Origin of the sequence: Actinomadura rupiterrae (assembly GCF_024172125.1) — a bacterium.
GTDB classification, from domain to species: Bacteria; Actinomycetota; Actinomycetes; order Streptosporangiales; family Streptosporangiaceae; genus Spirillospora; species Spirillospora rupiterrae.
The window spans coordinates 508,824-621,554 of sequence record NZ_JAMZEA010000006.1 but is presented as its reverse complement, the minus strand read 5'-3'; the positions used below and the strand labels follow the sequence as shown (position 1 = coordinate 621,554).

The window sequence follows — 112,731 nt, the reverse complement described above, 5'->3', positions numbered from 1 at the left end:
GGGCGAGCTGCGCGCCTTCAACGCCGCGCACGACATCCGCACCGAGGCGTGGAGCCCGCTCGGCCAGGGCAAGGGCCTGCTGGACGAGCCCGCGCTCGCCGGGATCGGCGCCGCGCACGGCAAGACCGCGGCGCAGGTGGTGCTCCGCTGGCACATCCAGCTCGGCAACATCGTCATCCCGAAGTCGGTCACGCCGTCCCGGATCGCGGAGAACTTCGACGTGTTCGACTTCGAGCTGACCGAGGACGACATGGACGCGATCGCGCGGATGAACCAGAACAAGCGGATCGGCCCCGACCCGGCCACCTTCGACTGGATGGGCTGACGCGCGGGTGGAGGCACCCCGTCCGGCCTGGTGGCGGACGGGGTGTTCTCGTGCGCCCCGTCCGCGTTCATCCGCCGGGCGGGCAAGGTTGGCCCGGCCGTCACCGGCCGGTTCCGGGCCCGGCCCCTCTCCGGCCGGTACCTTCCGGGCGACCCCGACGCGCGGACCCGCGGACGTCCCGCGACACCTCCCCGCGCGTCCCCCGAAGGGAGCCCGACCCGATGATCCGTCGAGCCCGAGTCCTCGCCGCCGCGGCGGTGCTGGCGCCGGTCGCCGCCCTCGCCGCCGCGACGCTGCCGGCCGCGTCCCCGGCGCCCGGCCCGTCCGCCGAGGCCGCCCCCGCCCTGACCGCCGCCCGCGGACCGCTGATCCTCGGCCACCGCGGCGCGCCCGGCTACCGCCCCGAGCACACCGAGGGCTCCTACGAGCTGGCCGTCCGTATGGGCGCGGACTTCATCGAGCCCGACCTGGTGCCGACCAAGGACGGCCAGCTCGTCGTCCGGCACGAGAACGAGATCGGCGGCACGACCGACGTCGCGTCCCACCCGGAGTTCGCGAACCGCAAGACCACCAAGACGGTCGACGGCACGAAGATCACCGGCTGGTTCACCGAGGACTTCACCCTCGCCGAGCTGAAGACGCTGCGCGCCGCCGAGCGGCTGCCCGACATCCGGCAGCACAACACCCTCTACAACGGCCGCTACCAGGTGCTGACCCTCCAGGAGGTCATCGACCTGGCCAAGCGGTTCACCCGCGAGTACCACCGCAAGATCGGGATCGTGCCCGAGACCAAGCACCCGACCTACTTCCGGTCGATCGGGCTGCCGCTGGAGAACACCCTCATCGCCACGCTGAAGCGCAACCACTTCGACCAGGGCGGCCGGACGGTCGTCCAGTCGTTCGAGCCGTCCAGCCTGCGGATCCTGCACCGCGCGCTGCCGCACGTGACCGTGCTCCAGTGCATCTCCAACACCGGCTCGCCGTACGACACGACCGCGACCGGCTCCGGCCCGACCTTCGCCGACATGACCAAGCCCGCGGGCCTGAAGACCGTGCGTGAATACGCGGACTGGATCGGTCCGGAGAAGACCCTCGTCATCCCGCCGAAGGCGGACGGCTCGCTCGGCACCCCCGGTCCACTCGTCGCCGACGCGCACCGCGCGGGGCTCAAGGTCGTCCCGTACACCTTCCGCAACGAGAACCAGTTCCTGCCGACCGACCTGCGCAACGGCACCAAGCCCGGTGACTACGGGAACGTGTTCAAGGAGTATGAGGCGTACTTCAAGGCGGGCATCGACGGCATGTTCAGCGACAACTCCGACACCGCCTACCGCGCCCGCCAGGACTTCCTCGGCGAGCGCTCCTGACCGCCGCTGACTAGCCGGCTTCGGGGTCCCGCCACATGAGCCACACCGGCGGGGCCCCTTTGCCCGGCATCTGGAGTTCCTTCGTCACGCGGAACCCGAACTTCTCGTAGTACGGGACGTTGCTCTCCTTGGACGACTCCAGATACGCGGGCATCCGCGCCTCGTCGCAGCGGGCGAGGCGCGAACGCAGCAGGACCGTCCCGAGGCCGTTGCCCTGCGCCTGCGGGTCGGTGCCGAGGAACGCCAGGTACCAGTGCGGTTCCTTCGGATGCTCGCCCTCGACGCGCCCGAGCGCCCGCATCGCCGCGGGCAGGCGCGTCCCGAACGCGCGCATGAGCGGAATGGCCTGGCGCGCCTGCGCGGTCAGCGGCACCCGCCAGCTGCCCGGCGGATCCCAGAGCGCGGCGGCCTCGATGTCGGCGAACCGCCCGGCGTGCTCGCTCGCGCCGTGGCCCAGGTGGACCTCGCGGAGCAGGATCGTGAAGGCCGCCGCCAGCCGCCTGGGCCGGGACGCCTCGTCCGGCAGCATCCAGCTCCACACCGGGTCGTCCTCGAACGCGCGCGCGAGGACGGCCGCGATCCGATCGACGTCGGACGCCTCCGCCACCCGCGCCGTGGGCGACGCTTCCGGACCCGCCATGGCGAACCTCCCAGGGGATCCGCCGATCATCGACCGGCCCGGGCCGTCCGGTCAACCCCCGAATCATGACTCTATGTACTGGATCAGTAGCATAGCGTGCATGGAGGAATGGACAGGTCCGGACGGTCTGCGCGTCACGGCCGTCCCGCTGGACGGCTCGCACCGCGCCTGGGCCGACTTCGCGGGCGTCCCGGCCGACGCCGACTCGGCCTTCCTGGTCACCCGCGAAGGACGCCCGGTCGGCCGCGGCTGGTACGCGAGCGTCGCCGACCTCTCCGAGTCGGTCGACCTCGCCACCCTCACCCCTGCGTAAGCGCGCGAGCGGCGTTCGCGGCCGTGTTCACCACCTCGGGGATGCCCGAGGTCAGGAACGGCCGTCCGCCATGCAGATCGCCGACCACATGCACGCGCGGATCGGACGGCACGATCCCGCCGTCCGGATGCGTCGCCGCCAGCCCGGCGCCGAGCAGCGCCTCAACGAGCCCGACGGCGGCCTTCGGCACGGACCCGGGCGGAGGGTTCACGGCGTTCACGACCACTTCCGCGTGCCGCGTCCCGCCCTCACACCGCACGTCGAACCCGGACGGCGCCGCGACGATCTCCTTGACGCCGCCCACCGAGTCGAGCTGCCCCGACTCGAAGAGTTCCGCCATGCGCACGCCGTTCACCGGGACCATCGGCGACGCCAGCGAGACCGCCAGCCGCGAGTGCCTCCGCAGCGTCGCCCGGTCCGATTCGGGCAGCAGCGGCCAGGCGTGCGGCATGACGTTGTGGCACGCCTGCTGGAGGAGCCGCCGGGCCTGCAAGGGCGTGTCCACGAGGTCCACCTGGCGGCGCAGCCGCAGTCCTGGATCATCGGTGAGGGCGGCCCGCAGATCGGCCTCGATCTCACCGATGTCCTCGCCGATTTCCTCCAGTTCGGCGCGGAACAGGTCGTGCAGCTTGGCGAGCGTGACGTCCGCACCCATCACCCGGACCGCGTCCGCATTGAGGTATTTGGGCTGATAGCCGCCCGGCCGCTGCCAGACATGCGGCAGCATGCCGCCGCGCGACACCAGCGAGATCGGCCCGGCGTGCCCGCGCGCGCCCAGCGAGACGGCGACGTCCACGGCGGTCAGCCGGCTCCCGATGATCACCACGGACGCGTCCGCGCCGACGCCTTCCAAGGTCCGGGCCAGCGGGTACGGGTCGCCGATGTATCCCGGCGCCCCGTCCAGCCCGTACGGATCGCCCGGGGTTCCGGAACCGACGCAGAGCACGACGCGATCAGCCTGGTACTCGCGCCCGCCCTCGGTGCGAACCCGCAGGTCACGCGTCGTTCCGACGACCCGTTCGGGCACCAGCCGGACGTTCCCGCCGGCCATCGCCTTCCCGGCGGTCTCCTCCAGGTACTCGCCGTACATGGCGCGCGGGACCAGCGGCGCGCCCATCAGCGGATCGAAGAACCGCGCGCCGCGCTCGCCCAGCCAGGTCGCGTAGTGCTCGCGGTCGTCGTGCCGCACCGACATCAGCATGGGCGGGACGTTCACCAGGACGCTGTCCAGATCGGCCGCGTACGGCCGCCCCCGCCAGGGGTGCGGCGACGGGTCGAAGACCGTGATGTCGTGCCCTTCGCCAGATCGGGCCAGGGCGTCCAGCAGCCCGACGGCCGCCGGGCCCGCTCCGATGATCGCGATTCGCATTGTCGTTCCTCTCAGCCTCGCTCGGACCGTGCGTCGAGCCTCGCGGCCGTCGCGGCGCGCCGGTACGCCCCGCCCGGGGTGTCCCGCGCGCGCCGCACCCCCTCGTTCGGGGGGTGGTGGCGCGGGCACGGGCCGGGCAGGCTGATCATCATGCCGTCCGATCCGAGTCCTGCCGCCGCGGCGGCCGAACGCGCCGCCGCACGCGCCGCGGGCCCGCTCGACCTGTTCGGGCGCGTGTCGTCCCGGCTGCGGCCGCTGCTGCGCTTCGACGCCGCCGTCTGGACGGCGAGCGACCCCGAGACCGGGCTGGTCACCGCGCCGATGCTGGTCGAGGGCCTCGGCGGCGGCGACCGGTGCGCCGCCTACTGGGAGAGCGAGCTGCTGGACGAGAACGTCCTGCCCTTCCGCGACCTCGCCCGGGCGGGCGTCCCGGCGGCCGGGTTGCGGGCCGCGACCGGCGGGGCGCCCGCGCGCAGCGCGCGGTTCCGGGCCGTGCTCGGCGACCAGGGAGTCCACGACGAGCTGCGCGCCGTGCTGCGGATCGGGAACCGGCCGTGGGGCCTGGTCAGCCTGTTCCGGACGGGCCGGGCCGAGGAGTTCGGGCCGTCCGATGTGGCGCTGCTGGCCGGGTTGTCGGGCCCGCTGGCGAGGCGGTTGCGAGGCTTCGCCCGTCCGGACGGGGCTGTCGGGTCGTCCCGTCCGGACGGGGCTGCCGGGGCGTCCGGGCCTTCCGGGCCGGGGCTGGTGCTGTTCGACGAGCGCGGCGAGGCGACCTCGGCCAACGCCGAGGCCCGCGCGTACCTGGACGTCCTGCCGGACGGGCCGCTCGTGCCGTCCCGCCTCGGGCTGCGGCTGCCGATCTGGGCGGTCGGCGCGGCGCTCCAGGCGCGGGCGGTCGCGCGGGGCCGCGAGCGCGAAGGGGCCGCGCGCACGCGGGTCCGGACCACGGACGGCCGGTGGCTGGTGTGCCACGCGTCCTGCCTGGACGGCCCGGACGGCACGCCCGGGCCGGTCGCGCTGGTGATCGAGCCGGCGTCCGCCGCCGACCTGGGCGTCATGATCGCCGAGGCGTACGGGCTGACCCCGCGCGAGCTCCAGGTCGCCCAGTTCGTCGCGCGCGGGCTGTCCACCGGGCCGGTCGCGGAGGCTCTGGTGATCTCGCCGCACACGGTGCGCGGCCACCTCAAGGCGGTGTTCGCCAAGGTCGGCGTCTCCAGCCGCGGCGAGCTGACGGCGCGGCTGTTCGCCGAGCGGTACCGGCCCGCGGCCGGACGGTAAGTAGATCTTTGGGGTTTTGCGGGAAGAAGAGGAGTGGTGTAATCGTTTACACGGCAGGATGTAAACGATTATATCGACTCGGGAGGGGGTGCGGGCCTTGGCGGAGGGCAAAGCGAGCGTCAAGGACGTGGCGCGCGTGGCCGGGGTCTCGGTCGCCACGGTCTCGCGCGTGCTGAACGACAGCGCGACGGTGTCGGCGGAGAGCCGGGCCCGCGTGCTGGCCGCCGTCGAGCGGCTCGGGTACCGGCGCAACGCGGTCGCGCGGTCGCTGCGCACCGCGGCGACCGGCACGATCGGGCTGGTCATCGGCGACATCCTCAACCCGTTCTTCACCGAGCTGGCGCGCGCCGTCGAGGACGAGGCGCGCGCCGCCGGGTACGCGGTCGTGATCGGCAACGCCGACGAGCGGCCGGACCGCCAGGACGACTACGTGCGCACCCTGCTGGAGCGCCGCGTGGACGGCCTGCTGCTGTGCCCCACCGCCGAGGTGACGCCGCTGGTCCGCGACACCGTCGCGTCCGGGACGCCGGTGGTGTTCCTGGACCGCACGCTGCCCGGCCTCGACGTCCCGACCGTCCGGGCGGACGGCGCGGACGCGATCGACGAGCTGGTCGGCCACCTGCTGCGGCTGGGCCGCCGGCGCCTGGCGTTCGTGTCCGGCCCCGCGATCCTGTCCACCGGCCGCGAGCGCACCGACGCGTTCGCCGCCGCGCTCGCCCGCCGGGGGCAGCCGGTGCGGCCCGAGTACCTGGAGGCGGGCGACTTCCAGGCGGCGAGCGGGCGCGCCGCGCTCGCCCGCCTGCTCGACCTGCCCGAACCGCCGGACGCCGTGGTCGCCGGGGACAACCTGATGGCCCTCGGCGCGCTGGACGAGATCCGCGCGCGCGGGCTGTCCATCCCGGGGGACGTCGCGCTCGCCTCCTACGACGACGTGCCCTGGTTCCCGCATCTCGACCCGCCGCTGACCGCGATCGCCCAGCCCGTCCAGGAACTGGGCAGGAGCGCCGTGCGCGCCCTGACCGACCGGGTGGAAGGGCGCGAGGTCGAGCAGGTCACGCTCCGCGCGCGGCTGGTCGTCCGCGGCTCGTGCGGCGAGCCCATGACGCGACGACATCCGGACGCACGCGACACAGGCCACGGGGACGGAACGAACGACGAAGGGAGCGTGACCGCATGAGCACCCTGGAATCCGGGGAGATCCTGCGCGTGCGGGGCCTGCGCAAGGGGTTCCCCGGCGTGCAGGCACTGGACGGGGTCGACTTCGACCTGCGTCCGGGCGAGGTGCACGTGCTGCTCGGCGAGAACGGCGCCGGGAAGAGCACGCTGATCAAGACCCTTTCCGGCGCGCACCGTCCGGACGAGGGCACGATCGAGGTGGACGGCGAGCCGGTGCGGATCCGGTCGGCGCAGGACGCCGCGGCGCTCGGCATCGCGACGATCTACCAGGAGTTCAACCTCGTCCCCGAGCTGACCGTCGCCGAGAACCTGTTCCTCGGCCGCCCGCCACGCCGGTTCGGACTGGTCGACAAGCGGGCGATGAACGCGCGGGCGCGCGAGCTGCTCGCCCGCGTCGGCGTGGACGTCGAGCCGACCGCCCGGATGGGCGACCTCGGCATCGCCCGCGCGCAGATGGTCGAGATCGCCAAGGCGCTCGGCCTGGACGCGCGCATCCTGATCATGGACGAGCCGACCGCCGTGCTGACCACCGGCGAGGTGGACCGGCTGTTCGAGATCGTCCGCACGCTGCGCGGCCAGGGCGTCGCGGTCGTGTTCATCACCCACCACCTGGAGGAGATCCCGCGCGTCGGGGACCGGGTGACGGTGCTGCGCGACGGCCGCTCGGTCGGCGAGGTCCCGGCGGACACCGCCGAGCGCGAGCTGGTCCGGCTGATGGTCGGCCGCTCGATCGAGCAGCAGTACCCGCGCGAGCGCACCGAGCCGGGACCCGTCCTGCTCCAGGTCAGGGGCCTTGGACGCGCGGGCGTCTTCGAGGACGTCTCGTTCGAGGTCCGGGCCGGTGAGGTCGTGGGCCTGGCCGGGCTGGTCGGCGCGGGGCGGACCGAGGTCGCGCGGGCGCTGTTCGGCGCGGACCGCTACGACACCGGCGAGGTCGTCGTGGACGGCGAGCGGCTGCCGGCCGGGTCGGTCCACGCGGCCCGCGAGGCGGGGCTCGGCCTGGTCCCCGAGGACCGCAAGGGCCAGGGCCTGGTGCTCGGCGCGGACGTCGGCGAGAACCTCGGCCTGGTCACCCTCGGCGCGGACAGCCGCGGCGGCCTGGTGGAACGCTCCAAGCACCGGGCCGAGGCGGCCGGGATGGCGGACCGCCTCGGCGTGCGGATGAGCGGCCTCGGCCAGGAGGTCCGCACGCTGTCCGGCGGCAACCAGCAGAAGGTCGTCATCGGCAAGTGGCTGCTCGCCGACGCCCGGGTGCTCGTCCTGGACGAGCCGACCCGCGGTGTCGACGTCGGCGCGAAGGTCGAGATCTACCAGCTGATCAACCGGCTCACCGCGGCCGGCCGGGCCGTCCTGATGATCTCCAGCGACCTGCCCGAGGTGCTGGGGATGAGCGACCGGGTGCTGGTGATGGCCCGCGGCCGGATCGCGGGCGAGCTGCCCGCGGCCGAGGCCACCCAGGACGCGGTGATGGCGCTCGCCGTGGCGAGCGCTCCGGAGAACTCCCAGAAGGACGCACAGTCATGAGCACCACCACGCCGCGCGCGACGCGGCAGAGCAACGACACGCCGGGCGCCGTCCGGCGCTTCCTCGGGGAGAACGGGGCGCTGGCCGGCCTGGTCGTGCTGGTCGTCGTCCTGGCCCTGATGTCCGGCGACTTCCTGACCGTCACCAACCTGCTGAACGTGGGCGTCCAGGCGGCCGTGACCGCCATCCTCGCGTTCGGCGTCACCTTCGTCATCGTCACCGGCGGCATCGACCTGTCGGTGGGCGCGGTCGCCGCGCTCTCCGCCGTCGTGCTCGCCTGGACGGCCACCGACCACGGCGTGCCCTGGCCGATAGCGCTCGTCCTGGCGATCCTGGTCGGTATCGCCGCCGGGCTCGTGAACGGCCTGCTGATCACCTACGGGCAGCTGCCGCCGTTCATCGCGACGCTCGCGATGCTCGGCGTGGCGCGCGGCCTGGCGCTGGTGATCTCCGACGGCAGCCCGATTCCGCTGCCGTCCGCCGTCACCCACCTCGGCGACACGATCGGCAAGTACCTGCCAGTGCCCGTGCTGGTCATGCTCGCGATGGGCGTGCTCACCGCCGTCATCCTGGCGCGCACCTACTCCGGGCGCGCGATGTACGCGATCGGCGGCAACGAGGAGGCCGCGCGGCTGTCCGGCATCCGGGTGGACCGGCAGAAGCTCGCCACCTACGCCCTGTCCGGCGCGTTCGCGGCCGTCGCGGGCGTCGTGCTCGCCTCCCGGCTCGCCTCGGCGCAGCCGCAGGCCGCCAACGGCTACGAGCTGGACGCCATCGCCGCCGTCGTCATCGGCGGCGCGAGCCTGGCGGGCGGCAAGGGCCGCGCGTTCGGCACCCTGGTCGGCGCGCTGATCCTCGCCGTCCTGCGCAACGGGCTGAACCTGCTCTCGGTCTCGGCGTTCTGGCAGCAGGTCGTGATCGGTGTCGTGATCGCGCTGGCCGTCCTGCTGGACACCGTCCGGCGGCGGGGGCTGAACCTGTCGTCCCGCAAGGCGTGGGCCGGGGGGATCGTCGCGCTGGCGGCGGTCGTCGCGATCGCGGTCGGCGTCGCGTCCACCGGTGACAGGTCGGGCTCCGGCGTCGCGGGCGGTGCGCACAAGAACATCAAGATCGGCCTGTCGGTCTCGACGCTGAACAACCCGTTCTTCGTCCAGTTCCGGGACGGCGCGCAGGAGGAGGCCCGCAAGGAGGGCGTCTCGCTGACCGTCCAGGACGCGCAGAACGACGCGTCGCAGCAGGTCAACCAGGTGCAGAACTACAGCAGCCAGGGCATGAAGGCGATCGTCATCAACCCGGTCGACTCCGATGCCGCGGCTCCGGCCGTCCAGGCAGCGAACCGGGCGGACATCCCGGTCGTCGCCGCCGACCGCACCGTGAACAAGGCGAAGCTGGCGCAGTTCGTGGCGTCCGACAACATCGCGGGCGGCAAGGACGCGGCCAAGGCCCTCGCCGACTCGCTCGGCGGGCACGGCAAGATCGTGATCATCCAGGGCCAGCCGGGCACCTCGGCGTCCCGCGAGCGCGGCCAGGGCTTCCTGGCGGGCATCGCGCAGTACCCGGGCATCCAGGTCGTGGCCAAGCAGCCCGCCGACTTCGACCGGACCAAGGGCCTGGACGTCATGACCAACCTGCTCCAGTCGCACCCCGACGTGAACGGCGTGTTCGCCGAGAACGACGAGATGGCGCTCGGCGCGATCAAGGCGCTCGGCTCCAAGGCGGGCGCGCAGGTCAAGGTCGTCGGCTTCGACGGCACGCCGGACGGCATCAAGGCCGTCAAGGACGGCACGCTCACCGCGACCGTCGCCCAGCAGCCCCGGCTGCTCGGCCAGATGGCCGTGCGGAGCGCGGTGAAGGCGGCCCGCGGTGAGAAGATCGATCCGACGAACGCGGTGCCGGTGAAGGTCGCGACGCGCGCCAACGCCGACCAGTTCACGGGCTGAGCGAGATCACGGGCTGACGGGTTCACGGGCTGAGCGAGGGGGAGCGATGGCGCACGAGGTGGTCGTGGTGGGGTCGGTGAACGCCGACCTGGTCGTCCGGGTCGACCGGCGGCCCGGGCCGGGCGAGACGGTGCTCGGGTCCGACCTCGCCACGCTGCCCGGCGGCAAGGGCGCGAACCAGGCCGTCGCCGCCGGCCGGCTCGGCGGCCGGGTCGCCATCCTCGCCCGCACCGGCGACGACGGCCACGGCACGCTGCTGCGCGGCGCGCTCGACGCCGCCGGGGTGGACGTGTCCCGCCTGCTGGTGTCGGAGGGGCCGTCCGGGGTCGCGCTGATCACGGTCGGCCCGGACAGCGACAACAGCATCATCGTGTCGCCGGGCGCGAACGGGCGGCTCACCGAGCACGACGTCCTCGCCGCCCGGGACGTGATCGGCGCGGCGAAGGTCGTGTCGCTCCAGCTGGAGATCCCGCAACCGACCGTGGTGTGCGCCGCCCGCGCGGCGGCGGACGCCGGGGCGCGCGTGGTGCTCAACCTGTCGCCCGCGGTGGCCGTCCCGTCCGACCTGCTCGCGCTCGCCGACCCGCTGGTGGTCAACGAGCACGAGGCCGCGTTCCTGCTGCCGGGGCGCGAGGCGTCCGACGAGCCGGAGACGCTCGCCACGGCGCTGCTGGAGCTCGGCCCGAAGTCGGTCGTGATCACCCGCGGCCCCGACGGCGCGCTCGTCGGCACCCCCGACGGCACCGCGTCCGTCCCGTCGCCGCGGGTCGAGCCGGTCGACACGACCGGGGCCGGGGACGCCTTCACCGCCGCCCTCTGCCTGCGGCTCGCGCGCGGCGACGACCTGGAGACCGCGGCCCGGTTCGCGGCCCGCGTCGGCGCGGCGGCCGTGCTGGGGGAGGGCGCGCAGTCCTCCTACCCGGCGGAGGGCGACGAGCTGCCCTCCTGATCGACGGCAACGCCCGCGGAGGCGGTTCCGGCTTCGTCCGGGGCCGCCTCCGCGGCGTTCTGCGCGGCGTTCTGCGTGGCGTTTTTTGCGCGGGACGTTCTCGCGCGTCGCCGCCAGACCACCAGCGAGGCGACGACGGCGGCCAGCAGGACGGTCAGGCCGGCCGCGAGCAGCGGGGACTCACGGAACACCTTCAACCAGCCCCAGACGACCGCGTAGCCGCCGACCACCCAGGGCGGCGTCCACAGGGCCGCGCCGATCGCGGACGCCAGCGTGAACCGTGGCAGCGGCATCCTCGACACCCCGGCCATGATCGGGATCGCGTGCCGGACCCCGGCGATCCAGTGCGCGGCGACGACCGCGAGGAGCCCGCGCCGCGCGACCGTCGCCTCGACCCTTCGCAGCCGTTCCTCGCCGATCCGCCGCCCGACGCGGGAGGTGTACACGCGCGGCCCCACGCCGCGTCCGATCCAGTAGTAGACCTGGCCGCGCACGAAGATGATCAGTACGGCGACCAGCACGCCCAGCCACAGCGGCATGCCCCAGAAGCTGTCTCGCACGGTCGGGCGTCCTCGATTCGGTCGGCGGTGTCTGATCCGAATGTTAGGTGACCCTAAGCCGTGGGGTGGGGCTCCATTTCGGCCAGGGTCTCGGCGACGTCCCGGACGTCCGCGCCGAGGTCGAACCGGCTCAGCATGATCAGGTCGTCGGCGGTCTCGATCTCCAGCAGGACGGTCTTGCCGAGCAGCCGCTTCCGCTCGTCCACCCGGATCGCCACGACGTCCTGCCAGCCGATCCGCACCTTGCGGGCGTAGCCGCGGACGGCCGTCAGGCCCCTGGCGTCCGCCTCCAGCCGGACCGGAGCGAGCACGTCCCGCAGCGCGAAGACCGCGCCGCCCGCCACCGCGACCCCGATCAGCAGGAGGGCCTGCACGTCGGTGGCGTAGAAGGGCGCCGACACCGCCAGTACGGCCGTCGCCGCGAACTTCAGGACGGTCTGCGGCAGCGGCACCCGCCACCGGGCCCCGGGTTGCGTGTCCTCACTCACGTCCGCCACGGTAGCCGTAGCGGCGAACCCCTCCGCCGCGGGGACGGAGGCAAGGCGGGCATGAAGTTCCTCATTCGCGACCGGGTGTTCGGGATCGGCGAGGATTTCTGGGTCGAGGACGAGCACGGCGAGAAGGCCTTCCTCGTGGACGGCAAGGCGCTGCGGATCCGGCAGACGTTCGAGCTGAAGACCCGCGAGGGCGAGGTCGTGGCGGTCATCCGCAAGAAGCTGATGAGCGTGCACGACGCCATGGTGATCGAGCGCGGCGGCGACAAGATCGCGACCGTGCACAAGAAGCACTTCACGCTGCTGCGCGACCACCTCAAGGTCGACCACGAGGGCGGCGGCGAGTGGACGGTCCGCGGCGACCTGCTCGACAAGGAGTACGGCATCGAGGGCGACGAGGGCCAGGGCCCGGTCGCGCTGATCTCGAAGAAGTGGTTCCGGGTCCGCGACACCTACGCGGTGGACATCGTCGACGGCTACGACATCCCGCTCGTGCTGGCCGTCGCCGTCTGCGTCGACGCGCTGACCGAGGAGAAGCACGACGACTGAGCCGGGGAGGGCCGACCGGCTCGGAGGAGCAGGGCGGTGGGGCAGGGCGGCGGAGCCGGGAAGTGCGGCGACGCGACCGATAGCGTTCGGTGCCTGATTCGGTATCGGCTGTCCGGTCCCTATAGCGTTCGTTCATGCGACTCGGTGTGCTGGACGTGGGCTCCAACACGGTGCATCTGCTCGTGGTGGACGCCCACCGGGGGGCCCGACCCCTGCCCGCCTTCTCCCACAAAGAGGAGATGCGGCTCGCCGCCCACCTCGACGGCGACCGGCTGACCGAGGAGGGCGAGGCGCGGCTGCGCTCGTTCGTCCTGGACGCGCTGCGCATCGCCGAGGACAAGGGCGTGGAGGACCTGGTCGCCTTCGCGACCTCGGCCGTCCGGGAGGCGGCCAACGGCGCCGAGGTGCTGGCCCGGCTGCGCGAGTCGACCGGGGTGGACATCCAGGTGCTGCCCGGCCCGGAGGAGGCGCGGCTGACCTTCCTCGCGGTGCGCCGCTGGTTCGGCTGGTCGTCCGGGCGGCTGCTGGTGATGGACATCGGCGGCGGCTCGCTGGAGCTGGCGGCCGGCATCGACGAGGAGCCGGACGTCGCGATCTCGCTGCCGCTCGGCGTGAGCCGGCTGACCCGCGACCGGTTCGAGTCCGACCCGCCGTCCGCCGAGCGGGTGCGCGAGCTGCGCCGGCACGTCCGCGCCGAGATCGCCCGCCGGGTGGGGGAGATCTCCCGCTACGGGCCGCCGGACCACGCGGTCGCCACGTCCAAGACCTTCCGGCAGCTGGCCCGGATCACCGGCGCCGCGCCGTCCTCGGAGGGGCCGTTCGTGCGGCGCACGCTGCGGCACGCCGACCTCACCGAGTGGGTGGACAAGCTCGCCCGGATGCCCGCCGCCGAGCGCGCCGCGCTGCCGGGCGTGTCCGAGCGGCGCGCCGAGCTGCTGCCCGCGGGCGCCGTCGTCGCGGACGCCGCGATGGACCTGTTCGGGCTGCGCGTCCTCGAAGTGTGCCCGTGGGCGCTGCGCGAGGGCGTCATCCTCCGCCGCCTCGACATGATCACCGGCTGACCCGGCCCCGGACCGTTCCAGCGAGGCCCGCCGCACGCCGCGGGCCTCGCCCGGTGGCGCGCGTGTCGGCCCCCGTGAAGCACATCGCACGGGGGTGGTGGGGCTCGGGTTCATCACTGGCCGCATCCGGACGCGTCACACCGGGCTACCTGCGTCCCTGTGACATAGAACTTTGCCGTTCTTTTGAATAACGCGACATGTCTTGACCGTGCGTGACCGGCCGGGTTGGACTGGAGATCGGAGACCGGGCGGAACCACGTTCATCGAGGGGTGCCATGTCGGGCGCGAACAGGATCTCCAGGCTGCCGTGCGGACGCTGGACGAAGTGGGCGGTCATCGTCCTCTGGGTGGTCGTCGTGGGCATCACGGCGCCGCTCGCGGCCAAGCTCGTCCACGTGCAGAAGAACGACGCGTCGTCGTGGCTGCCGAAGAACGCCGAGGCGACCGAGGTCTACAACCGGTCCAAGCCGTTCGTGGCGACCGACCAGTACCCCGCGGTCGTGGTGTACGAGCGCCGGGACGGCACGATCACCCAGGCCGACAGGGACAAGGCGACGGCCGACGCGGCCGCGCTGAAGGCGGTCACCGGCAAGCTGAAGGGCGAGGCGCGCAAGCCGATCGTCCCGTCCGTGCTGGGGCCGACGCCGTCCAAGGACGGGCACGCCCTGCAGACGATCGTGAACGTGAAGATCGGCACGTCCGGCTGGGACCTGCTCGGCGCCGGGGTGAAGGACTTCCGCAAGATCACCCAGCACGGGGACCCGCCCGGGCTGTCCGCGCACGTCACCGGCCCGGCCGGGTACGGCGGCGACTTCGGCAACGTGTTCAGCGGCTTCGACAAGACGCTGCTGCTGATCACCGCCGCGATCGTGATCCTGATCCTGCTCATCACCTACCGCAGCCCGATCCTGTGGATGATGCCGCTGCTCTGCGTGGTCTTCGCCCTGCAGGCCGCGCAGGGGGTGGTGTACCTGCTCGCCAAGCACGCCGGGCTGACCGTCAACGGGCAGTCCACGTTCATCCTGACCGTGCTGGTGTTCGGCGCGGGCACCGACTACGCGCTGCTGCTCGTCGCCCGCTACCGGGAGGAGCTGCGGCGGCACGAGGACCGGCACGAGGCGATGGCGATCGCGCTGCACCGGGCCGGACCGGCGATCATCGCGAGCGGCACCACGGTCGCGATCAGCATGCTGGTGCTGCTCGCCGCCGAGCTGAACTCGACCAAGAGCATGGGCCCGGTGATGGCCGTCGGCGTGGGTGTCGCGCTGCTCGCCGAGGTCACGCTGCTGCCCGCGGTCCTGGTCGCGCTCGGCCGCTGGGTGTTCTGGCCGGTCCGTCCGAAGTACGGCACGCCCGAGCCGACCGAGCGCGGCCTGTGGGCCCGCGTCGGGACGCGGATCTCGGTGCGCCCGCGCATCACCTGGATCGGCACGGCGGTCGTCCTGGCCGTCCTGTCCTGCGGGCTGCTCTGGCTGCACACCGGGCCGGTCGCCAACAAGGACGCGTTCAGCGCCGGCAAGCCCGACTCGGTCACCGGCGAGGAGGCGCTGACCCGGCACTTCCCGGCCGGCACCGGCTCGCCGCTGGTGATCGTCGCGAACGCGGCGCAGCAGCCGCAGGTGCAGGCGGCCGCCGCGCAGGTGCCGGGCGTCGTCAACGTCCACCAGGTCGGAGCGGCCAAGGGCGGCCTCGCCTACATGGAGGGCACGCTCACGGCCCGTTCCGACAGCGGCGCCGCGTTCACGGCGCTCAACCGGACCCGGACGGCCGTGCACGACGTGAAGGGCGCGGACGCGAAGGTCGGCGGCGGATCGGCGTTCACCTACGACGTCAGCAAGGCGTCCCGGCACGACCAGTGGCTCGTCATCCCGATCGTCCTGGTGGTCGTGGTCGCCATCCTCATGGCGCTGCTGCGGGCCGTCGTCGCGCCGGTGCTGCTGGTGCTGACGGTCGTGCTGTCCTACACGGCGGCGCTCGGCGTGAGCGCGGTCCTGTTCAAGTTCGCCTTCGGGTTCGCCGGGGTGGACCAGTCGTTCCCGCTATGGACGTTCGTCTTCCTGGTGGCGCTCGGTACCGACTACAACATCTTCCTCATGACGCGCGTGCACGAGGAGGCCAAGCGGCACGGCACGCAGCGCGGCGCGCTCATCGGCCTGTCCGCGACCGGCGGCGTGATCACCTCGGCGGGCGCGGTGCTCGCCGGGACGTTCGCGGCGCTCGGCTCGCTGCCGCTGGTGTTCGTCACCGCGCTCGGCTTCACCGTCGCGTTCGGCGTCCTGCTGGACACCTTCATCGTCCGGTCGGTGCTGGTCACGGCGCTGAACCTGGACGTCGGCCGGCTCATGTGGTGGCCGAGCCGGCTGGCGCGCCCGGCCGAGGTCACCAGGCCGGATGAGCGAGAGACGACCCCTGCGGGCTGATCCTGCGCATGTCGTACCCGTTCTCGCGCACCGCCCAGACCGTTGGCGACGCGTAGGTCCCGCGAGTGAAGGCGACCCACTTGCCGTCGCGGGACCACACCGGGTCCATCTCGTGCTCGCCGGTGCGGCTGAGGACCTGCGCGTTCGCGCCGTTGGAGGCCGCGATCCAGATCTGGCCGGACGGGTAGGCGCCGCGCGTGAAGACGATGCGCCTGCCGTCCGGTGACCAGGCGGGATCGACGGACGGCTCCGTCCCGTTGGTGATCTGCACCCACTGCTCGGGCCGGTCGGGTTTGATCACGTAGATCTGCTCGGCGCCGGACCGCTTGGACCAGAACGCCAGGTACCCGGTGGACGACCACGCCGGGTCGTCCTTGGCGTAGCCGTCCGTCGTGAGCTGGGCGGCCTTGCCGCCGGAGGCCGGAATTGTGTAGAGCTGCGTGACGCCGTTGTCGTCCTTGCCTATGTAGGCGAGCTGGCGGCCGTCCGGTGACCAGGCGACGCGTCCGCCGGTGATCTTGTCGGTGACCTTGGCCTCACCGCCGCCGGCCGCATTGGCCGTCCAGACCTCGTAGCCGCTGCCCGTCTTGCGGGTGAAGGCGAACTTCGTGTGGTCGGGCGAGTATTCGGGCAGCATGTCGCAGCTTCCCGACGTCACTCCCGCGACGGACGAACCCATGGACGTCGAGTACCGGGCGATCCGGGCGTGGCAGCTCTGCGGCCAGCCGGGCGCGGTGTCCTGCCGGACGAGCATCGCGTCACCCGGGAGGCCCGCCGTGTTCGCCGCCGCGGCCGGGCCGCCGGACGGCCCGTACGGCCCGTTGGTGCCGGACGAGTTGGTCTTGGTCCCGTGCATCGAGTTCACGAGCAGCGCGCCGCCTCCGCCCGCGGCCACGACCGCCGCGACTCCGGCCGCTACCAGGATGGGCGTCCGGCGGCTTTTCGGACGTTCGTGCCGTCCGGGCTCGGTCCATGGGATGACGCCCGGGCCCGTGTTGGCGGGCGGCGCCGGCGCGCCGTGCTGGTGGGCCGCCGCGGGCGGCGCTTGCGCGCCGTGCTGGTGGGCCGCTGCAGGCGGCGCTTGCGCGCCATGCTGCTGGAACGCCGCGGGCAGTGGCGGCGGGCTTTGCTGGTGGGCGGCTGCGGCCTGTGGGTGGGCCGCCGCGGCTTCGGTGGGCGGGTGCGTGTTGCCGTTCGCCGGACGCGCGGGCGGCTCGTTCGGGACGTCCTCGGTGTACCCGGGCCCCGCCGGGGTGGGGGCGGGGGTGGGGGCTGGGACCATCCGGACGTCTCCGGACGGGCCCGGCGGAACCGGTTCGTTCCAGGCCTCGTTCAGCGTCGTCGACACGGCCGCGTCGGACGCGCCGCCGACCAGCCCGAGCAGCAGCTCCTGCGCGCTCGGCCGGTGCTTCGGCTCCTTGGCGAGCGCGCGCCGGACCAGCCCGGCCAGCGGCTGGGTGGTGAGCGCGGTCAGGTCCGGCTCGCCGTGCAGCGACCGGGCGATCATGATCTCGAACGAGCCCTGCCCGAAGGGGTTGTGCCCGCTGGCGGCGTAGGCGACCAGGCAGCCCCAGGCGAACACGTCCACCGCCGGGGTCACCTCGTGCGCGAGGACCTGCTCGGGCGCGATGTAACCGGGCGTGCCGACGACCTGGCCGGTGCGGGTGTGCGAGACCGCGACGTCCAGCGCGCGGGCGATACCGAAGTCGATCACGCGCGGGCCGGTGATCGACAGCAGCACGTTGCTCGGCTTGAGGTCGCGGTGCACCAGCCCGGACGAGTGGATCGCGACCAGCGCGGCGGCCACCCCGACCGCGACGCCGTGCAGCATGCCGGGGCTGAGCGGGCCGCTCCGGTTCATGTGCTGGAGCAGCGACGGGCCCTCGATGTACTCGGTGACCAGGTACGCCAGGCCGAGGTCGCGGCCGTGCTCCAGCACCTGCGCGGTGCAGAACGAGGCGACCCGCTCGGCGTTGACGGCCTCGTCGTGGAAGCGGGCGAGGAACGCCGGGTCGCCGGCGAGCTCCGGCCGGACGACCTTGACCGCGACGCGGCGGCCGTCCCCGCCGTCCTCGGCCGGGGCGCGGCCCAGGTAGACCGCGCCCATCCCGCCCTCGCCGATCTTGGACTCGATCCGGTACGCGCCGACGCGCACCGGGTCGTCCGGTCCCAGCGGCCGCCCCGCCATGGTCATCACCCTGTGTCCCTCAACCGCGCCCGCCCCCGCGGACTCCCCCGACCGTCACACGATGACAGAGCCCCGACTGGTAGGGCCAGAGCCAAGTGCAGGCCAAGTGGAGGTAAAGCGGAAAGGGGACTGGGGCAAACCTCGTTCATGGCTGTCCGGATGCCCTCCCGCGGCGGCGATCGCCGCCATAGCCTGCCGATCTGTCTGATTCGTCGGAATTATTCGGTGGGGGTGGCGTGCGACCGGCGCGATGGCGTGGGGCCGCGGCCGCGCTCGCGGCGGGCCTGCTGCTGGGCGCGGCGTCGGGATGCGGTGGCGACGACCGCTGGGCCCGCCCGACCGCGTCCGACACGACCCAGCCGCACGCCGTGGACGTCGCGTCCGTGCCCGGGCTGGAGACGGTCGCCCGTAGCGAGGAGGACGCGCGGCACCGCCTCTACACCGCCTACCCGGCCGTGCCCGGCGCGCGGCCGCTGACCGAGCGGCTCGCCGAGGCCGTGGACGAGCTGGCCGCCCCCTACAGACGCGCGGCGGCGAGCGCCCTCGCCGCCGCGCCCGGCACGTCTGCCGCGCCCGGCGCGTCCGTCCCGGAACTGAACGTGCAGTGGACGCTGACCGCCGCGTCCGGGGACATCGTCGGCGTCCGGCTCACCGGGTGGAGTTCGCAGGGCGCGGACGCGGGCGAGTCGCGCCGCACGTACTGGTACGACGGCCGTACCGGACAGGCGGTCGGGTCGGACGGCCTGGTGGACGGCCCGTCTGGCCTGAAACGCCTGGCCGATCTCGTGCGCGCGCGCATCGTGGCGAAGGCCGACCCCGCCCGCGTCACCCCGACCCCTGAGACCTTCGCGTCCATGGCGTTCAACGACGACGGCGACCTGGTCGTGGAGTTCAGCGACCACTCGGTTGCCCCGGCCGCGCCCGGCCGCGTCGCGGTGGCGCTGCCCGCGTCCGCGTTCGAGCCGTTGCTGTCGGACTTCGGCCGCCGCGCCCGCGCCGCGTCCCTCACACCGCGGCCCCGGCTCGCGCTCGGCGCGGACGCTCCCGGGCCGGGTGGGCCGGAGGGTGCGCGCACGCCCGCCGACGCTCCCAACTGCGCTGTCGCGAAATGCGTGGCGCTGACCTTCGACGACGGTCCCGGCCCCGACACGCCCCGCCTGCTGGACGAGCTGAACCGCGCGGGCGTACGAGTGACGTTCTTCGTGGTTGGGACGAACGCCGCCGCCTATCCGGAACTGGTCCGCCGCGAGGCCGCGGAGGGGCACGAGATCGGCGACCACTCGCAGGACCACCGCGACCTGACCCGGCTTCCGCCGATCCAGGTGCACGCGCAGATCCAGGAGACGCAGGACGTCCTCCGGCAGATCACCGGCCAGGCGCCGGTGCTGCTGCGGCCGCCTTACGGCGCGTCCAACGGGGTCGTCTCGGACGTCGCGCGCTCGCTCGGGCTCGTCCAGGCGCTGTGGAACGCCGACACCCTGGACTGGCGCGACCGGGACGCCTCGGCCGTCGCCGACCGCGCCGTGGCGGGCGCGCGCCCGGGCGGGGTGGTCCTCATGCACGACATCTACGGGACGACCGTGGACGCCGTGCCGCAGATCATCGCGCGTCTGAAGGCCCAGGGGTACACGCCGGCGACCGTGTCCGACCTGCTCGCCGCCCGGCACGTCCGTCCGGGGGAGCGCTTCTCCGGCGGCTGACCCGGCGGGTGGCCCGGCTCGGCGTCAGTGGAAGTCGCGGGAGCGGACGCGGCCCGGGACGGGCAGCCTGCGGAGCCGGGTCGCGCGGACGTTGGCGACGCCGTCCACGCGTTCGAGCCGCCCGTTGACCAGCAGGGCCTGGGAGTCCACGGCCAGGGCGCGGTGCCGGGCGAACACCGGCGGCGGGCAGACCACGTTGATCACGCCGGTCTCGTCCTCCAGCGTCATGAACACCATGCCGCCCGCCGTAGGGGGCCGCTGCCGGTGCGTCACGAGCCCCGCGACGACCACGTTCGTGTCGCCGGGCCGCTCGGTCAGGCTCGCGGACGAGAGCGCGCCGAGTTCGTCGAGCGCCTCGCGCACGTGCGTCATGGGATGGGTGTGCGCGATGCCGGTCGCCCAGAGGTCGGCGAGCGTCTCCTCGATCGGCGTCATCGCGGGCAGGGGAGGCGCGACGGTCCCTGGCGTGACCCCTTCCATGGCGTTCTGGCTGTTCCCTGCGAGCGCGCCCGCCGCCCATAGCGCCTCGCGGCGGGACAAGCCGAAACACCCGAACGCGCCTGCCGTCGCCAGTGCCTCTAGCGCCGCCGCCGAAAGTGTGACGCGGCGTGCGAGGTCTTCCATGTCCCGGTAGGGACGTCCGGCTGCGATGGCCTCGGCCGTAGCGGTGCCCAGATCGCGGACGCTGGCCAGACCGACCCGGATGGCGGGCTGTGGGGTGGACGGCGCGTGCTTGTGCGCGCGCGTGGGTGCGACGGGCTCTTCGAGGGTCGTGTGCAGGTCGCTGGCATTGACGTCCACGCCGCGAACGGTGATGCCGTGCCGTTTCGCGTCGGCCAGTAGTGAGTTCGTGCTGTAGAAGCCCATCGGCTGGTTGCGGATGATGGCGGCCGTGAACGCGGCCGGATGGTGCCGTTTCAGGTACGCGCTCGCGTACACGAGGTGGGCGAAGCTCTGGGCGTGCGATTCGGGGAAGCCATAGCCGGTGAAGCCGAGGATCTTCTGGTAGACGTCTTCGGCGATGTCGTCCGGGATTCCGCGCTCGGCCATCCCGCGCATGAGGCGTTCGCGGAGCCGCTCGACGCGTTCGGGTGCGCGCTTGGAACCCATCGCCTGCCGTAGCTGATCGGCTTCGGCGGGTGTGAATCCGGCGCACGCTATGGCCAGCTCCATCATCTGCTCCTGGAACAGCGGAACGCCTAGCGTGCGTGCGAGCGCGCCCTCCATCAGCGGGTGCGGACACGTGGGCGGCTCAAGTCCCTTACGCCTCCGCAGGTACGGATGGACCGAGCCGCCCTGGATCGGCCCTGGCCGGATGAGCGACACCTGCACGACCAGGTCGTAGAAGCGACGCGGGCGCAGGCGCGGGAGCGCGGACATCTGCGCGCGCGACTCGACCTGGAAGACCCCGACCGTGTCCGCGTCGCAGAGCATGTCGTAGACGTCGGAGTCTTCCGGTGGCATGGATTGCAGGCCGTAGCTTTGGCCGTAGTGCTCGCGCACGAGGTCGAAGCAGTCGTGCAGGGCCGCCAGCATGCCCAGGCCCAGCAGGTCGAACTTCACCAGCCCGGCCGCCGCGCAATCGTCCTTGTCCCATTGCAGGACGCTGCGCTTCTCCATCGATGCCCACTCGATGGGGCAGACCTCGCCCACGGGACGGTCGGCGATGACCATGCCACCGGAGTGGATGCCGAGGTGGCGTGGCAGCTTGAGCATCCGGTGCGCAAGGTCGCGGACAGGTTCCGGCACCTGCGTCTCCGAACCGACCGGCTCGCGCGGGTCGATGCCACGGGACCACGCGTCCTGCTGGCCGGGGGAGTGGCCGAGGGCACGTGCCGCGTCCCGGACGGCCATCCGCGGCCGGTAGCTGATGACGTTCGCGACCTGTGCCGTGCACGCGCGCCCGTACTTGTCGTAGACGTACTGGATGACCTCTTCGCGGCGGCGATGCTCGATGTCGAGGTCGATGTCGGGTGGGCCGTCGCGTCCGGGTGAGAGGAAACGCTCGAACAGCAGGCCGTGCCTCACGGCGTCCACCCCGGTGATACCGAGCGCGTAGCAAACGGCCGAGTTCGCTGCGGAACCCCGTCCCTGGCACAGGATGTTCTCTTGCTCGCAGAACGCCACGATGTCGCGGACGATCAGGAAGTAGCCGGGGAAACCCAGGCCCTCGATGATGTCGAGCTCTTTCGCGATCTGCGCGTAGGCGCCGGGCATGTTCTCGTTGTCGGGCGGGCCGTAACGTTCCAGAGCGCCCTGCGCGACCAGTCTCCGTAGGTGGCTGGCTTCCGTTTCGCCTTCTTCGAGGGGCCAGTCAGGCAGCTTGGGGGCGACCACGGAAAAGTCGAACTCGCACTCCGCGCCCAGGGCGACCGTCCGTTCGAAGACGCCCGGGAAGCGGGCCAGGCGCGCGGCCATCTCCACGCCACTGCGCAGGTGCGCCGTCCCGCTCGCGGGAAGCCAGCCGACCATGTCGTCCAGTGCGCGGCGCGCCCTGACGGCCGCCATCGTCTCGGCTAGGCGGGCTTCGGCTCCGGGCGCGGCGAAGTGCACGTTGTTGGACGCCACCACCTGTGCGCCGACCTCCTGCGCGAGCGCGAAGAGCGCGTCGTTGCGGACGTCGTCGCCGGGCTGGTCGTGGTCGATCAGCTCGACGAAGACGTTCTCCCGCCCGAACATCCCGATCATGCGCCGGAGCTCCCGCGCGGCCGCCTCGGGACCGCCCTCGGCGAGCGCCGCCGGAACCGGGCCCTTGCGGCATCCGGTGAGCACGGCCCAGCTGCCCTCGTGCGCGTGCGCGAGATCTTCCAGGTCGTAGACCGGCCGTCCCTTCTGGCCGCCTTCGAGCTGCGCCGTCGTGATGGCCGAGCACAGCTTCGCGTAGCCGGACGGGTCGCGCGCGAGCACGAGCAGGTGCCGTCCGGCGGGATCGGTCTCTCCTGCGCGCGGGGTCTCGATGTCCAGGCTCAGCTCGGCCCCGAAGACGGTCTTGATGCCCGCTTCACGGGCGGCCTGGGAGAACCGCACGACCCCGTACATCCCGTCGTGATCGGTTACGGCCATCGTCCCTACGCCCAGGCGCGTGGCCTCCTCCACGAGCCGCGTCGGATCGCTGGCCCCGTCCAGGAAGCTGAACGAGGTGTGGCAGTGCAGCTCGGCCCACTCGATCCCCGGCTTCTCCGGCCCTGACGGCTTCGGCGGGGGCTTTTTCTTCTCCTCGCGCGGGGCCGGGCGCGCGCCGCCGTTCCAGGTGAGCCGTTTCTCCAGCTCGGACCACGGGACGGGCGGGTTGAACCAGTTACTCATAGGCCGCCTCCACGTGCCAGCGGCCGCCCTCGACGGCCAGCAGGTACGCGGCGCCCGCGGCCGTCGTGACCTGGAACCGCGCGCGGCGGCGGGCCCGCTCGGGCTCCCACCAGCGCTCGGCGACCGGCCAGGGACCGGTCCAGCCCGTCACGGCCTCGGAGCGGGCCTCGCCGACCGCGACCCATGCCGGAGGTGCCGAGACCGCGCAACGCGCCGACACGCGCACCTCAGCGCCGTCCGGGCCGGTCACGGCGGCGGGCAGGGGCTCGGCCGGGACGACGGCGGGCGCGGGTGCGGGGACGCGGCCGGGCCACGGGCCGTCCGGGATCTCGCGCGGCGGCAGGTCGCCGACCGGGACCTTGATCACCTGCTCGCCGGGCCCGCGGCCGTCCACCAGCAGCGGGCGCGCGACGCCGCCGTGCCCCAGGAGCGCCTGGATCCGGTCGGTGGCGCGCGAGACGCGCTCGTCCACGCCGCTCTGCCCCCACAGCGCGTCCTGGCTGCCTACCGCGGGCACGAGCTGGTCGGGGGTGAGCTCCAGCCAGACCACGCCGCCCCACACGGCGTCCTCGTCATGGCCAGGCGCGTCGGTGCGCCATGCCGAAAGCTGCCAGCGGACGCGTTCGGCTACAGCGAGCGTCGAGAGCGACCCGTCGTGCCGCCAGAGCCGCTGCAGGACGTGGCCGTCCGCCAGGCCGATCTCGACCGACAGCCGCACGCACTCGCGGCCCTGCTCGGCGAGCGTCTCGTGCAGCTCGGCCGCCAGCCGCTTGGCGGCGAAGGTCACCTCCTCGGACTGGGCGGGCGGGTCGAAGTCGGCGCGGACGGTCAGGTCGGCCGAGGCGGCGGTCGGCGCGACCGGACGGGGCGGCTCACCGCGCGCCAGCCGGTGCGCGAGCGCGCCGTCCGCGCCGAACCGGCCCGCGACGTGCCCGGCGGGCAGCGCCGCGAAGTCGCCGAGCGTGCGGATGCCGAGCCGGCCGAGCAGGTCGGCCAGCTCGGGACGGTCCAGGACCGACATCGAGTAGGGCGCGAGGAACGCGGCCGCGCCGCCGGGCGGGACGACCACGCCGCCTTGCACGCGCGCGGCCAGCTCGGCCGCGAACAGGCCGTCCGCGACGCCCACGCCGCAGTCGAAGCCCGCCTCGACCACCGCGTCCTGGAGCAGGACGCGGGCCGCCTCCTCGCCGCCGTAGAACGTCGCCGGGCCCCTGGCCGGAACCGCGCAAAGACCCGGCCGGACGACCTCGACCCTGGGCGTCAGCTCGCTGACGGCCGCCGCGACCGCGAGGAACATGCGGCCTTCGGCGTCGAAGTCGCGCGGGCGCACGAGGAGGTCAGGGCAGCGCCGCTGCGCGTCGCGGACGCGCTGCCCTCGCTTGACGCCTTCGGCCCGTGCGGCCGAGGTGCAGGCCGCGATCCGGCCTCCGTCCACCACGGCCCCGGGCACGGACGCCTCGATGCCGACCGCCGTCGCGGGCCAGTCCGGGCACCACACCACCAGGACCCGGCTCATGACGCGGTACTCCTGGCATCGGGCCCGCTCCTGACGTCGGGCCCGCTCCTGACGTCGGGCCCGCTCCTGGCATCGGGCATGCTCCTGACACCGGGCACGACCTCCAGCACAGGACGGCCGCTCGTGCGGGCGCGCGGGGCCTCGGCCGGTTCGACCTTGCCTTCGGCGTTGGGCAGCCACAGCCATTCGCGGCGTCCGGCTCCCGGAGCGTCATGGCCTTGCGCGACCACGTGCGCACGACGTCCGCCCAGGACGCCGTGGCCATCGCCCAGGCCCTCCCATTCGGATTCGGTCACGGCGAGCTTCAGCCTTATGCCCGGCCAGGTCTGCACAGCGGGACCGGTCAGCGTGAGAACGCTCCCGTGCTTGCGAGCGAGGGCCGTCAGGCGCCGGACGACCGCGGGCGCGGGACGCTCGGGCGGCCTCACCAGGACCAGGCTCACGGCTTCCACCAGCGCCGCGACGACATCGGGCCAGCGCTCAGCCGGATCGTCCACCAGGAGCAGGCGGCGCGGGTCGGCGCCCATGCCGCACGCGGCGAGCACCCCGAACTCGGGGACGCCGACGACCGCGCTCCACCCGTTCGCCGGCGCGCTTTCGGCCTGCGGACCGGCGTCGGCGGACGCTCCGGCGACCAGGGCGACGCCCAGCGAGGCCGCTCCGGAGCCGTCCAGTCCGACGACCGAACCCGCCCGGAGCCCGCCGGGCAGGAGCGTCCGCAGCGCGGGCAGCACCGGCACCCCTTGCCCGCCCTGCGCGCCCGCGCGGACGAGCTGGTCCCGCAGCGCGGCATGCGGCGGGAGACTGGGGGCCGCCGACGCGTCCGCCACGGTTCCTCCCCTGCGCTCGCCACCTCGTCAATGTCGAACACGAGTTCGACTGTTGTCAAGTTACCCCAGGTCAGAAGTTGTTCGGGAGGGGCCGGATAGAGTGCCGGGAATGAAGATCGAATGTGCTGTGATCGACGATTTCCAGGGCGTTGCGGAGTCTTCGGCGGACTGGTCCCGCCTTGCGCCGAACGTGGACGTCCGGTTCCTGCACGCGCACGAGCCCGACCCCGCGCGGCTCGCCGAGCAGATCGGCGACTGCGAGATCGTGGTGGCGATGCGCGAGCGCACGCCCTTCCGGGAGGACCTGCTCTCGCGGCTGCCGAAGCTGCGCCTGTTGGTCACCAGCGGCATGCGGAACGCCTCGATCGACCTGGCGGCGGCCGAGCGGCACGGCGTGACGGTGTGCGGCACGGCCAGCGCCACCCACCCGACCGTCGAGCTGACCTGGGCCCTGCTGCTGGGGCTGGCCCGCCACCTGGTCACCGAGAACACCGCGCTGCGGACCGGCGGCCCGTGGCAGCAGACGCTCGGCACCGACCTCTTCGGACGGCGGCTGGGCGTGGTCGGGCTCGGCCGCATCGGCACCCAGGTGGCCCGGGTCGGCGCCGCCTTCGGCATGGACGTGGTCGCCTGGAGCCCGAACCTCACCGCCGAGCGCGCGGCCGAGGCCGGGGCGCGCCGCCTGGACACCCTGGACGAGCTGCTGGAGACCAGCGATTTCGTGACCGTCCACGTGAAGCCGAACGACGGCACGCGCGGGCTCCTGGGCGCGCGGGAACTGGAGCTGATGCGCCCCTCGGCGTACCTGATCAACACGTCCCGGTCGTCCATCGTGGACCAGGACGCGCTCGCCGCCGCGTTGCGCGAGGGCGGTATCGCGGGCGCAGGAGTGGACGTCTACGACATCGAGCCGCTCCCCGAGGGCCACGGGTACCGGACGCTGCCGAACCTCCTGGCCACGCCCCACCTCGGCTATGTCACCCGGGATAACTACCGGGGGTACTTCTCTGAGGCCGTTGAAGACATCGAGGCGTTCCTCGCGGGCGCGCCCGTGCGCGTCCTGACCCCATGAGCATGGCGGCCGCCAGGAGTTGAGTGGCGGCGGCCAGCGCGAGGGCGAGCGTCAGGGGAAGGGCGCCCGCCAGCGCCGCTCCCACGGCCCCCGCGGTGATTTTCAGGCTCGCGCCGGTGGTGAACACCTGCCCGCGCAGCCGGACCGGCGCCTCCCGGTGCCGGATGTCGAACACCGCCGCCAGTTGCGGGCCCTCGCCCGCCCCCGCGAGGACCGCCGCCACGACCAGCACGGCCGCGTTGGGCGCGAAGGCGAGCATGGCCAGCCCAACGGCGATGCACAGGGCGGACAGGGCGAACACGCTCTCCGGGCCGCGTTTCGGTGGCCACCGTGCCGAAATGGTGGCGGTGGCCATCGCGCCGGCGGCGAGCAGCGACAGCAGCAGGCCGCCGTGCCCGGCCCCACCGAGGTGGCGTTCGCCGAGAGGCGGACACGACACGATCAGCATCCCGGTGCCGAGGAACGCGACCATCGACGCCGCCGTGACCCGCCGCAACCCGGGCGCGCGCACGATGGCGGAGAAACCGGCTCTGAGGTCGGCGGTGAAGGACGTGGCCGTAGCGCGCGGCTCCTGGCGGGGGAGTGCCAGCGCGGCCGGGACGGCCAGGACCAGCATTCCGATGGTCGCCGCCATGGCCCAGTAGGCATCGATCCCGGTGATGAGCCCCGCGGCCGCCGGGCCTGCCAGCGCGGCCACGTTGTAGGTCGCCGCGTCCAGGGAGTGGCCGCGCGCCAGGTGTTTCTCGGGAAGGACGTCTGCCAGCCGTGCCGTCCAGGCGCCTGAGAGCGAAGGGGCCAGAAGACCGGTGACGAGAGCCGCTGCTATGGCCAGGGCCAGATGTCCTAGGAGCGCCGTCACCAGCGCTAGGCCCGCCGCATACGCCGCTAGGGCGAGGGCAAGGAGCCTTCCGGGACGCGTGGCGCGGTCCATGAGCGTGCCGAGCAGCGGCCCGCCCACCGCGGACGCCACCGTGAGAGCGGCGAACAGCAGCGACGCCGGACGCTCCGACCCCAGCACCGCCATGCCGAGCAGCAGCAGCGCCGGAGCCGACATCTCGTCCGCCGTGCGCGCGCTGAGCGCCCCGGTGAAGTAGGCCGCCGCGGCCCCATAACGGGCAAACATGCCCTAGGCCTAACACAACACCGCGGCCGACTCGGGAGATTATTGGGCCATGACGGCAGATATCGCTCCCGTTGCGTGGACCGGCGGCGCCCTGCGCCTCGTCGACCAGACCCTCCTGCCCGCGCGCCTGGAGTACCGGGACATCGTCGAGGTGGACGAGCTGGTCGACGCGATCCGGCGGCTCGTCGTGCGCGGCGCGCCCGCTCTGGGCGTCGCGGGCGCCTTCGGGGTGGTCCTGGCGGTGCGGCAGGGCGTCCGGGAGGGGTGGGACGCGTCTGCCCTGGAATCCGCGATCTCGCGTATCCGCGAGGCCCGTCCAACGGCGGTCAACCTCGCGGCAGGCGTCGACCGGGTTCGTCCACTGGTGGACAAGGGCGCTGACGCAGTCCTGACCGAAGCGGTGGCCCTGCTGGACGAGGAGGTCGAAGGAAATCGCACGATCGGACGGCACGGCGCCGATTGGCTGACCCGCCGCCTGGGCGACCGGCCGCTCCGACTGCTCACCCACTGCAATGCAGGTGCTTTGGCTACGGCAGGGTGGGGGACGGCCCTGGGAGTCGTTCGCGAACTGCATATCCGCAATCGCATGGACGTCGTCTATGTCGATGAGACCCGTCCGCTACTCCAGGGTTCCCGCCTCACGGCCTGGGAACTCGCCCAGGTGGGTGTGCCCTACTACGTCCAGCCGGATAGTGCTGCTGCCAGCACGATCCTGCGAGGTCTTGTAGACGCGGCGATCGTCGGGGCCGACCGCATAGCAGCAAATGGCGACACTGCCAACAAGGTCGGCACGTTGGGGGTCGCCCTGGCGTGCGCGGCCGCCGGCATCCCTTTCCTTGTCGCCGCCCCCTGGAGCACGATTGACCTGACCACTCCAGATGGCGCGGGCATCCCCATCGAGGAACGCCCGTCCGCCGAAGTCCTGGCCAGTACCGGCACCCCGGTGGTTCCTCCAGGCGCCCGCGCACACAACCCCGCCTTCGACGTCACTCCGGCCCGCCTGGTCACGGCCTTGGCGACCGAGACCGGCGTCATGGAAATCGCGGCGGGAAGGACACCGTCCCTGTCTCAGTGACCCTGTCTCGTTGACCCTCCTTGAAGGGATTCCCCCATGGCTCTGACGGTCGCGGTAACCGGACCGACCGGCGAGATAGGAATGGCGGCGGTTCGCGCCCTGGAGGCCGACGACCGCGTGGACCGGGTGCTGGGCATGGCCCGCCGTCCGTTCGACCCCGCCGACCACGGCTGGCGCAAGACCGAGTACCGCCAGGGTGACATCCTCGACCGCGCGGCCGTGGACGCCCTGGTCGCCTCGGCCGATGTGGTCGTCCACCTCGCCTACATCATTCTCGGCTCGCGTGGGGAGAGCGAACGCGTCAATCTGGCCGGCAGCCGCAATGTCTTCGCCGCCACGGTCGCGGCTGAACGTCCGGGCCGCCTCGTCTACACGTCGTCGGTGGCGGCCTACGGTTACCACAAGGACAACGCCATACCGCTTACGGAGGAAGCGCTTCCGCGAGGCTCGTCCGAGCACTACTACTCGGCGCAGAAGGCCGCCTGCGAGAAGGTTCTACGCGAGCTGACCGATGACGCGGATCTGGACGTCTACGTCCTGCGCCCGAGCATTGTCGCAGGGCCCGAGGCCACGATCCTGCTGAGAAACCTCCCTTGGGAGAAACTGGGCGACAGCCTGCCAGAGCCAGTACGACGGTTCCTGGGCGCGGTTCCAGGGGTGCGGCCGTTTCTCCCTGATCCTGGTTTGCATTTCCAGCTCGTCCACCACGATGACGTGGCTTCCGCTTTGGTGGCCGCGGTCTGCGGCCATGGGCCGCCAGGTGCCTACAACATCGCCGGCGACGGTGACATCTCCGTCCGGGACCTGGCCCGTGCCATAGGCGCCTATGCGGTCCCGGTCCCGCCGGAGGTCGTCTCTTTGACATCCGAGCTGGTCGACCTGCTGCCCTATGTCCCGTCGCAGGCCGAATGGATTCACGCCGTTCGCCATCCCATGCTCATGGACACGTCCAAGGCCCGTCGTGAACTGCACTGGAAGCCCCGCCACACAGCTCTGGAAACGCTGGAAGCGATGGTCGAAGGAGGGGACTGAGGCGCGCAAGGCCCCGCCCCCTCCTTCGGATATCAGCGGCTTGTTGAGAAGGCGTAGACCGTCGTCGAGGTGAACGTCTGCCCAGGACGCAGGACCGTGGACGGGAAGTTCGGGTGGTTGGGGGAGTCGGGGAAGTGCTGCGTCTCCAGCGCCAGCGCGTCCCCTTGCCGGTACGCGTGGCCGCTCGTGCCCACGAGGGTGCCGTCCAGGAAGTTGCCCGTGTAGAGCTGGACGCCGGGTTGCGTGGTGCTGAGCCGTAGGACGCGCCCGGAGCGCGGCTCGGTGACCGTGGCCGCCAGGACGAGTTCGCCTGGCCGGTGCTGGTTCAGTACGAAGTTGTGGTCGTAGCCATGGCCGATGAGGAGCTGCGGGTCGTTGTCGCGGATGCGCTCACCGATGGTGTGCGGGCGCGTGAAGTCGAAGGGGGTTCCCTTGACCGACGCGAGCTTTCCGGTAGGGATCTGCGTGCTGTCGGTGGGAGTGAAGCGCGCGGCGTTCACCTGGAGCCGGTGCCCGTAGGCGTCGCCCGTGCCCTCCCCAGCGAGGTTGAAGTACGAGTGGTTCGTCAGGTTGACGATGGTGGCCTTGTCGGTCGCGGCCCGGTAGTCCAGCCGGAGCTGGTTCCCGGTGCCGAGCGTGTAGGTCACGGTCGTCGTGAGCGTCCCCGGGTAGCCTTCCTCGCCGTTCTTGCTGACGTAGGTGAGCCGTAGGCCCACGGTGCCCTTGCCCTTGACGACCGCGGCCTTCCACACCTTCGTGTTGAAGCCCTTGATACCGCCGTGCAGGCTGTTCGGCCCGTTGTTGACGGGCAGCTGGTACGTCTTGCCGTCCAGGCTGAACCGGCCCTTCGCTATGCGGTTCGCATAGCGTCCGATGAGCGCGCCGAAGTACGGGCCGCCGTTCTTGTCGACGTAGTCCTTCAGCGTGGCGAAGCCCAAGGCGACGTTGGCGTCGCGCCCCCTGCGGTCCGGGACGTCCAGCGTCTGGATGATGCCGCCGTAGGTCAGGATCCGGACGCGCATCCCGTGCGCGTTCCGGAGCGTGTAACGGTCCACCCGGGTTCCGTCGGCGAGCTTCCCGAACGCCTCCTTGCCGATGGACGGCCCGCTCCCGGCGTTCGCGGGGACCACCGCGATGAGCGTGGCCGTGCCGAGCAGAACGCTGCCTCCGATTGCGTACATGGACTTCATGGCCGTCCTTAGAGGGTGAGTGTCCGGGTGGCGGCTTGCAGGCTGGCGTAAAGGCGTGCCTCGTACGCCTGCGCGATGCCCGGGTCGTGCTGCAGGAACAGGGCGTCGTTCAGCCCCGGCAGTCGCTGCGTGGCATAGCCGGTGTCCGCGCCAGGCGCGTAGATCTGATGCCGGTACCAAGGCCGTGTCGGCAGCCCCGCGTGGGTGAGCAGGTCCCGTTCCGCGCGTATGAGGCGGTCGTTGAGACGGCGGAACGCGGCGGTGTCGCCCTTGCCCAGCGCCGCGTCGGCCTTGGCCTGGAGCACCTGCGCGGCCCGTTCCCACGCCTGCGCCTGCTTGACGTCACGCGACACGTCCACCACGACCTTGCCGAGCTTCTGCTTCTGCTGGGCCGTGAAATCGTTCAGGTAGCCCACGGTCTCGGTGGCGTACGGCTGGTAGCGCATCGCGATGACGTCGGCGTTGGCCAGGCGCAGCGTCGCGATGCCCGCGAGCCTGCTCATGGCCGCGTGGTACTCCCACGTCGGATCGCTGAAGTGCTCGGTCGAGTAGAAGTCGTCGCAGGCGCAGTGGTAGTTCCCGGACGATCCGGGGCTGCCCGCGCCGAGGTCCATGGCGGGCACCCCGTACCGCTGGAAGAACGCCTGGAAGTCCGAACCGCCGCCGATCCGGTCGATCGGGGTCTGCCCGTCGTTCTGCTGCTTCCAGGCGTCGTAGAGCGTGCCCTTGGTGCCGGGCCAGCGGACTTCCTTGGACGCGTCGATGATGCTCTGGTCGAGCGCGGGCGTCGCCGAGGGGCCGAACTCCGATCCGGCGGCGATGTCCATGTTCACGTAGGCGACCGCGTTGCGGAGCTGGCGCTCGTGGTCCTCGGCGTACTCGGTGCTGCCGTAGGTGCCGTACTCCTCGCCGTCCCAGGTGGCGAGGACGATCGTCCGGTTGGGGCGCCATCCTTGCTTGAGGAGCTTTCCGAGGGCGCGCCCCACCTGCAGCACGTTCTCTGTACCGGACAGGTTGTCGAGCGACCCGTACGTCCAGGCGTCATGGTGGCCGCCTAGGAGGACCTCTTGGTCAGGGCGCTTCGCTCCGGGGATGCGTACCGTCACGTCCCAGATGGGTGTCGTGATGAAGTTGCTCTGGATGTCCAGGTGGACGCGCGTGCCGCCAGGGCCGAAGCGGTAGGGGAAGGGTAGTCCGCCTTGCCATTCCTTCGGTACCTGGGCTCCGCTCAGCGCGCGCAGGAGCGGTTCGGCCGCGCCGTAGGAAATCGGCGTGGTCGGAATGAGCCCTTGCAGCATCGGCGCCTGCGAAGGCTTCAGCCTGCGGGCGTGCTTCGTCGAAGGCCATCCCGGCGTGAGCGGGTCTCCCGCGGCGTTCATGATCTGGGCGACGCTGCCGCGCTGGATGCCGTCCGCGGCTCGCCACGGGCCGTTCGGGTACACCGGTCCGCGTGTGAAGCCGTCGTTGGCGGGATCCGAGTAGATGATGACGGCCTTGGCGCCCGCCTTGGCGGCTTCGCGCGGCTTCACGCCCCGGAACACCTGCCCGTAGCGGACGAGCGCGATTTTGCCCTTCAGCGAGATGCCGTTCTTGGCCAGTAGCGCGAAATCCTGGGGACGGCCGTAGTTCGCGTAGACGACCTCGCCCTCGACGTTGCCGTTGGGCGAGAGCCCGTTGTAGCCGGGGATGACGTCGTCGTAGAACTTCTGCCAGGGCTGCTTCTTCTCCTTCACCGGCAGGACGCGCAGTTGCGGAGCGGTCATCTCGACACTGATGCGCTTGGGTCGCGACAGGTAGGTGTAGTAAGTCTTCACCTCCGGACGAAGGCCATAGGAACGCAGCTCGCGGACGATGCGTTCGACCCGTTGCCAGTCGCCGGTCGTCCCGGCGAGGGCGGGCTCCTCGGCGAGTTCGGCGTCGAGGCGCCGCGCGTTGGAGGCGGACGGGATCGCGCTGAACGCCTGCTCGTACGCGCGCTGCCAGGCCGACGACCTGGCGGTGAATCCGGGGATGGGGGCGGGGCTTCGGCCCGCCGCCGGTGCGGCGGCGACGAGCGGGACCGCGGTGGCGAGGCCTGCCGCGACGGCCAGGGTTCGGGAGCGGAACACCAGCGATACCTCCCGGTACTCGTGGTACGGGTGCGCCCGGACCGTACGTCGCGATCACTCAAAGATCTAGATCGTTCGCCGGATTTCGCCGGATGCGGCCATCCCGGCCGGAGCGTGGCCCTCGCCTAGACGAACGGCGAAGTTATCCCCAGAACGGGTTTCGGTTTCGGGCCGGGGGCGGGTCCGGAAGGATGGGTTCCGTGACGAACCAGGCGGCAGTTCCCCCCAAACCGGTGGTCCTTGAGGCGGTGCTCGAACGGATCACCTATGCCAACGACGACACCGGCTACACGGTCGCGCGCGTCGCCACCGAGAAGTCCGGCGGCGACCTGCTCACCGTCGTCGGCGCGCTGCTCGGCGCGCAGGTCGGCGAGAGCATCCGGATGACCGGCCGGTGGCGCTCGCACCCCAAGTACGGCCGGCAGTTCGAGGCCGACTCCTACACCACCGTGCTGCCCGCGACCGTGCAGGGCATCCGCCGCTACCTGGGCTCCGGCATGATCAAGGGGATCGGCCCGGTGATGGCCGACCGCATGGTCTCCCACTTCGGCACCGACATCCTGCGCGTGATCGAGGAGGAGCCCGCCCGGCTGGTCGAGGTGCACGGCCTCGGCAAGCGCCGCACCGCGCGCATCGCCGCCGCCTGGGAGGAGCAGAAGGCCATCAAGGAGGTGATGCTCTTCCTGCAGGGCGTCGGCGTCTCCACCTCCCTGGCCGTCCGCATCTACAAGCAGTACGGCGACGCGTCGATCGGCACCGTCCGCCGCGAGCCGTACCGGCTCGCCGCCGACGTCTGGGGCATCGGCTTCAGGACCGCCGACACCATCGCGCAGGCCGTCGGCATCCCGCACGACAGCCCCGAGCGCATCAAGGCCGGCCTCCAGTACACCCTGTCCGAGGCCGCCGACCAGGGCCACTGCTACCTGCCCGAGCCCAACCTCGTCACCGCCGCCGAGAAGATCCTCGACGTCCCGCGCGAGCTCATCGTCCCCGCCCTGGACGAGCTGGCCGCCGACGAGGGCGTCGTCCGCGAGCGTGTCAACGACGTGCCGGCCGTCTACCTCGTCCCGTTCCACCGGGCCGAGCGCTCGCTCGCGCGCGGCCTGCGCACCCTCCTCAACGTCCCGAAGGACCGCCTCTCCGCCTTCGCGAACGTCGATTGGACGAAGGCCCTGACCTGGCTGCGCGAACGCACCGGCACCGAGCTGGCCCCCGAGCAGGAGCAGGCCGTCCGGCTCGCGCTCACCGAGAAGGTCGCCGTCCTCACCGGCGGCCCGGGCTGCGGCAAGAGCTTCACCGTCCGCTCCGTCGTCGAGCTGGCCGCCGCCAAGAAGGCCAGGATCACCCTCGTCGCCCCGACCGGCCGCGCCGCCAAGCGGCTCGCCGAGCTGACCGGCCACGAGGCCGCCACCGTGCACCGGCTGCTCCAGCTCCAGCCGGGCGGCGACGCCAAGTTCGACCAGGACAACCCCCTCGACACCGATCTGGTCGTCGTCGACGAGTGCTCGATGGTCGACCTGATCCTGGCGAACAAGCTGGTCAAGGCCGTCCCGCCCGGCGCGCACCTGCTGCTGGTCGGCGACGTCGACCAGCTCCCGTCCGTCGGCGCCGGGGAGGTCCTCGCCGACCTGCTCGCCGCGGACGAGGCCGTCCCCCGCGTCCGGCTCACCAAGATCTTCCGCCAGGCGCAGCAGTCCGGCATCGTCGTCAACGCCCACCGCGTCAACGCCGGCGACCACCCGCACACCCGCGGCTACCCCGACTTCTTCCTGTTCCCCTGCGACGACTCCGAGGAGACCGCCGCCCTCACCGTGGACGTCGTCGTCAACCGCATCCCCGCCAAGTTCGACCTCGACGCCCGCCGCGACGTCCAGGTGCTCGCCCCCATGCACCGCGGCCCCGCCGGAGCGGGCGCGCTCAACAACCTCCTCCAGGACGCCCTGACCCCCCACCAGGACTCCGTTCCCGAACGCCGCTACGGCGGCCGCGTCTTCCGCCCCGGCGACAAGGTCACCCAGCTGCGCAACAACTACGACAAGGGCGAGGCGGGCGTCTTCAACGGCACGGTCGGCGTCGTCACCGCCGTCTCTCCCGAGGAGCACACCCTCACCGTCCGCACCGACGAGGACGAGGACATCGACTACTCCTTCGACGAACTCGACGAGCTGACCCACGCCTACGCCATCACCATCCACCGCAGCCAGGGCAGCGAGTACCCCGCCGTCGTCATCCCCCTGACCACCAGCTCATGGATGATGCTGCAACGCAACCTCCTCTACACCGCCATCACCCGGGCCAAGAAGCTCGTCGTCCTCACCGGCTCCCGCCGGGCCCTCGCCGCCGCCGTCCGCACCACCTCCGCCGGCCGCCGCCACACCGCCCTGGCCCACCGCCTCATCCACCTCCCGCCATGACCTGTGGGCGATGGCGTCGGGTGGGGTGGTGGTGAACTCGTGGAGGAGGGGTGCGATGGCGTCGGGGTACTCCAGCATGGGCGTGTGGCCGAGGCCGTCGAGTATCTCGACCCGTCCGTACGGGACGCGGCGGTAGCCCTCGGCTTTGGACGGTTGCCAGCGCAGTTCACGCGAGCCGAACACCACCAGCGTGGGGAGGCCGAGTTCGATGAGGCGGTCGGGCACCGAGCGCGGCCGGCAGAACGCGAACCCGGCCTGGAACGTCGCGGCGCAGCAGCGGTAGGTCACGCCGAGCATGTCCGCGACGATCGGTTCCGGGAGTTCCTGGCCCCTGAACTCCCTGCGCAACCCGGCGCGGACGAGCCCTTCGGTCCGTAGCCGCCAGAGCAGTCGTCCCACCAGGGGCGTAGAGAGGAGGAGATGGCTGAGACCGTCGCCGGTGAACCAGGACGACCGCGCCGGGGTCCCGATGAGCGCGATCGCCGAGACCAGATCGGGCCGCTGCTCCGCCAGCGCCGTGCCGACGAAGCCGCCGAACGAATGCCCGATGACGGTCGCGTTCCGTACCCCGATGCGGTCGAGCATGGCTGCGACCTCGCGTGCCTGCTCGGCGACTCCGTACCCGTCCACCGGTTTCGCGGACCGGCCGTGCCCGAGCAGGTCCACGCGTACCACGTGCCGGTCCCGCAACGCGGGCAGCACCCGGTCCCACCATGCGGTCGAGCCGAACATGCCGTGCAGGAGCACCACCGCGGGCGCGTCAGAAGGCCCGCTCTGCACGACGTTCAAGTCCCATCTCGGCGCGCTCACGCCGCCCTCCTCGGAGTCGTCGGCCGGATCCTCAACCGACCCGGGCGCCCGTGCCCGTGCCCGTGTCCGCGCCTGTGTCCGGGGTCGCGCTCGGGGCCGTGTCCGGCGCCGCGTCCAGGGTCGTGCCCGTGCCCGTGCCCGGGGCCGGGGTCGCGTTCGGGGCCTTGTCCGGCATCGCGTCCAGGTTCGTGTTCGGGGGCGGGGTGGGTGACGGGGTGGGGCGGTCGCGCCAGGCGCGTTCCCATTGGCGGGTCATGATGGGGTAGACGATGAGGTAGCGGAACGGCTTGATGAAGCCCATGTAGAGCCGTCCGAACGTGTCGTTCGGCTTGACGAGCGCCGCCATGTGCAGCTCGTAGTCGCCGTCGTCGCCCTGCACCCAGCTCAGGTGGCAGACGGTGTGGACGGTCTTGTTGGCCAGTTCCATCGCGTACTCGTTGCCGATCTCGTACACCCGCGTGAACGGGGTGCCGGTGACCGGGGCTCCGGCATCGTCCTGGCGCAGGTCGTCCGGGAGGCGCTCCACCAGGGAGCGGACGCGTCCGGCGAGGCCGGTCTTGGGCTTGTCCCAGCCGAGCAGGGCGCCGAGCTTCCAGCGCACCGCGAACAGGAAGCGCACCGCGGGGTGCTGCTTCGGGTTGTCCAGCCCGCCGAGGGCGTCCAGCGCGGCGATCATCTGCGGGAAGTCGTCCGGTCCGGCGCCGGGGGTGCGGTACGACCACACGTCCTCGACCAGGAAGTCCGGCGCGATCTCGTGGATCCGCCACGGCCGGTCGGTGTGGGCCTCAAGGGGAAGTCTCATGGGCGCTCTCCGTCTTCTGGCGTGGTTCGCTTTCTTCCGTCGTTATACGGGCCCGTATAACGACGAATCTAGACCTGTTATACGAGCCCGTACAACCAGGTCGGCGGTGAGGTGCGGCACAGTCTCCGGGCGGTCGGCGGGCCGCGGGCGACCGGGATCGGCGGGGGTGTTCCGCGCGGCTGGGACGGTGGCCGGGTGGGTATGTGCCGGTTGATCGGGGTGGATCTGGTGAGCGGACGCGGGGAGGCGACATGGGTGCGGGTGTCGAGGAGTGGGGCGGGGGGATCTGGGCGGCGGCCGATCTCGTCACGCCGATGGCCGTCCGGGTGGCGGCGACCCTGCGGCTGGCGGACCACATCGCAAGCGGCCGCGCGTCCGTCGAGGCGCTGGTCGAGGTGGTGGACGCCGACCAGGACGCCCTGCGGCGCGTGATGGAGCACCTGGTCGCGGTCGGGGTGTTCACGCGCTCGTCGGACGGCACGTTCGGCCTGACCAAGCTGGGCGAGCAGCTCCAGGACGACGACCCGCTCGGCGTCCGGCCCTGGCTGGACCTGGAGGGTGCGGTCGGACGCGCCGAGCTCTCGTTCGTCGAGCTGCTCCACACCGTCCGCACCGGCCGGCCCGCGTTCCCCCGGTTCTTCGGACGGCCGTTCTGGGAGGACCTGTCGGCCGACGCCAAGTTGGCGGCGTCCTTCGACGCCCTGATGGGGTCCCGCCTGGTGGCCGAGGCGCCGCTGGTGGCGGAGGCGTACCCGTGGGGATCACTCCGGCACGTGGTCGATGTGGGCGGCGGCAACGGGAGCATGCTCATCGCCATCCTGCGCGCTCACGAGGGCCTGCGCGGAACGGTCCTCGATCTGGAAGGCCCGGTGGCGCGCGCCCAGCAGGCGTTCGCTGCGGCAGGGCTGTCCGATCGCGCCGATGCGACGGTCGGGAGCTTCTTCGACGAACTCCCGGCGGGGGCCGGCGGCTACGTGCTCTCCGGCGTCCTGCACGACTGGGACGACCCGCAGGCGCTGAGCATCCTCCGCCGCTGCGCCGAAGCGGCGTCGGACACCGGCAAGGTGCTGGTCGTCGACCACCTCGGCGACCATCTGAGCGGCGTTTCGGACACCCAGGGCGACCTGCGCATGCTCTGCTACGTCCGCGGCCGGGAACGCGGCATCGACCAGCTGCGCGATCTGGCCGCCGAAGCCGGCCTCCGCGTCGGCCAGATCGCCCCGGCAGGCACCCGCTCGGTCATCGAGATGCTGCCGGCGCACTGATCACGCCGCTGCCGGTGGGCTGATCGGGCCGGCATCGTGGGCAACGACCGCGCCGCAGCGGCCGCCGCCGCCCGCGAAGAGTTCGACGGGGAGATCCTGGTCGCCGACGAGGGGCGGGAAGTCACGCTCGGCTAGCCCGGAACCTCGACCAGCCGGAAACCGGCGTCAGGTGGGGGAGCGGCGGCGGGCTCGGAAGGCGGCGACGTTGGTGCGGTTCGCGCAGGTTTCCGAGCAGTAGCGGCGGCGGCCCGCGCGGGAGGTGTCGGCGTAGACGCGGTCGCAGTCGGGGGCGGCGCAGACTCCGGTGCGTCCGATGCCGTAGGCGCAGACGAGTTCGGAGAGGTGCATCAGCGTCGTCGCGCGGAACCGGAGCGGGAGCTTCGCGGACGGCGGTGCGTGGTGGAGGTGCAGGCCGAGGCCGTCGTGGTCGGACAGGTGCGGGTGCGTCGGCGTCCGCTCCAGCAGCCCGTTGAGGACGGCGACGGCCGCGGGCAGCCCGGACGCCTCGAAGAACGGGCGCAGCTCGCGTCCCCAGGCGCGGAACTCGGCGGCGGTCGCCGGGTCGAAGTCCTGCCAGACGAACCCGTGGACGCGCAGGATGTCGCGCAGCGCGTTCGGGCCGTCGTCGCCGTCCGGGACGGTCACGGCGTTCACCAGCGCGACCGCGGCCGCCACGCCGTGGCTGCGGTATCCGGTGATCTTCATGGCGCGCGGGGACCTGCCTGTCGTGTCGGCTCTGGCTCGGCTCCGACATTATCCCGCCGCGCGGAAGGCCCCGACCCCGTTGCCCGGGACGCCCTGTCCCCGTGGCTCGGGACGCCCTGATCCCGTTGCCCGCGACGTCCCGATCCTGTCGCCCGCGAGCCACCGTGCCCGTTGCCCGGGAGGCGCCGTGCCCGTCGCCTGGGAGGCGCCGTGCCCGTCGCCTGGGAGGCGCCGTGCCCGTCGCGCGGGAGGCACTGTGCCCGTCGCGCGGGACGTCCCGTTTCCGTCGCCCAGGGCGTCCCGTTCCGTCGCGCGGCGTCCCGATCCGTCGTCCGGGGGCGTCCCGTCCGGATCGCGGGCGGCGCGGGGAAACGCGAGGGCCGTCCCCCGGAAGGAGGGGGACCGGCCCGGAAAGCGCTGTGTGGGTCAGTGGCGGCCGAGGAGGCGGCCGGCGGTGGTCCAGTTGGTGGCGATCGCCTTCTGCGCGGCGCGCAGGGTGACCTTGCCGGAGCAGACCGCCTTGTAGAGCTTGAACTCGATGCTGTCCTTGGGGTTGGGGGAGCCGCCCGGCTCGGGCCAGAGGTTCTTGGGGTCGCGGGGCGCGCCGCCGAGGCTCAGCGGGATGAGGTGGTCCTCCTCGTACGCCGAGGGGCTGGTGTTGCGGTAGCCGTACTCCTTGATCTGCTGCCGCTTGAGCGCGTTGGTGTAGGACACCGGCGGGCGGATCTTCTTGGAGTAGCCCGGCACGCAGATGGTCTTGTGGATCGTCGCCTGCGTGACGGCCGGGTTGGTCGCGCCCGGCTGGCACTTGGGGTCCGGCCGCGACGTGGCCGGGTTCAGGCTGGAAGCGTGGCAGATCTTGGCGCCGGACACCCAGGGCTGCGCGGGGGCGGCCTGCGCGGTGCCGGCCCAGGACCCGGCCAGCAGGGCGGCCGCGCCGAAGGCGGCCGCGGAGACTCGGACGGCGTGGAGGGACACGTCGACTCCTGAACTCGTCGGAACCGCCGACGCTTGCGTGGCGGCTGAAACCGTCGAGAGCCTGCCGTCCCCAGGTCACCGAGTGGTGTCCAGATTGTTAAGAGAGCCCCATCTACCCCTGTCGTCCGGAGAGTCCTGCTGGTCAGGGCGCGCGAAAAAAGTTGCGCTCAGTGGCGCCATCGGGTGGATTCGGTGATCTCCTCCGGCGTCGCGTCCGCGAACAGCTCGATCTCACCGCGCCGGACGGCCGCGACCGTGTCGACGATCTCCGGCCCGAGCGCCTCGGCGAGCGCCTCGTCCGCCTCGAACGCCGCGACGGCGTCCGCCAGCGAGTCCGGCAGGCGCTCGATGCCGAGGTCGGCGCGCTCGGCGTCCGACAGGGAGGCGGGGTCGGCCGCCATCGGCTCGGGCAGCACCGCCTTCGCGGCGAGCCCGGCGCGTCCGGCGGCGAGCAGCGCGGCGAGCGCGAGGTAGGGGTTGGCGGCCTCGTCGAAGCACTTCACCTCGATGTTGGCGGCCCGGGCGCGGTCGCCGAGCGCGCCGGTGACCAGCCGGATCGCCGCCTCCCGGTTCTCCAGGCCCCAGCAGCCGTACACGCCCGCCCAGTGCGACGGGACGAGCCGCAGGTAGCTCGCGACGGCGGGTGCGCCGACCGCGAGCAGCGCGGGCAGCCGCGCCAGGATCCCGGCGGTGAACGCCTCGCCCTCGCCGGTCAGCCCGAACATCTCGTGCCCGCCGGACATCGCGTTCACCGGGCCCTCCGCCGGGTCCTCCCGCCACAGGCTGAGGTGGACGTGCCCGCCGTTGCCCACCGAGTCGGCGAGCACCTTGGGGGAGAAGGACGCGACCATGCCGTGGTCGAACGACACCGCGCGGATCGTCTCCCGGACGAGGACGGCGGTGTCCGCCGCGCCGACCGGGTCCTCGGCCGCGACCGACAGCTCGTACTGGCCCGGCGCGTACTCCGGATGCAGCTGGTCGACGGAGACGCCCGTCTCGGCGAGCGCGTTGAGGAGGTCGCGGAGGTACTGGGACAGCTCGGTCAGGCGGGTCATCCCGTACGCGGGTCCGTTGCAGGCCGGGGTGAAGCCGTCGCCCTCGTCGTCCGACAGCGCCCATTCGATCTCGAACGCCGCGCGCACCGACCAGCCGAGGTCCGCGAGCCGTTCGACCTCGCGCGCGAGCGCGGCGCGGGTGTCCAGCGGGTGGACATGCCCTTCCTGCGTGTACCGGTTCGCGGGCGCCCAGGCCCAGCCGGGCAGCGCCGCCATGCGGACGAGCCGGTCGAGATCCGGGTGCAGCCGCAGGTCCCCGACCGGGCCTCCCGCGTACTGCCCGGACACGATCGAGTCGTCCAGCAGGAAGGCGTCGAAGACCGGCGACATGCCGACGCCCCACGCCGCCGCGTGCTCCAGCCGCGCCACCGGGACGGTCTTGGTCCGCGTGATCCCGCTGGTGTCCACCCAGGTCAGCGCTACCCCGGCGACGTCCTCCAGGCCGGGGACGAGCCGGGCGGCATGGGCCGCGAGGCGCTCCCGTCCGGCCGCGTCCAGCGGCTCGAACGCCCGCCGTCCCGATCCCCCGTCGTTCCGCTCCACGGTCTGCTCCCGTCGCTCGACCCCTCGACCCGCAATTACGCATCGTAGGGTCGTCCTGACGGCATGACGAGGGAGGCGCGGGTGCGCGACGACATTCCGCTGCTGGTCGACCATCACTGCCATGGGGTGGTGCGTCGCGATCTCGACCGCGCGTCGTTCGAGGCGCTGCTCACCGAGGCGGACGCGCCACCGCCCGGCGCCAGCCTCTTCGACACGCGTGTCGGGCTGGCCGTCCGGCGCTGGTGCGCGCCCGTGCTCGACCTCCCACCGCGCGTGACGCCGGACGAGTACCTCGCGCGCCGCGCCGAGCTCGGCTTCGCCGAGGTCAACCGGCGCTTCCTGGCGTCCGCCGGGTTGGCGGCCCTCTGCGTCGACACCGGCTTCAACCCGGACGCGCTGCTCGCCCCGGACGAACTGGGCGCCTTGGCGAACGCGCGGGCGCACGAGATCGTCCGCCTGGAGTCCCTGGCCGAGCAGGTTGCCGCAACCACAGCAAGCGCGGACGCTTTCCCCGACGCGTTCCGCGAGGCCCTCGCCGACCGCACCCGCAACGCGGTAGGCGTCAAGTCGATCGCCGCTTACCGAGCCGGTCTCGCCCTGCAAGGCGAACGCCCCACCGACCGCGAAGTCACGGCCGCCGCCGCAGGACTCCTCCGCCAAAGCCGACCGCGCGTGGACGACCCGGTACTGCACCGGTTCCTGATCTGGTGTGCCTCAGACCTGCGCCTGCCGATCCAGTTCCATGTCGGATACGGCGACGCGGACGCCGATCTCAGGCGAGGCGACCCGCTCCTGCTCACCGACCTCCTCCGCGAGCTGACCACAACGGGCACGCCGGTGCTGCTCCTGCACAACTACCCGTTCCATCGCAGCGCCGGATACCTCGCGCAGGTCTTCCCGAACGTGTACGCGGACGTCGGCCTCGCCCTGCACGGCGTCGGCGACCGCGCGCCCGTTCTGCTGGACGAGCTGCTCGAACTGGCCCCGTTCGGCAAGGTGCTCTACTCGTCCGATGCGTACGGCCTCGCCGAGTTCTACCACTTGGCGGCCGTCCTGTTCCGGCGCGCGCTCGCCCAGATCATGGACGCGGGCGTGACCGAGGGATCGTGGACGCCGTCCGACGCGTCCCGACTCACCGAGCTGATCGCGGCAGGCAACGCCCGCCGCGTCTACGGCCTGCCCGGATAAGGCTCAGCCGAACTGCACGGACCGCTTCGCCATGCCGAGCCAGTAGCCGTCGATCGGCTGGCTGGTGGCGTCCTCGCTCTGCGCGGACGCCGCGCCGAGCGTGACGAACAGCGGCGCGAAGTGCTCGGTGCGCGGATGCGCGAAGTCCGGCGCCGGGGCCTTGTGCTGGAAGTCGAGCAGCGCGTCCACGTCGTGCGCGTCGAGCGCGCGGCGGCCCCACTCGTCGAACTCGGCCGTCGCGGCCGCGACCCCGCCGGTCGGGTCGAGGGCGCGTAGATTGTGCGTGAAGAACCCGCTGCCGACGATCAGCACGCCCTCGTCCCGGAGCGGCGCGAGCCGGCGGCCGAGGTCGTACAGCTCGGACGGGTCGAGCGTCGGCATCGACATCTGGAGGACCGGGACGTCCGCGTCCGGGTACATCTCCTTCAGCGGGACGTACGCGCCGTGGTCGAGGCCGCGTTCCGGCGCTTCGTGGACGGACGGCCCGAGCAGCCCGCGCACCTTCGCGGCCAGCTCCGGCGCGCCGGGTGCGGGGTAGGTGACCTGGTAGTACTTCTCCGGGAACCCCCAGAAGTCGTACACCAGCGGGACGGGCGAGGTCGCGCCGACGGTGACGGGCGCGTCCTCCCAGTGCGCGGAGACCATGAGGACGGCCTCGGGCTGCGGCAGGCCGGCGGCCCACGCCGCCAGCTCGCCGGGCCAGACCGGGTCGTCGGCGAGCGGCGGCGCGCCGTGGCTGAGGTAGATCGTGGGCATGGTGGCCATGCCCCCACTGTAGTTTAAATTTGAACGAGTTGGATACTCGGCCCATGGACGAAGCGCCGCGGACCCATCCGAAGCAGGACGCGGCGCTGGAGTTCGAGCGGTCCCGCGGGCGGCTGTTCGGGCTCGCCTACCGGCTGCTCGGCTCGGCCGCGGAGGCCGAGGACGCCGTCCAGGACGCCTACCTGCGCTGGGACCGCGCCGACCGGGAGCAGATCGAGACCCCTGCCGCGTGGCTCACCAAGGTCGTCACGAACCTGTGCCTGAGCCGGCTCGCGCTCGCCCGCGCGACCCGCGAGCGGTACCCCGGCCCCTGGCTGCCCGAGCCGGTGGTCACGGGCGGCGGCGCGCTCGGCCCGCTGGAGACCGTGGAGCAGCGCGAGTCGGTGTCGATGGGTGTCCTGGTGCTGCTGGAGACGCTGTCGCCGCCGCAGCGCGCGGTGTTCGTGCTGCGCGAGGCGTTCGGCCTGCCGTACCGGGAGATCGCCGACATCCTGGACGTGGACGAGGCGCACGCGCGCCAGCTGCACCACCGCGCCCGCGCCCACGTCGGCGAGCGCCGCAAGCGGTTCGAGGCCGACGCCGCGCGGCGCGGGCGGATCGTCGAGCGCTTCCTCGCCGCCGCCTCGACCGGCGACCTGGACGGCCTCGTCCGGCTGCTCGCCGAGGACGCCACGGCCTGGGCGGACGGCGGCGGGCGCACCGCCGCGCGCCGCCCCGTGCAGGGCCGCGAGCGCTTCGCCCGCTACCTGCTCGGCCTCATGGACCGGATTCGCGACGGCTCCCGCTGGCCGGGCGGCCTCCCCGACCTCGACCCCGCCGAGATCGCCTTCGACCTCACGGAGGTCAACGGCGCCCCAGGCTTCATCGTCCACGCCCGCGACATCGTGCTCCTAGTCGCCGTCGTAGAAACGGACGGCGCCCGAGTCAGCGCCCTCCACATGGTCCTCAACCCCGCAAAACTCGCCTTCGCCACCACCCAACACCTCTGAAACGCCTCGCGCCGACAACGCTCAGTGCGCGAGCAGCCAGGCGGCCACGTCTTCGATGACGGCCGGGTCTACATGCTGCGGCTGCAGGTAGTCGGAGGGGAGGGACGGGCCGGAGCCCGGGAAGAACATGTGGTCGTCGGACTCGTAGACCCGGAACGTCACATCCGACCGTCCCTTCAGGGCGGTCTGCCAGCGGGAGAGGTCGTCGGCGACGGTGACCTGGTAGTCGCGCCCGCCCTGCGCGATGAGCAGCGGCACGCCGAGCGCCCCTGCCGCTTCAACCGGGTCGTAGTCGAGCAGATCACGCCAGTAGGACGCGGGGAACCCGAACGGCAGGTCGGCGGACGGCGTGTCCGGCGCGAGCGACTCCAGTGCCGCGACCTGGCGCTCGATCTGCGCGGCGAACTCGGCGTAGGCGGGATCGAGCGCCGCCAGATGCCGCGACACCCGCACCGCCGCGCGATGCATCGGCTCGGCATCGGTGGCGAGCAGAACCAGCCCGTCCACGCCGACTGCGCTCGCGACGCGCGGGGCGACCTTGCCGCCCATGCTGTGTCCGACGACGAAGACGCGTTTCACCAGCTCGCGGAGTTGCCGGACGGCTTCGGCGGCGAACGGCACGTACTCGTCCGCCATGGTCGCGGCCTGCCCGGACGGCTTGTCGAAGCGCACGGACGCGACCCCGCGAGCGGCCAACCCCCAGGCGAGGTCCTTCAGCGGCTTGTTCGGTCCGGCCGTTCCGTCGCGGTCGAACGGTCCGCCGCCGCTCAGCAGCACCACGCCGACGTCGCCTCCGGCGTGCGGCACTACCAGCGAACCGCCGACCGAGCCGAGCGTGACGTCCTGCTCCTTGAAGGCGTCCGGAGCGGCGTAGGGCGGAGGGGTCCACTCATCTGTTCTCATGTTTGAGAAAGGTAGCATGTGTGAGAGCATTCGTCCCGTGCGCACCCTGGAACTCTTCGCCCATCCCGTCCGGCTGCGGATCGTGCACGCGCTGCGCGGCGGGCGCGTCCTGCCGACCTCGCGGCTCGCCGAGCTGGTCCCGGACGTCTCCAAGGCGACCGTGTACCGGCACGTGGAGGCGCTCGCCGCCGGGGGAGTGCTGGAGGTCGCGGACGAGCGGCGCGTGCGCGGCGCGGTCGAGCGCCGGTACCGGCTCAGCCGCGAGCGCGCGGACGTCGACCCGGCCGAGGCCGCCGCGCTGTCGCCGGACGAGCACCGCGCCGCGTTCACCGCCGCGCTCGCCGCCTTGGCCGCTGAGTTCGACGCCTACCTGGACCGCGACGGCTCCGACCCGGCGTCCGATCCGGTCGGGTACCGGCAGCACGCGCTCTGGCTCAGCCCGGACGAGCTGGCCGCGCTGCTCGCCGACCTGCGCGCCGCGATCGTCCCGCACCTCAAGCACCAGGCCGGACCCGGCCGCGATCGCTACCTGCTCAGCCCCATCCTGTTCCCGAGTGAGACCGCCCCGGCCGACGAGTTCGCGGACGGCCCTGGCCCGGACGGCCCGGCGGTCCCAGAATGATCAGGTGGAGCCCGACGACCTGACCGACGCCGAGCAACTCCTCTGGGACGCCTTCCCGACCGGGGCCTGGACGGACCTGGCGAAAGCCGCCGACAAGGCCGCCGACAAGGCCGGCCGGACCGTCCGCGCCGAGGTCGTCCGGGCCCTGCTGCTCGGCGCGCGGGAGGCCGAACCGGGAGGTCTCGCCGCGATCCGGCTGCGCGGCGCGACGGTCACCGGACCGCTGGACCTGATGGGCGCGACCGTCGGCGTCGCGCTGGTCTGCGAGAACTGCGTCTTCGAGGGGACGGTGCGGCTGGCCGAGGCCACCACCCGGACGGTCCGCCTCGTCGGCAGCCGCCTGCGCCAGCTCAAGGCGCCGCGGGCGCGGATCGACGGCGTGCTCGACCTGCGCGGCACCCGGATCGAGCGCGGCATCCGCGTCGACCAGGCCGAGATCGGCGGCGGCCTCCGCCTGCACGGCGCGACCCTCGGCCGGTCGGAGCACGGCGCCGCGCTCGACGGCGAGGGCGTGTCGGTGCGCGGCGACCTCGGCTGCCCCGACCTGGTGGCGGACGGTCCGGTCGTGCTGCGCGGCGCGCGCGTGACCGGCCTGTTCGAGCTGTCCCGCGCCCGCCTGGAGAACCCCGGCGCGGTCGTGCTCGACATCGACAACGCGAGCTTCGGCGAGGGCCTTGAGGGCACCCGGCTGGTGACCGACGGGGAGTTCCGCCTGCGCAGCGCGGAGATCCGCGGCCCGCTGCTGCTGCCCCGCGCGCGGCTGAGCAATCCCGGCGGTTTCGCGCTGAGCGCGGCCCGCGCCCACGTCACCGGCGCGTTCTGGTGCGAGAACGGCCTGACCGTCAAGGGCGAGTTCAGGCTGACCGGCGTGACCCTCGATGCGGGCCTGCACCTCGCCGACGCGGACCTGACCGGCACGGGACGCACCGCCCTGCATCTCGACCGCGCGTCCATCGGCCACCTCGACGCGCCGCGGCTGCGCGTCCGCGACGGCGAGATCCGGTTGCGCGGCACGCGCGTCGCCGGGGAGTTCAGCCTGATCAACGCCGACCTGCGTCCAGGGCGGAACGGCATGTGCCTGGACATGGAGAACGGCGAGATCGGCGGCACGCTCCGGCTCAGCGACCTGCGGGCCGAGGGTGAGATCCGGATCAGCAACAGCGGCCTCGGCGGCAGCGTCCTCGCGAGCAAGATGCGGCTGCGCGGCGCGCCCGACGACGTCGCTTTCCGGTTCACCCGGAACGAGGTGGCCTCCAGCATCCGCCTGCTCGAAGTCGTCGCCGACCGCGAGATCCGGCTCGTGGACAGCCGGTTCCGGCTTGGTATCGACCTGACCGGAATCGACGTCCGGTGCCCTGGCGGCACGGCGCTCGACCTCTCCGGGGCGCGGGCGACCGAACTCGTCCTGCTTCCGGACGCCGCCGAGGGCCGGGTGGTCCTCAACGGCGCCCGGCTGACCGTCCTGCGCGACCTTCCCGAGAAATGGCCGGAGGCGCTGAGCACGGACGGACTCGTATACGAGACGCTGCAACCGGCCCTGTCCGCCCGCGAACGCCTCGCCTGGGTGGAACGTCTGCCTCTGGACCAGCGACCGCAGGCATGCGACCAGCTGGCGCAGATGTACGTCCGCCTAGGGATGCAGTCGCAGGCGCAACGCATCCTCTATGAGCGGGAACGGCATCAGCGCCAGTTCAAGTCGCCCGTCGCGCGCGCTTGGGGCCTCGTCCAGGACGTGACGGTCGGCTATGGCTACCGGCCCTGGCTCGCCGCCGCATGGGTGGCCTTCTTCCTCGCCATAGGCACGACCGTCTTCGCCCTGCATCACCCCGCTCCGCTGAAGAAGGACGAGGCTCCGCACTTCAACCCGTTCGTCTACACGCTCGACCTGATGCTGCCGCTGGTGACGCTCGGGCAGAAGTACGCCTTCAACCCGAAGGGCCTGCAGCAGTGGTTCTCCTACGTGCTGGTCGCCGTCGGCTGGATTCTGGTGTCCACTGTGGCGGCAGGCGTGACCCGAACCGTCTCGCGCCGCTAACCCGCCGCCGTTAGTCCGCTAGTCCGAGAGGACGCCGGAGAGCCAGGCGATCGCGGGCGGCTGCCGGTACTCGATCGCCATGTGACCGCCGTTGAACAGCTCGAACCGGACGGCGTCGTCCGGCACGCCAGCGTCCGCGACGGCCTGGCGGAACGCGGTCGCGCCCAGGTCCAGGAACCATTCGTCGCGGACGCCCGCGTCGATCCAGATGCCGCGCATCGAGCGCAGCGCGTCCGCGTGCGCGGGAGCCATCCGCACCGGGTCCCAGTCGAGCCAGCGCTGCCACTCGTCCGGACGCAGCCGGCCCGTCACCGGGTCGAACGGCAGCACGGGCGTGCCGTCCTCGGCGGGCGAGAAGCAGGCCGAAACACCGAGGATCTCCAGCAGCCGCATGTCCTCGTCCTTGGTGAACGCCACGCGCGACCGGAAGTCCTTCCACCACGCGAAGATGTCGGCGTCGTAGGCGCGCAGGTCGCGGACGGCCTTGTAGAAGTGCGGCGTGTACTGCGCCTCCGACAGCGAGTCGCCCGAGTGCGTCGCGAACGCGCCGAACAGGTCGGGGCGCATCATCGAGGTGATGGACGCGCCGAGCCCGCCGCTCGACTTGCCCGCGATGCCGCGGTGGTCGCGCGAGGCGAGCGTCCGGTAATGCGCGTCCACCCACGGGACGACCTCGTCGCACAGGTACGAGTGGTAGCGGCCGGTCCCGCGCGAGTCGATGTACTGGCTGCCGCCGTACAGCGTGAACGCGTCGACGAACACCAGGATCGCGGGCGGCGCCTCGCCGCGCGCGAACAGCCGGTCGGTGGTCACCGGCACGGACTCGCGGTAGGCGGCGGGCTTGTTGCCCCAGAACCGCACCTGACCGGTGAAGCCGATCAGCATGTACACGGTCGGGTAGCGCCGTTCGGGGTCGTCGTCGTAGCCGGGCGGCGTGTAGACCCACAGCGGCCGCTCGTGCGGGTCGCCGAGCGGGTTGCCGCGCAGCAGGGCGCTGTCGAAGACGTGCTCGTGAACCTGTCCGGCCAGGTCATCGGGCCAAAGCGGCATGGCGGTCCTCCTCGTCGTCGGGGCTGACGGGAGGCGACGGTACTACGGAATGGAAATATTCGAAACCGTATTATTTGCCCCTCGGGGCCGGGTGCGCACGGCACCCGGCCCCGAGGGGTCGGCCTTCCGGCGCCCGCGTCACTTCGCGGCGAACACCAGGTCGTCGTCGATGTACTGCGACGCCGTGGAGGCGTGGATCAGCTGCGTGACCGTGATGTTGTGCACGTCGCCGTGGGCCGGGTCCCAGGCGGCGAAGTGGTCCACGAGCAGCCCGCCGTTGAGGTTGGTGTCGGACGTGGTCTTCCGGGCGGCGAAGCCGTACAGCAGGATGTAGTGCCGCACCTTGGTCCCGGTCGGGTTGCTCGACCAGGGCAGCTTCGACGGGTCGACCAGGTACACCACGGGCTGGCCCGCGCTGATCGACCGGTGGATCTGCTTGAACGCCAGCTCCGTGGACTGCCCGACCGGCCCGAAGTCGTACAGCGAGTACTTGCCCACCGAGCTCGGCTTGTACTTGTTCAGCACGCCCGCGAGGCGCCCCGGGTAGGTGAACCCGTACCGGTTCGTCTGCAGGTTGCTACTGCTCGCCAGGGTGTCCTGGGACGGCGCGGAGCCCTTCATCGTCCACAGCGCCGCCTGCACGGACGCCGGGCCGCAGTACTTCGCCGAGTTCTCCTGCTTCTTGGCCGACAGGTGCGTGCCGCGCGTGACCTGGTCCGGGACGCGGTGCCCGGAGACCCACACCGCCGCGTTGCCGTCCTGGAGGATCCGGTTGGCGCTGAGCCATCCCGTGGAGCACTGCTTGCTCGCGCCGCTCGCCAGCGTCGCGGAGCAGGTCCCGGTACTGATGTTGTGCGACCTGCCCGGCACCCTCAGGTAGGGGGTGGCCTTGACCGCGCGCTTGGCGGACGTCTTGACCTTCACCACGACCCGCGCCTTGGCGTGTCCCGCCGCGTACTGGATGCACGTCCAGTACTTGACCTGGTTGGAGGACTTCGCGTCGGTGCAGAACTGGTAGGTGGCGCCGCTCTGGGACGTCCAGGACGCGGCCTCCGCCGCCGGGACGCCGAGCAGGGCCGTCGCGGCGACGGTCCCGGTCAGCAGCACAGGAGCTCGCATGGCTCTCCTTCTCGTTCAGGGGGAGCCGCAGCCTAACCGGCCAAGATCATCCGGCCTGCCACCGTACTTGATTCGTTATGGAAATATTCGAATCGGTAGGGTCTGGGCCATGGCACAGGACTCCATCGACCGGCACATCGCGTTCTGGACCCGGGAGCTGCCCGGCCTCGACCCGGACGTCGAGGGCGCGGTGACCCGGATGCAGGCCGTCGTGCGGCGGCTGCGCCACGAGCGGGAGGAGGCCCTCGCCGAGCACGGCCTGCGCGACTGGCAGTACGACGTGATCTGGTGGCTGCGGACGACCGGAACCCCCTACCAGGCCTGTCCGACCTGGCTCGCCGGCGTCCTGGACGTCCGCCCGGCGACGCTCACCAACCGCCTCGAACGCCTCGAACGCGACGGCTACGTGGAGCGCATCCCCGACCCGGACGACCGCCGCCGGCTGTTCGTCCGCCTGACCCGCAAGGCCCTGGACGCCTGGGAGGCGGTGTACGAGGACCGCTCGTCCGGCGAGCACGTCCTCCTCGCCGCGCTGACGCCGGAGCAGCGCCGCCAGCTCGCCGACCTGCTCCGCATCGTCACCCTCGCCGCCGAGGCGGACGGCCCCGACCTCCTGCCGCTGGCGGACTGACCTCCCCGAGATCGTTCCGGTCAGTCCGCGCCGAGGTCCAGGCGGTACTCGTGGACGCGGTGGTGCATCCGGAACCCGAGGTGGCGGTTGACGTCGAGCAGCTCGGCGTCGTGTTCCGGATTGTCCGTCACGACCTGGGTGACCTGGGGGTACCGGCCGTAGAGCAGGCGCAGCATGGCCGCCTTGACCCACAGGTCCAGGCCCAGGCGGTGGCCGTCGCCGGGAAGCTGGTCGAACTGGGTCGCGCGCGTCCCGCCGCCCGCCGGGACCACCACCTCCGTGCACCCGACGACCTTCCGCCCGTGCTCGGCGGCGACGGTCAGCAGCACGTCACCGGACAGCGTGTCGCGGCCGGGCGGCATGATCTGGGCCGTTTCGGTCAGCCGGTAACCCGGATGCTCGACCGCGGCCATCTCGTCCAGCCAGCCGGGATGCACGTCGCGCAGCGACAGCAGCAGGTGGTGCAGGGTCCGGAGCCGGACCAGGCCACGCTTGACGCAGAGGGCGTCGCCGGACCCGTCCGCGGGCACCGTCACGATCACGCCGTGCAGGTCGCGGGCGCGCGCCTCGGTGATCAGGGTGTCCACCAGCCTGCCGCCGACACCCCGGCGGCGGTGATCCGGATGGACGTGCACCTGCGCGCGCCCGGTGCCCGAGGCGGCGGGCAGGCGCAGCATCGCCAGCCCGACGACGCGTCCCGCGCGGGTCGCCGTCCAGACGAGCGTGGCCTTGGAGTTCAGGCAGGCGTGGAAGCGCGCGGGTGATGCCGGTGCGGCGCCCGGCGTGTCCAGCGCCGTGGACGCGGCGACCAGCGCATGCCACGCCAGGACGCGCAGCCCGTCCGGTTCCTCCCGCTCCGGCCGGACGCGCGCGACCCGCACCCGCACCCGCAGCGCCCGGGCCCCTTCAAGGCCCCGCGTCACGGCCGCCACGCAGGCTCCGCCGGTTGCCGACGAATCTCTTCGCTCATCGTCCTCTCCGCAGTCGCAGTCCGGCCCGCGCGGCCGGTGGGGCGCCGGTTCCGGCGGCTCGCCGGGGGCGCCGGATAACAGGCTGTCGGCCCGGACGCGCCGGAACAACGCCGATGTCGGCAAGGCTGCGTTGCCCGGACGGTCATCGATGCGCGTTTGGTCAACGCAGCGATGACCAGTAGGTTCACGATCCTGGGGGGTTCATGGAGCTTCGGGACATCGAGATCTTCTTGGCGCTGGCCGAGGAGCTGCACTTCGGCCGGACGGCCGAGCGCCTGCGCGTGACGCCGTCCCGCGTCAGCCATGCGATCAAGAAGGCGGAGCGGCGCATCGGCGGGCCGCTGTTCGAGCGCACCTCCCGCACCGTCCGGCTGACCCGGCTGGGGGAGCGGCTCCGCGACGACCTGCTGCCCGCGCACCTCCAGATCCAGCAGGCCGTGGACCGGGCCGTCGCCGAGGCGCGCGGCATCACCGGCACCCTGCGCGTCGGCTACACCACCCCGTGGTGCGCCGACCTGGCCTACCGCGCGGCCGCGGTCTTCCGCGACCGGTACGCCGACGCGGCCGTCCGGATCCAGGAGACCCGGTTCGACGACCTCTTCGGCCCGCTGCGTCGCGGCGAGCTGGACCTCCAGCTCGGCGAGCTTCCCCTGCGCGTCCCCGGGGTCACGGACGGCCCGGTCCTGCTGAGCGAGCCGCGGGCGCTGATGGTCCCGGCCGACCACCCCCTGGCCCGCCGCGAGCAGGTGTCCCTGGAAGACCTGGCCGAAGCGCCGCTGATCAGGCCCGGCGGGAAGGACCTCCCGAAGTTCCTGGTGGACCTGCACCTGCCCACGCACACGCCGATGGGACGCCCCGTCCCCGCCGGGCCGGTCTACGAGTTCTGGTCCGAGGTTCCCGCGCTGGTCGCCGCCGGGCTCGGCGCCACGATCGTCGCGACGCGCGCCTCCCGCTACCACGACCGTCCCGGCATCGCGTTCGTCCCGTTCAAGGACGGGCCGACCCTTGACTACGGCGTCGTGTGGCCGGGCACCGGTCAGTCGCCGTCCGCCACGGCCTTCGTGGACCTGCTCGTGGACCACGCCGGCGAGGAATGACCGTGGAACTGCGCGACATCGAGATCTTCCTGACCCTCGCCGAGGAACTGCACTTCGGCCGCACCGCCGAGCGCCTGCGCATCACCCCGTCCCGCGTCAGCCACGTGATCAAGAAGCAGGAGCGGCGGATCGGCGCGCCGCTGTTCGAGCGCACTTCCCGGACGGTCCGGCTCACACCCGTGGGCGAGCGCCTCTACCGGACGCTCCGGCCCGCCTACCGGCAGATCGTCGAGGGGATCGAGGAGGTCACGGCGTCCGTCCGCGACGTCCAGGGGACGCTCACGTTCGGCAGCATGGGGCCGCAGGGCTGGATGGTCGCGGGGATCGTGGACCGGTTCCGCGAGCGGCACCCGGCCGTCCGGCTCGTCCACCTGGACCTCAACCCCATCGACCCGCTGACACCGCTGCGCTCGGGCGAGACCGACGTCGCGCACCTGTGGCTGCCGGTCCGCGAACCCGACATCACGGTCGGCCCGATCACGCACACGTCGCCGGTCGTCGTCGGGATGGCCGCCACCCACCCCTTCGCCGGCCGGGAGGCGCTCTGCCTGGAGGACTTCGGCGACCTGACGCTCATGGCGCACCGCTCGCCGATCCCGGCGTCCATGGAGGAGGCGTTCCAGCCGTTCCGCACCCCGTCGGGACGGCCCGTCGCCCGCGGCCCGGTCGTGTCGTCCTGGGACGACCAGCTCAAGGCGGCCACCGCCGGTGAAGCGGTCGTCGTCTGCCCGGCCGAGGCCGCCAGGTTCTACCCCTGGCCCAACGTGGTCTACCTGCCCGTCCGCGACGCGCCGCCCGTCCGCTGGGCCTTCGCCTGGCGCGCGGGTAACAACGACCCCCTGATCCGCGCCTTGGCCGACGCCGTCCCCGAGGTCACGGCGTAAGCCGCGCCCAGATCCACTTCCCGCCGGCCGGATCGGCGGTACAGCCGCACGCGGACGAGAGCGCCGCCACGATCGGCAGCCCCCACCCACCGTTGGCGTCGAATGATTCCTCGGAAATGTCGAGATCGTCCAGCGACATTTCCACCACCGGCTTCGCGACGGGCAGCGCGGCGCTGGAATCCCACACCGCGATCACGATCCCGTATCCGTCCCGGCTGAGCTGGAACCGGATTTCCGCCCGCGGCGTCGCCTCCGCCGCGTTCGCCACCAATTCGGCGACGATAAGGGCGACATCGTCGTTCAGGTGAAAATGCCCCCATTTGCGAAGCCGCTCCGCCGCCATCGTCCGCGCCAGCCCCGCCGCCGCAGGTGAGCCCAGCATGGACAGGACCAGGTCCCCCGTCACCGCCGTCCCCCGCGTCCCACTCAAGGATCCAATGTCTGATTTCACGCCCCAAGAGTGACCCCGCCGTTCTAAGGTCGTGGTGTTGACGGAGATTCTGGAAACAGGAGGGTTGCCATGCCGATCGTGCGCGACGAACTCGACCCCAAGATCTCAATGTGGCATTTCCTCGCGCACACTCAGCGCTTCTGGCGCGAGAAGGAAGGCTTGTCCCTCACCCAGTGCGGCAAGATCATGGGTCTGGCCCGCTCGACTGTTTCCAATATGGAGGCCGGCAGGCGCAGGCCCCAGGACGATCAGATGAAGCTCCTGGACGAGCACTACGGCACCGGCGTCCTCTTCCGCGTGATGCTCTGGTTCGCCCGCATGGCCCACGACCCGGACTGGGGCAAGCAGATCGCGAAGTACGAGGAGCAGGCGAACATGATCTGGATGTGGCACGGCCAGGTGATCCCGATCGCGCTCCAGACCGACGATTACTCCTGGGGCTACGTGAAGGCGGGCAGCCCCAAGGACTATGAGGCCTCGATGCAGCGGCGTGTGGCGCGCAAGAAGATGTTCCTTGAGCGCGTCGAAAAGGAGGAGCTGGAGATCTGGGCGCTGGTGGATGAGAGTGTCCTCGCGCGGCAGGTCGGCGGTCGCGAGGTCATGAAAGCCCAGATGGAGCACCTGCTCTACCTGGCGGAACTCCCGGGCGTCATCCTTCGCGTGGTTCCGTTCTCTGCGGGGGCTCACTTGGGGGTCGACGGGTCAGTTCAGGTGATCAGGTTGGACGGACGCGATATCGCGTACGCGGGAGCTCAGAATGGTGGCCGCATGATCGAGAGCCCTGGCGAGGTTCGCGATCTGTCGGTTAAGGTCGATCGCGTCGGCTGTATGGCGGCGTCCGTAGACGGCTCGAAAGAGATCATTGGCCAGTACTTGGAGCGGTACTCATGATGGTTGCTTGGCGGAAGAGCTCGTACAGTGGTGGCGCGGACGATGAGCAGTGCATCGAACTGGGCAGGCTTGCCGCGACCGTTGGACTTCGAGACTCCAAGAATCCCAGTGTCGGCCACTTGAGCTTGACCGTGGCTGAGTTCGGCGGCCTCGTGGAGCGCATCAGGCAGGTGCGGCCGGAGGGCTGAGTGATGCACTGGCGGAAGAGCTCATACACCGGCGGCGCGAACGACGAGCACTGTGTTGAGCTGGGGCGTCTTGGGTCCGGAGTGGGGGTTCGGGACTCGAAGGACGTGGCGGGCGGGCATCTCCGGGTGAGCTTGGGGGAGTTCGCCGGGTTGCTGGATGTGCTCAAGCGGGCGGCGTCCGGCTAGGTGCGCGTGAGTTCCGCGCAGTGACTCGGCCACCGGGTCGTCCAGCGCGGTTGTGTCGTGGTCGGTCATTGTGCGGGGTCCTTCTCGTCGAGCTTGTGGCGCTGGTAGTGGCGGGCCACGCGGACGCGGTTGCCGCAGCGGGCTGGGGAGCACCAGCGGCGGCGCGGGTGGGCGGGCAGGAACAGCATCACGCAGTCGTCCGCCTCGCATTGGCGGATCTTGGTGACCGCCGGGTCGGCGAGCAGCTCGGTCGCCGCCTCTGCGAGGTGTGCGGCTAGGCGGGATGCGGGTGGGCCGGTTCGGCGGTTCGCTGCGATGAGAGCTTTGCCATCCCAGGTCAGCGCCTTGATCGCCGGTGCTGCGAGCTGGGCGTCGTTCAGCGCGTCCAGGTCCGCTGGGTCTGGGCGCTTGCCTTCGCGGACGCGGTCAAGGGCGCGCTTCGTGTGTTCGCGGACGGTCCGGACGGCGTCCAGGGCGTCCTCGGGCGGGGCATCCGGGAGGCGGTCGGCCTGGAGTTGCTGCCATTTGCGCAGGTCGTCGGGGGTGGCCAGTAGGTCGCCCGCGGCGGTGAGGGTGTTGACCAGGTCCAGGGCCAGGGGCTCGCCGGTCAGTGGGGCGGCGTCGTCCATGGGCTAATGCTACATCTCGGTGTTGACGCGTTAGGTCGTCGCTCGCTATAACTAACGCATCATTCTCGCTGAAAGGCATTAGAGATGACGTACTCCGAGGTTGCTCGCGTCGTCCATCGGTACTTGGACGTGGACGGTGTGCGTGTGTTCTACCGGGAGTCGCTGCCTGAGCGGGACGACGCGCCCGTCCTGCTTCTGCTGCACGGGTTCCCATCGGGCTCGCACCAGTTCCGGCGGCTGATCGACGTCCTCGGGTCGCGCTACCGCCTCATCGCGCCCGACTACCCGGGGTTCGGGCACACCGAGGCGCCTGCCGACTTCACCTACACCTTCGACCGGCTTGCCGACGTCACCGAAGGGTTCGTCCAGGGGCTCGGGTTGCGGCGCTTCGTCATGTACGTGTTCGACTTCGGTGCTCCGGTCGGGTTCCGGCTGGCCGAAAGGCACCCCGAGTGGATCGCCGGGCTGGTCGTCCAGAATGGCAACGCCTACGAGGCCGGACTCTCGGACGGCGCGCGCGACTTCATCGCCCTCAAGCCCGAGAACCCGGACGCCGAGCAGGCCATCCGAAACCTGCTCACCCTCGACGGCACGCGCGGCCAGTACGAGACCGGCGTCACCGACCCCCAGGTCATCGACCCCGGCTCATGGACGCTCGACCGGCACTTCCTCGACCTCCCCGGACGCAAGGAAGCCCAGATCGCGCTGGCCTTCGACTACCACTCCAACGTCGAGCGCTACGGCCACTGGCAAGGCTGGCTGCGCAAGCACACCCCGCCGACGCTGATCACCTGGGGCGCGAACGACCCGTTCTTCCCCGCGCCCGGCGCCCACGCCTACCTGGACGACGTTCCGGATGCCGAACTTCACCTCTTCGACACCGGCCACTTCGCCCTCGAAACGCACCTCCCGGAGATCGCCCCGCTCATCGCCGACTTCCTTGAACGAGTTTGGCAGTAATCTCGGCAGGTCAGGGACCACGAGAAAGGACGCCGATGCCGCAGCGGTTGTTCCTCGGGTCGGCCGGGCTGGGAGCGCTGCCGTCGTGGCTGGACGGGTTGCCCGGCGAACCGCGCCGCGCGCTGCTGATCCCTACGGCGGCCACTCCGCTGCCGTCCGCGCCCTACGTCCAGGTCGCGGACGACCTGCTCCGGGCGGAGGGGCTTGAGGTCGAGCGGCTCGACCTGGAGCACGCCTCGCGGCAGGACGTCCGCCAGGCCCTCGATCGAGCCCAGGTCGTCTTCGTCTGCGGCGGATTTGCGATGTTCCTGCTCGAACACGCCCAGCGCAGCGGGTTCGCCCAGCTGGCGGCCGAAGCTGTGCGCGAAGGCCGACTCGCGTACGCCGGGATCTCGGCCGGGGCCGCGCTTGCCGGGCCTGACCTGCGAACGTTCGAGGATCTGGATGATCCCGGACGGCCGGACGGCACGGCCGGGATGGGGCTCGTCCCGTTCATCGTCCTGGCCCACCGGAACCGAGGACGCGCTGAACGCCACGACCGCCTCGCAGCGGACGCTTCCGGCCGTTTCGTCTCCATCAACGATGACCAGGTCATCACGGTCGTCGGCGATCGGTGGAGCCTTGAATCGTCGCCGACGCACTCCGCTACCGGACGATCGTGAAGTCGACCTTGAGGTTGTAGCGCTCGGCGACGTATGCGCTGGTCGAATGCTCCAGCGGGGCGCCATGCTGATCGACGATGGTCCGGGTCTCGACCAATAGCGGGGTTTCGGGCGGGACGCCTAGGTGGACGGCGTCGTCCCCCGCGATGCGCGCGGTGAGGAAGGACGTGCCGGCGGTCGGCTCGAATCCGAGCTGGCGCAACGCCTGGTGCAGCGAGGCCGTCTCGATGTCGGCGTCCAGCACGGCGCTCAGCGAATCCGGAAAGGCCGCGTCCTCGATGGCGACCGCCTCCTCGCCCAGGAAGCGCGTGCGGCGGACGGCGACGACCCGCTGATGGCCCAGCGCTGAAGCCTCCTCCGGGGTGGCCGCGCGCAATCCCGCTTCGAGGACGGACGACCGGGGCGTCCGCCCGAGTGTCAAAGCCTGGTCGTGGAAGCTGAGGAGCGTCCCCACCGGACGGGACGTGGCCGGACGGCGCACGAACGTGCCCTTGCCCGGGACGCGTTCGAGCAGCCCGTCACGCTCCAGCCCGGCCAGCGCCGCGCGCACGGTCATCCGGGACACGTCGAACTCCTGCGCCAGCCGCGTCTCCGACGGGAACGGGTCCCCCTCGGCGGCGGCGTCCAGGCGGCGGCGCAGCTGCTTCTCGATGCGCTCGTAGAGCGGTCGTGATACGGCCATCGTTCCTCACCGGTCGTACGGGCGCCGCCGGGGCGGGAGCGGCCGTCCCAGTCTGCCCGTTCCGAGGACCGCACCGACCTGTATAGGCTGTATAGACAGCTTACTCCGAAGGAGCCCCCGGAATGCCCACCGAAACCCCCGTCTGGGACGGTCCCCTCCCCACCCCCGCGCAGGTCGCCGGGATGATCGACCACTCGCTGCTCCGCCCGGACCTCACGTCCGCCGAGGTCGAGGCCGGGTTGGAGACCGCGCTCGCCTACCGGACGGCCTCGGTCTGCGTCCGTCCGGCGGACGTCGCGCTGGCGGCCGAAACCCTGCGGGGGAGCGGCGTCGCGGTCGGCACCGTCGTCGGCTTCCCGCACGGCGACACGACCACGGAGGTGAAGGCCTACGAGACGGCCGAACTGGTCGGGCGCGGCGCGGACGAGATCGACATGGTCGTCAACGTCGGGCGCCTCAAGGAGGGCGACACCGAGTTCGTCCAGAACGAGATCGCGGCCGTCGTGACCGCCGCGCGCGGCCGTCCGGTGAAGGTGATCCTGGAGAACGCCTACCTGGACGAGCGCCAGAAGATCGAGGGATGCCGCGCCGCCGAGGCCGCGGGCGCCGCGTTCGTCAAGACCAGCACCGGCTTCGCGCCGACCGGCGCGACACCCGCCGACATCGCGCTGATGCGCCGCACCGTCGGCCCGGACGTCGAGGTCAAGGCCGCCGGCGGCGTCCGCAGCCTGGATGCCCTGCTGGAGATGCACCGCCTCGGCGCGACGCGGTTCGGCGCGACCGCGACGGCCACGATCCTCGCCGACCTGGAAGGACGCCTCGAAGGCCGCGCTCCTGCCGCCGCGGCGGAGGGCTCCGGCTACTGACCGGGCTGGTCAGGCGTCGAAATAGTGGCCCTTCTCCATGTCGTCGATGAGCCCGGGGTGCGTCGGCCGCCAGTCCAGGAGGTCGCGGGTCACGGTGGCCGAGGCGGGCTGGTCGGTCGCCAGGAGCTGGCCGAGGAACCCGAAGTCCTCGACCGGAAGGGACTCGACCGGCACGTTCAGATGCCGGCCGATCACCTCGGCGATGTCATGAGTCGGCACGCCCTCGTCGCCGACCGCGTGCAGTACCGAACCGGCCAGGGCGCCTTCGAGCGCCAGCCGGTACAGCCGCGCCGCGTCCATGACGTGGACGGCAGGCCAGCGCGCCGACCCGTCCCTGACCTGCCCGGACACGCGCTTCTGCCGGGCGAGGTCGATCATGCGCGCGACGAACCCGTGCCGGTCGCCCGGGCCGTGCACCGACCGGGGCAGCCGCACGACGGACGACCGGACGCCCCGGTCGGAGGCGGCGAGGGCGATCCGGGCGTTCGCGTCCCGCGCCCCTCCGGGCGAGTCGGGCAGGGACTCGTAGCGCTCGGTCGCCACGTGCCCCGGCACGGCGGGCGTCCCGGACGTCACGACCAGCGCCTTGCCCGTGTACGCGAGCGCCCCGCACAGCGTCTCGATGACGTGCGCGTCCGTCCTGACCGCCTCCCCGAACCGGGAGAAATCGTGGTCGAACGCCAGGTGAATCACCCCGTCCGCCTCGGTGGCGGCGGCCCGCAGGGTGTCGGGATGGGACAGGTCCCCGCGCACCGGTTCGGCGCCCGCCCCGGCGACGGCGGCGGCCGTGGCGTCCGACCTGGCGAGGCCCATGACCTTGTGCCCGGCCCCGAGCAGCTCGGGCACGAGCGCCGATCCGATCCATCCGGACGCGCCCGTGACGAACACCCGCATGAGCGGCTCCCTCCACTCGGCGACGGATCACCTTGAGGGGAAATACCCGAATATGTCCGGGCGGAAGGTCAAGGGACGGCGAACGGCCCGTCATCTTCGCTAGGCGTGCGCCTCCACGTTCGCTAGGCGTGGGCCCTCGCGTTCGGTAGGCGTGGGACTCGGTACTCGCTAGGCGTGGGACGGGTGTTTCGCGCACGCGCACCCGGCAGCCATCGCCGTGGTCTGCGACTGATCCGACCGGGCGGCTTGCTCGACGTCCGCGAGGAGGCGGGCCCGCTCGTCCGAGGTGATCAGGCGGCCGTTGACGACCAGCGCATCGATCCGGCGCGTGTTGCGGATGTCCGCAAGCGGGTCGGCATCGAGGACGACGAGATCGGCGCGCTTGCCCGGCTCGACCGTTCCCACCTCGGCGTCCATGCCGAAGGCTTGGGCGGGCCGGTTTGTGGCCGCCTGGAGCGCCTGCATCGGCGTGAGGCCCGATTGCACAAGGAGTTCCAGCTCCTCGTGCAGCGCGAAACCCGGGACGAGGTACGGATTGCCGGTGTCGGTTCCGGCGAGAACCTGGACCCCGGCTCGATGCATGCGCCCGACGAGCGCCTTGCGGTGCTCGAAGATCTCCCTGATCCGGGCGGCCTGCTCCGGGGAGCGCCCGCCGGTCATCACCTCGGTGACATCGGCCCACCAGCCGGTCATACCGGACGGCAGGTACCGCCACTCGTCGGTCTTCCGGTTCGTCTCCGGTGTTTCGAGCGTTTGGTGGACGCGGAGCGTCGGGACGACCGCACGCGCATGCCGCCGCAGGTCGTCGAAGAGCGCGTCCGTCCGTTGCGGATCGAAACTGCGCACGGCGATGTGCTCCAGCGGGTAAACCTGCTGGTACCAGGCGTGATAGCGGTGGAACGTGTCCTGCGAGGCGTCGGTGGTGATCGCCGCCATGCCGCGCCGGATCTCCGCCTCGCGCGATGACGTCGCCAGCAGCACGGCGTCCATGTGCTCCAGGGTCCGGTGCCCGGCGCGGACGGCCTCGGCGATCGTGACCGGGTCCGGGCAGTGGCCGGTGTACGGAATGCCCTGGCGGCGCGCTTCGTCCGCGATCGCGAAGTACGCCGCGCGGGTCAGCCGCGAGTAGACCTTCACGAAGTCGGCGCCCTCGCGCTTCACCCGCCGCACCGCCGCGCGGGCCCCGGCGGCGTCCGCGACCTCGATCAGCGAGCCCGTGTCGGACGTGTGCAGCGACGGCCGGCCGTCGATGATCGGGCTGCCGATGATCCACCTCGGGCCGAGCAGCGCGCCGCTCGCGATCCTGTCCCGCCACCGGTGGTGGACGGACTCGCCGCGCATCTCCCGGACGGTCGTCACGCCGGTCAGCGCGTACAGCGGCGGCACCACCGCCTCCGGACCGGCGCTGTGCACGTGCGACTCCACCAGCCCCGGGATGACGAACCGGCCGGTCAGATCCAGAACCTTCGCGTCTGCCGGGACAGCGAGCGCGCCGGTCTTCCCGATGGCCGCGATCGTTCGTCCGCGCACGAGGACGGTCATGTCGTTCTGCGGCGGTGCTCCGGTCGCATCGATCAAGGTGACGTGCGTGAGCGCGAACGCCTCGTCCTTGCCGCGCCGAGCCGCTGGGCCCGCTGGGGTGGCGGCAGCGGCGGCGGTGGCGCTTGCGGAGGCGAACAGCGCCGCCCCCGCGAGCGCCGCCGTCCCGCCCAGCACCTCGCGACGCGACCTCGCCCTTTCGTCATGCGGCATGTGCAGCTCCCCGAAGCTCCTCTAGTACGGTGCGTACAATGTATCGACGCGCGACCGGGCCGCCCAAGGCGATCCGGTTGAATTCAGTGCATTCAGGCGTCCGTCATGGATGTCTGTACTAGTACGGTGGCCGGAAGCGCGTGAGCGGACTAGAACGGTGGAGGCGCGGCACATGACGGGTTCGACGCCTCCCTACCTGCGTATCGCGGCCTCGATCAGGGAGCGGATCGTGGCGGGGGAGCTGCCCGCAGGACGGCGCGTCCCGTCCACCCGGCAGATCGTCCGGGAGCACGGTGTCGCGATGGCGACGGCCGCCAAAGCGCTCGGCGTGCTGCGCGAGCAGGGCTGGGTCCGCACCGTCCCGGGCGGCGGAACCCTCGTCGCCGACCGGGCCCCGGAACCCCTCGAACCTGACGGGCTCGTGCCCGGAGCGTCGTCCATCGGCGTTTCACCAGGCTCGACACGGGACGTCGTGGTCAGGGCGGCGATCGTCCTCGCGGACCGGGACGGCCTCACCGCGCTCACGATGCGCCGCCTCGCCGCGCACCTCGGCGTCGGCCCGATGTCGCTCTACCGGTACATCCCGGACAAGGACGAGCTGCTGCGGCTCATGGCGGACGTCGCGTTCGGCGAGGAGCCCCCGCCCGAACCCGGCCCGCCCGGCTGGCGCGCGAAGCTCGAACTGTCCGCTCACATCCAGTGGCGCGCGTACCGCCGCCACCCCTGGCTGACCGCGATCATGCACAACTCGATCGTCCGCCCGCCCGCCGTACCGAGCGGCGTCCGGATGGTCGACTGGGAGCTGCGCGCGCTCGACGGGCTCGGGCTGAGCGCCCACGACATGCTCCACACCGTCCTCGCCCTGGACGGCTACGTCGGCGGCATCGCCGCCAGCAACGCGCTGGAGGTGCAGGCCGAGCACGACACCGGCATCACCGGGAGCGAGCGGATGTCGGCCGACAGCGCCCTGCACACCGACCTGTTCGCCGGCGGCCGCTTCCGCACGCTCGCCGCCACCCTCCCACCGGGCGCGACGACCCTGGCCGACCTGGACGAGCTCTTCGAGTTCGGCCTCCGCCTGCACCTCGACGGCATCGAAGCCCTCCTCGCCCGCACCCGCGAGGCCCAGAACGCGCCCGGCTAGACTCAGAAGACGTCCGGTCGAACTCGGAGGCCGTCCGGCTGGGCTCAGGAGCCGTCCGGCCGTGGTGTGGAGCCTGGGAGGGAGCCGAAGCGGACGTCGGACCAGATCCGGCGGGACGCCTCCTCGGGATAGCGGACCTCCGAAACCTGCCCGTTGAAGGACCGCGTGAGGCGGCGGTCGCGGTCGAACGGCAGCCACCCCGGATCGCCGTCCCGCGCGAAGTCGCCCCAGGAGCGGCGCATCAGCGCCCCCAGCTCGCGCATCGCGCACGTCGGCTCCCCGTTGTACAGCTCGATCCCGAGACCCGCGTCGTACACGTCGAAAATGAGCGGGATGTCGGCGCAGTGCGGCGCGCCGAGCGCTCCGTCCCGCGCGGGCACGGTCAGCCCCAGCTCGTACAGGTAGGTCGGCCCCTGGTGCAGCTCGGCGAGCCGGTACGTCCCCATGCGGAACAGCGCGTCGCCGATGACCAGGCAGTACAGCTCTTCCGGATCGGCGTCGGGGTAGGCCTTCCAGTAGGAGTCGGGGCCGCCGGGCGCGAGCGTGCTCAGCGCGTCTCCGGCCTCGTCGGCGGTGATGGCACCGAGCAGTCCGGCGCGGGCGACGAACAGCCGGTACTCGTCCCGGGTGTGGCCGATCATGAGCGGGACGCCGTCGAGCGCGCCGTCGCCGAACGCCGTCCACGGGTCGGTGGCGAGCACCTCGCCGTCCAGGACAGGCGCAGGGACGTTCTGCGCGGGATCGGTGGCGACGGCCTTGACCAGGGCGTCCGCCGGAATGCGCGCGAGATCCTCTGCGGTCGGGCGTGCGCCGACGCGGCCCGCGATGTCCGCCGCCACCTGCCGCGCGCGCTCGACCGACTGGTAGGAGTTCGGCACGCTGCCGAGGATCACCCGCCGGAACAGGTCGCGCGCGGACGGCCTCGTGACCAGCGCCGCGACGCATCCCGCGCCCGCCGACTGCCCGTAAAGGGTCACATTGCCAGGGTCGCCGCCGAACGCGGCGATGTTGTCGCGCACCCAGCGCAGCGCGGCCTCCTGGTCGAGCAGCGCGCGGTTCGCCGGCGCGCCCTCCAGCAGCGCGAACCCGTCCATGCCCAAGCGGTAGTTCATCGAGACGAGCACGACGTCCGCGTCCCGGGACAGCCCGGTCCCCTCGAAGGACGGGTCGGCGGACGTGCCCGAGACGTACCCGCCGCCATGCACCCACACGAGCACCGGCAGCCCGGCCGCGTCGGGATCGGGCGTCCACACGTTGACGCGGAGGTAGTCGTCCGGGTCCGAGAAGGGCGGGTTCGGCGGGCAGGACGCGTCGGCCGGCTGCGGCGGGGAGGGCCCGAAGGCCGTCGCGTCGAAGACCCCGTCCCAGCCCACGGCCGTGTCCGGCGCCGCGAACCGCGCCGCGCCCGTGAGCGGACGCCCGTACGGGATGCCGAGGAACCGCGCCGCGCCACCGTGCCAGCACCCGCGGAGCCGCCCCGCCTGGACGTCCCTTTCCACACTGCTCATGCAGGGAGCGCTTCCCAAGCTCGGGCAGAGCCGACCCCGCAACTACACCAAGCTGTTCTACAGTTCCGCGCTCACACCATGCTCGGCCGCGCTGAGGCCCTACAGTTCGACGCTCTCGGCGATCTCCATTCGCCGGTACGGGCGTCCGGCCCGCTCGGACTCCATCGCCAGCACCCGTTCCATGACCTCCAGGCCCCACTTGTTCACCAGGCCGTCATGGATCGCGAACGCCCGCTCCGGCCGGACCGCGCGCAGGTACGCCGCCGTCATCGGGGCGGTCAGCCACGGCGCCTGCCCCGGGACGAGCAGCGTCGGGACGTCCACCCTGGTCAGCGCGTCGCCCGGATGGAACACCTCGTCATCGATGAGGAACCCGACGTTGTCCACGGGCGGGACGTCGAGGTTGCTCAGGTGGTGCTTCTCGCCGAACACCCGGACGTTGAACCCGGCCACCTCGAAGGTGTCGCCCTCGCGGACGGCGTGGATGTTGTCGTGGTCCAGCTCGCGAAAATCGTCCAGATCCTCCAGGATCCGGACGATTCCGGGGGAGGCGTACACCTCGGGGATGCCCCAGAGCCTGCCGAGGCTGTAGTGGTCGGCATGCTCGTGCGTGATCAGCACCGCGTCCACGCCGGCGGTCGCGGCGCCCTCCAGGGTCAGCTCGCCCGGGTCGATCACCAGGGACCGGCCGTCCTTCTCCAGCCGCACGCACGCGTGCCCGTACTTCGTCAGTTTCATGATCGTCAACCTACTCACCACCGGTCCCCGCTTCACCGCGCTTTCCGCGCGCGCCCGGGCCACCGCGGACCACCGCGCGAACGCAGGCCCGTTCACCGCTACCCGCTACCCGCTACCCGCGGAACGGGGCATCACGCTCTACCTGCTGGCCGAGTCCACTCACCCGGACGGGCAGCCTGAAACACCGCCTGGCCCGTGCCGCTTTCGAGGCGCCCTGAACCGCGGTTCGATCCGGCCTGGCACGATCGCCAACCGGCGGGGTCGAGGGACGGGGCTTCAGCCGGTCGGGGTGTCTTGGAGGTGGAGGCGCAGGTAGTGGCCGGTGAGGGAGTCCGGGGCCTGCGTGATCTCGGCGGGGGAGCCGGACGCGACGACGCGTCCGCCCTGCGGGCCGCCGCCGGGGCCGAGGTCGACCACGTGGTCGGCGTTGGCGATCAGGTCCAGGTCGTGGTCTATCGCGATGATCGTCGCGCCCGCGTCCAGCAGCCGGTCGAGGACGCCGAGCAGGGTGCGGACGTCGCGCGGGTGCAGGCCGGTCGTCGGCTCGTCGAAGACGTAGAGGGTGTGCCGCTGCGGGCGGTGCAGGCCGCTCGCCAGCCGCATCCGCTGCGCCTCGCCCCCGGACAGGACGGGCGTCGGCTCGCCCAGGCACAGGTAGCCGAGCCCGACCTCGGCCAGCGCGCGCAGCGGTGTCGCGATGGCGCTATTGTCCGCGAACCGGTCGGCGCCGTCCGCGACGGTCAGGGCGAGGACGTCCGCGACCGACAGGCCGTCCGCCTTCACTTCGAGGATCTCGGGTTTGTAGCGCGTCCCGTGGCAGGTCGGGCAGGTCACGCTCATGTCCGGGAGGTACTGGACGTCCAGGGACACCGTGCCGAGACCCTCGCAGGTCGGGCACTGGCCGGACTTCACGTTGTAGGAGAAATGCCCCGCGTCCCAGCCGCGCCGCCGCGCCTCGGGCGTGTCGGCGAACATCCGCCGGACGGCGTCGAACGCGCCGCTGTAGGTCGCCGGGGTCGAGCGCGCGTTCTTGCCGACCGGGGTCGAGTCGACCTCCACGATCCGCCGCACACCCTGCCGGTCGAGCTTGCCGACATGCTCGGGCAGCGGCCGGTCCTCCAGTTCGGCGCGCAGTGCCGGGACGAGGCTGTCCAGCACGAGCGCCGTCTTGCCCGCGCCCGAAACGCCCGTCACCAGCGTCAGCCGCTCAAGCGGAAAGTGCGCCGTGACGTCGTGCAGCGTGTAGAAGTCGCTGACGCCCACCGTGATCTGCGGATCGCTGCCGACCGGTCGCGGCTCCCTCACGCAGAGGTCGACGCGCCGGGCGAGATAGGGCCCGGTGACCGATTCGGGCTCGGCCTCCAGATCGTCCGCCGTGCCCTGGACGACCACGGTCCCGCCCGCGCGCCCCGCGCCCGGACCCATCTCGATCAGGTGGTCGGCGTGCCGGATGAGGTCCACCTCGTGGTCGACCATCACCACCGAGTTGCCGTTGCCGACCAGCGCCCGCACCACGTTCACCAGGCCCGCCGCGTTCGCCGGATGCAGCCCGACGGACGGCTCGTCCAGCACGTACAGCATGCCGGTCGAGCGCGTCTGCAACGTCGAGGTGAGCTGGATGCGCTGCCGCTCGCCGGTCGAGAGCGTGTCGCCCGCGCGGTCGAGCGTGAGGTAGCCGAGGCCGAGATCGCGCAGCGGGGTCAGGGCGCGCTCGAACTCGCCGGTCAGCCGCTCGGACAGGCCGCGCATCTCGCTCGGGAGCCGTTCGGTCAGACCCTCCGCGAACCGGGCCACGTCGTCCAGGGTGAGCGCGCTGAGTTCGGCGATGTTCCGCCCGTCGAGCAGGCTGGTCAGCGCCTCCGGACGCAGCCGCGAACCATGGCAAGCCGGGCAGACGTGCGTCCGGAAGAACCGGGTCAGCCGGGCCCGTCCCTTCTCGGTGGACGCGCTCTCCATCGAGTTCCGGACGGCCGCCCGCGCGTTCTCGAAGAGCGCGTTGATCTCCGCGCCCCGTCCGGCCTTGGTCGTCACGATGATCGGCCGCTTCTCCGGCGGGCCGTCCAGGACGGTCTGCCTCTCCTTTGCGGACAGGTCCTCGAACGGCACGTCCGTCCGGACGCCCATCGCCCGCGCGACCCTCGGCATCCAGCCGCGCGCCGCCAGCCGCCACGACCGCACCGCCCCCTCGTCGATGCTGAGGCTGGGATCCGGGATCAGCGCGTCGTCGTCGATCTCGTCGATCACCCCGAGCCCGTCGCAGCGCGGGCACGCCCCCTCGGAGTTGAACGCGAACGACTCCGCACTCGGGATCTTGAACCGCTCGCCGTCCTCCGGGCACGTCCGCCACTCGCCCATGCTCGCGTCCAGCGACGGTGGCAGCCGATGCCCGCGCGGGCACACGTGCGACCCGAGCCGCGACACCATCAGCCGCAGCACGTTCAGCGCCTCGCTCATCGTCCCGACCGTGCTGCGCCGCCCCGGCAGCGGCGGCCGCTGCCGCAGCGCCAGCGTCGCCGGCAGGAACTCGATCCGGTCGACGTCCGGCCTCCCCGCCTGCCCGATCCGCCGCCGCGTGTAGGTGGCCAGACCGTCCAGAAGCCGCTGGTACCCCTCCGCGTACAGGACGTCCATCGCCAGCGACGACTTGCCGGACCCGGACAACCCGGTCACCGCCACCCACGACCACAGCGGGACATCGACGTCGATGTCCTTCAGATTGTGGGTCCGAGCCCCGAACACCCGAACCGCCCGCGGAGTCCCCTCCACCCATCTCACCTGGACATTCCCAACCGCCACCGATCACGACCTACCCACCCCCCACCCCGGCAACCGGACGCGCCGGCCGGGGTTGACGGTGGGCGGGAACGGGGGTGATCTTGAGGGATGCGGACGGGATCTCTCTGGCGGAACCGGAACTTCGTCCTCCTCTGGACGGGGCAGACCTTCTCCGAGATCGGCACCCGCATGACCTCGGTGGCGTTCCCGCTGCTCGTCCTGTCGCTCACCGGCTCGCCGGCCCGGGCGGGACTGGCCGGCTTCGCCGCGACGCTGCCGTACTTCCTGCTCTACCTGCCCGCCGGGGCCCTGGTGGACCGCTGGGACCGGCGCCGCGTCATGATCTTCGCCGAGATCGGCCAGTTCGCCGCGCTGGGCGGCCTCGCCGTCGCGCTGGTGCTGCACGCGGTCACGCTGCCGCACATCCTCGCCGCCGCTTTCGTGTCGGGCTCGTGCTTCGTGTTCTGCAGCGTCGCGCAACGCGCCCTGCTGCCGGCGATCGTCCCGGCCGAGCGCCTCACCGAGGCCCTGGCCAGGCAGGAGACCAAGAGCCGCAGCGCCGCCCTGACCGGCTCCCCGCTCGGCGGCCTGCTCTTCGGCGTCGCCCACTCGCTGCCCTTCCTGGCCGACGCCGCGTCCTACCTGATCTCGCTGGGCACCGTCCTCGGCATCCGCACCGAACCGCGCCGGCCGTCCGCCCCGCCGCGGCTCCGCGACCTGGCCGGTGAGATCCGCACCGGCCTGCGCTGGCTGTGGCACGAGCCGTTCGTCCGGACGAGCGTGGTCCTGTCGTCCGCCGTGAACCTGATGTTCCAGGCGCTGATCCTCGCCCTGATCGTCCTGTCCCGCGACCTGGGCGCGGGCAGCGCCGGGACCGGCCTGGTCCTCGGCTGCTTCGGCGCCGGCGGGCTGCTCGGCGCCCTGATCGCCCCGCACCTCCCGGCCCTGTTCTCCTCCAGGACGGTCGCCATCACCGTCGCCTGGATCTGGGCCACCACCGCCCCCCTCCTGGCGCTGGCCACCAGCCCCTACGAACTGGCCGCTATCATCGCCTGCATGGCGATCGCCGGTCCCCTCTGGAACGTGGTTGTCGTCGGCTACCAGTACCAGGTGATTCCGGACCACCTCCTCGGCCGGGTGAAGAGCGTCGTCCTCCTGACCAGTTGGGGCTCCATGCCGCTGGGCCAACTCCTGGGCGGCTACCTCCTCTCCGCGACCGCACCGCGAACGACCGTCCTGCTGCTCTCCCTCCTCACCCTCGCCATCGCCCTGACCACCACGCTCAACCGCTCGATGCGGATGCAGGGCCCGACGATCGGCCGCCCCGGCCTGCAACCCCAATGAACGACTTCGACGGAGGCTGGGACAGTCAGGCGACGCTCACGGACGGCTGGGTCGAACGCGTCCCGCGCCGCCCGGACGTCCACGTCCGCCTGCTGGCCGAGATCCGCCTCCTGCCCTGGCTGGCTCCCCGCCTACCGCTGCCGGTGCCGGTCCCCGAACTGGTCTCGGACGACCCGCTGGTCGTCCGCCACCGCCTGGTCCCCGGGGACCCGCTCGAATCTCCGACGGCGGAGCAAGGCCGCGACCTCGGCCTGTTCCTGCGCGCCCTCCACGACACGCCCCTCGACCAGGCCAGGGCGCACGGCCTGCGTGACATCCACGACGAGTTCGCCGAAGACCTGGCCCTCTTCCGCGCCCGGGTGCTCCCGCTCCTCCCTGAGAAGACCCGCGCCACCGCGCTCCTGGACGCGCTAGAACAACGCGTCACGACCACCGTCGTCCACGGCGACCTCGGCCCCGAACACGTCCTGACCAGCAACGGCGACCTCTCGGGCGTCATCGACTTCGGCGACGCCCACGCCGGCGACCCCGCGATCGACCTGGCGTGGACCCTCCACGGCACCCCGCCCGACTTCGCCGCAGCCCTGGCGACCGCCTACGGCGTCACCCCTGCCCTCCGAGCCCGCGGCCTCCTCTGGCACAAGCTAGGCCCCTGGCACGAAGTGACCCGCGCCCTGGCAACCGACGACCCGGGAATGCGCGACGCAGGTCTAGCAGGTGTCGAGGCCCGCCTCACCCTCTGACGGTGAGCTCCGAATCTCCCCAAGCCGTCACGACGATCTCCATACCAAGCGCGAGCCGCCCGGTACGCACCACCGAGAACTTCGCCCCGAACGCCACGCCTCCCGCCGCCGCCCGGCGGTACGAGGCGAGCGTCCGGAGCGGCTCATGCCCCGCCTTGTGCCCGCCGACCTGGTCGATCGTCGTGACGGCGCACCGGATGGCGAGCTTGGTGTACCCCAACTCCGCATCCCCAAGGGACACCCGCCGAGCGAGATCCTCCCGGTGCGGCACATCCCACCCCTCAACGACGATGTTCGGCCGAAACCGACTCATCGGCAGCCCCGCTCCCTCAAGCCGCCCGTTCAACTCATCAAGGCTCGCCCGCGACACCATGTGCACCGCACTGCTGTCCGCATAACCGGACGTCCCGGGCGTCAACCCGTCAGTCACCCGATCATGCTCAGGCGGCACCCGCACCAGCCGACTCGGCTTGCCGAGCACCGTGCTCATCCACTCCGCCGCGTCGTCCCCCTGATCAATCCCCCGAAAGGGCGTCCCGAACAGCATCACCTCCCGCCGCGCCCCGTCCAGATCGACATCGACGTGCAGCGTCTCCACCCCATGCGCCCGCAAGCTCAGCCGCTTCCCACCCTCACCGACCTCGGGCCGCACGACCGCCAGCCGCGGATCCCGCCGCTGGCTCCGGAACACCCCGTCCTCCCCGACCACCATGAAGCTGCGGTCATCAGCCACCCCGGCCTCCGTCAGCTCCACCTCGCTCAAGGCGACCCCCGCGCACCCCTTGATCGGATACGTGTACAACCCCGCGACAACACCCATCCCCGCCCCACTTCCACAAGACCGCGCCCCAACCTAAAGACCCCCACCCCCACAAGACCACCCCAACCCCCACAACCTGACACCAACCCGTCAATTTCCCACCCCATCCCCCAACGCCTCTCCGAAAACGCCCCGCACCACCCCAACCCGAATACCGTCCAGCCCTGCCCCACCAAAGCCCCCTCCACAAGCAACACCCACCCACCACACAGCACCCCGCCGCTCAGCACTTCTGCCGCACAGCACCCACGTGGCACAAGACCTCCGCCCTGGAGGACGGCACCCGCGCAGCCCGTCCGCCGCGCAGTACCCTCAACCCGCACCCACGCGGCACAGAACGTCCGTCGCGCAGGGTGACACCCGCAGGCACCTGCCGCGTAGACCGCCCATCGCGCTGCACTCGTGCGGCAGAGCCGCCGCCCCACGAGATGACGCACCCGCGCAGCACGTCGGCCGCGCTGCCACCCGCTGGCACAGAACGTCCGTCGCCCAGAGCGGTACCCGCGCAGAGCACCCGGGCGTGGAGGGCGACCTTGGACTGCACTCACGCGGCACTGGACGTCCGTCCCGCGGGATGGCGCACGTGCGCAGCGGGCCCGCGGCGCTACGCGCACTGGCGCAGGACGCCCCTTGCGCAGGGGCGGCACCCCCGCAGGGCACCGGCGTGTTAGGGCACCCATGGCACGCGCTCGTGTGGCACGGGACGTCTGTCCCGCGGGCTGACGGACCCGCGCAGCACGTCGGCCGCACTACACCCGCCGGCACTGGACGTCTGTTGCGCAGAGGGCACCTATGCAGGGCGCTTGGTGCTTGGAGTGCCTGTCGCGCTGCCCTCGTGTGGCACGGGACGTCCGTCTCGCGGGCTGGTGCACCCGCGCAGCACGTCCCCAGCGCCATGCGCACTGGCACAGGACGCCGCTTGAGGTGGGCGGCACCCGCGTAGGGCACCGGCGTGTTGGGGCACCCATCGCGCGCGCTTGCGTGGCACGGGACGTCCGTTCCGCGGGCTGGCGCACCCGCGCAGCACGTCGGCCGCACTGCACCCGTTGGCACAAGACGTTCGTCCGGCGGCCTGGCGCACCCGCGCAGCACGTCCACGGCGCTATGCGCACTGGCGCAGGACGCCCCTTGAGGTGGGCGGCACCGGCGCAGGGCACCGGCGTGTTGGGGCACCCATCGCACGCGCTTGCGTGGCACGGGACGTCCGTTCCGCGGGCTGGCGCACCCGCGCAGCACGTCGGCCGCACTGCACCCGTTGGCACAAGACGTTCGTCCGGCGGCCTGGCGCACCCGCGCAGCACGTCCACGGCGCTATGCGCACTGGCGCAGGACGCCCCTTGAGGTGGGCGGCACCGGCGCAGGGCACCGGCGTGTTGGGGCACCCATCGCGCGCGCTTGTGGCACGGGACGTCGTCCGGTGGGATGGCACCCGCACAACATGTTCGCCCTACTACATCCGCTGGCACAGGACGTCCCGCGCAGGACGTTCCTTCGCGCAGGGGGCATCCGCGCAGGGCGTCCGCCGCGCGCTGTACCCGCTTCGTGCAGCGCGTCCGCCGTGCAGGGGCCCGTGCGAGGTACTGCCGCGCACCGAGCGCCCGCGCAGGGTGCCTAACGCAAGGTCGCCGACCGCACGGTACTGGCGCTGCCCAGCACCTCCATCGTGCAGAGGCGGCAAGCGCGCAGGGCGTCCGCCGCACTGCATGCCAGCTGCGCTAAATACCCGCCGCACACGCTGGTCTTTGCACGGAGTGGCTGCCGCACGGTGCTCTCCGCTGTGGTGGACGACTCACCGGGGTGGACGGCCCGCTGTGGGGGACGGTCACTCCCACCTGTTTTCAACCCTCCCGGCCTCTTCAGACATCCGCGAACGGCCCCCTTGAGACATCCGCGAAAGCTGGCGGCGCCCTGTCGGCTCTGGCACGCACGTCCCCTTCCGTGGTCGGGCCCTAGCCGTCCTTGAATCCGCGGAAGACTCCGGCCGCGTCCACGTCGTCGGCGAACTCCGCGAAATCCATGTTGGCGATGGACAGGTTCGCCGAGATGCCGGGAAACCAGCGCGGAGGCACCCGGAACGTCCTGCCGGGCTCCTCGAAGAGATCGACCGCCAACAGCAAATGCTCGGCGTCCGCCATCGTCACCGCGTCAGCGAGGAACAGGTACGTCACCTTCTCCTCCTCATCAGCGGCGGCGTCCTCCTCCACCAGCGCTTGGACGGTCACCCCCTCGTAAGCACGATCACTCACAAAGGTCCCATCACCCTCCCCACTCTCCTCCCTCTCGATGGCCTCTTGGAGCTCCCGCCACTTGGCGTCATCACTGAAATCGGCCCGAAGAACAAGCGACGACAAGTCCTCCGGCTGAGGCAACGCCATGACCACCACCCCCCATTAGTTAGTGCCTGCGCCCGTCCTCCAACGAGCAGAACCTTTCACCTACCCGGGCCGACTGCCGCCGACCGCCACCACCCCGCCAAATCCGCGCCACCGCGCCCCGCGTGATCTCGCTAGCGCCATCCTGCCCTGCCGCAATACCGGCTGGCCTCAACACGCCTGCCGCTGGCCTGGCCAGAGGCTTCCACGCCATGCCTGCCCTGCCATGCCGCGCCGTGCCATGCCCCCCGCTATGCCCCGCCCCGCCGTGCCACGCCTTGCCGTGCTCGCGACGCGCTGTCCCCCGCCGTCGTTGCCTCCTCGCCTTGTTGGTGCTGGACCGAGCGCACGCCTGCGTTGACGTAGTCCTCGACCCCGTCAGCGCGAACTCAGCCTTCAGCGCGACTTCGCCCTTCGGCGCGTTCGCGATCGGCCGCGCTTGCTCAGTCTGCGGCGCCTGCTCTACTGGCCCTGCGTCCTGGAAGGGGGACGCGTCCGCGGGCGACGGCGTTGCCTCACCTTCCGACGTGTCCGTGTCCACGCGCGTCGTTGCCCACGCGCGTCCTGGTGCAGGTCCGTGTCTCGTGTGCGCTTGGGGTTGGCCGCGCCTTTGTGTTGAGCTTGTAACTCGAGGTGTGTAAAGATGATCTTGTGGTGGGTCTGGTTGTGTTTACCGGATGCGGCCCGGGTAGGCCTGGGCGAGTTCGTTGAGTGCTTCGGGCCAGCCGTAGGTTTTGGTGCCCTCGACGAGTCGGGCGGGTTGGAAGGGATGCTTGTCGCCGTTGGCTCGTTTGGCGGCGCGTTCGCGGGCGCGTTTGTCCTCGATGTTGACGATGGCCAGCCACAGCAGTTTGACGACTGCGTCGTCGGTCGGGAAGTGGCCGCGGGCCTTGGTGACCTTGCGGAGTTGGTAGTTCAGTGACTCGATGCTGTTGGTGGTGTAGAGCAATCGGCGGACTGCGGGTGTGAAGGCCAGGAACGGGGTGACCTGTTCCCAGGCCGTCTCCCACACTTTCACCGCCTGCGGGTAGCGTTTTCCCAGCTCGCTGGTGGCCAGGGTGGCCAGGGCGTCGAACGCGGCGTCGGCGTCGACGGCGGTGTAGACCTTCTTCAGTTCGGCCGCGACCGCGGCGCGGTCCTTGCGTGGGACCGGCCGCAGTGCGTTGCGGATCAGGTGGACCACGCAGGTCTGGACGGTGGCGTGGGGGAAGGCCGCGGTGATGGCGTCCTCGAACCCGCCCAGCCCGTCGCAGCAGGCGATCAGGATGTCGGTGACTCCACGGTTGCGCAGGTCGGTGACGACACCGCGCCAGAACCCGGCGCCTTCTCCGACCGGGCCGTCGGCGGCCTTGGGCACCCAGATGCCCAGCACGTGCTTGTCGCCGTCGGTGTCGATCCCGACTGCCAGGTACGCCGGCTTGTTGTGCACGACGTGGTTGTCGCGGACTTTCACCACGATCGCGTCCAGGAACACCACGGCATAGACGGGGTCGAGCGGGCGGCGCTGCCAGGACTTGACCTCCTCCATCACCTGCTCGGTGATCCGGGAGACGGTCTCGGGACTGAGCCGGGTCCCATACACCTGGTCGAGGTGGTGGACGATGTCACGGACCGTCATGCCGTGCGCGTACAGGCTGATGACCATGTCGTCCAGGCCGCCGGAGACGCGCCCGGCGCGTTTGGGCACCAGCATCGGCTCGAAGCTGCCGGCCCGGTCCCGCGGCACCGCCACCTGAACCGGCCCGACCCCGGTCTGCACCGTCTTGCGGATCTTCCCGTTCCGGGCGTTGCCCGCCACCGCGCCCGCGCCCTGCACATGCCGGTCATAGCCCAGATGCGCGGTCAGCTCGGCCTCCAACGCCCGCTCCAGGACGGCCTTGACCAGATCACCCAGCATCGAGCCCTCACCGGTCAGCCGCAGCCCGCCGTCCTGGTCCCGGGACCTGGCCAGCAACTCATCCAGCAGCCGATCGTCCATCAGCTCCCGGATCGGACGACGCACCGTTTCCTGCTCGGACTCACCCACCTCCAACACGGTAGCCGGAAGATCACTTACGGTGGTCGAGGTGGTGCCGTCGACACCATCGATCACAGACATGACGTGTGGTTCTCCCCCCCGAAGAACGTGGGCGCTTCGCCCACTGATCACTTGCTCCCCAACAAGATCACTTTCCACACCTAGAGAGATACCTCCTTTGTGTTCACGTGTTCTTGTGCGTTCGGGGCCTCCTAGGTGCTTGGGCTTGTGCCCGCGTCTGGTGTGCGTGGGGCTTTGCGCGGGTGCTCTTGTGTTCGGCCTCTGCGCGCGCCCTTGTGCTGGCGTGACGCGTGCGTTCGAACGCGTGCGCCTGTTTACGCGCGTTGTCTTGCATGCGTGTCGCCTTGTACGCATGGGCTTGTACACGCATGGCCTTGTACCTGCTGGGGTTCTTGGGCGTGCGTGGATTCTGGTCGCCTTCTTGGCGGTCGGGGTTTGGTGTGGCTGGGTGGTGGTGGGGTGGGCTCTCCATTGGTGGGAAGTTCGGTGGATTGCGGGGTTGCGGGTGTCCGGGTGTGGACGGGGTGATCTCGAACTGGGGGTGGTAGAGACCCGTCCAAGCAGGCGATTTGTTGGTGGCTGGGATGGGGTAGGTGGCGATGGCCGGCACTCGGCAAGGGGCCGCGTCCGAGGCGCAGAGCTTGCGGCCGGTGGTGGTGGCCGTGGCCACCGCCGTCTGCGGATCGGTTCTGACGACGCTGCTGGCGAGCACGGCGGGTGCGCCGCCGGTTGGGGCGCTGCTTGCGACGATTCTCGGGGCGGCGATTCCTCCTCTCATTGCGACGGCCGGGCCGTTCCATGCGGTCAGGCTTTACGGGGCCGTCCTGGCGGCGGCCATCGGCCTGGCCATCGCCTACGGCGGCTTCTCCGTCACCTATGTGGTCTCAGGCGAGAAGCCCAAGAACCTGCCGCTTCCGGGGGAAGCGAAGGGGAGCGGGCACTCGTCCGGGAAGTCGGGCGGGTCCGTTCTTACTGAGAGCGGCAAAGAGCCCGGCATCGAGGTGTCCCCTGACAGTGTGGAGCTGACGTGCGTCGGCCGGGGGCAGGGGTGCTTGAAGACGGTCACTCTCAAGAGCACCGGAGACGTGCCGCTGCGCATCGGCAACATCGTTGCTGAGAGCGATGGCGTCTCCGTCGCCGCCGAGGACTGCGCGCACAAGGAATTCGCCAAGGGGGCGAACTGCACCCTCGCGCTATGGCTGGTGGCCGAAGGCGCGCCGACACGCGTCGTCATCCACCAGAACCTTCCGGGCAAGCCCAGCTACGTTCGGGTCTCCCGTCCGTCGGGTCCGTCCAGTCCGCCGGTTACTTCGCCGGAGGTCACTCCCTCCTAGGCAGATTGGGCAACTAGGGTCTGCCGGTGCGGTGAGAGTTTGGTGCGGTCGAGGGCTCGGGGTTGTTGGCGGTGGGCGGGGCTTTTGCGGGGTTGATGAGTGATCTAGTGGAGTTGGGACGGGCGGTCTGCTGGGGGTCATGTGCCGGTCCTTTCGCTGCGGCGTTCCAGGAGGATGACGTCTCGCCACTGGCCGTGGTGGCGGGCTATGCGGTGGCGGGTGCCGACTGTGCGGAAGCCGGCGTTGTGGTGGAGGCGGAGGCTGGCGGTGTTCTCGGGGAAGATGCCGGACTGGAGCGTCCAGATGCCTGCGGCCTCGGTGGACTGGATGAGGGTGTCGAGGAGTGATGCGGCGATGCCGCGGCCCTGGTGGGACGGGTCGACGTAGATGCTGTGCTCCACGACGCCCGCGTAGACGGCGCGAGGCGATACCGGGGAGACGGCGACCCAGCCCAGGGGCTTGTCGGTGATCGCGTCTGCGGCCACGTGGTGGTGGTCCGGGAGTTTGGCCTTGTCGAAGGCCTCCCAGGTGGGAGCGGTGGTTTCGAAGCTGGCGTTGCCGGTGTCGAGGCCCGCCTGGTAGATCGCTAGGACGTCGGGAGCGTCGGCCGGGGTCATCGGGCGGACGTGGACGGGGATGGGCACGGTTCCTCCTCGCTAGCGGCCCTTGTGGTAGGTGGTGAGGCCGGTGGCCAGGCCCAGGGGGACCAGGAGCAGTTCTACGATCATGGCCTTCCAGGCGTAGTACGTGTTGACCGCGCGGATCGGATAGAGGCACGGCAGGTTGGCAAGGACCTGGAGGGGCGGGAGGCCGCGTTTTCGGGCGGCGTAGAGGAGTGTGGCGATGAGCAGCGGTAACTCGCTGGCCAGCCACCAGGTGACGGCGATGGCGGGCGGGATGTGCCAGGCCATCGTGAGAAGGACGGGCGTCAGCCACCACAACGGGGCCAGCAGGATCTCCAGGACGGCGAGGACGACCCAGAGCGCGAGCATCGGCTTGCGGAGCACCATCGGACGCAGGTGCATGCGGACGTTCTGGAAGAACCCCGACATCCAGCGCCAGACCTGGCGGCGCAGGAAGGGCAGGGTCTCGGGGTCGGCGGCCCAGGCGACGGCGCCGGGGACGTAGACGGCGCGGCGGCCCTCGATCTGCCACGTCCAGGTGGCGTCCATGTCCTCGACGATGGTGCGCTCCGGGAAGCCGCCGGACGCGGTCAGGACGTCGCGGCGGAAGGCCGAGCAGCAGCCGGAGCAGACCATCGGGCTCGCGGCGCCCTGCTGGATGGGCCGCTGGAAGTGGAAGCCGAACAGGTACTCCACCGAGCGGCCGCGTTCCCAGAGGGTGCGGGTGAAGCGGGTCTGGACGTTGCCCGCCGCGATCGCCACGGCCGGGTCGGCGAACACCGGGCGGACGCGTTCGATGTAGTCGGGGGCGAGGACGGTGTCGGCGTCCACGGCGAGGATCAGGTCGCCCTCGCAGTGGGGGAGCGCGTGGTTCTGCGCGCGGGCCTTGCTGCCCAGGCGGCGGTCGGGGCGCAGGACGGTCGCGCCGTGGGCGCGGGCGACCTCGCCGGTGCGGTCGGTGGACCCGTCGTCGACCACGATGATCTGGACGGGCGGGACGGTCTGCCGGTGCAGCGACTCCAGCGTGGCGGGGAGGCCCGCCTCCTCGTCATGGGCCGGGACGATGACGGTGACCGTCAGGGGAACGTTGGCAGGCGGCGTGATGCCGGTTGCCGATGGGGTGGTGATGGTCGTTGGCGTCGAGGTGGCATTCGGTGGTGTGGCGAAGCTCGCGGGCGGCTCGGCGGTGAGCGGCGTGATGGCGGTCGCCGGGAGGGCGGCGGCGGTCATCGGGTGGCCCGCAAGTGGGTGAGGGCGCGGGTGGTGGTCGTGGTGATCCAGACCGCGCCGTAGATCAGCGTGCTGATGCCGATCCCCGGAAATCCTCCGTGCATGACTGATCCTTTCTGGTGTGCCGGTTCGGGCTCACGGACCATCGTGGGCCGCCCGGCACACCCGGGAAAAGTCGACGCCGAAACTGTGGATAACTTTCAAGAACGGCAGGTCACGCCCTATGTCACTCGTAGGCGGCCGCTGCTGCGCGCAGGGCAGCCAGCACCTCCTGCGGGTCGTAGGACGCGGGTGCGCCCGGCCGGTAGGTGACGGATTCGAGCGAGCCCGTGTAGGGGAAGGCTCCGTAGCGCTCGTAGAGAGGCCAGGAAACGGGGGAGCGGCGGTCGATCCCTACGTCGATGCCTTGCATCGGGGCCATGCCGATGAGCATTCGGACGTCGCCCAGGCGTCCGGCCAAGGTGCCGTCCACGGTGATGGCGAAATCCCAGCGGTATCCCTCTAGCGCGGTGGCCGAAACGGTGAGGGAGTGTGGTCCGGCGGGTAGCGTTCCCAGGTCTACCTCGTAGAGGACGCCGTACTCGTTGTAGGCGAACCAGAGATGACCGTCCTCGATGTAGAGGTTGTAGCCGCCGCCTTGGTCGCCGTGCGCGAACAGCACTCCGGCCGTATCGGCCTCGTGCGTGAGGCGGATGTCCACCTCGAAATCGCGGAAGGCGACCAGGCGGGCCGAGCGGTAGCGCTCCAAATGCGGAGTCCCGGGAAGCAACGTGACCGGTTCGCGGAAGGCGTCCTCCGAAGCGGGGCGAGCCGTCCATAGGTAGCCGGTGCCGTCGTCCAAGGGGAACACCTGGTTCTGCCAGGCGGCCTCTTCCCAGGCGGCAGCCAGTTCCTTCACCAGATCCGGGTGCTCGGCGGCCAGGTCGTTGGTTTCTGTGGGGTCGGTACGGAGGTCGTACAGCTCCCATGGGTCCTCGTCATGCGGACGCCCCGGACGATGCAGAGTGACCAGTTTCCAGCCGTCCCGGTAGTAAGCGCGGTTACCCGTCATCTCCGCGTACTGCTCCGGGTGAGTGCTCAGTGCCGACGCGTCCCGTAGCGGCGCGACGAAGCTGACGCCGTCCAGCGACTTCACCCCAGTGGACGCGCGCGAAACACCTGTCAGATCCAAGAGCGTAGGCAGGACGTCCGTGACGTACTGGAACTGGGTGCGAACGCCGCCCGCCTCGTCCGCCAGCCCGCGCGGCCACGAGATGACGAACGGAACGCGTACGCCGCCCGCATGTGTCTGCCCCTTGTAGAGGCGGAACGGCGTGTTCGACGACATTCCCCAACCACGCGGATAGTGGACCATGGTGCGGGGCCCACCGATGAGTTCCGGATCGCGCGCCACGTCCGTTTCCCAGTCGTCCGGTAGGCCGACCCTGGAGAGGAACTGGGCGAAGTAGCTTCGCGTCCCGCGGATGCCGCCTTCGCCCGTCCCACCGTTGTCGGACGTGAAGATGACGATGGTGTTGTCCAGCTCGCCCAGCGCTTCGATGGTGGCCAGTAGGCGCCCGAGGTTCTGGTCCACGTTGTCCACCATCGCGGAGTAGACCTCCTGGTAGCGGACGAACAGGTCCCGGTCCTTCTCCGATAGCGAGTCCCAAGCGGGGACGTCCAGGAACTGCTCGCTGTTGCGCGGCGGTAGGGCCGTCCCCTCCGGGAAGAGGCCGTTCGCGATCTGGCGTGCGAAGCGTTCGTCCCGTAGGGCGTCCCAACCGCCGTCGTACCGTCCCCGGTACTTCGCAATGTCGGAGGGTTTCGCTTGCAGCGGCCCGTGCACCGCCGGATGCGCGAAGTACAGGAAGAACGGCTTACGCGAGTTGGCGCGCAAGCCCTTGAGGAGCCCGATCGCCTCGTCCGTGAGGTCGTCGGTCAGGTAGTAGCCGTCCGGGTAGGAATCGACCTCGACCGGCGAGTTGTCTCGGACGAGCCGATGCGGGTGATGCAGACTCGTCAGGCCCTCAAGAATCCCGTAGAAGCGATCGAAACCGCGCTGTGTGGGCCAGGACGACCGGGCGGCGCCGTCGTTCATAGTGGCGTCCTTGGTGAGGTGCCACTTTCCTATGGCGAACGTCGCATACCCGCCCCCGCGCAGGGTCTCGGCGAGTGTCGGCACGTCGTCGGCGATTTCGAAGGTGTAGCCAGGGAAACCGGGGTCGGCGTTAGCGACGAAGCCGAATCCGGCGCGGTGCGGGTTCAACCCGGTCAGAAGCGCCGCGCGGGACGGCGAGCACAGCGGATTGGTGTGGTAGTTGGTCAGCCGCAGGCCGCGCTCGGCGAGCCGGTCGAGCGTCGGCGTCTCGATCTCCGCGCCGAACGGGCCGATGTCGGAATAGCCCATGTCGTCCAGCAGGACGATCACGACGTTGGGCGCGCCCTCGGGAGCCGAACCCTCCGGCCACCAGGGGAGGGGAGTCGGCGACGGTCCGCCCGACCTCCGCTCCGTGGCCAGGGTAGCGCCGAGTCTCACGGCGGGTCTCAGAAGTCACGACGCGAACTCCCCGTTGAAGCGGGAGTCGAACTCCTCGTGGACGTCGAGCTTGCGCGGTAGCAGCCCCAACTGGAAGTAGGCGTCCGCCTGGGCCTGCTGGTCGGCGATGACGGAATCGTTGATCTGCGTCTCGACGGCCGAGCTTCTGCCCAGCAGCGCCTTGGCCAGTGGCAAGGGGACGTTGTTGGCCTTGCTGTAGGCGGCCGCCCAGGCATCGGGATTGGCTACGGCCCACGCATGAGCCTTAGCCGTCCGCTTCACGAAATCCTTGAGCGCCGGCCCCAGCTTGGCGTCTTCCACGGCCTTCTTGCGGGCGATCGAGTAGAACGCGCCCACGCCATAGCCCGCTCCCGTTTCGATAGCGCGCGCGCCGACCTGCCCTTCCGCCTGCGCACGATACGGATCGATGGTCGACCAGGCGTCCACGTCGCCGCGCTTGAAAGCGCTCAGCGCATCCGGGATCTGGAGGTTGACCGGCTTCACGTCCTTGTAGGACAGGCCGTTCTTCGCGAGCGCCTTGATGAGCAGGTACTGCAGGATCGTGCCCTGCGTTACGGCGACCTTCTTGCCCTTAAGGTCGGCGACCGTCTTGATAGGGGAGTCCTTGGGAACGAGGATCGCCTGGGAGGACAGCGCCGGATTCTTGGGCTTCAGTACGGCGATCGTCTTGATGGGCGCACCGGACGCCTGGGCGAAGATGGACGGCGTGCTCGCGGCGAGGCCCACGTCCACCGCGCCCGCCTTCTCCGCCTCGACCAGCTGCGGCCCGGCCGGGAAGGTGCTCCACTTGATCTTGTACGAGGCGCCCTTGTCCTGCCCCGCCGCCAGGAACAGCGCCTTCTCGGTCGCGCCGAGGCTGCCCACCCGGAGCGTGTTCTCCGAGCTGGCGTCGGAGGTGCCGCAGGCGGTCGCCGCCACGGCCACGGTCGAGGCGACGCCGAGCGCGGTCAGGGTCTTTCTCATGTCTGCTTCTCGCTGTCCGTATCGTTTTCGGAAGTGCTCGTATCGGTTTCGGGGCCGTGCGTATCGGTTTCGGAGCTGTCTGTGTTGGGCCCGGAGCTGTCCGTGTTTGGCTCGGGGCTGTCCGTGTCGGGTTCGGAATCCGAGCCGTCGCTCGCCAGGGCCTCACTAACGCCGTCGCTCGCCAGGGCATCATTAACGGAGGCGTCGCTGTCGTCCTGGACGCCCAGTTCCGCGAGCAGGCGCGCGCGCAACGAGGCGAACTCCCCGTCGTGGCGTCTGCGCGGATGCGGGACGTCCACTCGTGCGTCCAGGGAGATGCGGCCATCGGTGAGGACGAGAACCCGGTCGGCCAGCACGATCGCCTCGTCCACGTCATGCGTGACCAGCAGCACCGACGGACGGTGCCGCGCAACCAGTTCGCGCAGAAGCGCATGCATCCGGAGACGCGTGAGCGCGTCGAGCGCGCCGAACGGTTCGTCCAGGAGCAGTAGCTCGGGCTCGCGCACGAGGGCGCGCGCCAGTGCCGCCCGTTGCGCCTCGCCGCCCGACAGGGTGGACGGCCAAGCGCGCGCGTGCTTGGCCAGCCCGACCTCCTCCAGCGCGCGTTCGCCACGTCCACGCTCGGAACGCCCTAGGCCGAGCACCACGTTGTCCAGGACGCGGGACCACGGCAGTAGCCGAGCGTCCTGGAACACCACGGCATTACGCGATGGCACGTCCACCTTGCCGCCGGCACCGTTGTCCAGCCCGGCCAGGATGCGCAGCAGCGTGCTCTTGCCCGAGCCACTGCGTCCCAGTAGCGCGACGAACTCGCCGGGACGGATCGTCAGATCGATCCCGTCCAGGACCGTCCGCTCACCGAACGCCCGCACAAGCCCGCGAACGGTGGTCGCGGCACCCGCCGCTAGTTGCCCTCGAAGCTCGGTCGCCATCGCAGCGCCCTCCTCTCCACCACGCTGACCAGCCCGTTCGACACCAGGCCGAGGACGGCGTAGACCGCCAGCCCGACCACGATCACGTCGGTCTGGGAGAACTCGCGCGCCTGCGTCATCAGGAAGCCGATCCCGCTGTCGGCGTTGATCTGCTCGCTGACCACCAGCACCAGCCAGGCGATGGTGACCGAGAAGCGCAGCCCGACGAAGAACCCGGGCAGCGCACCGGGCAGCACCACCCGCCGGACAAGCCCGATCCGCCCGATGCGCAGCGTCCGGGCCAGCTCGGCGAACCGCGGGTCCACGCCGCGGATCGCCGCGTGGGTGTTGATGTAGACCGGGAACGCGCAGCCCAGCGCGACCAGGATGATCTTCACTTCCTCGCCGATCCCGAACCACAGGATCGCGAGCGGGGTCAGCGCCAGGATCGGGATCGACCGGAGGATCTGCATCGTCCCGTCCAGAACGTCCTCGCCCAGCCGGAACAGGCCGGAGACCAGCGCGATCACCAGTCCGGCCAGCACGCCGAGCACCAGCCCGGCGAGCGCGCGCCGCAGCGACACCCATAGGTGGTGGCCGAGCGTCCCGTCCTGGACGAGATGCCAGCCGGTCTTCGCCACGACCGAAGGCCCGGCGAGCGTCTGGGCGTCGAGCAGCCCGGTGGACGACGCGATCTGCCACGCCGCCAGGAACAGCAGCGGACCGAGCAGCCTGCGCACGCCGCGCGGAACGGTCCTGCCTCGAATGCGCGGCCTCGTGCGCGCGGGCGACGGGCCCGCCACGGATTCCTCCGTGGCGGTGCCCCGCGGGGTGGTGATGGTCGTCATCGGTCAGCCCGCGTGGCCGTTGTAGGCGCTTGCGTCGCCGCTGCGCGAAACGCTGGGACGCCCGTCCACCGACACCGGAACGTCACCGACGACCGTGATGCGCTGGAGCCGCCGCGCCTGGTCGCCGAAGTCGTTCACCACGCGGTGCTGCGTGGCGCGGTTGTCCCAGATGGCGAGGTCGCCCTCCGCCCACGTCCAGCGGACGGTGTTCTCCAACCGGGTGATGTGCTCCTGGAACAGCTTGATGAGCGCCGCCGACTGCTGCGGCGGGAACCCGACCAGCGACCGCGCGAACCCGCCGAGCAGCAGCGTCCGCTCGCCCGTCTCCGGATGGACGCGGACGACCGGGTGCTCGGTCTCGTACGTCACGGAGCTGAACACCTCCGCGCGCCTGCGTCCCTCCTCGGTCTGCGGGTGCGCGGCGGCGACGTAGTCGAACCGGTTGCTGTGCAGCGCCCACAGCTTGTCGGCGAGGTCGCGCAGCTCGGCGGGCAGCGTGTCGTAGGCGGCGGCCGTGTTCGCCCAGCTGGTGTCGCCGCCGTGCGGGGGGATCGTGACCGCGCGCAGCACGGACGCGGCGGGCGGCGCGTCCACGAACGTCACGTCGGTGTGCCAGTGCTCGGCTCCGCCCGCGCCGCCGGAGTAGTCCAGGTCGAGGATGCGGTCGTTGCCGTCCAGGCCGGGGACGGTCGGGTGCGCGGTGGTCAGCGCGCCGAGCCGCCGCGCGAACGCGGCCTGGCCCTCGCCGTCCAGGTGGTCCTGGCCGCGGAAGAAGACGACCTTGTGCGCCAGGAGCGCCGCGCGGATCCCGGCGACGGCGTCGTCCGGCAGGTCGCCGCCGAGGCGGACGCCGGACACCACCGCGCCGATGCGCCCGGCCACGGGCGACACCTCCACGGCGGTGGACGCGTCGGCGGCGGGCGTCTCGGCGACGGACGTGAGCAGGGATGAAGACATGGCTGTCCCTCGATTCGGGGTAGTTCGGGCAGATCGCAGCGGACCGTCCCGCGGGCATGCGGACGGCTTCGATCCGGGGAGAGGCGAACGGACGGTCTGGTCGACGGAACGGACGGTCCGGTCCGACGAGGAGTGGACGGTCGTGGTCCGCGGAGAAGGGGGAGTGGGACGGCTCAGTGGCGACAGAGGGCGGCGGCGACGCGGCAGAAGTCCACGTCGCGGCGGCTGGTGAGCGCGTACGTCCTGGTCACGCCACCGACCGTACGCAGCACGTCCAACAATGTCAACCAAAAAAGTAGGGAAATATGCCGGAGTGAGCACTCACTCCGAGCTTGACGGAGTGAGTGCTCACTCCGTACTCTGGTCGGCATGGAGACCACACCCACCCGCCGCAGGGCCCCCGGCATGAGCCCCGAGGAGCGCAGGGAGATGATCGTGCGGACCGCGCTGCCGCTGGTCGCCGAGCACGGCACCGCCGTCACCACCGGCCAGATCGCCCGCGCCGCCGGCATCGGCGAGGCGACGATCTTCCGCGTCTTCGCCGACAAGGACGCGCTGCTCGACGCCTGCGTGGCCGAGGTGCTGCGCAACGACCACGTGCTGAACGAGATCGGCGAGATCTCCCTGGAGCGCCCGCTCGCCGAGCGGCTCACCGAGGCCGTCGCGGCGATCGACGCCTACCTCGCCCGCATGGGCATGGTCATCGGCGCCCTGTTCGCCACCGGACGCAAGGAGCGCGGCGCCCACGGCGGCGGCGCGCAGGCCGAAGCGGGCCTCGACCGCGGCGCGGCCATGGAGCGCACCCTCGAAGCGATCGCCGAGCTCTTCGAGCCCGAGCGCGACGCCCTGCGCCTCCCGCCGGACCAGATCGCCGCGATGTTCATGGGCCTCGCCTTCAGCCGGTCCCGCCCGGTCGGCGAGACAACCCTCCCCATCGAGGCCGCCATCGACGTCTTCCTCAACGGCGCCCTGAACGCGGCCCCGGCCGCGCCCTGACCCCGCGCTCAGGCATGGACTGAGCGCCAATCCGACGCGTCCCAGGCTGAGCGCCGATCCAACGCGTCCCAGGCTGAGCGCCGATCCAACGCGTCCCGACCAGCCGTCCGCCCTGCGCTCCAGCACGCAAACCTTATGCGGCTGTGCTCCGGCGTCCGAGCGGGCGCGCGCGGGGCTAGGGCTTGTTTCGAAGTGGCCTCGGCTATGCGCGCGAACGCGTGACCAGCGCGGTGCCGCGACGCCGGAGGCGAGCGGCACCGCGCTGATCGCGAAGCGATGCCGCGTTCGCCCAGGCACGGTCACGGAGCGAGCCGCTAGGCGAGCGCAGTGCGCCGGGACTGCGTAAACACGCCGCTAGGCGAGCGCAGTGGGCCGGGACTTTGAAACACAGGCTAGGCGGACGGGGTGGGGAGGGCGGCTTCGATGCAGTCGAGGACGCGCGCCAGGCCGTGGCGGAACTGCTCGTCGCGGCTCATCCGCGGCTGGCGCGCGTCCATCGCGATCTTGGTGAAGACCGGGTAGCGGCCGCTCTCCACGAGGCGCTGGATGTAGGGCAGGTCGCGCGCCGCCCACGCGTCCTCGCTGAGGCCGCTGCGGCGGATCTCCTCGGCCGTGGTGACCTCGTCGCGCGCGGCGCCCTCGACGTAGCCGTTCAGGATGGCCATCAACGCCAGGTTCTCGTCGACCGGAACGTGCGGGTCGAGCACGCCCATCACCCGCTCGATCAGCTGCAGCTGGTTGGGGCCGAAACCTGGGAGCGAGCGGTTCACGCCCGCGATCCACGGGTGGCGCAGCCACATCGCGCGCAGCCCGTCGGCGTAGCGGGTCAGGTCGGCACGCCAGTCGCCGGACGGGACGCCGTCCAGGTCGATCTCGCCCATCAGCCGGTCGGCGGTCAGTTCGAGCAGGTCGTCGCGGCTCGGGACGTAGCGGTAGAGCGACATCGCGCCCGCGCCGATCTCGGTGGCGATGCGCCGCATGGTCGCGGCCTCCAGCCCCTCGGCGTCGGCGATCCGGATCGCCGCCTCGGTGATCTGGTCGCGGCTGTAGGCGGGTTTCGGCCCGCGCGCCGGGCGTTCGGGACGCATCCAGATGTTGGTGTACTCGGCGTCCGGCACCGCTCGCTCTCCCTCCAGTTGCGTACGCAGTACCCAGAAATTTCGCGGAACGTCTTGCGTACGCCGTACCCGGTAACTAGCCTCACTTTCTGCGTACAGCATACCCAGTGGAGGATCCATGCCCGATCCGATCGTCGTCGCCGAGGGCCTGCACAAGGCCTTCGGCGGCACCCGCGCGCTGCGCGGACTCGACCTGAGCGTGCCGAGGGGCACGGTCTGCGGCCTGCTCGGACCGAACGGCGCGGGCAAGACGACGGCCGTCCGGATCCTGGCCACCCTGTCCGATCCCGATGCGGGACGCGCGGCCGTCGCCGGGTACGACGTCGTCCGCGACGCCCGGAAGGTGCGCGAGCGGATCGGCCTCGCGGGCCAGTACGCCGCCGTCGACGAGAAGCTCACCGGACGCGCCAACCTGCGCATGTTCGGGCGCCTCCACCACCTGCCCCGCCGCGAGGCGCGCACCCGCGCGGACGAGCTGCTCGACCGCTTCGGCCTCGCGGACGCCGCCGACCGCCGCGTCGCCGGCTACTCCGGCGGGATGCGCCGCCGGCTCGACCTGATCACCTGCCTCCTGCGGCGTCCCAAGGTGCTCTTCCTGGACGAGCCGACCACCGGCCTCGACCCGCGCGGACGCGCCGAGATCTGGGGCGCCGTCCGCGCCCTCGTAGGCGACGGCACGACCGTCCTGCTCACCACCCAGTACCTGGACGAGGCCGACCAGCTGGCCGACGACATCGCCGTCATCGACCGCGGGCGGGTGATCGCGCGCGGCACGCCCGACGAGCTGAAGGCCGCAATCGGGGACCGGCTCGACGTCGTCCTGGAAGATCCGTCCGGGCTCCGCCCGGCCGCGGTCGTCCTGCACGGCCTGGCCGGGACCGACCCCGCGATGACGGGCCGCGACCGGCTCAGCGTGCCGCTGCCCGGCGGCCACCGCCTCGCCGACATCGTCCGCGAGCTGGACCGCGCCGGCGTCGCCGCGGCCGACATCCGCCTGCGCCGCCCCACCCTCGACGAGGTCTTCCTCCGCCTCACCGCCCAGAAGGAGTCCGCATGACGACCGCCACAGCGCGCAACGTGCCCGCAGCCGGGCGAGCCCTGCTCGGCGACGGGCGGGACCTGCTCAGCGACGGGCTGACCCTGATCGGGCGCGAAATCGGCCGCCTCTGGGCCGAACCTGGGCAGATCATCGCGGCGCTGGCCTTCCCCGTGGTCATGGTCGTGCTGTTCGGCTACGTCTTCGGCAGCGCGATCGCCGTGCCGGGCGGCGGCGACTACCGCGAGTACCTGATGCCCGGACTGTTCGCGATGGTGGTCTTCACCTCCGCCCAAGGCGTCATGACGCGGATGGCCGCCGACGCGTCCCGGGGCGTGATGGACCGCTTCCGCTCGATGCCGATGGCGCGCCTGGCCGTCCCGTTCGGGCAGACCGGCGCGGACGCCCTCGTCGGCCTGCCGCTCCTGGCGGTCATGGTCGGGACGGGCCTGCTGGTCGGCTGGCGGCCGCACCGGGGCGTGGCCCTCACGGCCGCGGCGTTCCTGCTGATCGTCCTGGTGCGGTACGCGCTGAGCTGGCTCGGCGCCTACCTGGGCCTGGTGGTGCGCGACGAGCAGCTCGCGGGCCAGCTGGTGCCGCTGTTCCTGCCGGTGACGATGCTGTCCAACGCGTTCGTCCCGACGGGCGGGATGCCCGCGTGGCTGCGGCTCGTCTGCGACTGGAACCCGGTGAGCGCGATCACGGCCGCCGCGCGCGTCCTCTTCGGCAATCCCGGCGTCCGGACGGCGCATCCGGCCTGGCCGCTGGAGCATCCCGTGATCACCGTGCTGCTGTGGTCGGCCGGGCTGCTGATCGTGTTCGCGCCGCTCGCGGTGCGGGCGCAGAACCGGTGGGGTAAATGAGAAAACCCCAGGTCAGACCTGGGGTTCGTGGTGGGCGATACTGGGATTGAACCAGTGACCTCTACCGTGTCAAGGTAGCGCTCTCCCACTGAGCTAATCGCCCGGGCTCTTGCGAGGGATGCCTCGTGCGCTTGCCAAGCGTGCACGGCGCAGAGGTGGAGACGGGATTTGAACCCGTGTACACGGCTTTGCAGGCCGTTGCCTCGCCTCTCGGCCACTCCACCAGAGCGAGACCGGCGAACGGCCTCTCAGAGCGGAAGACGGGATTCGAACCCGCGACCCTCACCTTGGCAAGGTGATGCTCTACCACTGAGCCACTTCCGCGCGTCCTCCGGGTGGGCCCCGGCGACGTCGTTAACTTTAGCGGAACTCTGAAGGCGATGCCTACTCGATGGCACGCGGCGTGCCTCACGTCCGCGCCGGAAGGGTCAGTCGGTGGCGGCGGCCAGGGTGCGGGAGAGGGTGGAGGTCAGGGTGGACTCGGCGTGCAGGTCGTCCCAGAACGCCAGGTCCTCGTCCTCCTTGAGGTGGGCGATGCGGCCCCAGAACTCGCGGTCCTCGGCCTCGTGCGCGGCCGCGAGGGAGAGCGCGGGCATGACCGTGGTCTCGGTGGTCGCGGCCACCAGGTCGGCGGGGGAGACGTCCGCGGGGAGCGCGACCGGGGCGGCCGGGCGGTGGTGCTTGCCGCGCTTGCGGACGCGGATGGGCGCGCGGTCGGGCGTCATCTCGGCGGCGCGCGCGGCGGCGGCCTTCCCGGCCGTCAGCGCGACCGTCCCGCAGAGGATGAGCGCCAGGACGCCGCCCATCACGACCTCCTGCGAGGGCAGGTTCGTGTCGTGCGAGGCCGGAGCCGGGGCCGGGACGTGCCGGGCCGCCGGGACGGCCGCGTCCTGAGCGGCCCCGATGCGCTGCACCGGCGCCGGGGGGCCGGCGTGCTTGGGCGCGTACTTCTCCGCGCCCTTGACCTTGCCGGGGTAGCCGTAGCCGACGACCATCCCGTCGTCGCACCGGGTGTGCCGGATGAGCTGGCCCCCGTCGGTGTTGCCCTCGATCGTGTGCAGGCAGTCGCCGTCGACCGACTCGACGAGCCCGACGTGGTCGATCTGGTCGACGTCGCCGCTGCCCGACCAGTCGAAGAAGACCAGGGCGCCTGGTTCGGGCTTGTGGCCGAACGCGCCCTGCTTCTCGAACCACTTGGCGTGGTCGATCGTCGAGGCGAACTGGCCGACTTGATCCGCGACCCCTGCCTGCTGGGCGGCCCAGGCGAGGAACATGTCGCACCAGGGCGCGGTCGAGAAGTACGAGTCGTGGTCGCCGTCGACCGACGTGCGGTACCACTCCCCGTACTTGGAGTAGCCGTCGTCCTTCGCCTGGTAGCCGACCTGCTTCCGGGCGACGTCGAGCAGCTTTCCGCCGATGGGGTCCATGACGCTCCAAGGTCACGTAACGATCTCGACGGAATGTAGCGAAGGTAAATTCGGGGCCGCAAGTCGTCCGGGGTGAAACGGTCATCCTGGGCTATCCGGATCGCGGCGGCGATGACTAGTTCAGGAGTAGCCCCTCGGGAGCACCGCAACCGGGCAGGAAGCCGCCCGCAGCACCTTGAGGGCCATCTCGCCTAGGAAGACCTGGTGGGCGGACGCATCCTCAGAACTAGCCAGAACGAGTAGTTCCCCCTCGGGCCACGGGACGTCCGCCAAGGCGTCCGCCACGTCGTCGCCCTCCGCCACCTCGGCCGTCACCTGCTCGGCGGGCAGCCCGGACGACTCCTGCGCGAAGCGGATGGCCAGGGCCAGATCGTCGCGGAGCCGTCCGCGCGGCTCGTCGTCCCCGACCGCGAGCGTGATCAGCCGCAGCGGGACGTCCAGGGCGACCGCGGCCTGCGCGGTCCGCTGGACCGCCTCGTCCGCCTGGGGGCGCCGGACGTAGGACAGGGTGAGGCGGCCCAGCTTCTCGGGTGGTTCGTAGCCTGCCGGGGTGACCATGACGGCCTCGTGGGACGCGTGCAGCAGGTTGTCGGCGGCGGCGCCGATCGCGACCCGGCCGTGCGCGCCGCCCTCCGGCGAGCCGATCACGATCAGGTCCGCGCCCGTCCGGCTGGCCAGCGTGGACAGCCCGCGCCCCACCCCGCGCGCCTCCTGCGCGACGTAGTCGGCGCCGAGCCCCGGCGCGGCCTCGTCGAGCAGCTCCTCGGCCTGCTTCAGGACGGTCAGGGCCTCGCCCGCGGCGGCCGGACGGTCCGGCGGGTGGACGTGCGCGACCGTCAGCCGGCCGCCGGTGTGGGCCACCACGGCCAGGGCGAGCCGCAGCGCGTCGCGGCCGCCCGCGCCGGTCGCGTACCCGGCCAGCACATGTTGTCCGATCACGTTCCTGGTCCTTCCCGAACATCGGGAGGACATGCGGCCGGGACGGGCACGGACACGCGGCCGGGACGGGCACGGACATGCGGCCGGGACCGGTAACCGCGCAGGTGGGCGCGGTCACGTTGCGCCCCCGCCCTGGGTGTTCTGCGGTAGATTCGCGTGCGCCGCGTGAAATGTAGACATTTGGGGGAATGTTGACGCTGGATGCCATGGCGCCCGGATTGGTGGCCGGTCGCTGGACGATCGACCCCGCCCATTCCGAGATCACCTTCACCGTCCGGCACCTGATGACCACCGTGCGCGGGAGCTTCCCCGACTTCGCCGGCGAGGCGCACATCGCGGACGACCCGTTCGGCTCGTCCGCGCGCGCGGAGATCCAGCTCGCCTCCCTCGACACCCGCAACGCCGACCGGGACGCGCACGTCCGCTCCCCGGACTTCCTCGACGTCGAGCGGCACCCGCGGATGACCTTCACCTCCACCGGCGTGGAGCGCGCCACGGTCGGCCGCCGCGCCCGCACGCCCCGCTTCCACGTGGACGGCGAGCTGGCCGTCCGCGGCGTCACCCGGCCCGTCCGGCTGCTGGCCGAGTACCACGGCGTCAGCGAGGACCCGTGGGGCGGCGTCCGCGCGGGCTTCACCGCGACCACCGAGATCAGCCGCCGCGACTTCGGGATCGAGTTCAACATCCCGCTCCAGGGCGACAAGATGGTCCTCGGCGACAGCATCGCCATCCAGCTGGAGATCCAGTTCGTCCAGGCCGCCTGACCCGCCACGCGGCCCGCAACGCCCAGGCTAGGACGCTGCGGACGGGCTCCGGCAGAGGGACAGCAGGTCGCGGGCCGGGCCGGTAGGGCGGGTTCCCGCAGGCCAGACCGCCCGCAGCGGGCGCGACAGATCCAGCTCCCGCACCGGCACCTCCACCAGGCGTCCCCGCGCCAGCTCGTCGGCGACGGCCAGCTCGCTCACCACGACCGGCCCGGCGCCCGACACCGCCGACCCCTTGAGCGCCGTGGTGGACGCGAGCTGGAGCATCGGCGCGGCCGCCCCGCCGTGCGCCGCGAGCGCCCGATCGAGGACCTCGCGCGTCCCGGACCCCTCCTCGCGCAGGATCAGCGGCGTCGTGGCCAGCTCCTCCGGCGTGATCCCGGATTTGCGCCGCGCCCACGGATGCCGGGGCGCGACAACCACGACGAGACGGTCATTGGCCACGACGGCACCGCTCAGACCGGTGGGTTTGCGCGCTCCCTCCACGAACCCGAGGTCCGCTTCCCCCGCGCGCACGAGCTCGGCCACAGCGGTCGAGTTGGCCGCCCGCAAGGTCACCGCGGTGTCCGGACGCGCCTCGCGCAACGCCACCAGCCAGCCCGGCATCAGGTATTCGGCGACGGTCAGGCTGGCGACCAGGCGCAACTTGCCCTCGCGCTTCTCCCGCAGCGCCTCGACACCGGCGTCCAGCGCGTGCGCCGCGTCCACCACCTGCTGGGCCCACTCGGCGACGAGCGCGCCCGCCTCGGTCGGCCGCGACCCGCGCGGCGAGCGCTCCAGCAGCGGCATGCCGAGCTGCCGCTCCATCGACCGGATCCGCGCGGACGCGGCGGGCTGGGTCACGCCGAGCTCGCCCGCCGCGCGCCCCACGCTGCCCAGCCGGACCACCGCGAGCAGCAGCTCCAGGGCGGCCAGGTCGGGGACGCGGTGGGACAGCGGCATGATCCCATCCTAACCCCAGCCATAACCGTGGCTTATGGCCTCATAGGGCCGTGACCACTAGTGATCGTTTCCGTCGGCGGCCAGCCTGGACGTCATGGGGATCACCGTCGCACCGCCGCAGCGGATCGTGCTGGGGGAGCTGGGCCGTCCGGCCGAGGCCTTCCGGCACCTCGGGCCGAACTGGTACGCCGCCGTCATGGGCACGGCGATCATGGCGAACGGCGCCAACGCGCTGCCCGTGGACGTCCCGGGCCTGCACCAGGCCGCCGTCGCGTTCTGGGCGCTCGGGCTGGTGATGCTGCTGGCGCTGATGGCCGCCCGGGCCGTCCACTTCGTCCGGTACCGGACCGAAGCGCGCGCGATGCTGTTCGAGAACCCCGCGACCGCGGTCTTCTACGGCTGCCCGCCGATGGCGCTGCTCGCGGTCGGCGCGGGCACGCTCACGGTCGGACGGGGCGTCCTCGGCGAGCCCGCGGCCGTTACCGCCGACTGGATCCTGTGGACGGCCGGGACGGTCTACTCGCTGCTCGTCGCGTTCGGCATCCCGTACCTCATGGCCACCCGGCACGAGATCCGCCAGGGGAGCGCGAACCCGACCTGGCTGCTGCCCGTCGTCGCGCCGATGGTCGCCGCCTCGACCGGACCCGCGCTCATCCCGCACCTTCCGCACGGGCAGGCGCGCGAGACCATGCTCTACGGCTGCTACGCGATGTTCGGCGCGAGCCTGATGCTGACGATGCTGCTGCTCCCGGTCGTCTGGCACCGGATCGCGCACGACAAGCTCGCCCCGGTCACGCTCACCCCGACGCTGTTCCTGGTGCTCGGCCCGCTCGGCCAGTCCACGACGGCGGCCGGCGCGCTCGGCGGCGCGGCTCCGCTGGCCGCGCCCGAGTACGCGAGGGCGATGCACGTCTTCGGCGTCCTGTACGGGGTGCCGGTCATCGGGTTCGCGCTGGTCTGGCTGGTGCTGTGCCTCGCCGCGAACCGCCGCGCGCTCGCGTCCGGGATGCCGTTCGCGATGACCTGGTGGGCGTTCACCTTCCCCGTCGGCACGTGCGTGACCGGCGCGTCCTCGCTGGCCCGCGCGACCGGCCTGGACGCGATGACGGGGGTCGCGGTCGCTTTGTACGTCCTGCTCGCGATCGGCTGGCTGGCCGCGGGCGTCAACACCGCCAAGGGCCTGCGCACCGGACGCCTGCTCCTCCCGCCCCGCTGACCCGAACGGTCCCGCTCCGCTGGCCCGGAGGTTCCGCTCCGCTGGCCGGACGGTTCCGCTTCACTGCCCTGGACGGCCCCGCTCCGCTGGCCCGGACGGGCGGGTCCCGGTAGTCACACCGGGCGCTCGCGGGCCCCCGCGGCGCCCCCTTCACACGCCCCGACCACGGGATTCGGACGAGCCGGAACTAGGGGTGACGGAACGGTTGCATGGCGTGCCGGAGAGGGTACGATGCGACCGACGTCCCCCCATCCGTCACCGGCCGGCGCGCCGGTGGGAAGAGGCGCCCAGTGTCGCTCAGCACACTGCACCATCGGCCGGGACGCCTCCCGGCCGAGATGACCAGCTTCGTCGGCCGCCGCGAGGAACTCGCCGAGATCGACCGCCTGCTCGGCCGGTGCAGGCTGGTCACGCTCACCGGCCCGGGCGGGGTCGGCAAGACCCGGCTCGCGATCCGCGCCGCGCGCGCCGCCGGGCCCCCCGACGGGGTCTGGTTCGTCGACCTGACCGCCGCGCCCGAGCCGGGCCTGGTCGCCCGGGTCGTCGCGGACGCGCTCGGCCTGCCCGACCAGGGCGCCGAGCCGCTCGACGCGACGATCGAGTTCCTCGCGCGCCGTCCGGGGCTGCTGGTGTTCGACACCTGCGAGCACCAGATCGACCCGTGCGCGATGCTCGCCGAGACGATCCTCAGCGCCGCTCCCGACCTGCGCGTCCTCGCCACCAGCCGGCAGCCGCTCGACATCGCGGGCGAGCACACCCTGGTCGTCGCGCCGCTGCCGAGCCCGGTCCCCGGCGAGGAGGCCGCGCCCGGCGCCGACGCGGGCGCGGGCGCGGTGGCGCTGTTCACCGACCGCGCGTCCGCCGTCGTGCCCGGCTGGACCGCGGTCGGCGACGAGCGCGAGGCGGTCGCGCTGCTGTGCCGCCGCCTGGACGGCATCCCGCTGGCGATCGAGCTGGCCGCCGTGCAGGTGCGCGCGCTGTCGCCGCGGCAGATCCTGGAGCGGCTCGACAGCCGCGCGCTGGAGGTCCGCGGCCGCCGCACCTCGCTGCAGCGGCACCAGACGCTGCGCTCGGCGATCGACTGGAGCCACGAGCTGTGCTCCCCGGACGAGCGGCTGCTGTGGGCGCGGCTGTCGGTGCTCGCCGCCGACTTCGACCTGGAGACCGCCGAGCACGTCTGCGGCGACGAGCGGCTGCCCGCGGTGGCCGTGTTCGACCTGGTCTCGGGGCTGCTGGCCAAGTCCATCGTGCAGCGCGTGGAACGTGACGGCCGCGTCCGCTACCGCATGCTCGACACGCTGCGCGAATACGGCGCCGAACGGCTTGAGGAACTCGGCGAGTCCGAGCGGATGCGCGTCCGCGCGTTCGACTGGTTCGGCGAGACGCTGCGCCGCGCCGGCGACGAGCTGGGCGGGCCGCGCCAGCGGCACTGGCTGGAATGGCACGCGCGCGAGGAGAGCGCGATCCGCAGCGTCCACGAGTGGGGCCTGCGCACGCTGCCGGACGGGCCGCTCCTCGCCAGCCTCATCGCCAACGGCCGCCTGCTCTGCCTGCGCGGACGCATCGGCGAGGCGCGGCACTGGGTGCGCCGCATGCTGGACGCCCGCCCCATCGGCGACACGGCGGCCTGGGTGGAGGCGGGCGGGCTGGCGGCGCTGCTGGCGGTGTTCCAGCGCGACCTGCCTGGCGCGCGCGAGCTCGCCGCCGTCGTCGAAGAGCGGACGCCCCCGGACGGAGACCTCGGCGGGCTCGGCTACGCGCGTGCGGCGGAAGGCTGCGTCGCGCTCCAAGAAGGCGACCCGACACGCGGGTGCGCTCTGCTCGCCGAGGCCGAACGACTGCTGGCCGAGGCGCGTCCGGGCGAGGTCATCGCGTCGATCGTGCCGCTGCTGGCCGGCGTCGCGCACGCCGCGCTGGGCGAGGTCGACGCGACGCGCGACATCGCCGTCCGGATGAAGGCCGAGACCGAGCGGAACGGCAACGTGTGGGGGCACGCGTACGCGCGGGCGCTGCACTGCCTGGCGCTGCTGCTCCTGGGCTCCCCGGCGGAGGGCCTCACCGCCGGACGCGACGGGCTGCGCACGATGGCCGAGATCGACAACCGGCTCGGCCTCGCACTGTGCCTGGAGGTCGTCGCGAGCTGCCTCGCCTCGACCGAGGAGCCGAAGGGAGCGGCGGTGCTGTTCGGCGCGGCCCGGCGCCAGTACGAAGACAGCGGCGCGGTGCTTTTCGGCCCGACCTATACGGCGCTCGTCGGCGTGGTCAAGGACGGCGTCCGGGCCGAGCTCGGCGACGAGGCGTACCACGCGGCGGCCGACGAGGGCGGCCGGATGGACCTGGACACCGTCGTCGCGGAGGCGACCGGCGAGCGCCGCGCCGCCTCCGCCGACGTCCCGGCCGCGCGCTCCCGCTCCACCCTCAGCCCGCGCGAGTGGGAGATCGCCGAGCTGGTCGCGCAGGGCCTGACCAACCGCGAGATCGCCGACCGCCTCGTCATCGCCAAGCGCACCGCCGACTCGCACGTCGAGCACATCCTCGCCAAGCTCTCCGCCTCGTCCCGCGCCGAGATCGCCGCCTGGTACACCCGCAACACCTGACCGCGCCCGCGCGCGGAGGGACCAGTGGGGTTGCGGGCGTTGGATGGGCCGCTGGTTGGTTGCGGGTGTTAGGCGCGGGCCCGTCAGCCCGCGCATGTTCGTCGTCAGCCGGCGGCTAGGCGGCGGGTGGCGAGTTCGGCGTAGAGGGCGGCGCCGTCGGGGAGGACGGCGTCGTCGAAGACGGCCTCGGGGGAGTGGTTGAACGCGGCTTTCGCCGGGTCCAGGCCGGGCGGGCACGCCCCGAGCGCCACGAACGCCGACGGCACCTCGTCGCACACGAACGAGAAGTCCTCGGACGCGGGCAGCGGACGCGGCGACTCGAAGTACCGCTCCTCGCCGAACGCCTCCCGGACGGTCTCGCCGACGAACGCGGCCTCGGCCTCGCTGTTGACCGTGACCGGGTAGTCCTGCACGTACTCGACGTCCGCTTCGAGCTCGTGGGCGTCCGCTATCGCACGCACGAGCCGGACGCAGCGTTCGGCCAGTTCCTCGTGCGCGCGCCGGGAGAACGAGCGGACGGTCCCGGCGAACTTCACCTCGTCCGGGATGACGTTGTCGCTCGTGCCTGCATGGAACGTCCCGATAGTTAGCACTACCGGGTCGAACGCGTCGAAGCGGCGCGTCACGAGCGTTTGCAAGGCGTTGACCATCTCGCACGCGGCCGGGAGCGGATCGTTGGACAGGTGCGGCATCGAGCCGTGCCCGCCCCGCCCCCGGACGGTCACCCGCAACCGGTCGGCGGCCGAGAGCATCGGGCCGCCGCGCGACACGAACAGCCCGGACGGCGCGCTCGACGACAGCACGTGCAGCGCGTAGGCGGCGACCGGACGCTCCCCCGACGCGTCCAGCACGCCTTCGTCGATCATGATCCGGGCGCCGCCGAGGCCCTCCTCGCCCGGCTGGAACATGAAGACCACATTCCCGGCGAGCGCGTCGCGGCGGCCCGCGAGCAGCCGCGCCGCCCCGGCGAGCATGGTGGTGTGCAGGTCGTGCCCGCACGCGTGCATCCGCCCCGGCACCTGCGAGACCACGTCGGCGTCGCCGCGTTCGGTGACGGGCAGCGCGTCCATGTCACCGCGCAGCAGGACGGTCGGGCCGGGACGCGCGCCGCGCAGCACGGCGGTGACGGAGCTGAGGCGCTCGCCGGTGGAGACCTCCAGCGGCAGGCCGTCCAGCGCGGCGAGCACCTTCTCCTGCGTGCGCGGGAGGTCCAGGCCCAGCTCCGGCTCGCGGTGCAGGTCGCGGCGCAGGCGCACCAGCTCGTCCCGGAGGTCCGCCGCGTCCGCGCGCAATGCCGGGCCGGTGCCGGGTCGCGCTGCCGAAGCGCTGCCGGTGCCCGCTGCCGAAGCGCTGCCGGAGTCCGAGGCCGAGGGGCTGCCGGTGTCCGTTCGGGGCGGGGTGCCGGTGTCCGCGTGCGAGGGCGAGCCGGGGGCGGGGGACGGGGACATGGGCGCCTCCTGGAACCTCAGAAAACGATCTCTGGCCCCACGCTATCCCCGCGCCCCCGCCGCGCGGCGGTCGCCGGTCAGCCGAACGCGGTCAGCGACGTCCAGTGGTCGAGCAGCGCCCGGTCGCCGTCGACCTTCACGCCCGGGTCGTCCGCCGTGATCCGGCGGCTGAGCAGCAGGAACAGGTCCGCGGCCGCGGCGCTTACGGTCACGTCCGCGTCCGTGTCGTGGGCCGCCTCGGTCACGCGCGGGCCGTCCGGAGTGCGGGTGACCAGCCAGGCGGGCAGGTCAGCCTCCTCCGGACGCCACAGAAGTGTCTCGCCGGACCCGCGGAGCTGCGCGATCCTCGGGTTCATCCCGGCGACGGCCGGCGAGGCGACGAGCGCGAGCCCCTCGGCGATCCCGTCCGCGGCGAGGTCGGGGTCGATCGTCCACTCCGCGCCGACGGTGATCGCGGCGTCCGCGTGGTGGACGGTCGTGTCGTGCAGCAGCCGCCGCAGCCAGAACGCGGCGGGCACGTCCTCGCCGAGCGGGCTCCAGACCGGGCCGTCCGCCGCCTCGACCGCCGCGACCAGCCGGTCCGCGCCGCCGGACAGCCACGCCTCCCAGAGGTCGGGGCCCATACCGTCCGGGACGGACTGCGGGATCGGCTCGCGCGCGCCCGTCTCGACCAGCTCGGCCATCGCGGGCAGCGCGCCGCCGATGTGCTCGACCAGCTGGCGCAGCGTCCAGTCCGGACAGGTCGGCACGGTCGCGGCGGGGTCGCCGCCGGCTGCCTTCCGGCCGAACGCGGCGGCGTGCAGCACCAGCGCCTCGGCGAGCCTGTCCTGGGGTGGGATGTCCATGAGAAGCCTTCCTGCCGTGCCGGAACCGATACCCGTACCGTAGGAACTCCAGTCGGCTGGAGGTTCAAGTGTCTGTGACCCAGGTCACGCCGCCGGACGCGTCGCTGGGCATCGGGGAGCTGTCCCGGCGGGCCGGTGTCCCGGTGCGGACCGTCCGCTTCTACTGCGACGAGGGCCTGCTGTCGCCCGTGCGCAGCGGCGGCGGGCACCGGCGGTTCGGCCCGGACGCGGTGGAGCGGCTCCGGACCGTCCGGCGGCTGCGCGCGCTCGGCATGGGCCTGCCCGCGATCCGGTCCGTCCTGGCGGGGGAGGACGACCTCGGCGAGGCGATCGCGCGCGAGCGGGCCGCGGTGGACGCCGAGCTGGCCGCGCTCGCCTGGCGCAGCGCCGCCCTGCGCGCCGCCGAGGCGGCCAACCCGGCGGGACGCGCCGCGCGCCTCGACCTGCTCGCGGCCGTCGCCGACGGGCCCGCCGCGCACTGCGTGCTGACCGAGTTCTGGCGGAGCCTCGCCGTGGCGCTGGACCCCGGGCCCTACCTCGACTCCTTCCTGGCGATGGCCGCGCCTCCGCCGCCGTCCGAGCCGACGCCCGACCAGGTCGTGGCGTACGCCGGGCTGGTCGAGCTCGCCGGGGACCGGACGCTGCGGGCCCGGCTGCGCGCGCGGAGCGTCGCCAACACAGCGAAGGTGAAGGACGAGCCGACCCTGCTGAACGGCCTGGTCGAAGCGTGCGCGCGCACGGAACCGCTGATCCTTTCGGGGGCGCCGCCGCGCCCGGGGCCTGAGCTCGACCTGTTCGTCGCCGCGCACGCCGCCGGACGGTCCGAGCGCGACCCCCCCGGCTTCCGCGACCGGCTCGTCGAGGACCTGCGCGGTGACCAGGAGCCCCGCATGGTCCGCTACTGGACGCTCACCGAGGCCGTTACCGGCGGCCCGCACGTGATCAGCCGGGCGCACCGGTGGCTGTTCCAGGCCCTCGACCTCGACGCCCGGCCCGTCCCGGAAGCCTGGCCTGTCCCGGAAGTCTGGCCCGTGTCGGAAGGCCCTGTGGAGCGCTCCTGAGCAGGGGGTGGAATAACGCGGGCCGCCGCTCCGCTAAGGTAGTTGAACCTTCTACTAAATGGAGCCGTGATGATGCAGTTCGGGATCTTCTCGGTCGGCCAGGTCTCGACCGACCCCGCCACCGGGCGGGTGCAGAGCGAGCGCGACAAGATCCGGATGATGGTCCGGATGGCGCGCCGGGCCGAGGAGGTCGGCCTGGACGTCTTCGCGACCGGCGAGCACCACAACCCGCCGTTCGTGCCGTCGTCGCCGACCACCCTGCTCGGGTACATCGCGGCCCAGACCGAGCGGCTGGTGCTGTCCACCGCGACCACGCTGATCACCACCAACGACCCGGTGAAGATCGCCGAGGACTACGCGATGCTCCAGCACCTCGCCGAGGGCCGGGTGGACCTGATGATGGGACGCGGCAACACCGCCCCCGTCTACCCCTGGTTCGGCAAGGACATCCGCGACGGCCTCGACCTCGCGATCGAGAACTACCACCTGCTGCACCGCCTGTGGCGCGAGGACGTCGTGGACTGGAAGGGGCAGCACCGCACGCCGCTGCAGGGCTTCACCGCCACGCCGCGTCCGCTGGACGGCGTCCCGCCGTTCGTGTGGCACGGCTCCATCCGCAGCCCCGAGATCGCCGAGCAGGCGGCCTACTACGGCGACGGCTTCTTCCACAACAACATCTTCTGGCCCATGGAGCACGTCCAGCGCATGGTCGGCCTCTACCGGCGGCGCTACGAGCACTACGGCCACGGTGCCGCGGACCAGGCGATCGTCGGCCTCGGCGGCCAGGTCTACATGCGGCCCAAGGCCGAGGACGCGATCCGCGAGTTCCGGCCCTACTTCGACACGTCCTACGTGTACGCGAACGGGCCGTCCCTTGAGGAGACGATGAAGACGACGCCGCTGACCGTCGGCACGCCCGAGCAGGTCATCGAGCGGACGCTCGGCTTCCGCGACGCGATCGGCGACTACCAGCGGCAGCTGTTCACCCTGGACCTCGGCCTTCCCGAGGAGCAGGTCATGGAGCAGATCGACATCCTCGGCGAGGAGGTCGTCCCGGTGCTGCGCAAGGAGTTCGCGATCGGGCGTCCCGCGCACGTCCCGGACGCGCCGACCCACGGCTCCCTGCTCGCCGCCGCCAAGGCCGCAGGGACCGAGGCGGAGAAGAAGGAGGAGGCCGCGCGATGACCACCCGCAGCCTGGCGGTCGTCTCGGCCGGCCTGCGCGAGCCGTCCTCGACCAGGATGCTCGCCGACCGGCTGGCCCAGGCGACCGCCGAGGCCCTGCGCGAGCGGGGCGACGAGGCGGTCGTGGAGGTCGTGGAGCTGCGCGTCCTCGGCCACGACCTGGTGAACAACCTGATCAGCGGGTTCCCGGCCGGGGAGCTGAAGGGCGCCGTCGAGGCGGTCTCCGGCGCGGACGGCCTGATCGCCGTGACCCCGGTGTTCCAGGCGTCCTACAGCGGCCTGTTCAAGACGTTCTTCGACGTCCTGGACAAGGACGCGATCGAGGACACGCCGACGCTGCTCGGCGCGACCGGCGGGACGCCCCGGCACTCGCTCGCGATCGACTTCGCCATGCGCCCGCTGTTCGCCTACCTGCGCGCCGCGACCCAGCCGACCGTCGTGTACGCGGCGACCGAGGACTGGGGGAGCGGCGAGCTCGCCGACCGCATCGGCAAGGCCGGGCGGGAACTGGCCGGCACGATCACCGGACGCGTCCCCGCCGCCAAGCCCGATCCGTTCGACGAGCCCGTCCCGTTCGAGAGCCTGCTCTTCAAGGAGTAGGCGCGGCGCCGGGTCAGTGGTCCCGCTCCTCCACGTCAGTGTCCCGGTCCTCCACGTCAGTGGTGCTGGTCCTTCACCCGTCCGCGGGGCAGCTTGTAGACGGTGACCTTGCAGCGGTCCTCGACCGGCCACCGCTGGCAGTTGCTGTAGGGCGCGGTGACGTAGTCGAGCAGCTTGCCCGGCTTGCCGTTCTTCATCGCGGTCACCGTGTAGGTGACCGTGACGGAGGCCCCGGGCGCGAGGCTCCCCTGCCACTTCAGTTCCGGTCGGCTGTAGGCGACCGTACCGGCGGTGGCCTTGGCGTCCTTGCCGTAGCGCGCGCCGGTCAGCTCGCGGGCGAGGTCGTCGCTGAACGCCGCGTTCGGCACCGCCACCTGGCCCACGTTGCTGATCACGACCTTGTACCGGACGCGCCCGCCCTGGCGCACGGACGCCCGGTCGGCGGTCTTGACGACCTGGAGCTTCGGCGGACGGGCCTGGAGCCGGACCGCCACGTCCGACGACCGGACGCGCAGGGACAGCTCGGCCGCGCGCGCCGCGAACCGGTCGGTGTAGACGTCCCGGCCGCGCGCGCCCGGCGTGCTCAGCGTCACCGTGTGCGTCAGGGTCGCCCGGGACGGCAGCGGCCGCCCCGACACGATCCGGAACGCGGTCGCCTCCGCGTACGCGCGCGGGCAGCCGGGCCGCTTGAACTCGTGCGGGAAGCACCAGCGCGTCTCCGACCGCCTCCGCGGCCGCGGCGCGCCCGTGCCGTCGCCGGGATCGGCGCTGAGCGCCCGCGCGTCCGCGCGGGTGTAGGTGATCACGTCGCCGGGGTGCGGCGGGACCGGCCCGACCAGCCTGCGGGTCCCGTGGAAGCTCGTCGGCGGGGTGCGCCCGTCGCCCCGGAACGGCAGGACGTCGATCACGTCGAGCCGGGGCAGCGGGCGTCCCGTGGCGTTGGTCTCCGAGAGGCGCCACACCACCGGCTCGCCGACCGGGACGACCGGACGCGGCGCGGAGAGTTTCACCTCCAGCCCTGCGGGCACGTCACGTCCGCCGACGTCCGACGCGCTCGGGTAGGCGTCCCCCGGGACGGCGGACATCAGTCCGAGGATCATTAACAGCACTGCACACAACAGCAGCCGACGCATTGCTCTCCCGTCAACGACGCAACGGCGGACTGAACACACTGCGTCAATGATCCAAAGGCGGAGCGTCACGATCTGTAGTCGCGCGGTCAGACCCTGCTCACCGGAAGATCTGCGTCGGCTGCCGTTTCCGAAGGCCGGGCGCTAGTTGGCCTGCCCGATCGGACGGACGACCAGCGTGTTCACGTCCACTCCGTAGGGCTGGGCCACCGCCCACACGATGGCCCGCCCGATGTCCTCGGAGGTGAGCATGTGCGGGTAGTCGGGCGTGCCGACGTGGTCCCAGAACTCCGACTCGGTCGCGCCCGGCGCGATCAGCGTGACGCCCACGCCGTCGGACGACACCAGCCGGCGGGTGTTCTCCGCCAGGCCCGTCATCGCCCACTTCGTCGCGCCGTAGAAGTTGCCGGGCGTGGGCACGAACCCCGCGACGCTGCCGACGATCACGATCCGGCCCTTGGCCTCGGTCAGCGCGGGCAGCGCCGCCCGGATCAGGTACGCCGGGCCGAGCACGTTGGTCAGCACCATCTCGCGCATGTCGTCGGGGTCGGAGTCCGCCACGGAACGGCCCTTGGCGTGGCCCGCGTTCGCGACGACGGCGTCCAGCCTGCCGAACCGGTCGATCGTCGCCCGGACGGCCTCCTCGACGTGCCCGTAGTCGGCCGCGTCGCCCGCGATCGTGAGCAGGCCCTCGGGTTCGCCGAGCTCCTTGGCCACCTGGTCGAGGCGGTCCTGCCGGCGGCCGGTGATGGCGACCTTCCGTCCGGACGCGAGCAGCTCCTTGGCGGTGGCCGCACCGATTCCGGTGCCGCCACCGGTGATGAGGGTGACGTGAGATTCGGTCATGTACAAATCCCATCACCTGGAGCGCGCTCCAGGTCAACCGGGCTGTGCGCAGGCGCGGTCGGCGGCCGGCGGGCGCCTGGACTAACCGGCGATCGGGGTGCCGGGGCGGTCGGGAAGCGGGACGGGTGAGGCGAGCAGTAGATCGTCCGCGACCACCACCGGCCACAGCACGTCCCGCCGGATCGCCTCGCCTGTTGGCTCTCCCGGCGCTCCCGGGGCGGACGGTTGGCTCGGTATGCCGTTGCCTGCGGTCGGGGCGTCGCCCGTGCGGACGAAGACGCCGCCGTCCAGCGCGACGATCAGGTGCGGGACGAGCAGCGAGCGGCGCAGCGCCTCGTCCGGGCCGAGCGAGTGCGGCCAGTCGGTGACGTTCCGGACCTCCACGATCAGCCGCGTCACTCCGCCGCCCTCGCCGCCGGACGCGCGCGTGCGCATGAGGACGTGGATGGGCCAGCGGCTGCGGACGACGCGTCCGCGCAGGAGCGGCTCGACCATCCGCCGCGCCGGGACGACCCGGGCCAGGGTGCGTTCCGCGGCGAGCAGGTCGGCGAGCGCGTACTCCGGATCGAGCTCCTCGGGGACGGCCTCGTCCCCGGCGTGCAGGGCGACGCCGCTGCCGTCCGGGACGCCGTCCGGCTCGACCCGGCGGGCCTGGACGTGCAGGAACCGCAGCCGCATCCGGACGCGCGCGGACGGTCCGGCGCGCAGCGCGCAGTCCGCGCGGACGCGGGACGCGGCGCCGGGCCCGGGCGGGGCGAGGACGCGGCGCGGGCGGCCCGCCGCGAGCAGGACGGCGTCGGCCAGATCCCGGGCGAGGGCGACGTCGGTCACGGGGTGCGCCTCCTTCGCGGCCTTCCTACCCGGACGTGACGGATGCCACCCTTTCGACGTAGGTTAGTTAGCGTAAGAAACTATCTGGTCGCGCCCGTCCCCGCTCTCACGCCGGTTCCGTCCCCCGTCTCCGTCTCACGCCGGTTCCGTCTCCCGTCCCCGTCCCGGAGGTCTCGCGTTGGGCACCGCCGCCCGCACGTCCAGCCGCTACTCGTGGATCGCGCTGAGCAACACCACGCTCGGCATGCTGCTGGCCACGGTCAACTCGTCCATCGTCATCATCTCGCTGCCCGCGATCTTCCGCGGGATCCACCTGGACCCGCTCCAGCCGGGCAACGTCAGCTACCTGCTGTGGATCCTGATGGGCTACATGCTCGTGTCGGCCGTCCTGGTCGTGACGCTCGGCCGGCTCGGCGACCTGTTCGGCCGCGTCCGGATGTACAACGCCGGGTTCGCGGTGTTCACGGTCGGCACGCTCGTGCTCGCGCTCGACCCGTTCCAGGGCGGCGGGGGAGCGGTCTGGCTGATCGGCTGGCGGATCTTCCAGGGCGTCGGCGGCGCGATGCTGATGGCCAACTCCGCCGCCATCCTCACCGACGCGTTCCCGGCCGGCCGGCGCGGCATGGCGATGGGCGTCAACCAGGTCGCCGGCATCGCCGGGAGCTTCCTCGGCCTGGTCGCGGGCGGCCTGCTCAGCGAGGTGAACTGGCGGCTGGTGTTCTTCGCGTCCGCGCCGATCGGTGTCCTCGGGACGGTCTGGGCCTACCGCAGCCTGGTCGAGACCCGGACCCGCGCCACGAGGATCAGCATCGACTGGCTCGGCAACCTCACCTTCGCGGCCGGGCTGACCGCGCTGCTCGCCGCCATCACCTACGGCATCCAGCCCTACGGCGGCCACGTCATGGGCTGGACGAACCCGTGGGTGCTCGCCGGGATCATCGGCGGGATCGCGCTGCTCGGCGCGTTCTGCGCGGTCGAGACGCGGGTCGCCGAGCCGATGTTCCGGCTCGGGCTGTTCCGGATCCGCGCGTTCGCCGCGGGCAACGCCGCCGGGCTGCTCGCCGCGGTCTCGCGCGGCGGCATGCAGTTCATGCTGATCATCTGGCTGCAGGGCATCTGGCTGCCGCTGCACGGCTACGACTACGCCGACACCCCGCTGTGGGCCGGGATCTACCTGCTCCCGCTGACCCTCGGGTTCCTGGTCGCCGGGCCGCTGTCGGGGCACCTGTCGGACCGGCACGGCGCGCGGGCGTTCGCGTCCGGCGGGCTGCTGCTGTCCGGGGCCGGGTTCGCGGGGCTGCTGCTGATCCCGACCGACTTCCCGTACTGGCTGTTCGCGCTGCTGATCTTCCTGAGCGGGCTCGGCTCCGGGCTGTTCGCCGCGCCCAACACCACCGCGATCATGAACTCGGTCCCGGCGGACCAGCGCGGCGTGGCGTCCGGGATGCGCGCCACCTTCATGAACGCCGGGATGGTGCTGTCGATCGGGGTGTTCTTCTCGCTGATGATCGCGGGGCTGGCGGACCGGCTGCCGGGCACGCTGTCCGGCGGGCTCACCGCGCACGGCGTCCCGCCGTCGGCCGCGGACCACGTGGCGAGCCTGCCGCCGGTCGGCACGCTGTTCGCCGCGTTCCTCGGCTACAACCCGATCGGCAGCCTGCTCGGGCAGGGCGGCGTGCTCGCCGGCCTGCCGCCCAAGGACGCCGCCGAGCTGACCGGGCGCTCCTACTTCCCGCACCTCATCGCCGGACCGTTCCACCACGGGCTGGTGATCGTGTTCTCGCTCGCCATCGCGATGTCGGTCGTCGCGGCGGTCGCCTCGCTGCTGCGCGGGAGCCGGTTCGTCCACGAGGAGCACGCCGAGCCGACCGCCCGCACCACCACCCGAGTGCACTGAGCTGCGGTGATGCGGGTTCGCGAGCGGCTGGCGACACGGTGAGTGACGCATGCCCCCGGCGGTTCGGACGCGTCCGCCGGGGGCTTATCTACCTGCCGAAATACCACTCTCTGTGGCGCTACATATCCCCCGGGTGACCTTCGGCTTCCTTGAGGCCCCACCCGGCCCGTGCTGCACTTGGTCAACTCGCTAGGCGAACCGACTTGGCGCACGAGCACGCGGGGGGTTCCCATGACGACCTGGCAGGCCGCCGCCGTGGCCGTCCCTCTGATCACGTTCTCGATGGTGGCCCCGGGACACGAGGACGCCCACACGACCGCCCGGACCGTCCCATCGCGAACCTGCCACTACCGCGTCGTGGGCAGCGCGCAGCGGGGGAGCATACCGAAGCCCCGATCCGCGCCCAACAGCATGCCGAAGCCCCGATCCGCGCCCAACAGCATGCCGAAGGCCCGATCCGGGGACCGCGGTATGGCGAAGGTCCGGACCGCTCCCGCTGGTATGGCGAAGGTTCGGTCCGGGCCCGGCGGTATGGCGAAGGTTCGGTCTGGGCCCGGTGTGCGGTACCGCGTGGTGGCCCGGCTGCGTCCCGGCGCGCGGGTGGACGGTGCGTGCGCCTCCCGGCACGGCTGGGTCCGGCTGGCCTTCACCGGCGGCCGCCACGGCTGGACGGCCCGCCCCCGCCTGGCGCGCCGATGACCCGTCCGGCCGACCGGGATGGTGGGACCGGTCGGCCGGACGGCGCGGGTGGCCCGCGTCCGTGACCCCGGCCCCGGAGGACGGATCGGGTGGTCCTCCGGGGCCGGGGCCGCTCAGCGGCCGCCCCGGACCGCGCCGCCTAAGGCGCGCGGGGCGGCCGACCGTCCGGGCCCGGTCACGAGGGGTCCGGACGGTGGTTCCGCGCCGGGGCCGGCGGCGCGGCGCGGACGCCGATGCTCAGGGGCCGGCGTCCGCGGCGCGCCGCACCCCGAATGCGTCCATCCTATTTATTCGTTGCGCAACTGTGCAAACATCTGGGGGTGCGTCCTCCCCGATCCGCCTCCGAGGCGACCGCGTGACCGCGCCCGGCGGCGCGCCGCCGCCGTTCCGCTTCCCCGGCCCGCGCCGCGCCGCGTCCCTGGCGCTGCTGGTCTTCGCGCTGGTCGTGACCGTCACCGCGTTCGCCCAGATCGGGCTCGCCCGGGACGGCAGGCTGCCCAGCTCGCTGTTCGGCTACGGCGCGGCGATCGTCGCGCTGTCCCTGGTCGCCTACGGCGTGGTCTGGCGCTGGGCCCCGCACGCCGACCCGCTGCTCGTCCCGTGCGCGATGCTGCTCAACGGCATCGGCCTGGCGGTCATCTACCGGATCGACCAGACCACCGCCGCCGACTACCTCCAGGGCAGGCTCCAGTACGAGCACGACCATCCCGGCGGCCACTACGTCCCGTACGGGGCGGGCGCGAACGTCGCGGGCCAGCTCCTCTGGACGGCCCTCTCGCTCGGCCTGTTCGCCGTGTTCGTCCTGCTCCTGCGCGACCCGCGGACGCTGCGCCGCTACCACTACACGCTGGGCCTCGCGGGGCTGCTTTTCCTGGTGCTGCCGATCGTCCCGGGCATCGGGGCGAACATCAACGGCGCGCGGGTGTGGATCAGGCTCGGCCCGTTCTCGGTGCAGCCCGCCGAGTTCTCCAAGCTCGCGCTGATCACCCTGTTCGCGGGCTACCTGGCCAAGAACGGCCAGGCGATGGCCGTGACCGGGCGCAAGGTCGGCCCGGTCGCGCTGCCGCGCGCCCGGCACCTGATGCCGATCGTGGTGATCTGGCTGGTCAGCATCGGGGTGCTGCTGATCCAGAACGACTTCGGCTTCCAGCTGCTGTTCTTCGGGCTGCTGGTCTGCATGCTCTACCTCGGCACCGGACGCGGCGGGTACGTCCTCATCGGCGTCCTGCTGTTCGCGGTCGGCTCGCTGTCGGTCTACTACCTCGGCGTCGCCGTGCACGGCCCGCTGGAGCACCTGGTGCAGCGGGTCGAGATCTGGAAGGACCCCGGGCCCTACTTCAACGGCGGCTGCCAGCTCAGGAACGGCCACATCCTGCGCGAGTTCGGCGTCGGGCACGCGCACCCGATCGCGGACTGCCGCGCGATGGGCGGCCAGTACTCCGACAGCTCGCAACTCGAACAGGGCCTGTTCGCGATGGGCCAGGGCGGGATGCTCGGCACGGGCCTCGGCCAGGGCCGCCCGTTCCTGACACCGCTGGCGTTCAGCGACGAGATCTTCACCTCGCTCGGCGAGGAGCTCGGCCTCACCGGCGCGATGGCCGTGCTGACCGTCTACCTGCTGCTGGTGCAGCGCGGCTTCCGGATCGCGGTCGCCGCCAAGGACGCCTTCAACCGGCTGCTCGCGGGCGGCGTCGCGTTCGTCTTCGCGCTCCAGCTGTTCGTCATCGTCGGCGGTGTCACCGGCCTCATCCCGTTCGCGGGCATCACCACGCCGTTCATGACGCAGGGCGGCTCGTCCCTGATGGCGAACTGGATCCTGATCGCCGTCCTGGTCCGGATCAGCGACAGCGTCCGGCGCCCGCCCCCGCAGGCCATCCAGGACGAGGGCATGACCCAGATCGTCAGCCTCCGCCAGTGAGGACGCTCAGGTCGTCGGCCTCCGCTCCTAAGCGGTTTCAGTTCGCGGACTTCTCGTTGTTCGGACGCCCGCTGAGCAGTTCCTTGGCGATCTGCAGGGCGGCCTCGTGGCGCTGGTCGTCGGAGATGTCCATGTCGCCCATCAGGAACACGCTCATGTGCAGGGACATGATGGACAGCCGGGCGCGGAGCTGGTCGGCGACCGGGTCCTGCTCGTTCCCCAGCACGCGGGCGAGGCGGCGGAACCGCTCGCGCGCCTCCTCGCCGGGCTTGAGGTCGCGGATCTCCTGCTGGTTCTGGGACATGAAGCGCATCAGGTCGCCGGCCGGCCCGCGGACGATCTCGGCGTAGCGGTCCAGGATCTCCACCCGGCGGGCCTGCGTCATCGGCTCGGACGCCGCCCAGGCCAGCAGCTCGTCCACCTTCTCGCCGACCTCGGCGAACAGGCTGGAGACGATGTCCTCCTTGGTCTTGAAGTGGTAGTAGAGGGCGGCCTTGGTCACCCCGAGCCGCTCGGCGATCTCGCGCAGCGAGGTCTTCTCGTACCCCTGCTCGGCGAACAGCTCCAGGGCGACCTTGCGGATCTGCTCCCGGGTGTCGCCTCGTCGTCCGCCCATGATCTCTCCAATACCCCAAACTTACTTGACGACCGGCTAGTTGAGAGCTTACCGTACGACAGGTAAGCAAACTAGCCGGACGGCAAGTAAGTGAGAATCCGTCCTCCAGGGGAGACTAGCGATGTCGCAGGCAGCAAACGGGCAGGCCGCGCCGCCCGCCGCGGGCGGGCCGGGAGCGGCCCCGGCGGCGGGGACCGCCGGGGAGAGCGGTGCCAACAGCCAGCGCCAGATCTACATCGGCATCTTCGGGCTCATGCTCGGCATGTTCCTGGCGATGCTGGACAACCTGATCGTCGGCACCGCGCTGCCGACCATCGTCGGTGACCTCGGCGGGCTCGCCCACCTCTCGTGGGTCGTCACCGCCTACGCGCTGGCGGCCGCGGCCGCGACCCCGATCTGGGGCAAGCTCGGCGACCTGTACGGCCGCAAGGGCATGTTCATGTCGTCCATCGTGCTGTTCCTGGCCGGCTCGATGCTGTCCGGCCTCGCGCAGAACATGAACGAGCTGATCGGGTTCCGCGCGCTGCAGGGGCTCGGCGCGGGCGGCCTGATGGTCGGCGCGATGGCGATCATCGGCGACCTGGTCCCGCCGCGCGAGCGCGGCAAGTTCCAGGGCATGATCGGCGGCATGATGCCGGTCGCGTTCGTCGGCGGCCCGCTGCTCGGCGGCTTCCTCACCGACCACTTCAGCTGGCGCTGGGCCTTCTACGTGAACGTCCCGATCGGCGCGGTCGCCCTGCTGGTCACCGGCTTCGGCATGCACCTGCACTCGCGCCGCCTCAAGGCCAAGATCGACTTCATCGGCGCGGCCCTGCTGACCATCGGCGTCGTCTGCATCACCCTGGTCGCCAGCTGGGGCGGCAGCGAGTACCCCTGGGCCTCGGTCCAGATCATCGCGCTCGGCGTCGTCGGCGTCGTCGCCCTGGTCGCGTTCGTGTTCGCCGAGAACCGCGTCCCCGAGCCGATCCTGCCGATGCGCCTGTTCCGCAGCCGCAACTTCACCGCCGCGCAGATCCTCAGCTTCCTGGTCGGCGCCGCGATGTTCGGCGCGGTGAACTTCCTGCCGCAGTACATGCAGAACGTCCAGGGCGCGTCCCCGACCAACAGCGGCCTGCTGCTGCTCCCGCTGATGTTCGGCATGCTCGTGGTGATGCTGACCACCGGCCAGCTCATCACCCGCAACGGCCGCTACCGCATCTACCCGATCATCGGCGGCGCCGTCCTCACCGGCGGCATGCTCGTCCTGCTCATGCTGACCGTCCACACCTCCACCGCGACCAGCTCCATGCTGACCCTGGGCGTCGGCCTGGGCATGGGCTTCATCATGCAGATCAGCATGCTGGTCACGCAGAACAGCGTCGAGCTGCGCGACATGGGCGCGGCCAGCGGCGCGGTCACCCTCTTCCGCACCATCGGCGGCTCCCTGGGCGTCGCGCTCCTCGGCTCGATCTACACCCACCGCCTGGAGAGCGTCGCGTCCGACCAGCTCGGCGCGGCGGCCGGCCACCGCATCGCCTCCGGCGGCGCCCACATCACCCCGGCCATGCTGCACACCCTCCCGGCGAACATCCGCAACGCCTTCGAGGCCGGCGTCACCAGCGGCCTCCACGGCGTCGCCATCGGCGGCGCCATCCTCGCCGCCCTCGCCTTCGTCACCGCCTGGTTCATCAAGGAGGTCCCCCTCCGCGGCTCCGCCCCCAAGGACAAGGCCCCCGCCGCCGAGACCCAGCCGACCGACACCGTCCCCGCCCACTGACCCCTACCCCTCGCGGGCCCGTTCCCCCCCCGGAACGGGCCCGCCCCCGTGTTGTCAGGGAGCGGGTCAGTTGACTCTGGGGGATTCGGTGCGGCCTCGTTTCAGTTCGTAGAAGCCGGGGGCGGCTGTCACGAGGAGGACGCCGTCCCAGAGGCGGCCGGCGTCCTCGCCTCGGGGGACGGGGGTGACGACGGGGCCGAAGAAGGCGTTGACCTTGCCGTCCGGGCCCGGGACGTGGATGGAGGGGGTGCCGAGGTCCTCGCCTACCGGGTCGAGGCCGGCGTGGTGGCTCGCGCGTAGGGCCTCGTCGTGCTCGGGGGAGTCGGCGGCGTCGGCTAGGCCGGGGTCCAGGCCGAGCTCGGTCAGGGCGCTCACATAGAGGTCGCGGCCGATCGGCGTCTTGTCGTGGTGGATGCGGTTGCCGAGCGCGTCGTAGAGGTCGCGCAGGACGGACGGGCCGTACTTCTGCTCGGCGGCGATCGCCACGCGGACGGGGCCGAGGGTGTCGGCCAGCCAGTTCCGGTACCAGTCGTCCACCTCGCGGCCGTCGTTCAGGAGCCAGAGGCTCATGACGTGGAAGCGCACCTCCACGTCGCGGACGCGTTCCACCTCCAGCAGCCAGCGCGAGGTGTTCCAGGCCCACGGGCATTTGGGGTCGAACCACATGTCGACGGTGGTCAAGGGGGCGCTCCAAGGTCGTTCAGGTTTCGTTGATCCCCAGTCAACGCTCTACGATTGGCGCGCAGTAGTGCCAATTCTCCCCTACCCCGATGGGCCAATCGCGATCGACCTGCACATCAGCCTGGACGGTCCGGGGGACTTCGCGTCCCGCATCCACCGGCAGCTTCTGGACGCGATCCTGGACGGGCGCCTGCGTCCTGGCGAGCGTTTGCCGCCGACGCGGGAGCTGGCCCGTCGGCTGAACGTTTCGCGCAACACCGTCTCCGCGGCTTATGAGCGGCTGACCGCCGAGGGGCTGCTTGTGGCGCGCGTCGGGTCCGGTACGTACGTGGGGCAGGCGCCAGT

Annotated in this window: 97 protein-coding genes, 3 tRNA genes and 1 pseudogene (2 of these 101 running past the window's edge); 48 read left to right on the top strand and 53 right to left on the bottom strand. The window is 71.8% G+C overall.

Features of this window, described 5'->3' with window-relative positions:
• A protein-coding gene (locus tag FHU30_RS23750; RefSeq protein ID WP_253878897.1) for an aldo/keto reductase crosses the window boundary here: on the top strand, positions 1–325 show its 3' end. It extends 470 nt beyond the left edge of the window; the window shows 325 of its 795 coding nt (coding positions 471–795); its start codon lies off the left edge, out of view; its stop codon occupies positions 323–325.
• A 221-nt stretch (positions 326–546) separates the two neighbouring features.
• Positions 547–1,692 (top strand): glycerophosphodiester phosphodiesterase, encoded by a 1,146-nt coding sequence (locus FHU30_RS23745; protein WP_253878752.1) that lies wholly within the window; start codon positions 547–549, stop codon positions 1,690–1,692.
• Positions 1,693–1,702: 10 nt separating this feature from the next.
• Here the strand turns inward: FHU30_RS23745 and FHU30_RS23740 are convergent, their stop codons facing one another.
• Positions 1,703–2,332 carry a GNAT family N-acetyltransferase gene (locus FHU30_RS23740; RefSeq protein ID WP_253878751.1) on the bottom strand — a complete coding sequence of 210 codons (630 nt, stop codon included), beginning with the start codon at positions 2,330–2,332 and terminating at the stop codon, positions 1,703–1,705.
• Positions 2,333–2,432: 100 nt separating this feature from the next.
• Between FHU30_RS23740 and FHU30_RS23735 the strand changes: the two genes are divergently transcribed.
• Positions 2,433–2,645, top strand: coding sequence for a hypothetical protein (locus FHU30_RS23735; RefSeq protein WP_253878750.1), 213 nt, complete (start codon positions 2,433–2,435; stop codon positions 2,643–2,645).
• Here FHU30_RS23735 and FHU30_RS23730 read toward each other — a convergent pair.
• The gene (locus FHU30_RS23730) at positions 2,632–4,014 is read right to left on the bottom strand and encodes an FAD/NAD(P)-binding protein (protein ID WP_253878749.1); all 1,383 of its coding nucleotides are present in this window, start codon (positions 4,012–4,014) and stop codon (positions 2,632–2,634) included. The two genes, FHU30_RS23735 and FHU30_RS23730, sit on opposite strands and share 14 nt — an antisense overlap.
• Positions 4,015–4,164: 150 nt before the next feature.
• Here FHU30_RS23730 and FHU30_RS23725 point away from each other — a divergent pair, with 150 nt between their 5' ends.
• From FHU30_RS23725 to FHU30_RS23705, 5 genes are all read left to right on the top strand, one after another.
• Positions 4,165–5,292 carry a helix-turn-helix domain-containing protein gene (locus tag FHU30_RS23725; protein ID WP_253878748.1) on the top strand — a complete coding sequence of 376 codons (1,128 nt, stop codon included), beginning with the start codon at positions 4,165–4,167 and terminating at the stop codon, positions 5,290–5,292.
• Between the two features lie 97 nt (positions 5,293–5,389).
• The gene (locus FHU30_RS23720; RefSeq protein ID WP_253878747.1) at positions 5,390–6,469 is read left to right on the top strand and encodes a LacI family DNA-binding transcriptional regulator; all 1,080 of its coding nucleotides are present in this window, start codon (positions 5,390–5,392) and stop codon (positions 6,467–6,469) included.
• Positions 6,466–7,992: a sugar ABC transporter ATP-binding protein gene (locus FHU30_RS23715; protein WP_253878746.1), complete on the top strand. Its 1,527-nt coding sequence runs from the start codon at positions 6,466–6,468 to the stop codon at positions 7,990–7,992. Before FHU30_RS23720 ends, FHU30_RS23715 begins: the two co-directional genes overlap by 4 nt.
• Entirely contained in the window at positions 7,989–9,932 is a 1,944-nt protein-coding gene (locus FHU30_RS23710) for an ABC transporter permease/substrate-binding protein (protein ID WP_253878745.1), read from the top strand. Before FHU30_RS23715 ends, FHU30_RS23710 begins: the two co-directional genes overlap by 4 nt.
• A gap of 46 nt (positions 9,933–9,978) precedes the next feature.
• Positions 9,979–10,881: a ribokinase gene (locus FHU30_RS23705; protein WP_253878744.1), complete on the top strand. Its 903-nt coding sequence runs from the start codon at positions 9,979–9,981 to the stop codon at positions 10,879–10,881.
• Here the strand turns inward: FHU30_RS23705 and FHU30_RS23700 are convergent.
• Both FHU30_RS23700 and FHU30_RS47190 read right to left on the bottom strand, forming a co-directional pair.
• Positions 10,848–11,441, bottom strand: coding sequence for a DedA family protein (locus FHU30_RS23700; protein ID WP_253878743.1), 594 nt, complete (start codon positions 11,439–11,441; stop codon positions 10,848–10,850). The two genes, FHU30_RS23705 and FHU30_RS23700, sit on opposite strands and share 34 nt — an antisense overlap.
• Before the next feature lie 53 nt (positions 11,442–11,494).
• Positions 11,495–11,929 (bottom strand): PH domain-containing protein, encoded by a 435-nt coding sequence (locus tag FHU30_RS47190; protein WP_253878742.1) that lies wholly within the window; start codon positions 11,927–11,929, stop codon positions 11,495–11,497.
• Between the two features lie 60 nt (positions 11,930–11,989).
• Between FHU30_RS47190 and FHU30_RS23690 the strand changes: the two genes are divergently transcribed.
• The 3 genes from FHU30_RS23690 to FHU30_RS23680 all read left to right on the top strand — a co-directional run bounded on the left by FHU30_RS23690 (position 11,990) and on the right by FHU30_RS23680 (position 15,965).
• Positions 11,990–12,484: an LURP-one-related/scramblase family protein gene (locus FHU30_RS23690; protein ID WP_253878741.1), complete on the top strand. Its 495-nt coding sequence runs from the start codon at positions 11,990–11,992 to the stop codon at positions 12,482–12,484.
• 134 nt (positions 12,485–12,618) lie between these two features.
• On the top strand, positions 12,619–13,545 hold the full coding sequence (locus FHU30_RS23685) for a Ppx/GppA phosphatase family protein (RefSeq protein WP_253878740.1): 927 nt from the start codon (positions 12,619–12,621) through the stop codon (positions 13,543–13,545).
• A 275-nt stretch (positions 13,546–13,820) separates the two neighbouring features.
• Positions 13,821–15,965, top strand: coding sequence for an MMPL family transporter (locus FHU30_RS23680; RefSeq protein WP_253878739.1), 2,145 nt, complete (start codon positions 13,821–13,823; stop codon positions 15,963–15,965).
• On the opposite strand, the gene FHU30_RS23675 is transcribed toward FHU30_RS23680, so the two are convergent.
• Complete coding sequence (locus FHU30_RS23675; RefSeq protein ID WP_253878738.1) at positions 15,925–18,153, bottom strand: protein kinase domain-containing protein; 2,229 nt, start codon at positions 18,151–18,153, stop codon at positions 15,925–15,927. The two genes, FHU30_RS23680 and FHU30_RS23675, sit on opposite strands and share 41 nt — an antisense overlap.
• A gap of 236 nt (positions 18,154–18,389) precedes the next feature.
• On the opposite strand from FHU30_RS23675, the gene FHU30_RS47185 reads away from it, so the two are divergent.
• Entirely contained in the window at positions 18,390–19,853 is a 1,464-nt protein-coding gene (locus tag FHU30_RS47185) for a polysaccharide deacetylase family protein (protein WP_253878737.1), read from the top strand.
• A 24-nt stretch (positions 19,854–19,877) separates the two neighbouring features.
• Here the strand turns inward: FHU30_RS47185 and FHU30_RS23665 are convergent, their stop codons facing one another.
• From FHU30_RS23665 to imuA', 3 genes are read right to left on the bottom strand one after another with little or no spacing between them, the layout of a single operon-like run.
• Positions 19,878–23,159, bottom strand: coding sequence for an error-prone DNA polymerase (locus FHU30_RS23665; protein WP_253878736.1), 3,282 nt, complete (start codon positions 23,157–23,159; stop codon positions 19,878–19,880).
• The gene (locus FHU30_RS23660) at positions 23,152–24,675 is read right to left on the bottom strand and encodes a DNA polymerase Y family protein (RefSeq protein WP_253878735.1); all 1,524 of its coding nucleotides are present in this window, start codon (positions 24,673–24,675) and stop codon (positions 23,152–23,154) included. Before FHU30_RS23660 ends, FHU30_RS23665 begins: the two co-directional genes overlap by 8 nt.
• Positions 24,672–25,505 (bottom strand): DnaE2-dependent mutagenesis accessory factor ImuA', encoded by an 834-nt coding sequence (imuA', locus tag FHU30_RS23655; RefSeq protein ID WP_253878734.1) that lies wholly within the window; start codon positions 25,503–25,505, stop codon positions 24,672–24,674. The genes FHU30_RS23660 and imuA' overlap by 4 nt, the downstream gene beginning before the upstream one ends.
• Before the next feature lie 109 nt (positions 25,506–25,614).
• Between imuA' and FHU30_RS23650 the strand changes: the two genes are divergently transcribed.
• The gene (locus FHU30_RS23650) at positions 25,615–26,577 is read left to right on the top strand and encodes a D-2-hydroxyacid dehydrogenase family protein (RefSeq protein ID WP_253878733.1); all 963 of its coding nucleotides are present in this window, start codon (positions 25,615–25,617) and stop codon (positions 26,575–26,577) included.
• Here the strand turns inward: FHU30_RS23650 and FHU30_RS23645 are convergent.
• Positions 26,483–27,700: an MFS transporter gene (locus FHU30_RS23645; protein ID WP_253878732.1), complete on the bottom strand. Its 1,218-nt coding sequence runs from the start codon at positions 27,698–27,700 to the stop codon at positions 26,483–26,485. The genes FHU30_RS23650 and FHU30_RS23645 overlap by 95 nt on opposite strands.
• A gap of 49 nt (positions 27,701–27,749) precedes the next feature.
• On the opposite strand from FHU30_RS23645, the gene mtnA reads away from it, so the two are divergent.
• Together mtnA and FHU30_RS23635 are read left to right on the top strand one after the other, a co-directional pair.
• Positions 27,750–28,775 (top strand): S-methyl-5-thioribose-1-phosphate isomerase, encoded by a 1,026-nt coding sequence (mtnA, locus tag FHU30_RS23640; RefSeq protein ID WP_253878731.1) that lies wholly within the window; start codon positions 27,750–27,752, stop codon positions 28,773–28,775.
• A 36-nt stretch (positions 28,776–28,811) separates the two neighbouring features.
• Positions 28,812–29,807, top strand: a complete 996-nt coding sequence (locus tag FHU30_RS23635) for an NAD-dependent epimerase/dehydratase family protein (protein ID WP_253878730.1) — start codon at positions 28,812–28,814, stop codon at positions 29,805–29,807.
• Positions 29,808–29,839: 32 nt separating this feature from the next.
• Here the strand turns inward: FHU30_RS23635 and FHU30_RS23630 are convergent, their stop codons facing one another.
• Together FHU30_RS23630 and FHU30_RS23625 are read right to left on the bottom strand one after the other, a co-directional pair.
• Entirely contained in the window at positions 29,840–30,988 is a 1,149-nt protein-coding gene (locus FHU30_RS23630; protein ID WP_253878729.1) for an aldose epimerase family protein, read from the bottom strand.
• 17 nt (positions 30,989–31,005) lie between these two features.
• Positions 31,006–33,105 (bottom strand): M20/M25/M40 family metallo-hydrolase, encoded by a 2,100-nt coding sequence (locus tag FHU30_RS23625; RefSeq protein ID WP_253878728.1) that lies wholly within the window; start codon positions 33,103–33,105, stop codon positions 31,006–31,008.
• 191 nt (positions 33,106–33,296) lie between these two features.
• On the opposite strand from FHU30_RS23625, the gene recD2 reads away from it, so the two are divergent.
• Entirely contained in the window at positions 33,297–35,519 is a 2,223-nt protein-coding gene (gene recD2, locus FHU30_RS23620; protein WP_372503936.1) for an SF1B family DNA helicase RecD2, read from the top strand.
• A gap of 63 nt (positions 35,520–35,582) precedes the next feature.
• On the opposite strand, the pseudogene FHU30_RS23615 reads toward recD2, so the two are convergent.
• Positions 35,583–36,266 (bottom strand): annotated as a pseudogene (locus FHU30_RS23615) (alpha/beta fold hydrolase); the annotation flags it as partial.
• A gap of 94 nt (positions 36,267–36,360) precedes the next feature.
• Positions 36,361–37,131 carry a DUF2867 domain-containing protein gene (locus FHU30_RS23610; protein ID WP_253878726.1) on the bottom strand — a complete coding sequence of 257 codons (771 nt, stop codon included), beginning with the start codon at positions 37,129–37,131 and terminating at the stop codon, positions 36,361–36,363.
• Positions 37,132–37,382: 251 nt separating this feature from the next.
• On the opposite strand from FHU30_RS23610, the gene FHU30_RS23605 reads away from it, so the two are divergent.
• Complete coding sequence (locus tag FHU30_RS23605; protein ID WP_253878725.1) at positions 37,383–38,396, top strand: methyltransferase; 1,014 nt, start codon at positions 37,383–37,385, stop codon at positions 38,394–38,396.
• 165 nt (positions 38,397–38,561) lie between these two features.
• Here FHU30_RS23605 and FHU30_RS23600 read toward each other — a convergent pair whose 3' ends face one another.
• The 3 genes from FHU30_RS23600 to FHU30_RS23590 form a co-directional block, all read right to left on the bottom strand.
• Positions 38,562–39,101: a CGNR zinc finger domain-containing protein gene (locus tag FHU30_RS23600; RefSeq protein ID WP_253878724.1), complete on the bottom strand. Its 540-nt coding sequence runs from the start codon at positions 39,099–39,101 to the stop codon at positions 38,562–38,564.
• A gap of 426 nt (positions 39,102–39,527) precedes the next feature.
• Positions 39,528–40,079 (bottom strand): hypothetical protein, encoded by a 552-nt coding sequence (locus FHU30_RS23595; protein WP_253878723.1) that lies wholly within the window; start codon positions 40,077–40,079, stop codon positions 39,528–39,530.
• A 167-nt stretch (positions 40,080–40,246) separates the two neighbouring features.
• Positions 40,247–41,677, bottom strand: coding sequence for a type I glutamate--ammonia ligase (locus tag FHU30_RS23590; protein ID WP_253878722.1), 1,431 nt, complete (start codon positions 41,675–41,677; stop codon positions 40,247–40,249).
• Between the two features lie 81 nt (positions 41,678–41,758).
• Here FHU30_RS23590 and FHU30_RS23585 point away from each other — a divergent pair, with 81 nt between their 5' ends.
• Entirely contained in the window at positions 41,759–42,865 is a 1,107-nt protein-coding gene (locus tag FHU30_RS23585) for an amidohydrolase family protein (RefSeq protein ID WP_253878721.1), read from the top strand.
• Between the two features lie 3 nt (positions 42,866–42,868).
• On the opposite strand, the gene FHU30_RS23580 is transcribed toward FHU30_RS23585, so the two are convergent.
• Complete coding sequence (locus FHU30_RS23580; RefSeq protein WP_253878720.1) at positions 42,869–43,630, bottom strand: dioxygenase family protein; 762 nt, start codon at positions 43,628–43,630, stop codon at positions 42,869–42,871.
• Positions 43,631–43,674: 44 nt separating this feature from the next.
• Between FHU30_RS23580 and sigJ the strand changes: the two genes are divergently transcribed.
• Positions 43,675–44,619: an RNA polymerase sigma factor SigJ gene (gene sigJ, locus FHU30_RS23575; protein WP_253878719.1), complete on the top strand. Its 945-nt coding sequence runs from the start codon at positions 43,675–43,677 to the stop codon at positions 44,617–44,619.
• A gap of 21 nt (positions 44,620–44,640) precedes the next feature.
• Here the strand turns inward: sigJ and FHU30_RS23570 are convergent, their stop codons facing one another.
• Positions 44,641–45,522 (bottom strand): alpha/beta hydrolase family protein, encoded by an 882-nt coding sequence (locus FHU30_RS23570; protein WP_253878718.1) that lies wholly within the window; start codon positions 45,520–45,522, stop codon positions 44,641–44,643.
• A gap of 37 nt (positions 45,523–45,559) precedes the next feature.
• Here FHU30_RS23570 and FHU30_RS23565 point away from each other — a divergent pair, with 37 nt between their 5' ends.
• Together FHU30_RS23565 and FHU30_RS23560 are read left to right on the top strand one after the other, a co-directional pair.
• Entirely contained in the window at positions 45,560–46,144 is a 585-nt protein-coding gene (locus tag FHU30_RS23565) for a helix-turn-helix domain-containing protein (protein ID WP_253878717.1), read from the top strand.
• A 4-nt stretch (positions 46,145–46,148) separates the two neighbouring features.
• A complete protein-coding gene (locus FHU30_RS23560) occupies positions 46,149–48,179 on the top strand; it encodes a translocation/assembly module TamB domain-containing protein (RefSeq protein ID WP_253878716.1) in 2,031 nt (676 codons plus the stop codon).
• Between the two features lie 18 nt (positions 48,180–48,197).
• On the opposite strand, the gene FHU30_RS23555 is transcribed toward FHU30_RS23560, so the two are convergent.
• Positions 48,198–49,229, bottom strand: a complete 1,032-nt coding sequence (locus FHU30_RS23555) for an alpha/beta hydrolase (protein WP_253878715.1) — start codon at positions 49,227–49,229, stop codon at positions 48,198–48,200.
• A 138-nt stretch (positions 49,230–49,367) separates the two neighbouring features.
• A complete protein-coding gene (locus FHU30_RS23550; protein ID WP_253878714.1) occupies positions 49,368–50,348 on the bottom strand; it encodes a C39 family peptidase in 981 nt (326 codons plus the stop codon).
• Between the two features lie 109 nt (positions 50,349–50,457).
• Here FHU30_RS23550 and FHU30_RS23545 point away from each other — a divergent pair, with 109 nt between their 5' ends.
• Complete coding sequence (locus FHU30_RS23545; protein WP_253878713.1) at positions 50,458–50,979, top strand: MarR family winged helix-turn-helix transcriptional regulator; 522 nt, start codon at positions 50,458–50,460, stop codon at positions 50,977–50,979.
• Between the two features lie 20 nt (positions 50,980–50,999).
• On the opposite strand, the gene FHU30_RS23540 is transcribed toward FHU30_RS23545, so the two are convergent.
• Positions 51,000–51,911 carry a GNAT family N-acetyltransferase gene (locus tag FHU30_RS23540; RefSeq protein ID WP_253878712.1) on the bottom strand — a complete coding sequence of 304 codons (912 nt, stop codon included), beginning with the start codon at positions 51,909–51,911 and terminating at the stop codon, positions 51,000–51,002.
• A gap of 242 nt (positions 51,912–52,153) precedes the next feature.
• On the opposite strand from FHU30_RS23540, the gene FHU30_RS23535 reads away from it, so the two are divergent.
• Together FHU30_RS23535 and FHU30_RS23530 are read left to right on the top strand one after the other, a co-directional pair.
• Positions 52,154–53,047: a LysR family transcriptional regulator gene (locus tag FHU30_RS23535; RefSeq protein ID WP_253878711.1), complete on the top strand. Its 894-nt coding sequence runs from the start codon at positions 52,154–52,156 to the stop codon at positions 53,045–53,047.
• 2 nt (positions 53,048–53,049) lie between these two features.
• Positions 53,050–53,931 (top strand): LysR family transcriptional regulator, encoded by an 882-nt coding sequence (locus FHU30_RS23530; RefSeq protein ID WP_253878710.1) that lies wholly within the window; start codon positions 53,050–53,052, stop codon positions 53,929–53,931.
• Here the strand turns inward: FHU30_RS23530 and FHU30_RS23525 are convergent.
• On the bottom strand, positions 53,921–54,337 hold the full coding sequence (locus FHU30_RS23525; protein ID WP_253878709.1) for an ATP-binding protein: 417 nt from the start codon (positions 54,335–54,337) through the stop codon (positions 53,921–53,923). The two genes, FHU30_RS23530 and FHU30_RS23525, sit on opposite strands and share 11 nt — an antisense overlap.
• Before the next feature lie 114 nt (positions 54,338–54,451).
• Between FHU30_RS23525 and FHU30_RS23520 the strand changes: the two genes are divergently transcribed.
• From FHU30_RS23520 to FHU30_RS23510, 3 genes are read left to right on the top strand one after another with little or no spacing between them, the layout of a single operon-like run.
• On the top strand, positions 54,452–55,273 hold the full coding sequence (locus FHU30_RS23520; protein ID WP_253878708.1) for a helix-turn-helix domain-containing protein: 822 nt from the start codon (positions 54,452–54,454) through the stop codon (positions 55,271–55,273).
• Positions 55,270–55,461 (top strand): DUF397 domain-containing protein, encoded by a 192-nt coding sequence (locus tag FHU30_RS23515; RefSeq protein WP_308211387.1) that lies wholly within the window; start codon positions 55,270–55,272, stop codon positions 55,459–55,461. Before FHU30_RS23520 ends, FHU30_RS23515 begins: the two co-directional genes overlap by 4 nt.
• 3 nt (positions 55,462–55,464) lie before the next feature.
• A complete protein-coding gene (locus FHU30_RS23510; RefSeq protein WP_253878707.1) occupies positions 55,465–55,647 on the top strand; it encodes a DUF397 domain-containing protein in 183 nt (60 codons plus the stop codon).
• A 65-nt stretch (positions 55,648–55,712) separates the two neighbouring features.
• On the opposite strand, the gene FHU30_RS23505 is transcribed toward FHU30_RS23510, so the two are convergent.
• The gene (locus FHU30_RS23505; protein ID WP_253878706.1) at positions 55,713–56,276 is read right to left on the bottom strand and encodes a CGNR zinc finger domain-containing protein; all 564 of its coding nucleotides are present in this window, start codon (positions 56,274–56,276) and stop codon (positions 55,713–55,715) included.
• A gap of 84 nt (positions 56,277–56,360) precedes the next feature.
• Here FHU30_RS23505 and FHU30_RS23500 point away from each other — a divergent pair, with 84 nt between their 5' ends.
• Together FHU30_RS23500 and FHU30_RS23495 are read left to right on the top strand one after the other, a co-directional pair.
• The gene (locus FHU30_RS23500) at positions 56,361–57,236 is read left to right on the top strand and encodes an alpha/beta fold hydrolase (protein WP_253878705.1); all 876 of its coding nucleotides are present in this window, start codon (positions 56,361–56,363) and stop codon (positions 57,234–57,236) included.
• Between the two features lie 35 nt (positions 57,237–57,271).
• Complete coding sequence (locus FHU30_RS23495) at positions 57,272–57,898, top strand: Type 1 glutamine amidotransferase-like domain-containing protein (RefSeq protein ID WP_253878704.1); 627 nt, start codon at positions 57,272–57,274, stop codon at positions 57,896–57,898.
• Here FHU30_RS23495 and FHU30_RS23490 read toward each other — a convergent pair.
• The gene (locus FHU30_RS23490) at positions 57,882–58,580 is read right to left on the bottom strand and encodes a GntR family transcriptional regulator (RefSeq protein ID WP_253878703.1); all 699 of its coding nucleotides are present in this window, start codon (positions 58,578–58,580) and stop codon (positions 57,882–57,884) included. The genes FHU30_RS23495 and FHU30_RS23490 overlap by 17 nt on opposite strands.
• Positions 58,581–58,702: 122 nt before the next feature.
• On the opposite strand from FHU30_RS23490, the gene deoC reads away from it, so the two are divergent.
• Complete coding sequence (gene deoC / locus FHU30_RS23485; protein ID WP_253878702.1) at positions 58,703–59,446, top strand: deoxyribose-phosphate aldolase; 744 nt, start codon at positions 58,703–58,705, stop codon at positions 59,444–59,446.
• A 9-nt stretch (positions 59,447–59,455) separates the two neighbouring features.
• Here the strand turns inward: deoC and FHU30_RS23480 are convergent, their stop codons facing one another.
• The gene (locus tag FHU30_RS23480; RefSeq protein ID WP_253878701.1) at positions 59,456–60,340 is read right to left on the bottom strand and encodes an SDR family oxidoreductase; all 885 of its coding nucleotides are present in this window, start codon (positions 60,338–60,340) and stop codon (positions 59,456–59,458) included.
• Positions 60,341–60,508: 168 nt separating this feature from the next.
• On the bottom strand, positions 60,509–62,092 hold the full coding sequence (locus FHU30_RS23475) for an amidohydrolase family protein (protein WP_253878700.1): 1,584 nt from the start codon (positions 62,090–62,092) through the stop codon (positions 60,509–60,511).
• A 172-nt stretch (positions 62,093–62,264) separates the two neighbouring features.
• Between FHU30_RS23475 and FHU30_RS23470 the strand changes: the two genes are divergently transcribed.
• Positions 62,265–63,236, top strand: coding sequence for a TetR/AcrR family transcriptional regulator C-terminal domain-containing protein (locus FHU30_RS23470; protein WP_253878699.1), 972 nt, complete (start codon positions 62,265–62,267; stop codon positions 63,234–63,236).
• 44 nt (positions 63,237–63,280) lie between these two features.
• Here FHU30_RS23470 and FHU30_RS23465 read toward each other — a convergent pair whose 3' ends face one another.
• The 3 genes from FHU30_RS23465 to FHU30_RS23455 form a co-directional block, all read right to left on the bottom strand.
• On the bottom strand, positions 63,281–64,744 hold the full coding sequence (locus FHU30_RS23465; protein WP_253878698.1) for a carboxylesterase/lipase family protein: 1,464 nt from the start codon (positions 64,742–64,744) through the stop codon (positions 63,281–63,283).
• Between the two features lie 99 nt (positions 64,745–64,843).
• Complete coding sequence (locus FHU30_RS23460) at positions 64,844–65,482, bottom strand: MBL fold metallo-hydrolase (RefSeq protein WP_253878697.1); 639 nt, start codon at positions 65,480–65,482, stop codon at positions 64,844–64,846.
• Between the two features lie 276 nt (positions 65,483–65,758).
• The gene (locus FHU30_RS23455) at positions 65,759–68,248 is read right to left on the bottom strand and encodes an excinuclease ABC subunit UvrA (protein ID WP_253878696.1); all 2,490 of its coding nucleotides are present in this window, start codon (positions 68,246–68,248) and stop codon (positions 65,759–65,761) included.
• Between the two features lie 117 nt (positions 68,249–68,365).
• Between FHU30_RS23455 and FHU30_RS23450 the strand changes: the two genes are divergently transcribed.
• Entirely contained in the window at positions 68,366–69,601 is a 1,236-nt protein-coding gene (locus FHU30_RS23450) for an MFS transporter (protein ID WP_253878695.1), read from the top strand.
• Positions 69,598–70,344 (top strand): phosphotransferase, encoded by a 747-nt coding sequence (locus FHU30_RS23445; RefSeq protein ID WP_253878694.1) that lies wholly within the window; start codon positions 69,598–69,600, stop codon positions 70,342–70,344. The genes FHU30_RS23450 and FHU30_RS23445 overlap by 4 nt, the downstream gene beginning before the upstream one ends.
• On the opposite strand, the gene FHU30_RS23440 is transcribed toward FHU30_RS23445, so the two are convergent.
• The 3 genes from FHU30_RS23440 to FHU30_RS23430 all read right to left on the bottom strand — a co-directional run bounded on the left by FHU30_RS23440 (position 70,334) and on the right by FHU30_RS23430 (position 75,514).
• Positions 70,334–71,164 carry an MOSC domain-containing protein gene (locus tag FHU30_RS23440; protein WP_301323489.1) on the bottom strand — a complete coding sequence of 277 codons (831 nt, stop codon included), beginning with the start codon at positions 71,162–71,164 and terminating at the stop codon, positions 70,334–70,336. The genes FHU30_RS23445 and FHU30_RS23440 overlap by 11 nt on opposite strands.
• A gap of 1,949 nt (positions 71,165–73,113) precedes the next feature.
• A complete protein-coding gene (locus tag FHU30_RS23435; protein WP_253878692.1) occupies positions 73,114–73,539 on the bottom strand; it encodes a DUF6924 domain-containing protein in 426 nt (141 codons plus the stop codon).
• A gap of 667 nt (positions 73,540–74,206) precedes the next feature.
• Complete coding sequence (locus FHU30_RS23430) at positions 74,207–75,514, bottom strand: IS256 family transposase (protein WP_372503903.1); 1,308 nt, start codon at positions 75,512–75,514, stop codon at positions 74,207–74,209.
• Positions 75,515–76,224: 710 nt separating this feature from the next.
• On the opposite strand from FHU30_RS23430, the gene FHU30_RS23425 reads away from it, so the two are divergent.
• Positions 76,225–76,908: a hypothetical protein gene (locus FHU30_RS23425; protein WP_253878691.1), complete on the top strand. Its 684-nt coding sequence runs from the start codon at positions 76,225–76,227 to the stop codon at positions 76,906–76,908.
• A 137-nt stretch (positions 76,909–77,045) separates the two neighbouring features.
• Here the strand turns inward: FHU30_RS23425 and FHU30_RS23420 are convergent, their stop codons facing one another.
• The 7 genes from FHU30_RS23420 to FHU30_RS23390 all read right to left on the bottom strand — a co-directional run bounded on the left by FHU30_RS23420 (position 77,046) and on the right by FHU30_RS23390 (position 84,976).
• The gene (locus FHU30_RS23420; RefSeq protein WP_253878690.1) at positions 77,046–77,552 is read right to left on the bottom strand and encodes a GNAT family N-acetyltransferase; all 507 of its coding nucleotides are present in this window, start codon (positions 77,550–77,552) and stop codon (positions 77,046–77,048) included.
• Positions 77,553–77,564: 12 nt separating this feature from the next.
• Complete coding sequence (locus FHU30_RS23415; RefSeq protein WP_253878689.1) at positions 77,565–78,761, bottom strand: glycosyltransferase family 2 protein; 1,197 nt, start codon at positions 78,759–78,761, stop codon at positions 77,565–77,567.
• 226 nt (positions 78,762–78,987) lie between these two features.
• The gene (locus tag FHU30_RS23410; RefSeq protein ID WP_253878688.1) at positions 78,988–81,276 is read right to left on the bottom strand and encodes an arylsulfatase; all 2,289 of its coding nucleotides are present in this window, start codon (positions 81,274–81,276) and stop codon (positions 78,988–78,990) included.
• A gap of 15 nt (positions 81,277–81,291) precedes the next feature.
• A complete protein-coding gene (locus FHU30_RS23405; protein WP_253878687.1) occupies positions 81,292–82,260 on the bottom strand; it encodes an ABC transporter substrate-binding protein in 969 nt (322 codons plus the stop codon).
• Positions 82,257–83,192: an ABC transporter ATP-binding protein gene (locus tag FHU30_RS23400; protein WP_372503935.1), complete on the bottom strand. Its 936-nt coding sequence runs from the start codon at positions 83,190–83,192 to the stop codon at positions 82,257–82,259. The genes FHU30_RS23405 and FHU30_RS23400 overlap by 4 nt, the downstream gene beginning before the upstream one ends.
• Positions 83,165–83,911 (bottom strand): ABC transporter permease, encoded by a 747-nt coding sequence (locus tag FHU30_RS23395; RefSeq protein WP_253878686.1) that lies wholly within the window; start codon positions 83,909–83,911, stop codon positions 83,165–83,167. The genes FHU30_RS23400 and FHU30_RS23395 overlap by 28 nt, the downstream gene beginning before the upstream one ends.
• Before the next feature lie 111 nt (positions 83,912–84,022).
• The gene (locus tag FHU30_RS23390) at positions 84,023–84,976 is read right to left on the bottom strand and encodes a TauD/TfdA dioxygenase family protein (protein ID WP_253878685.1); all 954 of its coding nucleotides are present in this window, start codon (positions 84,974–84,976) and stop codon (positions 84,023–84,025) included.
• A gap of 369 nt (positions 84,977–85,345) precedes the next feature.
• Here FHU30_RS23390 and FHU30_RS23385 point away from each other — a divergent pair, with 369 nt between their 5' ends.
• Complete coding sequence (locus tag FHU30_RS23385) at positions 85,346–85,972, top strand: TetR/AcrR family transcriptional regulator (RefSeq protein ID WP_253878684.1); 627 nt, start codon at positions 85,346–85,348, stop codon at positions 85,970–85,972.
• A gap of 392 nt (positions 85,973–86,364) precedes the next feature.
• On the opposite strand, the gene FHU30_RS23380 is transcribed toward FHU30_RS23385, so the two are convergent.
• The gene (locus tag FHU30_RS23380; RefSeq protein WP_253878683.1) at positions 86,365–87,090 is read right to left on the bottom strand and encodes a TetR/AcrR family transcriptional regulator; all 726 of its coding nucleotides are present in this window, start codon (positions 87,088–87,090) and stop codon (positions 86,365–86,367) included.
• A 118-nt stretch (positions 87,091–87,208) separates the two neighbouring features.
• Here FHU30_RS23380 and FHU30_RS23375 point away from each other — a divergent pair, with 118 nt between their 5' ends.
• Together FHU30_RS23375 and FHU30_RS23370 are read left to right on the top strand one after the other, a co-directional pair.
• Positions 87,209–88,147: an ATP-binding cassette domain-containing protein gene (locus tag FHU30_RS23375; protein ID WP_253878682.1), complete on the top strand. Its 939-nt coding sequence runs from the start codon at positions 87,209–87,211 to the stop codon at positions 88,145–88,147.
• Positions 88,144–88,989, top strand: coding sequence for an ABC transporter permease (locus FHU30_RS23370; protein ID WP_253878681.1), 846 nt, complete (start codon positions 88,144–88,146; stop codon positions 88,987–88,989). Before FHU30_RS23375 ends, FHU30_RS23370 begins: the two co-directional genes overlap by 4 nt.
• 28 nt (positions 88,990–89,017) lie before the next feature.
• Here the strand turns inward: FHU30_RS23370 and FHU30_RS23365 are convergent.
• The 5 genes from FHU30_RS23365 to FHU30_RS23345 form a co-directional block, all read right to left on the bottom strand.
• Positions 89,018–89,092, bottom strand: a tRNA-Val gene (locus tag FHU30_RS23365).
• A gap of 50 nt (positions 89,093–89,142) precedes the next feature.
• A tRNA-Cys gene (locus tag FHU30_RS23360) sits at positions 89,143–89,213 on the bottom strand.
• A 28-nt stretch (positions 89,214–89,241) separates the two neighbouring features.
• Positions 89,242–89,313 (bottom strand) — tRNA-Gly (locus FHU30_RS23355).
• A gap of 104 nt (positions 89,314–89,417) precedes the next feature.
• On the bottom strand, positions 89,418–90,416 hold the full coding sequence (locus FHU30_RS23350) for a CHAP domain-containing protein (protein WP_253878680.1): 999 nt from the start codon (positions 90,414–90,416) through the stop codon (positions 89,418–89,420).
• Positions 90,417–90,536: 120 nt separating this feature from the next.
• Positions 90,537–91,355 (bottom strand): universal stress protein, encoded by an 819-nt coding sequence (locus FHU30_RS23345; RefSeq protein ID WP_253878679.1) that lies wholly within the window; start codon positions 91,353–91,355, stop codon positions 90,537–90,539.
• Between the two features lie 188 nt (positions 91,356–91,543).
• Between FHU30_RS23345 and FHU30_RS23340 the strand changes: the two genes are divergently transcribed.
• Positions 91,544–92,119 carry a YceI family protein gene (locus FHU30_RS23340; RefSeq protein WP_253878678.1) on the top strand — a complete coding sequence of 192 codons (576 nt, stop codon included), beginning with the start codon at positions 91,544–91,546 and terminating at the stop codon, positions 92,117–92,119.
• A gap of 27 nt (positions 92,120–92,146) precedes the next feature.
• Here the strand turns inward: FHU30_RS23340 and FHU30_RS23335 are convergent, their stop codons facing one another.
• On the bottom strand, positions 92,147–93,061 hold the full coding sequence (locus tag FHU30_RS23335) for a LysR family transcriptional regulator (protein ID WP_253878677.1): 915 nt from the start codon (positions 93,059–93,061) through the stop codon (positions 92,147–92,149).
• A gap of 94 nt (positions 93,062–93,155) precedes the next feature.
• Here FHU30_RS23335 and FHU30_RS23330 point away from each other — a divergent pair, with 94 nt between their 5' ends.
• Both FHU30_RS23330 and FHU30_RS23325 read left to right on the top strand, forming a co-directional pair.
• Complete coding sequence (locus FHU30_RS23330) at positions 93,156–94,277, top strand: TDT family transporter (protein ID WP_253878676.1); 1,122 nt, start codon at positions 93,156–93,158, stop codon at positions 94,275–94,277.
• A 290-nt stretch (positions 94,278–94,567) separates the two neighbouring features.
• Positions 94,568–96,874 carry an ATP-binding protein gene (locus FHU30_RS23325; RefSeq protein WP_253878675.1) on the top strand — a complete coding sequence of 769 codons (2,307 nt, stop codon included), beginning with the start codon at positions 94,568–94,570 and terminating at the stop codon, positions 96,872–96,874.
• A gap of 104 nt (positions 96,875–96,978) precedes the next feature.
• Here FHU30_RS23325 and FHU30_RS23320 read toward each other — a convergent pair whose 3' ends face one another.
• On the bottom strand, positions 96,979–98,322 hold the full coding sequence (locus tag FHU30_RS23320) for a M20 metallopeptidase family protein (RefSeq protein WP_253878674.1): 1,344 nt from the start codon (positions 98,320–98,322) through the stop codon (positions 96,979–96,981).
• Between the two features lie 77 nt (positions 98,323–98,399).
• The gene (locus FHU30_RS23315; RefSeq protein WP_253878673.1) at positions 98,400–99,167 is read right to left on the bottom strand and encodes a maleylpyruvate isomerase family mycothiol-dependent enzyme; all 768 of its coding nucleotides are present in this window, start codon (positions 99,165–99,167) and stop codon (positions 98,400–98,402) included.
• A 68-nt stretch (positions 99,168–99,235) separates the two neighbouring features.
• On the opposite strand from FHU30_RS23315, the gene FHU30_RS23310 reads away from it, so the two are divergent.
• From FHU30_RS23310 to FHU30_RS23300, 3 genes are all read left to right on the top strand, one after another.
• On the top strand, positions 99,236–100,228 hold the full coding sequence (locus tag FHU30_RS23310; RefSeq protein ID WP_253878672.1) for a MerR family transcriptional regulator: 993 nt from the start codon (positions 99,236–99,238) through the stop codon (positions 100,226–100,228).
• Positions 100,229–100,300: 72 nt separating this feature from the next.
• Positions 100,301–101,413: an LLM class flavin-dependent oxidoreductase gene (locus FHU30_RS23305; RefSeq protein ID WP_253878895.1), complete on the top strand. Its 1,113-nt coding sequence runs from the start codon at positions 100,301–100,303 to the stop codon at positions 101,411–101,413.
• The gene (locus FHU30_RS23300; protein ID WP_253878671.1) at positions 101,410–102,012 is read left to right on the top strand and encodes an FMN reductase; all 603 of its coding nucleotides are present in this window, start codon (positions 101,410–101,412) and stop codon (positions 102,010–102,012) included. The genes FHU30_RS23305 and FHU30_RS23300 overlap by 4 nt, the downstream gene beginning before the upstream one ends.
• Before the next feature lie 56 nt (positions 102,013–102,068).
• On the opposite strand, the gene FHU30_RS23295 is transcribed toward FHU30_RS23300, so the two are convergent.
• The 3 genes from FHU30_RS23295 to FHU30_RS23285 all read right to left on the bottom strand — a co-directional run bounded on the left by FHU30_RS23295 (position 102,069) and on the right by FHU30_RS23285 (position 104,819).
• Positions 102,069–103,112 (bottom strand): DUF7927 domain-containing protein, encoded by a 1,044-nt coding sequence (locus FHU30_RS23295; RefSeq protein ID WP_253878670.1) that lies wholly within the window; start codon positions 103,110–103,112, stop codon positions 102,069–102,071.
• A gap of 174 nt (positions 103,113–103,286) precedes the next feature.
• Entirely contained in the window at positions 103,287–103,988 is a 702-nt protein-coding gene (locus tag FHU30_RS23290) for an SDR family oxidoreductase (protein WP_253878669.1), read from the bottom strand.
• A gap of 81 nt (positions 103,989–104,069) precedes the next feature.
• Positions 104,070–104,819 carry a hypothetical protein gene (locus FHU30_RS23285; protein ID WP_253878668.1) on the bottom strand — a complete coding sequence of 250 codons (750 nt, stop codon included), beginning with the start codon at positions 104,817–104,819 and terminating at the stop codon, positions 104,070–104,072.
• A 178-nt stretch (positions 104,820–104,997) separates the two neighbouring features.
• Between FHU30_RS23285 and FHU30_RS23280 the strand changes: the two genes are divergently transcribed.
• The 3 genes from FHU30_RS23280 (at position 104,998) to FHU30_RS23270 (ending at position 109,333) form a co-directional block, all read left to right on the top strand.
• On the top strand, positions 104,998–106,716 hold the full coding sequence (locus tag FHU30_RS23280; protein WP_253878667.1) for an MFS transporter: 1,719 nt from the start codon (positions 104,998–105,000) through the stop codon (positions 106,714–106,716).
• A 231-nt stretch (positions 106,717–106,947) separates the two neighbouring features.
• Positions 106,948–107,415 (top strand): SH3 domain-containing protein, encoded by a 468-nt coding sequence (locus FHU30_RS23275; protein ID WP_253878666.1) that lies wholly within the window; start codon positions 106,948–106,950, stop codon positions 107,413–107,415.
• A gap of 355 nt (positions 107,416–107,770) precedes the next feature.
• Positions 107,771–109,333 carry an FtsW/RodA/SpoVE family cell cycle protein gene (locus FHU30_RS23270; protein WP_253878665.1) on the top strand — a complete coding sequence of 521 codons (1,563 nt, stop codon included), beginning with the start codon at positions 107,771–107,773 and terminating at the stop codon, positions 109,331–109,333.
• Positions 109,334–109,370: 37 nt separating this feature from the next.
• On the opposite strand, the gene FHU30_RS23265 is transcribed toward FHU30_RS23270, so the two are convergent.
• A complete protein-coding gene (locus FHU30_RS23265; RefSeq protein ID WP_253878664.1) occupies positions 109,371–109,949 on the bottom strand; it encodes a TetR/AcrR family transcriptional regulator in 579 nt (192 codons plus the stop codon).
• Between the two features lie 121 nt (positions 109,950–110,070).
• Here FHU30_RS23265 and FHU30_RS23260 point away from each other — a divergent pair, with 121 nt between their 5' ends.
• Positions 110,071–111,705 (top strand): MDR family MFS transporter, encoded by a 1,635-nt coding sequence (locus FHU30_RS23260; RefSeq protein ID WP_253878663.1) that lies wholly within the window; start codon positions 110,071–110,073, stop codon positions 111,703–111,705.
• A 66-nt stretch (positions 111,706–111,771) separates the two neighbouring features.
• Here the strand turns inward: FHU30_RS23260 and FHU30_RS23255 are convergent, their stop codons facing one another.
• On the bottom strand, positions 111,772–112,371 hold the full coding sequence (locus FHU30_RS23255; RefSeq protein WP_253878894.1) for a mycothiol-dependent nitroreductase Rv2466c family protein: 600 nt from the start codon (positions 112,369–112,371) through the stop codon (positions 111,772–111,774).
• On the opposite strand from FHU30_RS23255, the gene pdxR reads away from it, so the two are divergent.
• Positions 112,370–112,731, top strand: partial view of a MocR-like pyridoxine biosynthesis transcription factor PdxR gene (pdxR, locus tag FHU30_RS23250; RefSeq protein WP_253878662.1) — the beginning only. Its footprint extends 1,216 nt past the window's final position; 362 of the gene's 1,578 nt are visible here — the first part of the coding sequence; its start codon is at positions 112,370–112,372; the stop codon falls past the right edge of the window. The genes FHU30_RS23255 and pdxR overlap by 2 nt on opposite strands.

Excerpts from the sequence above, each read along its gene's own strand:
- FHU30_RS23635 (WP_253878730.1), top strand. The coding sequence starts at position 28,812 with ATGGCTCTGACGGTCGCGGTAACCGGACCGACCGGCGAGATAGGAATG.
- FHU30_RS23690 (WP_253878741.1), top strand. The coding sequence starts at position 11,990 with ATGAAGTTCCTCATTCGCGACCGGGTGTTCGGGATCGGCGAGGATTTC.
- FHU30_RS23555 (WP_253878715.1), bottom strand. The coding sequence starts at position 49,229 with ATGCCGCTTTGGCCCGATGACCTGGCCGGACAGGTTCACGAGCACGTC.
- FHU30_RS23390 (WP_253878685.1), bottom strand. The coding sequence starts at position 84,976 with ATGTCTTCATCCCTGCTCACGTCCGTCGCCGAGACGCCCGCCGCCGAC.
- FHU30_RS23475 (WP_253878700.1), bottom strand. The coding sequence starts at position 62,092 with ATGCCGCATGACGAAAGGGCGAGGTCGCGTCGCGAGGTGCTGGGCGGG.
- FHU30_RS23275 (WP_253878666.1), top strand. The coding sequence starts at position 106,948 with ATGACGACCTGGCAGGCCGCCGCCGTGGCCGTCCCTCTGATCACGTTC.
- FHU30_RS23300 (WP_253878671.1), top strand. The coding sequence starts at position 101,410 with ATGACCACCCGCAGCCTGGCGGTCGTCTCGGCCGGCCTGCGCGAGCCG.
- FHU30_RS23440 (WP_301323489.1), bottom strand. The coding sequence starts at position 71,164 with ATGGGTGTTGTCGCGGGGTTGTACACGTATCCGATCAAGGGGTGCGCG.
- FHU30_RS23460 (WP_253878697.1), bottom strand. The coding sequence starts at position 65,482 with ATGAAACTGACGAAGTACGGGCACGCGTGCGTGCGGCTGGAGAAGGAC.
- FHU30_RS23665 (WP_253878736.1), bottom strand. The coding sequence starts at position 23,159 with ATGAGTAACTGGTTCAACCCGCCCGTCCCGTGGTCCGAGCTGGAGAAA.
- FHU30_RS23660 (WP_253878735.1), bottom strand. The coding sequence starts at position 24,675 with ATGAGCCGGGTCCTGGTGGTGTGGTGCCCGGACTGGCCCGCGACGGCG.
- sigJ (WP_253878719.1), top strand. The coding sequence starts at position 43,675 with ATGGACGAAGCGCCGCGGACCCATCCGAAGCAGGACGCGGCGCTGGAG.
- FHU30_RS23405 (WP_253878687.1), bottom strand. The coding sequence starts at position 82,260 with ATGAGAAAGACCCTGACCGCGCTCGGCGTCGCCTCGACCGTGGCCGTG.
- FHU30_RS23305 (WP_253878895.1), top strand. The coding sequence starts at position 100,301 with ATGCAGTTCGGGATCTTCTCGGTCGGCCAGGTCTCGACCGACCCCGCC.
- FHU30_RS23315 (WP_253878673.1), bottom strand. The coding sequence starts at position 99,167 with ATGGACATCCCACCCCAGGACAGGCTCGCCGAGGCGCTGGTGCTGCAC.
- FHU30_RS23385 (WP_253878684.1), top strand. The coding sequence starts at position 85,346 with ATGGAGACCACACCCACCCGCCGCAGGGCCCCCGGCATGAGCCCCGAG.
- FHU30_RS23295 (WP_253878670.1), bottom strand. The coding sequence starts at position 103,112 with ATGATCCTCGGACTGATGTCCGCCGTCCCGGGGGACGCCTACCCGAGC.
- FHU30_RS23470 (WP_253878699.1), top strand. The coding sequence starts at position 62,265 with ATGACGGGTTCGACGCCTCCCTACCTGCGTATCGCGGCCTCGATCAGG.
- FHU30_RS23570 (WP_253878718.1), bottom strand. The coding sequence starts at position 45,522 with ATGAGAACAGATGAGTGGACCCCTCCGCCCTACGCCGCTCCGGACGCC.
- FHU30_RS23650 (WP_253878733.1), top strand. The coding sequence starts at position 25,615 with ATGAAGATCGAATGTGCTGTGATCGACGATTTCCAGGGCGTTGCGGAG.
- FHU30_RS23255 (WP_253878894.1), bottom strand. The coding sequence starts at position 112,371 with ATGTGGTTCGACCCCAAATGCCCGTGGGCCTGGAACACCTCGCGCTGG.
- FHU30_RS23535 (WP_253878711.1), top strand. The coding sequence starts at position 52,154 with ATGGAGCTTCGGGACATCGAGATCTTCTTGGCGCTGGCCGAGGAGCTG.
- FHU30_RS23730 (WP_253878749.1), bottom strand. The coding sequence starts at position 4,014 with ATGCGAATCGCGATCATCGGAGCGGGCCCGGCGGCCGTCGGGCTGCTG.
- FHU30_RS23495 (WP_253878704.1), top strand. The coding sequence starts at position 57,272 with ATGCCGCAGCGGTTGTTCCTCGGGTCGGCCGGGCTGGGAGCGCTGCCG.
- FHU30_RS23370 (WP_253878681.1), top strand. The coding sequence starts at position 88,144 with ATGACGACCGCCACAGCGCGCAACGTGCCCGCAGCCGGGCGAGCCCTG.
- FHU30_RS23605 (WP_253878725.1), top strand. The coding sequence starts at position 37,383 with ATGGGTGCGGGTGTCGAGGAGTGGGGCGGGGGGATCTGGGCGGCGGCC.
- FHU30_RS23715 (WP_253878746.1), top strand. The coding sequence starts at position 6,466 with ATGAGCACCCTGGAATCCGGGGAGATCCTGCGCGTGCGGGGCCTGCGC.
- FHU30_RS23320 (WP_253878674.1), bottom strand. The coding sequence starts at position 98,322 with ATGTCCCCGTCCCCCGCCCCCGGCTCGCCCTCGCACGCGGACACCGGC.
- FHU30_RS23550 (WP_253878714.1), bottom strand. The coding sequence starts at position 50,348 with ATGCGAGCTCCTGTGCTGCTGACCGGGACCGTCGCCGCGACGGCCCTG.
- FHU30_RS23685 (WP_253878740.1), top strand. The coding sequence starts at position 12,619 with ATGCGACTCGGTGTGCTGGACGTGGGCTCCAACACGGTGCATCTGCTC.
- FHU30_RS23740 (WP_253878751.1), bottom strand. The coding sequence starts at position 2,332 with ATGGCGGGTCCGGAAGCGTCGCCCACGGCGCGGGTGGCGGAGGCGTCC.
- FHU30_RS23675 (WP_253878738.1), bottom strand. The coding sequence starts at position 18,153 with ATGGCGGGGCGGCCGCTGGGACCGGACGACCCGGTGCGCGTCGGCGCG.
- FHU30_RS23435 (WP_253878692.1), bottom strand. The coding sequence starts at position 73,539 with ATGGCGTTGCCTCAGCCGGAGGACTTGTCGTCGCTTGTTCTTCGGGCC.
- FHU30_RS23490 (WP_253878703.1), bottom strand. The coding sequence starts at position 58,580 with ATGGCCGTATCACGACCGCTCTACGAGCGCATCGAGAAGCAGCTGCGC.
- FHU30_RS23745 (WP_253878752.1), top strand. The coding sequence starts at position 547 with ATGATCCGTCGAGCCCGAGTCCTCGCCGCCGCGGCGGTGCTGGCGCCG.
- FHU30_RS23510 (WP_253878707.1), top strand. The coding sequence starts at position 55,465 with ATGCACTGGCGGAAGAGCTCATACACCGGCGGCGCGAACGACGAGCAC.
- FHU30_RS23600 (WP_253878724.1), bottom strand. The coding sequence starts at position 39,101 with ATGAAGATCACCGGATACCGCAGCCACGGCGTGGCGGCCGCGGTCGCG.
- FHU30_RS23330 (WP_253878676.1), top strand. The coding sequence starts at position 93,156 with ATGGGGATCACCGTCGCACCGCCGCAGCGGATCGTGCTGGGGGAGCTG.
- FHU30_RS23400 (WP_372503935.1), bottom strand. The coding sequence starts at position 83,192 with ATGGCGACCGAGCTTCGAGGGCAACTAGCGGCGGGTGCCGCGACCACC.
- FHU30_RS23375 (WP_253878682.1), top strand. The coding sequence starts at position 87,209 with ATGCCCGATCCGATCGTCGTCGCCGAGGGCCTGCACAAGGCCTTCGGC.
- FHU30_RS23505 (WP_253878706.1), bottom strand. The coding sequence starts at position 56,276 with ATGGACGACGCCGCCCCACTGACCGGCGAGCCCCTGGCCCTGGACCTG.
- FHU30_RS23415 (WP_253878689.1), bottom strand. The coding sequence starts at position 78,761 with ATGACCGCCGCCGCCCTCCCGGCGACCGCCATCACGCCGCTCACCGCC.
- deoC (WP_253878702.1), top strand. The coding sequence starts at position 58,703 with ATGCCCACCGAAACCCCCGTCTGGGACGGTCCCCTCCCCACCCCCGCG.
- FHU30_RS23645 (WP_253878732.1), bottom strand. The coding sequence starts at position 27,700 with ATGTTTGCCCGTTATGGGGCCGCGGCGGCCTACTTCACCGGGGCGCTC.
- FHU30_RS23265 (WP_253878664.1), bottom strand. The coding sequence starts at position 109,949 with ATGGGCGGACGACGAGGCGACACCCGGGAGCAGATCCGCAAGGTCGCC.
- recD2 (WP_372503936.1), top strand. The coding sequence starts at position 33,297 with ATGGGTTCCGTGACGAACCAGGCGGCAGTTCCCCCCAAACCGGTGGTC.
- FHU30_RS23480 (WP_253878701.1), bottom strand. The coding sequence starts at position 60,340 with ATGCGGGTGTTCGTCACGGGCGCGTCCGGATGGATCGGATCGGCGCTC.
- FHU30_RS23500 (WP_253878705.1), top strand. The coding sequence starts at position 56,361 with ATGACGTACTCCGAGGTTGCTCGCGTCGTCCATCGGTACTTGGACGTG.
- mtnA (WP_253878731.1), top strand. The coding sequence starts at position 27,750 with ATGACGGCAGATATCGCTCCCGTTGCGTGGACCGGCGGCGCCCTGCGC.
- FHU30_RS23465 (WP_253878698.1), bottom strand. The coding sequence starts at position 64,744 with ATGAGCAGTGTGGAAAGGGACGTCCAGGCGGGGCGGCTCCGCGGGTGC.
- FHU30_RS23680 (WP_253878739.1), top strand. The coding sequence starts at position 13,821 with ATGTCGGGCGCGAACAGGATCTCCAGGCTGCCGTGCGGACGCTGGACG.
- FHU30_RS23260 (WP_253878663.1), top strand. The coding sequence starts at position 110,071 with ATGTCGCAGGCAGCAAACGGGCAGGCCGCGCCGCCCGCCGCGGGCGGG.
- FHU30_RS23705 (WP_253878744.1), top strand. The coding sequence starts at position 9,979 with ATGGCGCACGAGGTGGTCGTGGTGGGGTCGGTGAACGCCGACCTGGTC.
- FHU30_RS23545 (WP_253878713.1), top strand. The coding sequence starts at position 50,458 with ATGGCACAGGACTCCATCGACCGGCACATCGCGTTCTGGACCCGGGAG.
- FHU30_RS23340 (WP_253878678.1), top strand. The coding sequence starts at position 91,544 with ATGTTGACGCTGGATGCCATGGCGCCCGGATTGGTGGCCGGTCGCTGG.
- FHU30_RS23735 (WP_253878750.1), top strand. The coding sequence starts at position 2,433 with ATGGAGGAATGGACAGGTCCGGACGGTCTGCGCGTCACGGCCGTCCCG.
- FHU30_RS23630 (WP_253878729.1), bottom strand. The coding sequence starts at position 30,988 with ATGTACGCAATCGGAGGCAGCGTTCTGCTCGGCACGGCCACGCTCATC.
- FHU30_RS23450 (WP_253878695.1), top strand. The coding sequence starts at position 68,366 with ATGCGGACGGGATCTCTCTGGCGGAACCGGAACTTCGTCCTCCTCTGG.
- FHU30_RS23520 (WP_253878708.1), top strand. The coding sequence starts at position 54,452 with ATGCCGATCGTGCGCGACGAACTCGACCCCAAGATCTCAATGTGGCAT.
- FHU30_RS23430 (WP_372503903.1), bottom strand. The coding sequence starts at position 75,514 with ATGGACGATCGGCTGCTGGATGAGTTGCTGGCCAGGTCCCGGGACCAG.
- FHU30_RS23515 (WP_308211387.1), top strand. The coding sequence starts at position 55,270 with ATGATGGTTGCTTGGCGGAAGAGCTCGTACAGTGGTGGCGCGGACGAT.
- FHU30_RS23335 (WP_253878677.1), bottom strand. The coding sequence starts at position 93,061 with ATGCCGCTGTCCCACCGCGTCCCCGACCTGGCCGCCCTGGAGCTGCTG.
- FHU30_RS23580 (WP_253878720.1), bottom strand. The coding sequence starts at position 43,630 with ATGGCCACCATGCCCACGATCTACCTCAGCCACGGCGCGCCGCCGCTC.
- FHU30_RS23710 (WP_253878745.1), top strand. The coding sequence starts at position 7,989 with ATGAGCACCACCACGCCGCGCGCGACGCGGCAGAGCAACGACACGCCG.
- FHU30_RS23350 (WP_253878680.1), bottom strand. The coding sequence starts at position 90,416 with ATGGACCCCATCGGCGGAAAGCTGCTCGACGTCGCCCGGAAGCAGGTC.
- FHU30_RS23610 (WP_253878726.1), bottom strand. The coding sequence starts at position 37,131 with ATGAGACTTCCCCTTGAGGCCCACACCGACCGGCCGTGGCGGATCCAC.
- FHU30_RS23445 (WP_253878694.1), top strand. The coding sequence starts at position 69,598 with ATGAACGACTTCGACGGAGGCTGGGACAGTCAGGCGACGCTCACGGAC.
- FHU30_RS23725 (WP_253878748.1), top strand. The coding sequence starts at position 4,165 with ATGCCGTCCGATCCGAGTCCTGCCGCCGCGGCGGCCGAACGCGCCGCC.
- FHU30_RS23290 (WP_253878669.1), bottom strand. The coding sequence starts at position 103,988 with ATGACCGAATCTCACGTCACCCTCATCACCGGTGGCGGCACCGGAATC.